We start from the raw sequence: 114033 nt of genomic DNA, 5'->3' as shown, positions 1-114033 counted from the left end.
CCGCGAGGCCCGCCTTCGTCAGACCGTTGATGAACTTGCGCTCGAACTCGTTGCGGTCCCGGCCCTTGGCGACGATCGCCTTGATGACGTTCGTGTTGCCACGCCCGCGCACCTTCTTGTGGTGGGTGACCTGCTTGTGCAGGCGCTCCAGGAACGCGGCCTGAGCCTTGGAGCCCGGGGTGGGGTTGCGGCGGATCACGAACATCTGCTGGCCCATGGTCCACACGTTGGTGGTCAGCCAGTAGACGAGGACACCGACGGGGAAGTTGATGCCGAAGACGGCGAACATGACCGGGAAGACATACATCAGCATCTTCTGCTGCTGCATGAACGGCGTCTTGACCGTGGTGTCCACGTTCTTCGTCATCAGCTGGCGCTGCGTGAAGAACTGCGAGGCCGACATCAGGACGATCATGACCGCGGTGACGACACGGACGTCCGTCAGGGTGGCGCCGAGGGAGGCGACCTTGTCGGCGCCGTCGGTGAACTTCGCGGCCAGCGGTGCACCGACGATGTGCGCCTTACGCGCGCTCTCCAGGAGCTGGTCGTCGATGACACCGATCGTCTTGCCCGTCGCGATGCCGTTGAGCACGTGGTACAGGGCGAAGAAGAACGGCGACTGCGCCAGGATGGGAAGACACGAGGAGAGCGGGTTGGTACCCGACTCCTTGTACAGCTTCATCATCTCTTCGGACTGGCGCTGCTTGTCGCTCTTGTAGCGCTCCTGGATCTTCTTCATCTCGGGCTGCAGCGTCTGCATCGCCCGAGTGGCCTTGATCTGCTTCACGAAGAGCGGGATCAGGCAGATCCGGATCAGGATCACCAGGGACACGATGGACAGGCCCCAGGCCCAGCCCGTGTCGGGACCGAAGATCTTCCCGTACACCGAGTGGAACTGGACGATGACCCACGAAACTGGTGTCGTGATAAAGCTGAAGAGACTGGCAATCGTGTCCACTAATCAGGCTCCTTGAGCATGGGACGGGGTCTCGGTCTCAGCGGCCGTGCCCGGGGGAAGGTCCCCGTTCGGCTCGCTTGCGGCGGAGGTCCCGCCCTTGCGTTCGCGCCAGGAAGCGCGCAGCATCTCGTGCCACCGCGGACGCTTGCGCGGCGGAACATGGTCGACACCACCGAGCGACCACGGATTGCACCGCAGGATGCGCCAGGCCGTGAGCGCCGTTCCCTTGATCGCACCGTGCCGGTCGATGGCCAGGTAGCCGTAGCGGGAACACGACGGGTAGTACTTGCACACCGGGCCCAGGAGCGGACTGATCGTCCACTGGTACAGCTTGATCAGAGCCAGCAGCGGGTACTTCATCGCGCGCCCCCTCCCAGCAGCCGCTGCAGGGCGGCATCCAGGTCTCGGGCCAGCTGTGCATGGTCGGCGTCGCCCGCTCCGGGCAGCGCTCGTACTACTACCAGGCTACCGGGGGGCACCAGGGCCAGCCGGTCGCGCATGAGGTGACGGAGTCTGCGCTTCACGGTGTTGCGTATGACGGCTCCACCCACGGCCTTGCTGACGACGAAACCCGCACGTGTCGGGGGAGAGCTCTCCCCTGGCACGTGCGGGTCCGTTGCGCCGCTACGTAGATGGACGACGAGAAGCGGGCGTCCGGCCCGGCGTCCTCGGCGTACCGCGGTCGCGAAGTCTTCGCGCCGCCTCAGCCGATGCTCGGTAGGCAGCACGACGTCATGACCTGACTGAAATCAGGCGGACAGGCTGGCGCGACCCTTGCCACGACGGTTCGCGAGAATCGCGCGGCCGGCACGGGTGCGCATCCGCAGGCGGAAGCCGTGGGTCTTGGCGCGACGACGGTTGTTCGGCTGGAAGGTGCGCTTGCTCACTCGGGGGCTCCAGAAATGATTCGGTGGTGGCGGGACATCGCCTGGCTGTCACCGTGCGCCCACGAGAAGCTCGCGAATACGCACCGAGTGCACCGCTTCACAATCACAGATCGTGATCTTTGCCCATCGGAGGCAGGCGGCAGCAGCCATCGACAACTCGACCTGGTCACGGTACGCGGGGCTACGCCATCCGGTCAAACCGGCCGTGATGGAGAGACACTGTGCACAGCCTGTGGACAACAACTTGAACCGTACCCGTCGCCCTGACTACCGTGACGGAACTCCGATTCGTTCCCTTCCTTCTCCCCATACCGATTTCCGTCCCAGGAACCACACGTTCGTGGGACCCCGTGAGAGAGCGTGCCCTGTGGCTGACGTACCTGCCGATCTTGCCGCAGTGTGGCCACGAGTTCTGGAACATCTGCTGGGTGAGGGCCGCGGACAGGGCGTGGAGGCGAAGGACGAGCGGTGGCTCCGGAGCTGCCAGCCCTTGGCGCTCGTCGCGGACACCGCCCTGCTCGCCGTCCCGAACGAATTCGCCAAGGGCGTACTGGAAGGCCGTCTCGCGCCGGTGGTCAGCGAGACCCTGAGCCGGGAGTGCGGGCGCCCGATCCGGATCGCCATCACGGTCGACGACTCCGTGGGCGAGCCGGGCCCTCCGGCCCCTCCCGTCCAGCATCAGCAGGCCCCGCAGCAGCCGTCCCACCAGCAGCACCGCTACGAAGAGCCTGAGCTGCCCCCTTCGGGGCAGGGACGCGACACGTACGAGAGCTACGGACGGCGCTCCTCGGACGAGCACCAGGGCGGCTCCCGGCCCGACCAGATGCCGACCGCGCGCCCCGCCTACCCGGACTACCAGCGCCCGGCCCCCGGCGCCTGGCCGCAGCACCAGGACGACTACGGCTGGCAGCAGCAGCGGCTCGGCTTCCCCGAGCGCGACCCGTACGCGACGCCGGTGCAGCAGCCGCAGCACGACTACCGCTCGCAGCCGCCACAGGAGCGCTCGCCGTACGAGCAGCAGCGCTCCGAGCCGCAGGACCGGCGTGAGCGTCATGACATGTCCGATCAGCACGGCGGCCCCCGGGGCGGCGGGCACGGCGGCCACGGCGTGCACAGGGGCGGGCCGGTCGGCCCCACCTCGTCGAGCGGCGCCCCCGGCCCGCTGGCCGCGCAGCCGGCGCCCGCGACGGGCCCGGGCGAGCCCACCGCGCGCCTGAACCCGAAGTACCTCTTCGACACCTTCGTCATCGGGGCGTCGAACCGTTTCGCCCACGCGGCCGCGGTCGCGGTCGCCGAGGCGCCGGCGAAGGCGTACAACCCCCTCTTCATCTACGGGGAGTCGGGGCTCGGCAAGACGCACCTCCTGCACGCGATCGGGCACTACGCCCGCAGCCTCTATCCCGGCACGCGCGTGCGGTACGTGAGCTCGGAGGAGTTCACCAACGAGTTCATCAACTCCATCCGCGACGGCAAGGGCGACAGCTTCCGCAAGCGCTACCGCGAGATGGACATTCTGCTCGTCGACGACATCCAGTTCCTCGCGGACAAGGAGTCGACGCAGGAGGAGTTCTTCCACACCTTCAATACGCTCCACAACGCGAACAAGCAGATCGTCCTCTCCAGTGACCGGCCGCCCAAGCAGCTGGTCACGCTGGAGGACCGGCTGCGCAACCGCTTCGAGTGGGGACTGATCACCGACGTCCAGCCGCCGGAGCTGGAGACGCGTATCGCCATCCTTCGTAAGAAGGCGGTACAGGAGCAGCTGAACGCCCCGCCGGAGGTGCTCGAGTTCATCGCGTCGCGCATCTCGCGGAACATCCGTGAGCTGGAGGGCGCGCTGATCCGGGTGACCGCCTTCGCCTCGCTCAATCGGCAGCCCGTGGATCTGGGGCTCACCGAGATCGTCCTCAAGGACCTGATCCCGGGCGGGGAGGACGCGGCTCCGGAGATCACCGCGCCGGCCATCATGGCGGCCACGGCCGACTACTTCGGTCTCACGGTGGACGACCTGTGCGGATCCTCGCGCAGCCGCGTCCTGGTGACGGCCCGGCAGATCGCCATGTATCTGTGCAGGGAGCTGACCGACCTGTCCCTGCCGAAGATCGGCGCGCAGTTCGGCGGCCGCGACCACACGACCGTGATGCACGCGGACCGCAAGATCCGCGCGCTGATGGCCGAGCGGCGCTCCATCTACAACCAGGTAACCGAGCTCACCAACCGCATCAAGAACGGCTGACAGCCTCCGTAGAACGACGCTGAGGGCGCTCCAGGACTCCTCCTGGGGCGCCTTTTTGGCGCTCTTTCAGCATCGGCACGCGCTCGCGGCGGCCGTCCTACGCGGCTCGCACGCGCGCGAGCGTGTCGTAGCTGTTCGATTTCCCCAGCTCAGGCGGCTGTTCTCCACAGATTGGGCGACTTTTTCCCTTCCACACCCTGGGGACCGGGAAGTTGTCCAGACGCTGTCCACAGGGGACCCTGCTGAGAGATCATCAGGCCAGGTCAGGGGGCTGTGGATTCGTGGACGAAGACTGTCCACAGACTGTGGAGAAAAACTTCGTCCACAGGCTGTGCACGAAGTTGTCCACCGGCGGCCCACAGGGCAGCGCGTGTTGTCCCCAGCTTTCCCCAGCTTCTCCACACGGCTGTCCACTGTTCGGCAACGCAACGCGCCCTCTCACCGTGTCGAGTGAAAGGCGTCACACCAAGGTGGTCGATTGGCCTGTGGGGAAGCTGGGTAAAGCTGGGGACAGCGCTGGGGAGAAGTGGCCCCTGCCTGTGCACCGGGTGTGCAGAACTTTCGCCCGTCCACAGAAACACCGGGTTGTCCACGGGTGTCGCCCACAGGGTCAGTGGATAAAAAACCGGTCCTGACCAGCGCTTTCGCTGTTATCCACGGTTTCCACAGCCCCTACTACTACTCCCAACTAGAGAGACCGGGGAAATGGTTTCGAAGCTGGGGCTGTGCACAACTCTCGCTCCGGAGCTCCGACACCTCTCGGCACGACTTGACCCCGACAGGCACCGACTGTCAGTGCGGTGCGTCAGACTGGTCCCCGGTGTCCTTCCCACGGCATGGCTGAGAGACACCGAGTCAGACGACGAGGGCCACAGGCCCAGCGGGCGAGAGCAGCCAGCAACAGCAGGAGGCGGCTTAGGTGAAGATCCGGGTTGAACGCGACGTACTCGCGGAGGCAGTGGCCTGGGCGGCGCGCAGCCTCCCGGCCCGGCCGCCCGCGCCCGTCCTCGCGGGCCTGCTGCTGAAGGCCGAGGAAGGCGCACTGAGCCTGTCGAGCTTCGACTACGAGGTCTCGGCGCGCGTCTCGGTGGACGCGGAGATCGACGAGGAGGGCACGGTCCTCGTCTCGGGCCGTCTGCTCGCGGACATCTGCCGCGCGCTCCCCAACCGCCCGGTGGAGATCTCCACAGACGGTGTACGGGCGACGGTGGTCTGTGGCTCCTCGCGGTTCACACTCCACACCCTCCCTGTGGAGGAGTACCCCGCACTGCCGCAGATGCCGACCGCCACGGGCACCGTCCCGGGCGAGGTCTTCGCTTCTGCCGCTTCTCAGGTGGCCATCGCCGCGGGACGCGACGACACGCTGCCCGTGCTGACCGGTGTCCGCATCGAGATCGAGGGCGACACGGTCACCCTGGCCTCCACCGACCGCTACCGCTTCGCGGTCCGCGAGTTCCTGTGGAAGCCGGAGAACCCCGAGGCGTCCGCTGTGGCCCTGGTGCCCGCCAAGACGCTCCTGGACACCGCCAAGGCGCTCACGAGCGGCGACACGGTCACGCTGGCGCTGTCCGGCTCGGGTGCCGGTGAGGGCCTGATCGGCTTCGAGGGCGCCGGTCGGCGTACGACCACGCGTCTCCTCGAGGGCGACCTGCCGAAGTACCGCACGCTGTTCCCGACCGAGTTCAACTCGGTGGCCGTGATCGAGACCGCCCCCTTCGTGGAGGCCGTCAAGCGTGTCGCCCTGGTCGCGGAGCGGAACACGCCGGTGCGGCTCAGCTTCGAGCAGGGTGTGCTGATCCTGGAGGCGGGCTCCAGCGACGACGCACAGGCTGTGGAAAGGGTCGACGCCCAGCTGGACGGCGACGACATCTCGATCGCCTTCAACCCGACGTTCCTGCTCGACGGCCTCAGCGCGATCGACTCGCCGGTCGCCCAGCTGTCGTTCACCACGTCGACGAAGCCCGCTCTGCTGAGCGGCAAGCCGGCCGTCGACGCCGAGGCGGACGAGGCGTACAAGTACCTGATCATGCCCGTACGTCTGAGCGGCTGAGCCCACAGGTGTGTGCGTGCGTCCGGGCGTAGGCTCGGACGCAGGTACGAAAGTGCCGTAACGCCACCTCGCTAGTGAAGGAACCTCTGATGGAGCTCGGTCTCGTCGGCCTCGGCAAGATGGGCGGCAACATGCGCGAGCGCATCCGCCGCGCAGGTCACACCGTCATCGGATACGACCGCAACCCGGATCTCGCGGATGTCCCCAGCCTCGAAGCGCTTGTGGGCAAGCTCAAGGGCCCGCGCGTGGTGTGGGTGATGGTCCCGGCCGGGGCCGCGACCCAGGCCACCATCGATGAGCTGGGCGAACTGCTTGAGCCCGGCGACATCGTCGTGGACGGCGGCAACTCCCGCTGGACGGACGACGAGAAGCACGCCGAGGAGCTGAAGGCCAAGGGCATCGGCTTCGTCGACTGCGGCGTCTCCGGCGGCGTCTGGGGCCTCCAGAACGGCTACGCGCTGATGTACGGCGGCGACAAGGACGACGTCGCCAAGGTGCAGCCCGTCTTCGACGCCCTGAAGCCGGAGGGTGACTTCGGCTCCGTCCACGCGGGCAAGGTCGGCGCAGGGCACTTCGCGAAGATGGTCCACAACGGCATCGAGTACGCGATGATGCAGGCCTACGCCGAGGGCTGGGAGCTCCTGGAGAAGGTCGACTCGGTCACGGACGTCCGTGAGGTCTTCCGCTCCTGGCAGGAGGGCACGGTCATCCGTTCCTGGCTGCTCGACCTCGCGGTCAACGCGCTGGACGACGACGAGCACCTGGAGAAGCTGCGCGGCTTCGCGCAGGACTCCGGAGAGGGCCGCTGGACGGTCGAGGCCGCCATCGACAACGCCGTGCCGCTGCCCGCGATCACGGCCTCGCTCTTCGCGCGGTTCGCCTCCCGTCAGGACGACTCCCCGCAGATGAAGATGATCGCCGCGCTGCGCAACCAGTTCGGTGGCCACGCGGTGGAGTCCAAGAGCGAGCACTGATCCACAGCCTGTGCGCGACCTCGGCGGTTGTGCACAGGCCTCAGCAAGAGAAGTAGGCCGGGGAGGTCGGCGCACACCATGCACGTCACGCATCTGTCGCTGGCCGACTTCCGCTCGTACGCCCGGGTCGAGGTCCCTCTCGATCCGGGCGTCACCGCGTTCGTGGGCCCGAACGGGCAGGGCAAGACCAACCTCGTCGAAGCCGTCGGCTACCTCGCCACGCTCGGCAGCCACCGCGTCTCCTCGGACGCCCCGCTGGTGCGGATGGGCGCCGAGCGCGCCGTCATCAGGGCCCAGGTCCGCCAGGGCGAGCGCCGGCAGCTGGTCGAGCTCGAACTCAATCCCGGCAAGGCCAACCGTGCCCGTATCAACAGGTCCTCGCAGGTCAGGCCCCGTGACGTGCTGGGCATCGTGCGGACGGTGCTGTTCGCGCCCGAGGACTTGGCGCTGATCAAGGGTGACCCCGGTGAGCGGCGCCGTTTCCTCGACGAGCTGATCACCGCGCGCTCCCCCCGCATGGCCGGGGTGCGCTCCGACTACGACCGGGTCCTCAAGCAGCGCAACACCCTCCTGAAGTCGGCGGCCCTCGCCCGTCGTCACGGCGGCCGCTCCATGGACCTGTCCACACTCGACGTCTGGGACCAGCACCTCGCCCGCGCGGGAGCCGAGCTGCTCGCCCAGCGGCTCGACCTGATCTCCGCACTGCAGCCGCTGGCCGACAAGGCGTACGAGCAGCTGGCACCCGGTGGCGGCCCGGTCTCCCTGGAGTACAAGCCCTCGGCGCCCGGTGACGGCCACACGCGCGAGGCTCTCTACGAGCAGCTGACCGCCGCTTTGGAAGAGGCCCGCAAGCAGGAGATCGAGCGCGGCGTCACCCTGGTCGGCCCGCACCGCGACGACCTGCTGCTCAAGCTGGGCCAGCTCCCCGCGAAGGGGTACGCCAGCCACGGAGAGTCCTGGTCGTACGCGCTGGCGCTGCGCCTCGCCTCGTACGACCTGCTCAGGGCCGAGGGCAACGAGCCGGTGCTCGTCCTCGACGACGTCTTCGCGGAGCTGGACGCCCGCCGCAGGGAGCGGCTCGCGGAGCTGGTGGCTCCCGGCGAGCAGGTGCTCGTCACCGCCGCCGTGGACGACGACGTGCCGGGCGTGCTCACCGGCACGCGGTTCGAGGTGTCGGACGGCGCGGTGGACCGCGTATGAGCTCCGAAGAGCCCTTCGAGGGGGCCTCCGGGGCCGGTTCCGCGGGCACCCCGGACCCGCCCGCCCCGAAGACCCCCGAGCCCTCCGGCGTCGACCTCGCCAGGGTCGCCCTGCGGGCCGCGAAGGAACAGGCACGCGCGCGTGGGGATGCCGCGCAGCAGAAGAAGCAGGCCCGGCGCGGAGGACTGAGGTCCGGCGCGCGCTCCGACGGGCGAGACCCGCTGCCGCTCGGCTCCGCGATCAACCGTCTGATCACCGAGCGCGGCTGGGAGACGCCCGCCGCGGTGGGCGGTGTGATGGGCCGCTGGCCGCAGATCGTCGGCGACGACCTGGCCAACCACTGTGTCCCCCAGCGGTACGACGAGGACGAGCGCGTCCTGACCGTGCAGTGCGACTCGACGGCATGGGCCACCCAGCTGCGCCTCATGGCCCCACAGCTCGTCGCACGCCTCAACGAGGACCTGGGCCACGGCACCGTACGCCTCATCAAGGTCCTCGGCCCCGGAGGCCCCGCACAGCGCTTCGGCCCCTTGCGCGCACCCGGCAGCACGGGCCCCGGGGACACCTACGGCTGAGGCCGTCGGCGACGGTAGCTGGGGGTTGACGTCCCGAAGCGCTGAGTGCCGCTGTGAGCGTTCTGGAGCCCTGGGCCCCATATGGGGAGTCGGCCGAGGCCGGTTCAGGGCGGCACATGAGGACTCAGGTACCGGCAAACCCCCATCACTGTCAGCGCTACCGGTAGACTGGAAGCTAATCCCGCCCCACTTGTGGGACGCACCGAGCAACGCTGACTATCGCTGAACGACGCAGCCGCTCCGGCCACCGCCGGGAGCTTGGCTTGTGCTGTGCCAGAAAGGGCGCTTCGTGGCCGATTCCGGCAACCCCAACGAGAACATCCCGTCCACCGCCGCAGGCGAGAACGGCGAGGCCCCGCCCTCGTACGACGCCAGCGCGATCACCGTCCTCGAGGGTCTGGACGCGGTCCGCAAGCGACCCGGCATGTACATCGGCTCGACCGGTGAGCGTGGCCTGCACCACTTGGTGCAGGAGGTCGTCGACAACTCCGTGGACGAGGCCCTCGCGGGGCACGCGGACACGATCGACGTCACGATCCTCGCCGACGGCGGCGTGCGCGTGATCGACAACGGCCGTGGCATCCCGGTCGACATGCACCCCGTGGAGAAGAAGCCGGCCGTCGAGGTCGTGCTGACCGTTCTCCACGCGGGCGGCAAGTTCGGCGGCGGCGGCTACGCCGTCTCCGGTGGTCTGCACGGCGTCGGCGTCTCCGTCGTGAACGCCCTGTCGACCAAGCTCGCGGTCGAGATCAAGCGCGACGGCTACCGCTGGACCCAGGACTTCAAGCTGGGCGTGCCCACGGCTCCGCTCGCCAAGCACGAGGCGGTCGCGGAGTCGGGCACCACGGTCACCTTCTGGGCCGACCCGGACGTCTTCGAGACGACCGAGTACTCCTTCGAGACGCTGGCGCGGCGTTTCCAGGAGATGGCGTTCCTCAACAAGGGTTTGACGATCAAACTCACTGACGAGCGCGAGTCGGCGAAGGCGACAGCGGGCGCGGACTCGGCCGAGGCGACCGACGACGAGGCCGCCGAGGCCCGCACGGTCACGTACCACTACGAAGGCGGCATCGTCGACTTCGTGAAGTACCTCAACTCCCGCAAGGGCGAGGTCATTCACCCCACCGTCATCGACGTCGAGGCCGAGGACAAGGAGCGCATGCTCTCGGCCGAGATCGCCATGCAGTGGAACTCGCAGTACACCGAAGGTGTGTACTCCTTCGCGAACACCATCCACACGCACGAGGGCGGTACGCACGAGGAGGGCTTCAGGGCCGCACTGACGGGCCTGGTCAACCGGTACGCGCGCGAGAAGAAGCTGCTCCGCGAGAAGGACGACAACCTCACGGGTGAGGACATCCGCGAGGGCCTGACCGCGATCATCTCGGTGAAGCTGGGCGAGCCCCAGTTCGAAGGCCAGACCAAGACCAAGCTGGGCAACACGGAGGCGAAGACCTTCGTCCAGAAGGTCGTGCACGAGCACCTCACGGACTGGTTCGACCGGAACCCCAACGAGGCCGCGGACATCATCCGCAAGGGCATCCAGGCCGCCACGGCGCGTGTCGCCGCCCGCAAGGCGCGCGACCTGACCCGCCGCAAGGGCCTCCTGGAGACGGCGTCCCTGCCGGGAAAGCTCTCCGACTGCCAGTCGAACGACCCGACGAAGTGCGAGATCTTCATCGTCGAGGGTGACTCCGCCGGTGGTTCGGCGAAGTCCGGCCGCGACCCGATGTACCAGGCGATCCTGCCCATCCGAGGCAAGATCCTGAACGTCGAGAAGGCGCGCGTCGACAAGATCCTGCACAACCAGGAAGTCCAGGCCCTGATCTCGGCCTTCGGCACGGGCGTGCACGAGGACTTCGACATCGAGAAGCTCCGCTATCACAAGATCATCCTGATGGCGGACGCCGACGTCGACGGTCAGCACATCAACACGCTGCTCCTGACGTTCCTGTTCCGCTTCATGCGGCCGCTGGTCGAGGCCGGGCACGTGTACCTGTCGCGCCCGCCGCTCTACAAGATCAAGTGGACGCGGGACGACTTCCAGTACGCGTACTCGGACCGCGAGCGCGACGCCCTGGTGGAGCTCGGCCGCCAGGCCGGCAAGCGCATCAAGGACGACTCGGTCCAGCGCTTCAAGGGTCTCGGCGAGATGAACGCCGAGGAGCTCCGCGTCACGACGATGGACCAGGAACACCGCGTGCTCGGCCAGGTCACCCTGGACGACGCGGCGCAGGCCGACGACCTCTTCTCGGTGCTGATGGGAGAGGACGTCGAGGCACGGCGCTCGTTCATTCAGCGCAATGCCAAGGACGTTCGCTTCCTCGACATCTGAGTCGGCCCGTACAAGCCGCACCTCGAAAGGACTTTGACCAGCAATGGCCGACGAGAACACCCCTGTGACGCCCGAAGAGGAACCCGCCGTCCCCGGCGTGGGCATGCGTGTCGAGCCCGTCGGGCTCGAGACGGAGATGCAGCGCTCCTACCTCGACTACGCGATGTCCGTCATCGTGTCCCGCGCGCTGCCCGACGTGCGGGACGGTCTCAAGCCCGTCCACCGTCGTGTTCTGTATGCGATGTACGACGGCGGCTACCGCCCCGAAAAGGGCTTCTACAAGTGCGCCCGCGTCGTCGGCGACGTCATGGGTACGTACCACCCGCACGGCGACTCCTCCATCTACGACGCCCTGGTGCGCCTCGCCCAGCCGTGGTCGATGCGGATGCCGCTGGTGGACTCCAACGGCAACTTCGGTTCCCCGGGCAACGACCCGGCGGCCGCCATGCGGTACACCGAGTGCAAGATGGCGCCGCTGGCCATGGAGATGGTCCGTGACATCGACGAGGAGACCGTCGACTTCACGGACAACTACGACGGCCGCAACCAGGAGCCGACGGTCCTGCCGGCGCGCTTCCCGAACCTGCTGATCAACGGCTCGGCGGGCATCGCGGTCGGCATGGCCACCAACATCCCGCCGCACAACCTCCGCGAGGTCGCGGCGGGCGCGCAGTGGGCCCTCGAACACCCCGAGGCCTCCCACGAGGAGCTCCTCGACGCCCTCATCGAGCGCATCAAGGGCCCCGACTTCCCGACCGGCGCCCTGGTGGTGGGCCGCAAGGGCATCGAGGAGGCGTACCGCACGGGCCGTGGCTCCATCACGATGCGCGCGGTCGTCGCCGTCGAGGAGATCCAGAACCGCCAGTGCCTGGTCGTCACCGAGCTGCCGTACCAGACCAACCCTGACAACCTCGCGCAGAAGATCGCCGACCTGGTCAAGGACGGCAAGGTCGGCGGCATCGCCGATGTCCGCGACGAGTCGTCCTCGCGCACCGGCCAGCGTCTCGTCATCGTCCTGAAGCGCGACGCGGTCGCCAAGGTCGTCCTGAACAACCTCTACAAGCACACCGACCTGCAGTCGAACTTCAGCGCCAACATGCTGGCCCTGGTCGACGGCGTGCCGCGCACCCTCTCGCTGGACGCGTTCATCCGGCACTGGGTGACGCACCAGGTCGAGGTCATCGTCCGGCGGACGAAGTTCCGGCTGCGCAAGGCCGAGGAGCGTGCGCACATCCTGCGTGGCCTCCTGAAGGCCCTGGATGCCATCGACGAGGTCATCGCGCTCATCCGCGGCAGCCAGACCGTCGACATCGCTCGCGAGGGCCTGATGGGCCTCCTGTCGATCGACGAGATCCAGGCCAACGCGATCCTCGAGATGCAGCTGCGCCGCCTCGCGGCCCTGGAGCGCCAGAAGATCGTCGCGGAGCACGACGAGCTCCAGGCGAAGATCAACGAGTACAACGCGATCCTGGCCTCCCCCGAGAAGCAGCGCCAGATCATCAGCGAAGAGCTCGCGGCGATCGTCGACAAGTTCGGCGAGGACCGTCGCTCCGCCCTGGTGCCCTTCGACGGCGACATGTCCATGGAGGACCTGATCGCCGAAGAGGACATCGTCGTCACCATCACGCGCGGTGGCTACATCAAGCGCACCAAGACGGAGGACTACCGCTCGCAGAAGCGCGGCGGCAAGGGCGTGCGCGGCACGAAGCTGAAGCAGGACGACATCGTCGACCACTTCTTCGTGTCGACGACACACCACTGGCTGCTGTTCTTCACGAACAAGGGCCGTGTCTACCGCGCGAAGGCGTACGAGCTGCCCGACGCCGGCCGTGAGGCCCGCGGCCAGCACGTCGCGAACCTCCTCGCCTTCCAGCCGGACGAGCAGATCGCCGAGATCCTCGCGATCCGTGACTACGAAGCGGTGCCCTACCTGGTGCTCGCCACCAAGGGCGGCCTCGTGAAGAAGACACCGCTCAAGGACTACGACTCGCCCCGCTCGGGCGGCGTCATCGCCATCAACCTCCGTGAGACGGAGGACGGTTCGGACGACGAGCTGATCGGCGCCGAGCTGGTCTCCTCCGAGGACGACCTGCTGCTCATCAGCAAGAAGGCCCAGTCGATCAGGTTCACCGCAACGGACGACGCGCTGCGCCCGATGGGCCGCGCCACTTCGGGCGTCAAGGGAATGAGTTTCCGCGACGGCGACGAACTGCTCTCGATGAATGTCGTTCGTCCAGGTACGTTCGTGTTCACCGCCACCGACGGTGGGTACGCAAAGCGAACCAACGTCGACGAGTACCGCGTTCAGGGTCGCGGTGGCCTCGGCATCAAGGCCGCCAAGATCGTGGAGGACCGCGGCGAGCTCGTCGGTGCCCTGGTGGTCGAGGAGACCGACGAGATCCTCGCCATCACGCTGTCCGGCGGTGTGATTCGTACGCGAGTCAACGAGGTCAGGGAGACGGGCCGTGACACCATGGGCGTCCAACTGATCAACCTGGGCAAGCGCGATGCCGTCGTCGGCATCGCACGTAACGCCGAGGCCGGGCGCGAGGCCGAGGAAGTCGACGGGGACATCGTCGTCGACGAATCGGACGCCGCCGAGCCGGCCACCGGTACGGACGAGGGCGTGGACTCCTCGGCCGAGTAGCGCGAGGAGTGAGTCATCGTGAGCGGAGCCACGGGCGCCGGGGCAAATCGAACCGGCACTACCGGCACGGACGGTGCCCGTGGCTCCGCCACTGATGCACACGACTCAGACGAGTCTCATGGATCCCAGGGGGGGACTGTGACGGACACCCGAGGGCCAGGGACTTCTGGTCAGACTTCCGACCAGTACGACACCGCGTACGCGGCGGGCAAGGGCAAAGGCAAGAGCAAGAACAAGGGCAAGCAGGGCGGTGGCGCGGGCGGTGCGAGCGGGGCTCTCCCCGGGGAGCGCCAGCCCCAGCAGCAGCCCTCGCAGCCCTACCACCCGCCGCAGGCGTACCAGCAGGGTTCCCAGACGGGCGCGATGCGTCGGCCGCGCACGGGGGCGCGCACGACCCCGCGCACGCGCAAGGCGCGCCTGCGGGTGGCCAAGGCCGACCCGTGGTCGGTCATGAAGGTCAGCTTCCTGCTCTCCATCGCACTCGGCATCTGCACGATCGTCGCGGCGGCCGTCCTGTGGATGGTCATGGACGCGATGGGCGTCTTCTCCACGGTGGGCGGCACGATCTCCGAGGCCACGGGCTCGAACGAGTCCAACGGCTTCGACCTGCAGTCCTTCCTGTCGCTGCCGCGCGTCCTGATGTTCACGACGATCATCGCGGTCATCGATGTCGTCCTGGCGACCGCTCTGGCGACGCTGGGCGCCTTCATCTACAACCTCTCCGCGGGCTTCGTGGGCGGCGTCGAGCTGACCCTGGCCGAGGACGAATAGCCCTCGCTCCCCCGCGCGCGGGTATCGATTTTGGGACTGGCCCCCAGGTGCGCTAATCTTCAGAGGTCAGCGCGCGGGACACACCGCAGCGCGGCGGGGCTATAGCTCAGTTGGTTAGAGCGCATCCCTGATAAGGATGAGGCCACAGGTTCAAATCCTGTTAGCCCCACCAGCACAGAACCCCCAACCGATCGTGGTTGGGGGTTTTGGCGTTTCTGGGGGTCCGGGGAGCTGAGGGGTCGGATATCTGGTGGCCTGCGGCTGGGGGGGGGAGGGTGTCCGGCGTCTGTGGGCTTCTGGCTTGTGGCGCCCGCTGTCCGGGGCCGGGCCGGGGCCCCGGGGTGCGGTTGCTTTCCGGCTCCCGCCTTCCGCTTCGGGCTTCCCGCTTCCGGCTTCCCGCTTCCGGCTTCCCGCTTCCCGGCGTTCGGCTCCCGGCGTTCGGCTCCGGCCTCTCCCAAGTGTGTTCATGCAAGAAGACCCCCGGCCTGTGGTGGCCGGGGGTCTTCTGAAGTTCAGGTTCAGGGCGTGGACCCTGGGGTGGGCCCGGGGTTACGGCTCCGGGGCGAGGCCTGGCTCTTGTGCGGTGGCGTCAGTCTCGGCCTCGGTGTCCACCGTGGGCAGGTGCCGGCAGCTGGGGGACGAGCCATGGGCCTCGGCGCGGATGCGCTGCTTCATCGTCGGGGGCAAGGACCGTTCGTACGCGGCCGACCAGAGCGCCATCGTCGGTGTGGGTGCGCACACCGTGGCGTTGCGTGCGTTCGTGGTCTCCTGTACCGCCGTGGCGGCCGTGGCCGTCGTGGTGAGCCCCATGGCGGCGAAGAGCGCGAGGAACGCGGTGACGATCGTGGTCCAGAGCTTCATGGCCTTGTTGCCGGTCATTGCCCCTCATTTCGGGTTGGGCGATTTGCGTACTTTCCTCATGATGTGTATGCGGGGCCGAGAGTGGTGGACCGACGCTCGTGGCGCGTCGATGTTCAGATGAACACCACCCGGATGGCCCCAAGGGGGCCGAGAAGGGGGCAAAGCGGCGAAAGTCACAGTGGACGGGGGCGTCCGGCGGAGCTGCCGGGTCCGTTTCTACTGCTCTCCGCGGGGCGGGAGTTGAGGCCGAACCAGGTCACCGATCGATATCGCTCGGTGTGTATAGTCGGGCGCCAGAAGTCCCCTACGTCAAGGAAAGACGAGGTCGCGCGGTGAAGAAGCTTCTCCTGGTCGCACTGGCCGCCATCGGCGGGCTCCTCGTGTACCGCCAGATCCAGGCGGATCGCGCCGAGCAGGATCTGTGGACGGAGGCGACTGACTCCGTGCCCACGGGTTCGTGAGTACCGACACAGTCACTTCACAGGCCCCGGTCGCTTTTGCGGCCGGGGCTTAGTGCTGCCCGGGCGCGGGGTGCCCCGGGCGACCTTCCCTCTTGATTCGCTCTAGCGAACATCTTGCTTGCTTCTGTGAATTCTGAGGGTGATGCGGGTGGCGCGGTTGCGTCGGTGGCCTGTCTGTGGTGGTGTCCGCGCGGCTTCGGAGGGGCAGGACGGTCGGGATGGGTGGGACGGCTGGGTCCGGCGAGGGGTGGCGCGTGATGGGGCGGCGGCTGAACGGGTGCTGGGGGACGGCGAGCCGGGGCCGGAGCCTGTGGCCGGGCCTGGGGCGTTTCGCTCCAGCCGTTGCGGTGGCTGCCGCGCTGTGCACGCTTTTCCCCGCGCAAGCCACTGCCGCTGGAACCTCGGACCCTTCCTACGTCTTCGCAGAGGGAGCCGAGACCGTCGAGGGCACGGCGAGCAATGTCGAGGGACATCGGCTGACTCCCGGCAGGACGTACAGAAGCTCCCTCCCGCGCGTGGGACAGCGTTTTTACCGCCTGGAGCTGAAGGCGACGGAGAACGCGTACGTGTCGGCGACGGCCGTCCCGAAGGCCGACGCGCTGGTGTCCTACGCCGACGGGGTCGAGGTGTCCGTCCAGGACTCCGACGGCAACAACTGCAGTCCGCTGGATGCGGAGGAGGCGCGGTTCGGCTCTTCGGAGAGCCCGCGTCCGATCACCGCCACGGCTGCGCGGCGGGTCGGTCCCGGTGAGAAGAGCTGTACGGGCGCAGGTACGTATTACGTGCTCGTCGAGCGGACCAGATCCTCGGGGACGATTCGGTCGGCGACCGCGCGGGAGGACTGGGATCTGGAACTCCACGTGGCGTCAGAACCCGCGCTGCGGGCGGGCGGTGGGACGACGCCGCCAGGGGCGTGGGATTCCGCGTCCCCCGTGCCGCCCTCGGGGGAGCGCACGCCGCGCGAGGGCGGCACGAGCTTCAACGATGCGCGAGGACTGGAGAAAGGGGTCTGGGGGGCCGACATAAAGCCCGGCGAGACCCTCTTCTACCGCGTGCCGGTCGACTGGGGGCAGCAGCTCTCCGTCTCTGCGGAGCTCGGAAGCTCAAGCGGAAGCTCAAGCGGAAGTTCGAGCGGAAGTTCGAGCGGGGGTGGGGTCGGAACGGGGGCTACGGGGGCGACGGGGGCCGGGTCCGGCCGGGACAGGGGGTACGTCTCGTCCGCGTTGGTCACCTCGCTGCACAATCCGGTGCGCGCCCAGGTCGAGGACTCCGACACCGCGTACGACGGCAAGCAGAAGTCGTCGTCCCTGAAGCCGCTGCCACCGGTCGCGTACGAGAACCGTTTCGCCCTCACCGACGAGGTGACCGCGATGAGGTTCGCCGGCTGGTACTACGTGTCGGTCCATCTCAGCCCCGATGTCGCGGAGAAGTTCGGCGATGCGCCGCTGGACCTGACGCTGCGGGTGGACGTCGAGGGCTCGCCGCGGCCCGGGCCTGCCTATGCGGGCACGCCTCGGCCCGAGGACGACTTCGGGGTGTCCGAGCGGGACGCGGAGGCTGCGCAGCGGGGGGACACGGCGGCGGCCGGTACCGGTGACGGGGGAGGCGACGGCGGACGTGACGACAAGCTGATGGCGGTGATCGCCGTCGGCGGGATCGGGACCGGAGTGGTTCTGCTCGGCATCCTCGGAGTGTGGATGCTGATCGCGCGATGGAGGGCGGGGGCCGCTGCGCGGTTCTGACCGTCGCGGATCTGGTGAGTGGGCCCGGACGGCCGCGGATCTGGTGAGGGTGCCCGGACGGCCCGGACGGCCCGGACGGCTCGGACGACCCGGATCTCAGAGTTGCGTGAGTGCCCAGACGCCTATCGCGAGGCAGGCCAGCGCCACGAGCAGCATGGGGACCGCCACCTTCGCGGGCGGCCCGGGACGTCGCCGTGGGGCGGGGCGGGCCGAGGCGGCCGAGGCCTGGGCAGAGGCGTGAGGCGCCGCGTAGAGCTGTGGAACCGGGTGGTTCAGGGATGGAACCTGGGCGGCTTGAACGGTGTACGGATAGGTAGAGGCGGCAGCGACGGCGGGGGCGAGGGCCTGGCCGCGGCGGGCTGACGACGTCACGGCTTGCGCGGGGTCGTAGGTGGGGTCAGGTTCGCGTCTGGGGCCAGGGCCAGGGCCGGGTCCGGGTGCGGGTGCCCGCAGGGGTAGCGGAGTGGGGGGAGTGGACGGCTGGGGAGGTTGAGGAGGCTGCGGAGAAGGCGGCTGCACAGGTGGTTGCGTGGGCGGCTGCGCAGGCGGGGTGTGCAGGGACTGCGGGGCGTGACGGGGCTGCGGCGGTTGGGGAAGCGCGGGCTGTACGGGAGGGGGCAGCGGGAAACCCTCCGTGTGTGACGGCGCGGAGGTGGGCGGCCTGGGGGCAGGCGGGGGTTCCGTTGCTGGTGGCGGCAGGTGCGGAGGTGGGGGCGGTGTAGAGGGTGCGTCGGGAACCTCGGGTGGGGTGGTGGGGCGTGCGTGGCGCGGTGCGGAGCGCGGGCGCGAGTACGGGTGAGGAGTGGGGGTGAGGGAGCTGTTCGAGCTGGTCGCCTGACGGCTGGGGCCGGAGACGCTGGAGACACCAGTGATGCCGGAGACACCAGTGATGCCGGAGACGCCAGAGGCGCCGGTGACGCCAGAGGCGCCGGTGCCGTTGTGAGGGGCGTCGGGGCCGTTCGGGCCGAATCCGGCGGGCAGCGGGGCGAGTTGGTCGAAGATCTCGATGAGCTCGTCGTCCGGGACCGGCTCGGGCAGCATCTCCGCGGCCGAAGCGAGGGCCTTGCGCGCACCCGTGGCGGTACGGAAGCGCGTCTGGGGATCCGGTTGGAGAAGGGTGGCAATGACCTGCCAGAGGGGCTCGGGGATGCCCTGTGGGGCCCGTGGCGTGCCGCGCTCGGCAAAGTATTCGATCAGCGCCTTGGAGTCCGGCTTGGCGCCCTCCAGGAGGTACAGGGCGACCAGGCCGACGGCGAAGAGGTCGGCGGTGAAGTCCGGCTCGGCGCCCAGCATTTGTTCGGGCGCGAAATAGCCGGGCGTACCGACGACGTAGTCGGTCTCGGTCAGCCGGGGCTCGCCCTTGCGCATCGAGATGCCGAAGTCGGAGAGCCGCAGATGCGGGCGCCCCGCACCGGTGGCTTCCAGCAGGATATTGGCCGGTTTGATGTCACGGTGGACGACGCCTTCGGCGTGGACGGCCGCCAGGCCGGAGAGGAGCTGGTCGAGGAGGGTGCAGACGAAATGGGGCGGGAGCGGACCGTAGTCCCCGATCACGTGCGCCAGCGAGCCGCCGGCGACCAGGTCCATGGTGAACAGGACCTTGTCGTCGTCGGCGGCCCAGCTGGCGGGCGCGAGTACATGGGGGTGGTCGATCCGTAGTGCCTGCTCCCGGACGAACCGCAACAGCGCGTGTGCGTCGCTCTGTTGAAGGACCTTGGCGGCCACGTAACGGCGGCGTCTGTGGTCCCAGGAGCGCCAGACCGCCCCGACTCCCCCGTGTCCGATCGGGTCGACCAGTTCGTACCGGCCGGCGAAGACCTCACCCATGGTCGCGCTCCGCTCCCCCTCCGGGCCGTTCGCGGCCCGGTCGACGGCTCAGCTCTGGTGCGCCTCGTAGTGGGCGACCGCGTCCGCGGTGCGCCCGGCGCCGTACACCCGGAGGAACTCTGCCAGCTCCGGGTGGGTCGGGGCGAGGGAGTCAGCGGCATCGATGATGTCACCGGCTGCCGCGACGGACCGCAGCAGTGACTGGATCTCGCGCACCACGCGCTTGACCGTGGGTGCGCCCGAACTGGTCGCCGTCTGTGCGGTGTTGGTGAGGACGGAACCGCCCTGGGACTTCTTGATCTCGTCCATGCGGTCGGTGGCCTCGGCGGCGCTGACGCTGCCGTCCGCGACCTGGCCCGCCAGCTCCTGGAGGAGCTGTACGCGCTGGACGACCGCGGGATTGCCGATCTTGGCGCGCTGGCCGCTCATCAGCTGGGACAGCATGGGCGCGGACAGGCCGAGGACTCCGGCGAGGCGTGCCTGGTTCAGGCCCAGATCATCGATGAGGCGACGGAAGAGCGCCCCCAGCGGCTCCCCGTACCAATTCCGCTGGAGCTCTCGTGCTCTCGCGGTGGTGTCTTGTTGTGCGGCGTCCATTGCGTCTCCCCATCGCTTCCCCTAAGACCGCGGTTCGCTGCCGCGAACCACGTCGTGCATCTTACGGAGAGTGGTCGTGGACCGGGAGCCCCAATCCTTTTGCGGGATCCGGGGGGTGACCCGGTACTCTGGTCAGCGATGCACGTCGGGACGTGATTCTTCCGGTTCGGCGTACCGTCGCGGGGCCTTAGCTCAGTTGGTAGAGCGCTGTCTTTGCATGGCAGATGTCAGGGGTTCGACTCCCCTAGGCTCCACAAGCAAAATGCCCTCCGACCTGCGGAAACGCAGGACAATCGGAGGGCATTTCCCGTGCTCGGCGCTGGTCGCGTCACGCGGGATGGCCCGCGGTGATGTCGCCCGCGTCGTGCAGCGTCAGCGGTGAGCCGGCTTCGGCCGAGCCCGGGGCCGGGGCATGAGCGGCGATCGGGTCGAGCAGGAACGCGACGTGGTCGCCACCGTCGCACCGGTCGTGGATGCGGCCGACGAACCAGGTGAGGGAGTCGGACAGGACGAGGGCCCCCTCCGGCCCTACTTCCAGGGGCAGTCCGGAGAACTTGTCGGTCCGGTCGCTGCAGAGCGATCCGAAGCGCTCCGCCAGGTCGTGCCGGTCCTGGGGCAGCTGGTGTACGGCGAGAGTGGTCGCTCCCAGGGCCAGCCGGTAGGTGTGGTTGGCCTTGGAGAGCCAGACGGCGAACCGGACGGGCTCCAGTGAGCACTGGCTCGCGAAGCCGACCAGGCAGCCCGCGCGCTGTCCGTCCGCCGCGGCAGTGACGACGTACACGGACGAGTCCGCGAGCGAAGTGAAGGCCGCTATGCCCTTGGCCACGTCGTCTTCGTTGTCCACGTCGCGGGCCACGCTCCTACCGTCCCTCATCGCGTACGACGCGCACTGTCTCCAGCGAGCTGTCGGCCGCGTCCGGAAGGTTCATGCCGGCTCGTACGCCCGAACGCAGATAGGTCAGGACGGGCTCCGTGAGCCGCTCGCCGGGCAGGACGACGGGGATGCCCGGCGGGTACGGGGTGATCATCTCCGCGGCGATGCGTCCTGCCGCCTCCTCCACGGGTACGTCCTCGGGGCGGGCGAAGTAGGCGTCGCGCGGCAGGTCCGCCTGGGGCATCCGCAGGTCGCCGGGGCTCGGGACGTCGACCTGCGGGGCGTCGGCCAGTTCGTCGGCGTGCCTGGACAGATCGCGCAGCGCGTCGAGGAGGCGCGTGGCGGTGGCCTCGTCGTCGGCGTGGGTGAGCTGGGCGCTGATCCGGCGGTGGTCGAAGAGGTGCATGTCGATGTGGTGGTGTTCGCGCAGCCAGTCGGCGGCCGCGTACCCCGTGGTGCCGAGCGCGGAGAGGTCCATCACGAGGGGCAGCGGGTCGAGGTCGGCTGCCCGACCGGGGCCGCAGTAGTCGTCGGCGTCGTCGACGTGCAGCCCGTCGATGTCCTCGATCGCCGCACGGGTGCGGGCGGCCAGGTCCAGGGCGTCGCCGAGGAGCCGCTCGCCGTGCTGGACCATCTGGCGGCGCCAGCCGTCCAGTCCGGCATAGAGCAGGACGGAAGGGCTGGTGGTGCCGAGGAGGTCCGCGCGGGACGCGAGTACCGCGGGGTCGATCAGATCGCCCTGGAGGTGGAAGACCGAGCCCTGTTCGAGGCCGCTGCCCATCTTGTGGACGCTGGTCACGCAGATGTCGGCGCCCGCGTCCATCGCCCAGGTCGGCAGCTTGTCGTGGAAGGGCAGGTGCGCGCCCCAGGCCTCGTCGACGATCAGAGGCTTGTCCCGTCGGTGGCACACGTCCGCGATACGGCTGAGGTCGGCGGCCGAGCCGTACGGAGTGGGGCTCGTGACCAGCGCGCCGTCGGCGTCGGGGTGGGCGGCGAAGGCCTCCTCGAACGCATCGGCTGCAGGGGGATGGGCGATGTGGCGCTCGGGGTCCCAGGCGGGTTCCACCCAGACGGGCTCGACGCCTGAGAGGATCAGGCCTGCGATCACGGACTTGTGGGCGTCCCGCCCGACCAGCAGACGGCGGTGCGGCGCGGTCACCGTCAGCATGGCGGCCTTGACCGACAGAGAGCTGCCGCAGGTCGAGAAGAACGTGTGCTCGGCGTGGACGGCGTCGGCCATCAACCGTTGTGCGCGCTCCAGGACCTGATGGCGGCTCAGGCGATCGTCGAGCCCGCCCGTGGCGAGTACGTCGCCGAGGAACACCGCTTCGCCGAGCGCCTTCCTGACCCGGGGGTCGGCACCCCGCGCCTGCTTGTGGCCGGGCGGGGTGAACGCGAGCTCATCGGCCTTGTGGTAGCGCTCCAGCGCTTCCAGGACGGGCGCCTCGTCATGGTTCAAGCTTCGGTTCACAGCCATGCCAGGAGCAGTTCCCCTTCCTCCGTGCACCAACCAGCGGTCGCCGGAGACCACGGGGCGAGCGGTGTTTCACGTGAAACAACGCGGGGCGGGCGGACCACCCGGCCCCCCGCCCCACGGCGTCGTACGCGGCGTCAGCCCCGCTTGTCGCGTCAGCTCCGCTTGTCGCGGTCCTTCGCCTCTGCCTCGGCCTCCGCCTGCTTGGCCTGCACCTCGGGGTCGAGGGCGGCCTGGCCGCTGCCGTCGACCGAGGTCAGCGGGGTGCTGTCCGGCACCTCCGTGGCCGCGGGCGGCTCGACCAGCCAGTCGGGGTTGGCCTGCTTGTCCCACCACTTCCACGCGGCCACGGCGCCGCCGGCGAGAAGGCCGATGACGGCGAGCCGCTTGGCGAGGCGGCCCCTCTTGGCCCGGCGCTCGTGCTTGCGGGCCAGGCGCTGGATCTCCTTCGCCGAGACCTGACCGCGCAGCGCGGCGAGAGCCGCCGTGCCACGGGACGTGGCCTCCTCGCGGACGGGCTGCGCGGCGGCGACCGCGTGCTCGATGCGGGGCTTGGAGTAGTCGGCGGCCTGACGGGCGGCCTTGCGGGTACGGGCAGCGGCTTCGTGCGCGGCGTGGTCGACCTTCGGCGGCACGTGGGTGCGGGCCTGCTCGACACGGGGGGCGACGTGGGCGCTGTACTGCACGCGGGCCTGTTCGGCGGCCTGCTGGGCAGCAGAAGACACCTTGGGTGCGAGTCGTACGCGCGCTTCGTGGGCGTAGTGAGTGGCCCGGTCCTTGGCCGTGTCGGCGTAAGGTGCCACCGCGTCCGCGGCGTGACGCACGCTGTCCTTGGCCGAGCCGGTCGCGGCGCGCACGCTGTCGATGCGGGTCACGGGATCCTCCTCCTCGGTGGCGTATAGGTATGTCACCTTTCCACCCTTTCAGGGATCATGCCTTTCGGATCGCTCCGATGACATGCGAGGGCGGGCATCCGGGTCATGGAAGCTGACCCCGGCATCCTGAGTTCCTTTTTTTGAGCGTTTCACTCTCTGAACCAGGCAAAATCTCTGCAGCGGAGAACTCCCGGCCGACAATGCCACGGATCGATGCGGCGCGCGCCCAGTCGGTGGCTACTCGTCCCAATCCGGTCCGTGCGAGGATCGGGGGGTCACAGAAGACAACGGAAGGCAGATCGTGGCTGAGCAGCTTTACGCCACCCTGAAGACCAACCAGGGCGACATCGAGGTCCGGCTTCTGCCGAATCACGCGCCCAAGACGGTCAAGAACTTTGTTGAGCTCGCCCAGGGCGAGCGCGAGTGGGTTCACCCCGCGACCGGCAAGAAGACCTCGGACCGCCTGTACGACGGAACGGTCTTCCACCGGGTGATCAGCGGCTTCATGATCCAGGGCGGTGACCCGCTGGGCAACGGCACGGGTGGGCCGGGCTACGAGTTCGAGGACGAGTTCCACCCGGACCTCGCTTTCGACAAGCCCTACCTGCTGGCCATGGCCAACGCCGGTCCGGGCACCAACGGCTCGCAGTTCTTCGTGACTGTCTCGCCGACGGCGTGGCTGACCCGCAAGCACACGATCTTCGGCGAGGTCACCAACGACGCCAGCAAGAAGGTCGTGGACGCCATCGGTGGCACCCAGACCAACCCGCGCACCGACCGCCCGGTCAACGACGTGGTCATCGAGTCCGTGGTCATCGAGACCCGCGACGCCTGACCTGCGCGTACCCACGCGTACCGCGAGGGAACCAAACCGCCCCGCCCATCCGTAAGGAAGGGCGGGGCGGCGCGTTGCCACGTGTGCCGTCGCAGTGCCTTCGTACGGAGATTGAGGGGACCCCATGGACCAGGCGCCAGGCAGCCCGAAGGAGCCCCAGGGGGCGTCGGGTGTGCCCTCCTGCTACCGGCATCCGGACCGGGAGACCGGCATCACCTGCACGCGCTGCGAGCGCCCCATCTGCCCCGAATGCATGATCAGCGCCTCGGTCGGCTTCCAGTGCCCCGAGTGCGTCCGTGACGGATCGGGCACCGGCCACGCGCCGACGGCGAACCAGCCGCGCACGGTCGCGGGCGGCACGGTCGCCGCCGACCCGCGCCTGGTCACCAAGGTCCTGGTCGGGTTGAACCTCGCGCTGTTCCTTGTGCAGGAGACGGTGGGGTACAGCTTCACCGAACGGTTCTCTCTGCTGGGCCAAGCCATCGTCACGGACGGCTCGGTCGGAGGCGTCGCCGAGGGCCAGTGGTACCGCCTGGTGACGTCGATGTTCCTGCACAGCAGCTACATGCACATCGCGTTCAACATGCTCAGCCTGTGGTGGATCGGCGGCCCGCTGGAAGCCGCGCTCGGCCGCGTCCGCTACCTCGCGCTCTACGCCGTGTCGGGTCTCACCGGCAGCGCACTGACGTATCTCCTCGCAGAGCCGAACCAGCCCTCGGTCGGAGCGTCCGGCGCCATCTTCGGTCTGTTCGGTGCGACCGCCATCCTGATGCGGCGCCTGAACTACGACATGCGGCCGGTCATCGCGCTGCTCGCGATCAACATGGCGATCACCATTTTCTGGCCCAACATCGCGTGGCAGGCGCACGTGGGCGGGCTCGCCGGCGGTCTCATCGTCGGCTACGCGATGGTGCACGCGCCCCGCGAACGGCGGAACCTCATTCAGTACGGCAGCTGTGCGCTGGTGCTGCTCGCGACGGTGGTCATGGTCCTGGTGAGGACCGCCGAGCTCACCTGACGTATCGACGTTGTCCACAGCGTGTGCCGGATCTTGTGCATGCTGTGGGGAACAACCGTGCCCCCTGTCGCTGACCTGGGTTTCCCCAGGAAGGACAAGGGGCGAGCGGCGAACAGAGTTTCGGTCTACCAGTCACACCGGCGTCAACCGGGCGAAGGTTATCCACAGATCTTCAGACCTTTTCCCCATGTGGATAGCGCTGTGGATAACTCAGGGCAAGGCTTGCGTCAGCGCAGGGCATGCGCTCGACCGGGAGGCCTGCTTCCACGGGGTCGACCGGGGAGGTCTACTTCCACTGGGTGGAGACGCCGAACCCCGCGGCGATGAAGCCGAAGCCCACCACGATGTTCCAGTTGCCCAGCGGATCGATCGGCAGCTTGCCGTCCGTGACGTAGAAGACAACGATCCAGGCGAGGCCGATGAGGAACATCGCCAGCATCACCGGAGCCACCCAGCTGCGGTTGGTCAGCTTGATGTTCGTCGCCTTCTTCGCGGGCGGCGGCGTGTAGTCGTCTGCCTTCTTGCGGATACGTGACTTCGGCACGAGGGTCTCTCCTGTCGATGCGCTGCGTGGCCGCGCAGGTAACTGTTGTCTGGCGCCGGGCGGGACGTCACGGGGAGCTGAAGCCTCCCCCGGGCGTCCGTTAGCGTAGTGCTTCCGCGGCGTCGAAGGAGATAAGGGTACGTTGAGCAATTCTGCCGACTCCCACAAAGGTCCCGTTCGGCGCCCCCGATGGCGTCCGGTTCGGGTGCTTACGGGTGCTGTTTTCGCTCTCGCCGGGCTGATCTTCTTCACCAGTTTCAACACGGCCAAGGGCACCAACATTCGTACCGACGCCTCGCTGCTGAAACTCTCCGACCTCATTCAGGAGCGCAGCCACAAGAACGGCGCCCTCGACGAGTCCAACGGCAGCCTGCGCGACGACGTCGAGTCGCTCGCCCAGCGCGACGGCGGCGGCACCAAGGCGGACGACGCCCGGCTCGAGGCGCTCGAGGAGAACGCCGGCACCAAGAAGCTCAGCGGCAAGGCCGTCACGGTCACCCTCGCCGACGCCCCGCCCGACGCCACCGCCAAGCTCCCCGGCTACCCCGAGCCCCAGCCCAACGACCTGGTCATCCACCAGCAGGACCTCCAGGCCGTGGTGAACGCCCTGTGGAAGGGCGGAGCCAAAGGCATCAAGGTCATGGATCAGCGCCTGATCTCCACCAGCGCCGTGCGCTGCGTCGGCAACACCCTGATCCTCCAGGGCCGCGTCTACTCCCCGCCGTACAAGGTGACCGCGGTCGGTGACCCCGACAAGCTCAGGACCGCCCTCACGGCCTCTCCCGAGATCCAGAACTACATGCTCTACGTCAACGCGTACGGTCTTGGCTGGAAAGTGGACGACGACGGAGCGGTGACTCTTCCCGGCTACTCGGGCACAGTGGATCTCCACTACGCGAAGCCCGTGGAGTAGCCCGCGAGTAGCCGCACCTGGGGGGACCCGTGTCCGTGCGCGTGCTGGTCAGGACGTTCAGCGAACTGTGCATCACCGTCGGCACGCTGATCGTGCTCTTCGTCGCCTACGTCCTGTTCTGGACCGGCGTGAAGGCCGACAACGCCATGGACAGCGAGATCGACCAGTTGCAGGACCGGTGGGCGCAAGGAGCGGTCGCCTCGGGAACGTCCGCCGAGAGCTCCACGGACTCGCCGGACGAGCCCGCCCCCTACAAAGACGGCAAGGCCTTCGCGGTCATGTACATCCCGCGCTTTGGTTTCACGTGGAACAAGCCCGTGCTCCACGGCACCGGCACCGACGTCCTCAAGAAGGGCCTCGGCCACTACGCCTCCACCGCCCGCCTCGGCCAGAAGGGCAACTTCGCCGTGGCAGGCCACCGCCGCACCTACGGCGACCCGTTCAAGGACTTCCCGAAACTGCGCCCCGGCGACGCGGTGGTCCTCACCGACGGCGCGACCTGGTTCACGTACCGCATCGACAAGAAGCCCTACAAGACGCTCCCCGGCGACATCGACGTCATTGATCCCGTGCCGCGCAAATCCGGCTATGACGGCCCGGGCCGTTACCTCACCCTTACGACCTGTGAACCAGAGTGGGGCCACAGTCACCGGCTGATCGCCTGGGCACATCTGGACGCGACCCAGCCCGTGGAGGCCGGGAAACCGGAGGCACTGCGCCGTTAGTCTGGTGCGGTACGGCGAGGGAGGCCTGGCCGTACGCGACGGAAGGGACGGCATGTACGGCTGGATCTGGCGGCATCTGCCGGGAAACGCATGGGTGAGGGCACTGATTTCCCTGGTGCTCGTTCTCGCCATGGTCTACGTGCTGTTCCAGTACGTCTTCCCGTGGGCCGAGCCGCTGCTGCCCTTCAACGACGTCACGGTGGACGGCCAGTGAGCGCCGTCGGCGGCATGAGCCGCACCCGGACCCGCATTCTCGTCGTGGACAACTACGACAGCTTCGTCTTCAACCTCGTCCAGTACCTGTACCAGCTGGGTGCCGAGTGCGAGGTGCTGCGCAACGACGAGGTCGAGCTGCGGCACGCGCAGGACGGCTTCGACGGCGTGCTCCTCTCGCCGGGCCCCGGCACTCCGGAACAGGCGGGCGTCTGCGTCGAGATGGTGCGGCACTGCGCCGCGACCGGCGTGCCCGTCTTCGGTGTCTGCCTCGGCATGCAGTCCATGGCCGTGGCGTACGGCGGTGTGGTGGACCGTGCGCCCGAGCTCCTGCACGGCAAGACGTCGCTCGTCCGCCACGAGGGCAAGGGTGTCTTCGCCGGCCTGCCGTCCCCGTTCACGGCGACCCGCTACCACTCGCTCGCCGCAGAGCCCGCCACCGTCCCTGCCGACCTGGAGGTCACCGCGCGCACGGAGGACGGCATCATCATGGGCCTGCGCCACCGGGAACTCGCGGTCGAGGGCGTCCAGTTCCACCCGGAGTCGGTGCTGACCGAGCACGGTCACCTCATGCTGGCCAACTGGCTGGCGGAGTGCGGAGACACCGGCGCCGTCGCCCGGTCGAGCGGGCTCGCCCCGGTGGTGGGCAGGGCCACGGCGTGACCGCCCTGCGCCCCGAGCGCGACTCCTCCGGAGCCCCGTACGACGCGCATGACGCGTACGGGGAGGACGGTGCGTTCGAGGCGGCGGTCGATCACCTGGAGGACCCCCTGACGGATCCGCTGCCGGGGCAGCACCCCTCGCCGTGGTTCCGCAGCGGCGGTGGCAGCGGCAGCGCGGAGCCGGAGCAGCAGGCACCTGGCGGTCCGCAGGCGTCTGGCGGCCCGCAGACACCGCCCGGTCACCAGACACCGCCCGGTCATGAGACACCCGCTGAGCCGGAACAGGAGTGGTACGACCCCGAGGGGTACGACCGCGACTGGTACGGGGGTCAACAGCAAGAGCCACAGCACGCCCCCGAGCCCACGTACGAGCAGCTGTACGGCGCCTACGCCCCGGAACAGCCCGCCCCCGTCCTCGACGACGAGACCGTGGGCCTACGGACCTCCGACACCCGGCGAATAGCGGAACCATCCACCGAAGGCCGGGCCGCCCGCCGCAAGGCCGCCAAGAAGGGCGGCACGCGGCCCGCGGAGCCTCGCCCTGAGCCCCGCCCGGGCGCCGCCCCCCTGTCACGCGTCGAGGCCCGCCGCGCGGAGCGTGCCCGCAGGCCGTCTCCCGGCGCGGTGATCAGCCGAGGGCTGGGCGAAGTCTTCATCACGGTCGGCGTCCTGATGCTCCTCTTCGTCACGTACCAGCTCTGGTGGACGAACATCCGTGCCCAGCAGCAGGCCGACGGAGCCGCGCACGACCTCCAGGAGAGCTGGGCGAAGGGCAAGGGCAAACCCGGCAGCTTCGAGCCCGGACAGGGCTTCGCTCTCCTCCACATTCCACGCCTGGACGTCGTCGTGCCGGTCGCCGAGGGCATCGACAAGCAGAAGGTCCTCGACCGCGGCATGGTCGGCCACTACAACGAGGGCGCCACCAAGACCGCGATGCCGGAGGCCGAGAAGGGCAACTTCGCGGTCGCGGGCCACCGGAACACGCACGGCGAGCCGTTCCGGTACATCAACCGCCTGGAGCCGGGCGATCCGATCGTCGTGGAGACGCAGGACAAGTACTTCGTCTACAAGATGGCGAGCATCCTGCCGCAGACCGCGCCCAGCAACACGAGCGTGATCGGTCCCGTTCCGCCGGGTTCGGGCTTCACCAAACCCGGCCGGTACATCACACTGACCACCTGTACCCCGGAATTCACGAGTAAGTATCGAATGATCGTCTGGGGCAAGATGGTCGAGGAGCGACCGCGCGACAAGGGCAAACCGAGCGCGCTCGTGAACTAGAACGGTGAGAACGGGGCGGAACCAGTGGCAGCCACGACCGATGACGAGAAGCAGGACGAGGCGCCCGCGCCGGCCCCCGCCCCGCGGCGCCGCGCCCGCGGTCCCATCGCCACCGCGGTCAGCGTCTTCGGTGAACTCCTCATCACCGCGGGCCTCGTGCTCGGGCTCTTCGTCGTCTACTCCCTGTGGTGGACGAACGTCATAGCGGACCGCGAGGCGCACAAGCAGGGCGACCGCGTGCGCGACCACTGGGCGAGCGGCCCCGGCTCCATCGACACCAAGGACGGCATCGGCTTCCTGCACGTACCCGCGATGGGCAGCGGCGAGGTGCTGGTCAAGGCGGGCACCAGCAGCAAGATCCTCAACGACGGCGTGGCGGGTTACTACAAGGACCCGATCAAGTCGGCGCTGCCCGAGGACAAGGAAGGCAACTTCACGTTGGCCGCGCACCGCGACGGGCACGGCGCGAAGTTCCACAAGATCGACAAGATCGAGAAGGGCGACGCGATCGTCTACGAGTCGCGGGACAAGTGGTACGTCTACAAGGTGTACGCGACGCTGCCCGAGACCTCGAAGTTCAACGTGAAGGTCCTGAACCCCGTGCCCAAGGAATCGGGCGCGAAGAAGCCGGGCCGTTACATCACGCTGACGACCTGCACGCCCGTCTACACGTCCCGCTACCGGTACGTCGTGTGGGGCGAGCTGGAGCGCGTCGAGAAGGTCGACAGCAAGCGGACGCCCCCGGCGGAGCTGAAGTAGCCCGGACGATCCGAGGGACAACGCGCAGAGGCCCCGGTACCGCTCAGCGGTACCGGGGCCTCTGCGTGTGCGTCACGTACGGATCAAACGGTGATCAGTCCCACCAGGGGTTGTCCCGGTGACCGCCGCCGTTGTTGCCGTTGGTCAGACCGCCGACGATGCCGTTGCCGCCGTCACCGCCGCCGATGCCGTTGTCCCCGCCGCCGCCCGCGGTGGTCAGGTTGACCGCCGAGCCGGGCTTCGCCTTCTCGCCGGCGTTGGGCTGGGACAGGACCACGAGGGCGTCGTCGTCCTGCGGGCCCGTGATGGTGCCGACGCTGAGGCCCGCGTCCTCGATGGCCTTGCGCGCGTCCTTCAGCTTCTGGCCGGTGAGGGGCGGGACCGTGGCCTCTTCCTCCTCGGCCGCCTTGGCGACCTGGACGTTGACCGTGGAGCCGGGGTCGGCGGGCGTACCGGCCGCGGGCGTGGTCTTGATGACCTTGCCCTCCTCGACGTCCTCGCTGGCGACGTCCTGGCGGGACGGGGTGAAGCCGCTGTCCGTGATCCGCTTCGCGGCCGACTCGTAGTCGAGGCCCGCGACGTCCGGAACGGACTCCTGCTTCTTCTCCTTGGCGACGGTGAGCGTGATCGTCTCGCTCTTCTCCGCCTTGGAGTCGCCCGCGGGATCCTGACGGATGACCTTGCCGGGGGTCCGGTCGGACTCCTCGACCGCCTTCTTGATGTTGGTGAAGCCCTTGCCCTCGAGCTGGCTCTTGGCCTCCTCGTAGCTGAGACCCTGCACGTCCGGGACGGAGATCTTCGGGGTGCCCGTCGAGACGGTCACCGAGATGGTGTCGCCCTTCTTTATGTCGGCGTCCACCCCGGGATCCTGGCTGCAGACCTCGCCCTTCGGGAACTTGGCGCACGCCTTGCGCTCGCCGACCTCAAACTTCAGGCCGACGTTCGTGGCGGACCTCTTGGCCTCGTCCTCGGTCTCGCCGACGAGCTTCGGGGCCTTCATCGACCCGTCGCTCCCGCCGTCATCACCGAAGACGGACTTCCCGATGAGGATCGCGCCCACCAGGACCAGGATGCCGGCGAGGACGAGCAGCCACGTCGAGACGTTGCTCTTCTTCTGACGGCGGCCGCGGCCCTCGTCGTAGCCGTAGCCCCCGTCGTCCGGGTTGACCGGCGGGAGCATGGAGGTCTGGCCTCCGCCGTTCTGCGGGCGGAGCATGGCCGTCTGCTGGTCGTCGGAGTGGCCGCCGTAGCCGACCGCGCCCATGGCGGCGGTCGCCGCGACGGGCTGGCCGTCGAGGCAGGCCTCGATGTCGGCGCGCATCTCGTCGGCCGACTGGTAGCGGTAGTCCGGGTCCTTGGTGAGGGCCTTCAGGACGATGGCGTCCATCTCCGGCGTGATCTCGCCGTCGAAGACGCTCGGGGCCTGCGGCTCCTCACGTACGTGCTGATAGGCCACGGCGACCGGGGAGTCGCCCACGAAGGGCGGCCGGACGGTGAGCAGCTCGTAGAGGAGACAGCCGGTGGAGTAGAGGTCGGAGCGTGCGTCGACCTGCTCGCCCTTGGCCTGCTCGGGCGAGAGGTACTGCGCCGTGCCGATGACCGCGGCGGTCTGCGTCATCGTCATGCCGGACTCGCCCATGGCGCGGGCGATGCCGAAGTCCATGACCTTGACCTGGCCGTTGCGCGTCAGCATGACGTTCGCCGGCTTGATGTCGCGGTGGACGATGCCGTTGCGGTGCGAGTACTCCAGGGCCTGGAGGATGCCGATCGTCATCTCCATGGCCCGCTCGGGCAGCAGCTTGCGGCCGGAGTGCAGGAGCTCACGCAGCGTGGAGCCGTCGACGTACTCCATGACGATGTACGGGATCGAGACCCCGTCCACGTAGTCCTCGCCGGTGTCGTAGACCGCGACGATCGCCGGGTGGTTCAGCGAGGCGGCCGACTGGGCCTCCCGGCGGAACCGGGCCTGGAAGGACGGGTCGCGCGCGAGGTCCACCCGCAGCGTCTTCACCGCCACGGTGCGGCCGAGCCGAGTGTCGTGCGCGAGGTACACCTCGGCCATGCCACCACGGCCGAGCACCTGGCCCAGCTCGTACCGGCCGCCGAGGCGACGCGGCTCTTCCATAGCTAATCCAGCCCTCTCCGTCGGTCCCGACCGCACCTTTGTGTGGTCCGGCGGTGTGCTGTCCGGGCATACGGTACCCGGCTCCACTTGCGTGACCCGGCCGCGACCGTCACCCGATACCGGACCGGTACCGCAACGTGCACCGATGTGGAGGGGCCGTGACGGGGGTCACTTCTTGCTGTCGATGACTGCCTTCATCACGTTCTTGGCGATCGGCGCGGCGAGGCCACCGCCGGAGATGTCCTGACGGCTGGCGTCGCTGTCCTCGACCACTACGGCGACGGCGACCGGCGAGCCGGAGTCCGTCTTCGCGTACGAGATGAACCAGGCGTACGGGTTCTTGCTGTTCGCGACGCCGTGCTGCGCCGTACCCGTCTTGCCGCCGACAGTGACGCCGGGGATCTGCGCCATGGTTCCGGTGCCGGACTTGACGACCGTCTCCATCATTTCCTGGAGCTTCTGCGCGTTCTCCTTGGAGAGCGGCTCGCTCATCTCCTTCGGCGAGTGCTTCTCGACCACGTCGAGGTTGCGCGCCTGCAGCTCGCTGACCATGTACGGCTCCATGAGGGTGCCGTCGTTGGCGATCGCGGAGGCGACCATGGCCATCTGCAGCGGGGTCGCGGCGGTCTCGAACTGACCGATGGAGGACAGCGCGGTCTGCGGCCTGTCCATGTCCTCGGGGAAGTTGGAGGCGTTGGAGCGGACCGGGATGAACTGCTGCTTGTTGAAGCCGAACTTCTTCGCCGTCTCCAGCATCTTGTCCTTGCCGAGATCGGAGCCGATCTTGCCGAAGACGGTGTTGCAGGAGACCCGCAGCGCCTCACGCATCGTGGCGTTCTTGCAGGGGATGTTGCCCTCGTTCTTCAGCGGCTGCGTGGTGTCCGGCATCGTCCACGGCAGCGGGGAGTCCGTCTTCTCGTCGATGCCGTCGTACAGGTTGTGCTCAAGGGCCGCCGCCGCCGTGACCACCTTGAAGGTGGAGCCGGGCGGATAGGTCTCGCGCAGCGCGCGATTGACCATCGGCTTGTCCTTGCTCTTGTCGAGCTTCAGGTACTTCTCGGCTTCCGCGCTCGTGTTGCCGGCGAAGTCACCCGGGTCGTACGACGGTGTGGAGGCCATGGCCAGGATGGCGCCGGTGGACGGGTCGATCGCGGCGACGGCACCCTTGCCGCGGCCCTTCAGGCCCTCGTACGCGGCCTTCTGCGCGGCGGAGTTGAGGGTCGTGACGACATTGCCGCCCTCCTTCTTCTCACCCGTCAGCATGTCGAGGGTGCGGCGGAAGAAGAGCCGGTCGTCGTTGCCGGTGAGGATGCCGTCGTCGATGCTCTCCAGCTGGGTGGCGCCCATGCGCTGCGAGGAGTACCCGGTGACGGGGGCCCACATGGGCCCGTCCTTCCAGGTGCGCTTGTACTTGAGGTCGTTGCCCGGAGTGGCCTTCGAGCCGGTGATGGGCTTGCCGTCGACGATGATGTCGCCGCGCGGCTGGGAGTAGCGCTCGATGGTGACGCGGCGGTTCTTGTCGTCCTTGGCCAGGGTGTCGGCCTGGACGTACTGGAGCCAGTTGTCCCGGGCGAGCAGCGCGAGGATGAGCAGCCCGCAGAAGATCGCGATCCGGCGCAGGGGCTTGTTCACGGTCGGACCACCTGCGTCATTTCGGCGTCGGGGTTGGGGGCTGGGGAGGGAGCGGGTCGGCGCGCGGTGTCGCTGATCCGGATCAGGATGCCGATCAGGGCCCAGTTGGCGATGACGGAGGAACCGCCGTACGCCAGGAAGGGCATCGTCATACCGGTCAGGGGGATGAGGCCCATGACGCCGCCGGCGACGACGAAGACCTGGATGGCGAAGGCACCGGAGAGGCCGATCGCGAGGAGCTTGCCGAACGGGTCGCGGGCGGCGAGCGCCGTGCGGACGCCGCGCTCGACGATCAGCCCGTAGATGAGCAGGATCGCCATGATGCCGGCGAGCCCGAGCTCCTCGCCGAAGGTGGCGAGGATGAAGTCGGAGTTGGCGGCGAACTTGATCAGGTCCGAGTTGCCCTGGCCGAGTCCGGTGCCGAGGGTGCCGCCGGAGCCGAAGGCCCACAGGGCCTGCATGGCCTGCTCGGAGTGGAGGACACCGTCCTGTACACCGGCCTGGCTGAGGTTGTACTCGCGCATCGGGTCGAGCCATGCCTGCACACGCGTCTGGATGTGAGGTTCGAAGCTCGCGACGGCGACGGCGCCGACCGCGGACATCAGGAGACCGAAGACGATCCAGCTGGTGCGCTCCGTGGCGACGTACAGCATGACGACGAACATGCCGAAGAACAGCAGTGACGTACCGAGGTCGGTCTCGAAGACGAGGATCAGGATCGACATCGCCCAGACGACGATGATCGGGCCGAGGTCGCGCCCACGCGGCAGGTACAGGCCCATGAAGCGACGGCTGGCCAGGGCGAGGGCATCGCGCTTCACCATCAGGTAACCGGCGAAGAAGATCGCGATGACGATCTTCGCGAACTCACCGGGCTGGATGGAGAAGCCGCCGATGTGGATCCAGATCTTCGCGCCGAACACGTTCATGCCGAGGCCCGGCACGAGGGGCAGGAGCAGCAGGACCAGGGCACCGACCATGGAGATGTACGTGTAGCGCTGCAAGACGCGGTGGTCCTTGAGGAGCAGCAGCACACCCACGAACAGGGCGATGCCGATCGCGGAGTACATGAGCTGGTTCGGCGCCGCGGCGCTGAAGTTCGGCAGCTGCTGGAGCCGCTCGGACTGGTCGAGCCGCCAGATCAGCACCAGACCCAGGCCGTTCAGCAGGGTGGCCAGCGGCAGCAGCAGCGGGTCCGCGTACGCCGCGAACTTGCGGACGACCAGGTGGCCCACCGCCGCGAGGAGCCCGAGGCCCGCTCCGTAGCCGAGCATGCCGGACGGCACCTTGCCGTCGAGCGCGAGGCCCACGTTCATGTAGGCGAACAGCGGAATGACGACGGCGAACACGAGCAGCGCGAGCTCGGTGTTGCGCCTGCTCGGCGCCCCGATCGCGCCGATCGTCGACGTGTGTGTAGTACTACTGCTCATGGCGTGCAGAGGCCCCCAACGGCTGCTTACTGCTTACCGCACAGCGGGACCAGCTTCTGCTCATCCTCGGAGAGGCTGGGGCCGGGTGTGGGAGTCGGTGCGGTCTTGGACTTGTTCTTGTCGGTCGGGTTGTTCTTGTCGTTCTTGTCGGTCCTGGCGTCGCCGCCGGGCGACGTCGGGTCCGGGTCCGGCGCCTTGCGCTGTCCGGTGGTGCCGCCCGCTTCGCCCTCACCGGTCTTGGCGTTGTTCTCGCGCTCGACCTCGCGACGCTCGGCGTCCTTCTTGCACGCGGTGGCCTGCAGGCTCAGCTCGTCGATCTTGCTCTTGGCCTCGTCGAGGCTGTCCTCGACGATGTTGGCCTCGACCTGCTTGCGCTGGTACGGCGGCAGGTACTTGAGTTCGACCTCGGGGTGATCCTTCTCGACCTTCGAAAGGCTGACCCACGCGAGGTCCTGGTCGATACCGCGGTACAGGGCTACGTGCTTGTCCTTCGTGCCCACGTAGTACTGAGTCTGGGTCCAGCGGTACCCGCCGTAGAGACCGCCGCCGATGACGGCGAGAGCGAGCACTCCGTAGAGGGATCTCTTGAGCCACTTGCGGCCGCCGCCGGGCTTCTCGAAATCCTCGTCGTCGTACGCCCCGAAGCTGCCCTCGGGGACATATCCCGTGGTGTCTCCGCTGCCGGGCGGGCCGAAGCCGCCCCCTCCCTGGGGGGCCTGCGGCGGCACCGGACGGCCGAGGCCGGACGCACGGCCCGCGGGGGTCTGCATCGCGCCGTCGTCCTGCGACTGGAGCTGGTTCTCGGCGACCGCGCCGACGACCACGGGGGTGTCGGACAGCTGGCCCGCCAGGGTGTCGCCGCTGTCGATGTCCAGGACGTCGGCGACGATCACGGTGATGTTGTCGGGGCCGCCGCCGCGCAGCGCGAGCTGGATGAGCTCCTGCACGGTCTCCTGGGGGCCCTGGTAGGACGCGAGGGCGTCCTCCATGGTCTGGTGGGACACGACTCCGGAGAGGCCGTCCGAGCAGATCAAGTACCGGTCGCCGGCGCGCACTTCGCGGATCGACAGATCGGGTTCCACGTGGTCGCCGCTGCCCAGCGCGCGCATGAGGAGCGACCTCTGCGGGTGGGTGGTGGCCTCTTCCTCGGTGATGCGGCCCTCGTCGACGAGGCGCTGCACCCAGGTGTGGTCCTGCGTGATCTGCGTGAGGACGCCGTCCCGCAGGAGGTACGCGCGCGAGTCGCCGACGTGCACGAGGCCGAGGCGCTGACCCGTCCACAGGAGGGCGGTCAGGGTGGTCCCCATGCCCTCGAGCTGGGGGTCCTCCTCGACCATCATGCGCAGCTGGTCGTTGGCCCGTTGCACGGCGGTGCCCAGCGACGTGAGGATGTCCGAACCCGGGACGTCGTCGTCGAGCGTGACGAGCGTCGAGATGACCTCGGAGCTCGCCACCTCACCCGCGGCCTGGCCCCCCATGCCGTCGGCGATCGCGAGGAGACGCGGGCCGGCGTAACCGGAGTCCTCGTTCCCCTCCCGGATCATGCCCTTGTGCGATCCGGCGGCGAAGCGCAAAGACAGACTCATGCGCACCTCGCCCGTCGGCTCCGGGTACATCCGCACGGTGCCCACCCTCCGGTCGGGAGCGCGCCGGCGTCCAGTGCCTGGACAGCCGTTTCGGCTCGCTCGCTCCGCTCGCGCTCTGTCATGACGTAGTACTACTTCCGCAGCTCGATGACGGTCTTGCCGATGCGGATCGCCGTGCCCAGCGGAATGGGCGTCGGGCTGGTGAGTCGGGTCCGGTCGAGATACGTGCCGTTGGTGGACCCGAGATCCTCGACGATCCACTGGCCGTCACGGTCCGGGTAGATCCTGGCATGCCTGCTGGAGGCGTAGTCGTCGTCCAGCACGATCGTGGAGTCGTGCGCACGGCCCAGCGTGATGGTCTGGCCCTGCAGGGCGACCGTCGTCCCGGCGAGGATGCCCTCGGAGACGACCAGCTTTGTGGGGGCGCCGCGCCGCGAGCGGCCGCCGCCCTGCTGTTGGCGCTGCTGCGGAGGCGCGGCCTGCTGCTGGCGAGCGGCCTGCTGGGGCCGCTCGCGCCGGGAACCGCGCTGTGTGACGCGCGTTCCGAACAGGTCGCTGCGAATGACCTGGACGGCCACGATCACGAACAGCCACAGAACGGCCAGGAAACCTAGCCGCATGACCGTCAGGGTCAGCTCTGACATTGCCCCCGCTTCACCCTTCGGCTTGCCGGTAAACGATGGTGGTTTGGCCCACGACGATCCGCGAGCCGTCGCGGAGCGTAGCGCGGGTGGTGTGCTGCCCGTCTACCACGATGCCGTTGGTAGACCCGAGATCCTGGATCGTCGAGGGCGTTCCGGTCCGGATCTCACAGTGCCGACGGGATACGCCGGGGTCGTCGATCCGCACATCGGCGTCGGTGCTGCGACCCAGCACCAGCGTCGGGCGGGAGATCTGATGTCGATTGCCGTTGATCTCGATCCAGCGCCGCACCTGGGCGCCCGGAAGTGGTCCGGCACCGGGGCCCGAGGGCCTGTTCGGAGCCGGGGACTGCCCGCCGGAGCGGCCCGCGCCGGGCGGCGGCGCGGCGGGCATGGGAGGTGCGCCTCCGGGAGCGCCGGACGGCGGCTGCGGATAGCCTCCCGCGGCCCCTCCGCCGCCGCCCGCGCCGCGGCCGGGGGCCGCCGTGGGGCCGCCGGGGCCCGCGGGGGCGCGCTCGGGCGCCTGGGAGCTGCTGGAGGCGAGGGTGCGGCTGCGCACGCGGTACAGGCCGGTGTCGAGGTCCTCGGCCTTCTCCAGGTGGACCTTGATGGGGCCCATGAAGCTGTACCGCTGCTGCTTCGCGTAGTCACGCACCATGCCGGAGAGCTCGTCGCCCAGCTGGCCCGAGTACGGACTCAGTCTTTCGAAGTCGGGGGCGCTCAGCTCGACGATGAAGTCGTTCGGGACGACGGTCCGCTCGCGGTTCCAGATCGTCGCGTTGTTGTCGCACTCCCGCTGGAGCGCGCCGGCGATCTCGACGGGCTGGACCTCGGACTTGAACACCTTGGCGAAGGTGCCGTTGACCAGACCTTCGAGTCGCTGCTCGAACTTCTTCAGGACTCCCATGGGGCACCTCCTCCGTCGTAGTCATCCTGGTACTGCTTACTGATCGTATCCACGCGCCGGGAAATCGGCTGGTTCCCCCTGTCCGCCCAGTCGACGAGTGTCGCCTCTCACAAGACATGCCCGCGCCGGCGTCCAAGGACCCTCCGGGACCCCTGATCAAGCCCTGATTCCGGCCCCGGAACCCCTTACGGGCAGCTGCTCGGGACGTCTGCTCGAGCCTCCTTTTACAAGGGATCGTAGAGGGGGCCCGAAGCCAGTGTCCCGCACCTGGCTGTGGACCTCGGCGAGCTCGGCCGGGAAGCTCGGCCGGGAAGAGGTGAATGAGGTGAGTACGGGACCGGGATGCCGGGCGGGTCAGGTTCGGTCCGTGGGGCGGGTGAGCCCCGCCCAGGGCCGGGGCGAGGCTTCTGGTGCCGGTTGCCCGCCGAATACGGATGTGAATCCACCCGCTGCAGCGTGCTAATCTTCTGGATGTCGGCAGGCGCTCGCACCACACAGTGAGAGGCCCAAAGACAGCACCCATGCGCGGGTGGCGGAATAGGCAGACGCGCTGGATTCAGGTTCCAGTGCCCGCAAGGGCGTGGGGGTTCAACTCCCCCCTCGCGCACAACGAGGAAGCGGTCCTCCTCCGGATGAAAGTCCGGAAGGGGGCCGCTTCTTTTTGTTGCCCGCGCGTCTGCGCGTGCCCGCATGCGCAGGCACGGACCGCATGTACGCGCCTTCATCCGCCGTGCGGGGCGGTGATGTATGTCACCGAAGTTATCCACAGGCTCTGACGGCGGTCGGCGAGCGGCGGTACCTTCGAGGCCGGATTCGGGGTTGGCCGACGGCCGACGGGGGGGCGACGAGCATGGTGGAGCACGGCGGGAGGATTCCCGGACAGCGTGGCGAGCGGCTTCCGCGGGTGCGGGGGTTCGCGGAGTGGCCCGCCCAGGGGTCGCCGAAGGCGGAGGGCAAGGCGGTGCGGCAGCGGGTGCCCCGTGCCGCGCACGCGGAGTTCGAGGCGGACGGCGCACGGCCCGACGCGGTGGCTGCCGTGGAGGAGTCCAACCGCGACCGGCTTCCCGAGCTCACGCCGATCCGGGTCGGCAGGATGACGGCGTCGCCGTTCGCCTTCCTGCGGGGGTCCGCGGGCCTCATGGCGTACGACCTCGCGCGTACCCCGGCGACCGGCATCGGCGCGCAGATATGCGGTGACGCGCATGCGGCGAACTTCGGGTTGTACGGGGACGCGCGGGGCGGGCTCGTCATCGATTTGAACGACTTCGACGAGACGGTGCTCGGTCCCTGGGAGTGGGACCTCAAGCGCCTGGCCGCGTCCCTGGTGCTCGCGGGGCGCGAGGCGGGGGCGAGCGAGGACGCCTGTGAGGAGGCGGCCCTGGATGCCGTCGGGGCCTACCGCCGCACGATGCGGCTGCTCGCGAAGCTCCCGGTCCTCGACGCGTGGAACGCCATCGCGGACGAGCAGTTGGTCTCGCACACGGACGCGCGTGACCTCCTCGGCACCCTGGAGCGGGTGTCCGAAAAGGCACGGCAGAACACGAGCGCCCGCTTCGCCGCGAAGTCGACGGAGAAGGTCGTGGGCGAGGACGGCGCCGAAGGGTGTCGCTTCGTGGACGCGCCGCCTGTGCTGCGGCGCGTGCCGGACGCGGAGGCGGCCTCGGTGGCGGTGGCCCTCGGTGAATACAGGAGCACGCTGACGGAGGACAGGCTGCCGCTCCTGGCGCGTTATGCGATCCAGGACGTGGCGTTCCGCGTCGTCGGCACGGGCAGCGTCGGCCTGCGGTCGTACGTGGTGCTGCTCCTCGACCACCGGGGCAAGCCGCTGGTGCTCCAGGTCAAGGAGGCGCGGCCCTCCGTGCTGCTCCCGCATCTGCCGGTGGCCAGCTTCAAGGCGCCGGAGACCGTGCACGAGGGGCACCGGGTGGTGCTCGGCCAGAAGCGGATGCAGGTCGTCAGCGACTTCCTGCTCGGGTGGACGACGGTCGACGGACGGCCTTTCCAGGTACGGCAGTTCAGGAACCGCAAGGGCAGCGTCGACCCGGCCGAGCTGGCTGCCGACCAGCTGGACGACTACGGCCGCATGACCGGCGCCCTGCTGGCCCGCGCACACGCGCACAGCGTGGACCCGCGCCTCATAGCGGGGTACTGCGGGAAGAACGACGAGCTGGACGAGGCGATGGCGCGGTTCGCGACGGCGTACGCGGACCGTACGGAGGCGGATCACGCGCTGTTGGTGCGGGCGGTCAAGGAGGGGCGAGTGCCGGCGGAGTCGGGGGTGTGACGGGAAGGGGCCGGGCGTGGCGCGGACGGGGTTTCCTGGGCCGGGCCTTGTGTGGCCTAGGCTGGACGAGTGACGACCCCGGAAGCCGAGCCGACGCAGCCCGAGACGCCTGGAACTCCCCCGGAGGGAGAGCGACAGCCGGGCTCCGAAGGGCGGCTCAAGGAGCAGCTGAAGGCGCGGCTCAGGGAGAGGTCCGAAGCCCGGTCGGACGGTTCGGAGGGGCCGGTGCGGTCGGAAGAGCGCGATGCGTCGGGTTCCGCCGAGGAGCCCCCCAGGGAGCGTCCTGAGGAGCGGCTCGAAAGGGCCGTGCGCGCCGCGGAGCAGGCACTGATCGAGTACGAGATCGCGCTGGAGACCTTCCGTGTGGAGGTGGAGAACTTCTCCCGCCTCCACCACCAGAAGCTCGGCCCGATGTACGCGCGCCTCGACGAACTGGACGCGCAGATCGCCGAGGCCACCGCTGCCCGCACCGGCGACCCGGAGGACCGGCGCAAGGCGGACGAGGCGCGGGCGCGGGTGATGCCGATGCCCGGCGTCGAGGAGCTGTTCCACGGCTGGATGGACGGCGACGGGCTCTACCCCGAGGCCGCCGCGATGCTGACCGAGCAGTCGGTGCGCCCGCCGCAGCGGGTGCGCCCCGGCGAGGAGGCCCGCAAGCTCTACCGCGAGCTGGCCCGCAAGGCGCATCCGGATCTGGCGCAGGAGGAGGGTGAGCGGCAGCGGCGCGAGGAGTTCATCACGCGGGTCAACGCCGCGTACGCCCGCGGTGACGAGGCGATGCTGCGGGAGCTGTCCGAGGAGTGGGCGGCGGGTCCCGTCCCCGTTGAGCAGCGGCTGACCCGCAGCGAGGAGCTGTACGCGAGGCTCGAGTGGCTCGCCCAGCGCAAGGAGCTCTTGACGGTCCTCGCCAAGGAGCTGGAGGAGAGCGCGATCGGCGGCATGCTGCGTCTCGCTCCCGATGACCCGGACACGCTGCTCGACGAGATCGCCGAGCAGTTGCTCGCGCAGGTCGGCGAGCGCGAGGCGGAGCTGGCGCGACTGCGCGCCTGAGGGGTCGGGCCTTCAGGTCTTGAGGGGTCGGGTTTTTGGGTCTTGAGGGGTCGGGCCTTCGGGTAGCGTCGGGGGCATGGCTTTCGGATCTCAGGTGCCCACGGTCGGTGTCGACGACCTCACGAACGGCGACTTTCTGCTGGACGTCCGCGAGGACGAGGAGTGGCAGGCGGGGCATGCCGCGGGTGCGCTGCACATCCCGATGAGCGAATTCGTGGCACGGTACGGCGAGTTGACCGAGGCCGCGCCGCAGGACGGCAAGGTCAACGTCATCTGCCGGTCCGGCGGGCGCTCCGCCCAGGTCGCCATGTACCTCGGGCAGCAGGGCATCGAGGCGTTCAACGTCGCCGGTGGCATGGAGGCGTGGGCGGCCTCGGGGCGGCCCGTGGTGGACGACAAGGGCCAGCCCGGCACCGTGGTCTGACCCGAAGGTCTCAGCCGAGTGCGTGGGCGGCCAGCAGGTCGCCCAGGGCCTCCTCGTGGGCGGCGGCCGGGCCAAGGGAGAGCTCCAACTGCTTGGCCCAGGCGTGGTACCGGTGCAGGGAGTAGTCGGTGTCGGCGCCGAAGCCGCCGTGCAGGTGCTGGGCCGTCTGCACGACCCTGCGCACGCCCTCCGAAGCCCAGATCTTCGCGACGGCGACGTCTCCTGCGGTGGGCAGGGGGCCTTCCGCGCCGGTGCTCACGCGCCAGGCGGCCTGCCAGAGGGTGACTTCCATCGAGCGCAGGTCGATGTAGCGGTCGGCTGCCTGCACGGCCACCGCTTGGAACGTGGCCACGGGGTGGCCGAACTGCTCCCGCTTGCTGACGTACTCGCTCGTCATGCGCAGCACGCCCTCGCCGAGACCGAGTGAGAGCGCGCACGTTCCGGTGGCGAGCAGGTCGCGCAGCCGCTCCCAGGCGCCGTCGTCCTCGATGACGTCGGACGCGGCGATGCGCACGGCCGTCAGACGGAGCTCGCCGAGACGCTCGCCGCTGGTGGAGATCTGTTCGGCGACGGTCAGACCTTCGTGGGGGCGGGGGACGAGTGCGAGGACGGTGTGACCGTCGGGGGTGTGGGCGGGCACGACCACGAGGTCGGCGTTCTGCGCCCAGGGCACGCCCGTCTGGAGCCCGTCCAGGACCCAGCTGTCGCCGTCGCGCTGTGCGGTGACGGCGAGGTCGGCCGGGTCGTGGCCGGTGCGGCCGTTGGCGGCGACCGTCAGGACCAGGTCGCCGCTCGCGATCGCGGGAAGCACCCGCCGCTTCAACTCGTCGCCCCCGTGGGCCCGAACGGCGGACGCGGCGGCGCTGCTCTCCAGAAGAGGCACCCGGGCGAGCACTTTCGCGGACTCGCGCAGCACCAGGCACAGCGCGATGACGTCCAGGCCCACACCGCCGTGCTCCGGGTCGATGAGAACGCCCAGCAGGTCGGCGTCGGCGAGCCGGGACCACAGGGCGCGGTCGAAGTCCTCGGCTACGGCGCCGGGCGTGAGGGCGGGGCTCGGCACCCCGTCCGGCTCGACGTCCGCGAAGAGTGCCTTCGCCGCCTCGACCACGGCCTGCTGTTCCTCGGTGAAGGTGAAGTCCACTGCCCGTCCTCCCGCGCCCCGGTCGGCCGACGTATCCGTCGCTTCTTCCGCCTCTTCGTATCTGACGGAGCGTCAAGATAGAACAGGTTCTATCGGAAGGGAACAGGCAGTGGGGTCAGCGGTCGAAGTCGAGCTCCACGGTGTCCGTGGCCGGACGGGACTGGCACGCCAGCACATACCCGGCCTCCGTCTCCTCCGGCTCCAACGCGAAGTTGCGGTCCATCCGCACCTCACCGGAGACACAGAAGGCCCGGCACGTGCCGCACACCCCTCCCTTGCAGGCATACGGAGCGTCGGCGCGATTGCGCAGCACCGTCTCCAGGAGGGTCTCCCCGGCCTGCACGGGCCAGGTGCCGGAGCGGCCGTCCAGGGTGGCCGTCACCGTGCTGTGCGTGAGCGCCGGAGTCGAGGAGGTGGCGGCCACGACGGTGGCTCCTCCGTCGTCCACGTGGAAGATCTCCTCGTGCACGCGGCGGCGCGGGACGCCCAGGGCACGCAGCGTCCGCTCCGCGCCCTGCACCAGGCCGAACGGGCCGCACAGGAACCAGCCCTCGACCTCGGTCACGGGTAGCAGTGCGGGCAGGAGCTGCGAGAGGCGTTCCTCGTCGAGCCGTCCGGAGCCGAGACCCGCCTGCTGTTCCTCGCGGGACAACACGGTGACCAGCTGGAACCGGTCGGGCCAACGGTCCTTCAGGTCCGCGACCTCCTCCAGGAACATCGTCGACGCGGCGGTGCGGTCGCTGCGTATGAGGCAGAAGTCCGCCTTGGGCTCCCGTTCCAGGAGCGTGGTGACGATGGAGAGCACCGGTGTGATGCCGCTGCCGCCGACGATCGCCGCATAGCGCCCCGGGGACGGGTCCAGGGTGAAACGCCCGGCCGGCGTCATGACCTCCAGCTCGTCACCGACGGCGACTTCCTTGAACGCGTACGTGGAGAAGGCGCCGTCCTCGACCAGGCGCACCCCGACGCGCAGGAACCGGGGCTCCTCCGGGGCGTCGACGGGCGGGGCCGTGGAGCAGATCGAGTACGTGCGCCGGATCTCCGTGCCGTCCACGAAGCGGCGGATGGCGAGGTGCTGGCCCGGCGTGAAGCGGTACTCCTCGCGGAGCGGCGGCGGCACGTCGAACGTCAGCGCCACGGAGTCGTCGGTGAGCCGGTCGACCGCCGCTACCCGGAGCGGGTGGAAGCGGGCCATCACAACTCCTTGAAGTGGTCGAAGGGTTCCCGGCAGGAGGCGCAGCGGCGCAGTGCCTTGCAGGCCGTGGAGGAGAAGCGGCTGAGCAGTTCGGTGTCGGTCGAGCCACAGTGCGGGCAGCGGATCGACAGGCTGAGCGGAACGGGTCCGTCCGTCGCGTGGGAGCGCGGGGGAGCTATGCCGAACTCGGCCAGCTTGCGGCGGCCCTCCGCACTGATGTCGTCGGTGGACCAGGCGGGGGAGAGAACCGTGCGCACCGCGACCTCGGCCACGCCGTGGTCGTGCAGGACCTGCTCGATGTCGGCGGACATGGCCTCTATCGCCGGGCAGCCCGTGTAGGTGGGGGTCAGCTCGACGTCGACCTTGCCCGGGGCGAGGACCCGCACGCCGCGCACCACGCCGAGCTCGGCCAGTGTCAGCACAGGCAGCTCGGGGTCGGGCACCGAGCCCGCGAGGGCCAGGAGCTCCGCCTCCAGCGCGGTGGGCGCGGTCGTCACCATGACGCCCCCGGGTGGCTGCGGTGCAGGTGCTGCATCTCGGCGAGCATCCGGCCGAACGACTCCGTGTGCAGGCCCTCGCGGCCGGCGCCCGCCGTCCACGCGCCGGTCTGCGGGCCCTGCGGAACGGTCAGGGTCGCCCGCTCGACGACCGAGGTCACCGACGTGGTCCACCGCTCTTGGATGGACTGCCAGTCGGCGTCCAGACCGGGCACCGGCTTGAACATCTCGCCGGTGAACCGCCACAGGGCGTCGATGCCCGCCTGCATCCGTGTGTGGCTCTCGTCCGTGCCGTCACCGAGCCGCAGGGTCCACTGCTCGGCGTGGTCCTGGTGGTAGGCCACCTCCTTGACCGCCTTCGCGGCCAGCGGGGCGAACGCGCCGTCCCCGGACGCCAACTCGCCGTACAGCAGCGACTGGTAGGTCGAGAAGTAGAGCTGGCGGGCGATGGTGTGCGCGAAGTCGCCGTTCGGCTGCTCGACCAGCTGGAGGTTGCGGAAGGAGCGCTCCTCGCGGAGGTACGCCAACTCGTCCTCGTCGCCGGCCATGGACAGCAGGAGCCGGGCCTGGCCGAGCAGGTCGAGGGCGATGTTCGCCAGGGCGACCTCCTCTTCGAGGACGGGGGCGTGTCCGGCCCACTCCCCCAGGCGGTGGGAGAGCACCAGCGCGTCGTCGCCGAGAGCCAGGGCGGGGACCGTGGTGGGGCCGGTGGGCGGGGTGGTCACGGGTGCTTGGGAGCTCACAGGTGCTTCACCCCTTCCGGGATTTCGTAGAACGTCGGGTGGCGGTAGGGCTTGTCGCCCGCCGGTTCGAAGAAGGAGTCCTTCTCGTCCGGGGAGGACGCGGTGATCTCGGCGGACGGCACGACCCAGATCGAGACGCCTTCGCTCCTGCGCGTGTACAGGTCGCGGGCGTTGCGCAGGGCCATCTCCGCGTCCGGCGCGTGCAGGCTGCCCGCGTGGGTGTGGGAGAGCCCGCGGCGGGAGCGGACGAACACCTCCCACAGCGGCCAGTCGGTCGAGCTGCTCATGCTGTCGCCTCTCCGTGCTGTGTGACCGTGCTCTGCGGGGCCGTGCCCTGCTTGGCCGTGCCCGGTGCGGGCGTCTGCTTGCGCGCGTACGCAGCCGCTGCCTCGCGGACCCAGGCGCCCTCCTCGTGGGCTCGGCGGCGCTGGGTTATGCGCTGGTCGTTGCAGGGCCCGTTGCCCTTGAGGACGTCCCAGAACTCGGTCCAGTCGATGGCCCCGAAGTCGTAGTGCCCCCGGGACTCGTTCCACACCAGGTCAGGGTCGGGGAGCGTCAGGCCGAGGGACTCCGCCTGGGGGACGCAGATGTCCACGAAGCGCTGGCGCAGCTCGTCGTTCGAGTGGCGCTTGATCTTCCACGTCATCGACTGCTCGGAGTGCGAGGACTCGTCGTCGGGCGGGCCGAACATCATCAAGGAGGGCCACCACCAGCGGTCCACGGCGTCCTGCGCCATGGCGTGCTGGGCCTCGGTGCCGCGGCTGAGGGCGAGCAACGACTCGTACCCCTGGCGCTGGTGGAAGGACTCCTCCTTGCAGACGCGGACCATCGCCCGCGCATACGGTCCGTACGAACAGCGGCACAGGGGGACCTGGTTCGTGATCGCGGCGCCGTCCACGAGCCAGCCGATGGCGCCCACGTCCGCCCAGGTCAGCGTGGGGTAGTTGAAGATCGACGAGTACTTCTGGCGGCCGGAGTGCAGCTTGTCGAGCAGTTCGTCGCGGCTCGTGCCGAGGGTCTCCGCCGCGCTGTACAGGTACAGGCCGTGGCCGGCCTCGTCCTGCACCTTGGCCATGAGGATCGCCTTGCGCCGGAGGGAGGGGGCGCGCGTGATCCAGTTGGCCTCCGGCTGCATGCCGATGATCTCGGAGTGCGCGTGCTGGGCGATCTGGCGCACGAGGGACGCGCGATACGCGTCCGGCATCCAGTCGCGCGGCTCGATGCGCTCGTCGGCGGCGACCGCCGCGTCGAAGGCGGCCTGGTGCTCCGCCGTGCCCGCGGCGGGCGCGGCCTCCTCCGGCTTCGTGCCCGCCGCCTGGTGTGCGGCTGCTGTCGCCATCTCGGTCCCCCTCGACCTGTGAGCGAACCGCCCGACCGATCGTTCGGTTCGTTGAATTCAATGGTGCGGTCCTCCGCCATAAGGTGTCAACCCTGTGGATAACTTCACGGACGCTGTGCGCGGCGGGCAGGCCTGAGTACCGTTCCGGCGGCAGGGTTCGGTGCGGGAACGGGGAACGGGGCGGAATGGACCGGAACGACGAGGGCTCCGACGGCGGGCCCGAGGGGGCCGCCGAGCGGTCGGTCCAGGTCGGGACCGCCGGGCAGCCGTCCCAGGTCGTGACCGCCGGGCAGCCGGGTCGGGACGGTGTCGCCGAGCAGCCGGGCCGGGTGGGGATCGCCGGGCTGCGGCTCGGGTACCAGATCGCCGCCGCGTGCGCCCTGGCCGTCGTCGCCGCGGCCGCCTGCGTCCACGTCGCCATGCTGTTCCTGCACGTCGCGCCCTCGAACACGCTGACCAAGCAGCACGGGGACGTGGTCGACGAATGGATCTACCCCGAGTTCGAGCAGAACTGGAAGCTCTTCGCGCCCAACCCACTCCAGCAGAACGTCGCGGTGCAGGCACGAGCGGAGCTCCGTACGGCTGAGGGGGGTGTGCGGACCACCGAGTGGTACGGCCTCTCCGCCGAGGACGGGGCCGCCATCGACGGAAGCCTCCTGCCCAGCCACACGCAGCAGAACGAACTCCGCCGTGCCTGGGACTTCTACGTGGGCTCGCACGACTCGCAGAATCGTCCCGTCGGACTGCGGGGCCAGCTCTCCGAGCGTTACGTCCGCCGCATCGCGTACCTGCGCCTCGACCGCGAGGAGCCGGGAGGCAAGGGGGACGAGATCGCGCGCGTGCAGCTGCGCTCGAAGACGACCAACGTGCGGCCGCCGAAGTGGAGCGACGAGAAGGTCTCCCTCAAGCCGGCCTACCGCGTGCTCCCGTGGTGGACCGTGGAGCCGGACGACCTGCCGCTCGCCGACGGGAAGGGCCGCGCGGACGCCGACCCGGTCGGCCGCGCGGACGCCGACGCGGAGGGTGCTGCCCGATGAGCCGCTTCGCGCACCCGGTGGCACGGGGCATCAACAACGTCACGGGGTTCGCCCTGGGGCCGTACCAGACCGCGGTGATCCGTATCGGATTCGCCGGCACCTGGCTTTTCTTCCTGCTGCGCGAGCTCCCCCACCGCCATGAGATGTACGGGCCCGACGGCCCCTGGAACTGGGACATGGCGCAGCAGCTCATCGCGAACAACGGCGCCTTCACGGCTCTGATGTGGTCGGACGGGCATCTCTGGTTCGAGATCGTCTACGCGATGGGGATCCTCAGCAGCGTCCTGCTGCTGCTCGGGTGGCACACGCGCGCGATGTCCGTGCTCTTCATGATCGGTGTGCTGTCGCTGCAGAACCGCAGCATCTTCATGGGGGACGGCGGCGACAACGTCATCCACCTGATGTCGACGTACCTGGTGTTCACGCGCTGCGGTCAGGTCTGGTCTCTGGACGCGCGGCGAGCGGCACGCGCGCGTGAGGGCGCGCAGGACCCGGTCGGGCCGGGCGGAAAGGTTGGGGCGGGCGGACCGGTTGGGGCGGTCGGGCCCGTCCTGTGGTGGGTGCTCGGGCTCGGGCTGTCCGTCGTGACGTTCATGGGGGAGCTCACCGGCGGATGGCTGCTGCTCTTCTGGGGGCTGTGGCTGGTGCACGGCTTCTGGTGGGCCGTGGGGCGGCGGGCTCCGGAGAGCGAGCTGCGCAAGCTGCTCGACGTCGTGGCCAACCTCGCCCATAACGCGGGCCTGATGGTGATCATGGTCGAGGCGTGCCTGATCTACGCGACCGCGGGCTGGTACAAGATCCAGGGGAGTCGCTGGCAGGACGGCACGGCGGTGTACTACCCGCTGAACCTCGACTACTTCTCCCCGTGGCCGGCCCTCTCCGAACTGCTCTCGTCCCACGGCATCATGGTGCTCCTGGTGACGTACGGAACGGTCGCCGTGCAGGTGGCTTTCCCCTTCACCCTCTTCAATCGCCGGGTCAAGAACGTCCTGCTCGTGGCCATGATCGTCGAGCACTCCGTGATCGCGATCATTCTGGGGCTGCCGTTCTTCTCGCTGGCGATGATCGCGGCCGACGCGGTCTTCCTGCCGACATCGTTCCTGCGGAGGCTCGGCCGTTGGGCGGCACGCGCGCGCGACTGGGCTGCACGCGCGCGTGAAGGGGCGGTATCCCGCCTTCCGCTCGCGCGCCGCGGTGACGTGCCGGAACAGCGCGTCGAGGCGGTCGAGGCGGGGGAGCAGGGCCGGACGCAGGGTGAGGAACCCACTCCACCCGCCCACGTAGGCTTCACGCCATGAACAGGACGGACGGCTACGGGGCGGGCCCTGAGGGCGCGGACCCCGACGGCGCGGGCCCGGACGGCGCGGTGCGCGCCTGGCGCGGTCTCGCCGATACGTCCGTACTGCTCGACGGCTTCCACGCGATCAAGCACGCGCTGCGCTTCGGCGCCCGGGTGCCGGTGGCGCTGACCAGTGACCGGTCCGCCGTCCTGGCCCTGGCGGACGAGCTCGCGCCGGACGTGAAGGACACGCTCGGCGAGCTTCTGACGGAGGTCCCGGACGACCGGCTGCGTGCCCTCGTGCCGCGGCTGCATCCGACGGCCGTGGCCGCCTTGGCGGTACGTCCCTCTCGCGCGGCCAACCTGGAGGCGCTGCGGAGGACGTCCCGGTCCGCGCCGGTCGTCGTGCTCGACGACCCGCGCAACCTCGGCAATGCCGGGGCGGTGATCCGGCTCGCCGCGGGGTTCGGGGCGACCGGGGTCGTGACGACCGGCACGCTCGACCCGTGGCACCCCACTGTGGTGCGGGGCGGCGCCGGTCTGCACTTCGCGACCGCGGTGGAGCGCATGGACGTGACGGAGCTGCCGCCAGGACCGGTCTTCGCGCTCGACGCGGAGGGCGAGGACATCCGGGGGCTGAAGCTCCCGGACGATGCCGTGCTCGCCTTCGGCTCCGAGCGCAGCGGGCTGTCGGCCGCGCTGCGTGAGCGCGCGGATCACCTGGTGTCCCTGCCGATGCGGCCGCAGGTATCCAGCTACAACCTGGCGACCAGCGTCGGCATGGCGCTCTTCCACTGGTCGGCGGGCAGGCCCCCGGGACCGGAGGCCTGACCCGCCGCGCGTCCCGCGTCAGGCGGAACGCCTAGGGCTCACGCGTCCTTGCGGATCTCCACCACGCGGAAGCGGTTGGCCACGAACGCGCCGTCGCACAGTGCGGCGTTCGCCGCGGGGTTGCCGCCCGAGCCGTGGAAGTCCGAGAACGCCGCCGTCTGGTTCACATAGACGCCGCCCGTGAGGTTCAGCGACAGCTGGGCGCACTCTTCGAGGCAGGTCTCCTCGACGGCGGCGGAGATCTCCTCCGACGTCGTGTACGCCCCGACGGTCATGGCTCCCTTGTCGCGCACCGTGCGGCGCAGCAGCTCCACGGCGTCCGTCGCCGAGTCGACGGCGACCGCGAAGGAGACCGGGCCGAAGCACTCGCTCAGGTAGGCAGCCTCGGCGTCCGGCTTGGCGCCGTCCAGCTTGACGATCACCGGGGTGCGGACGACGGCGTCGGGGAATTCCGGGTTGGCGATCTCCCGCGAGGGGAGGGCGACCTCGCCGAGGCCCGCGGCCGCTTCGAGCCGGGACTTCACGTCGGGGTTGACCAGGGCGCCCAGGATGCCGTTGGCCCGGGCGTCGTCGCCGAGCAGGCCGTTGACCGAGGCCGCGAGGTCGGCGACCACGTCGTCGTACGACTTCGCGCCCGCGTCGGTCCGGATGCCGTCGCGCGGGATCAGCAGGTTCTGCGGGGTGGTGCACATCTGGCCGCTGTACAGGGACAGGGAGAAGGCGAGGTTGGCCAGCATTCCCTTGTAGTTGTCCGTCGACTCGACGACGACGGTGTTGACCCCGGCCTTTTCCGTGTAGACCTGCGCCTGGCGGGCGTTGGCCTCGAGCCAGTCGCCGAAGGACGTCGATCCGGTGTAGTCGATCAGCTTGATCTCGGGGCGCACGGCGAGGGTCTTGGCGATGCCCTCGTCGGGACGCTCGACGGCCAGGCAGACGAGGTTCGGGTCGAAGCCCGCGTCGACGAGGACCTCGCGGGCGATCCGCACCGTGAGCGCGAGGGGCAGGACCGCGCGGGGGTGGGGCTTGACCAGGACGGGGTTTCCGGTGGCGAGCGAGGCGAAGAGGCCGGGATAGCCGTTCCACGTCGGGAAGGTGTTGCAGCCGATCATGAGCGAGATGCCGCGCGCCACGGGGGTGAACCGCTTGTTCAGCGCGATCGGGTCGCGCTTGCCCTGGGGCTTGGTCCACTCGGCGGCGTCGGGGGTGCGGGACTGCTCCACGTACGCATAAGCGACCGCTTCGAGGCCTCGGTCCTGGGCGTGCGGGCCGCCCGCCTGGAAGGCCATCATGAAGGCCTGGCCGCTGGTGTGCATGACCGCGTGCGCGAACTCGTGCGTGCGGGCGCTGATGCGCGACAGGATCTCCAGACAGACCATCGCGCGCACTTCCGCCCCGGCGTCGCGCCAGGCGCGCATTCCGGCGCGCATGGCGGGCAGCAGGGTGTCGATGTCCGGGTGGGGGTAGGTGATCCCCAACTCCGGTCCGTACGGAGAGACTTCGCCGCCGACCCAGTCGTCGGTGCCGGGCTGGTCGAGGTCGAATCGGGTGCCCTGGAGGGCGTCGAAGGCGGCCTTTCCCTCGGGCAGGCTCAGGCTGCCGTTCTCCCCGTACGCCTTCGGGTGCTCGGGGTGGGGGGACCAGTACGCACGCGTGCGAATGGTCTCCAGCGCCTGGTCGAGGGTGGGCCGGTGCTTGGCGATCAGCTGGTGCGCGGTGAGTTCGGCGGCCATGACGGGACCAACTCCTCCTCGGGCAGCTCTTCGTCGAGCTGGCGAGCTGGGCAGGGACGGTGGGCAGGAACGCTCTGACAGGGCTAGAGTAACCGAACGATCGGTCGGGACAAGAGGGTCCGTCAAAGCTGTGGACAACTTCTTGACGGCCACCCCCGGACCCTGCGGCCGACGGGCCGTGCGGGAGGATCGCGAACATGACAGCACTCGAGCTCAGCAGCGCCGTTGCCGTGGTCGGTACCGGAACCATGGGGCAGGGCATCGCCCAGGTCGCCCTGGTCGCCGGCCACCCCGTGCGGCTGTACGACGCCGCGCCGGGCCGCGCGAAAGCGGCGGCCGACGCGATCGGTGCGCGCCTGGACCGGCTCGTCGAGAAGGGCAGGCTGACCGCCGAGGATCGTGCCGCGGCCGCCGCCCGGCTCACCCCCGCCGAGAGCCTCGCGGAGCTCGCCGACTGCGGTCTCGTCGTCGAGGCGATCCTCGAACAACTCGACGTGAAACAGCGGCTGTTCCTGGACCTCGAGGAGGTCGTCGCCGAGGACTGTCTGCTCGCCACCAACACGTCGTCCCTCTCGGTGACCGCCATCGCGGGCGCCCTGCGCGCCCCGGGCCGCTTCGTCGGACTGCACTTCTTCAACCCGGCGCCCCTGCTGCCTCTCGTCGAGGTCGTCAGCGGATTCGCGACGGAGGAGACGGCGGCCACGCGCGCGTACGAGACGGCCAAAACCTGGGGGAAGACCCCGGTGCGCTGTGCGGACACCCCCGGCTTCATCGTCAACCGCATCGCACGGCCCTTCTACGCCGAGGCGCTGCGCCTGTACGAGGAGCGGGTCGCCGACCCCGCCACGATCGACGCCGTCCTGCGCGAGTGCGGAGGATTCAAGATGGGCCCCTTCGAGCTCACCGACCTCATCGGCCAGGACGTCAACGAAGCCGTCACGCGCTCCGTGTGGGAGTCCTTCTTCCAGGACCCCAAGTTCACGCCGTCGCTGGCGCAGCGCCGCCTCGTGGAGTCGCGCCGCCTCGGCCGGAAGTCGGGGCAGGGCTGGTACGCGTACGGGGACGACGTCTCGCGCGCGGAGCCGCACACCGCGCCGCCCGCGAAGGCGCCACAGTCCGTCACCGTGCACGGTGACCTCTTCCCGGCGGACGCGCTCACCGCCCTCATGGGAGAGGCGGGCATCCGGGTCGGACGCGGCAAGGGGGTACCCGAGTACCCCGGCTTCATCGAGCTCCCCAGTGGGGCCCGGCTCGCCCTGGCCGACGGCACGGCCGCCGACACCGGCACCGAGCCCGCCATCCACTTCGACCTGGCGCTGGACTACCGGGCCGCCACCAGGATCGCCCTCTCCCCTTCGAGCAGGGTCGGCGAGCAGTCCCTGAAGGAGGCGATCGGCCTCTTCCAGGCGCTCGGCAAGAAGGTCAGCGTCATCGGGCACGCCCCCGGCATGATCGTCGCCCGCACGGTGTGGATGCTCGTCGACTTCGCCCTCGACGCCGTCGGGCGCGAGGTCGCGGACGCCGAGGACATCGACACCGCCATGCGGCTCGGCGTCAACTACCCGCTCGGGCCCGTCGCATGGGGCCGCAACCTCACCACGTACCGGGTCGCAGAGGCCCTCGACGCCCTGCACGACGAGTACCCCACCGGGCGTTACGCGCCCTCCCAGGCACTGCGGCGCCAAGCCGTGCGAGAGGAGTACTCATGACCACCGCCCGGCGCGACACGTACACCCCGGAGACGCTTCTGAGCGTGGCCGTCCGGGTCTTCAACGAGCGCGGCTACGACGGCACGTCCATGGAGCACCTCTCCAAGGCGGCCGGTATCTCCAAGTCCTCCATCTACCACCACGTGGCCGGCAAGGAGGAACTGCTGCGCCGTGCCGTGAGCCGGGCGCTCGACGGGCTCTTCGGGATCCTCGCCGAGGAGCACGCGCGCGTGGGCAGTGCGGTGCAGCGGCTGGAGTACGTGACGCGCCGCACCGTCGAGGTGCTGGTGGCCGAACTGCCCTATGTGACGCTGCTGCTGCGGGTGCGCGGCAACACGGACACCGAGCGCTGGGCCATGGAGCGGCGCAGGGAGTTCGACCAGCAGGTGGCGGCGCTGCTCAAGGAGGCCGTCGCCGACGGTGACCTGCGCTCCGACGTCGAACTGCGGCTCGCCACCCGGCTGCTCTTCGGCATGATCAACTCGATCGTGGAGTGGTACCGGCCGGAGAGCCGGGGCGCCGCCAACGGCGAGCAGATCGCCGACGCGGTCGTGCAGCTGGCCTTCTCGGGTCTGCGCACGGACCGCTGAGCTCCGTCCCCGGCTGCGTGCCGGGGACGTGGAGCCCGGTGGAGATCAGCTCTCCGGCTCCATGTCGTCCTCCTCGAAGACCAGCAACGTACGCGTGCTGAGCACTTCGGGGATGGACTGCAGTCGGGTGAGCACCAGCTCGCGCAGGGCCCGGTTGTCGGGCGTGTGCACCAGGAGCAGTACGTCGAAGTCGCCGCTGACGAGGGCGATGTGGGACGCGCCGGGAAGAGTGCGCAGATGCTCGCGCACGGTGCGCCAGGTGTTCTGGACGATCTTGAGCGTGATGTACGCGGACGCGCCCTGCCCGGCGCGTTCGTGGTTGATGCGCGCCCCGAAACCCCGGATGACCCCGTCGTCGATGAGGCGGTTGATGCGCGCGTACGCGTTGGCCCGTGACACATGGACCCGCTCGGCCACGGAGCGTATCGACGCGCGACCGTCCGTGTGCAGGATCTGGAGGATGTCGCGGTCTATCGCGTCCAGGGGGCGCGGATCCGGTATCTGCGGCTCCGGGCGGTCGCCGTCCTGCCCGTCGGCCATTCGTTCAGATGCCATGTCCCCCCGCCTCCCTACCATGGACGTACTGCATCCATCCCAGGCTGTGCAGAACCGTTTGTCCACAGCCTGGAGGTGCCTGTAGCCAAAATGTGCCGACGACCGAACAATCGGTAGGTGAGGCGCATCACCTCGCGCGCCTCTTTTGCCGCTCCCTCGAGGAGACCGCTTCCCCCAGGAGGTGCCGTCATGACGGTCATGGAGCAGCGGGGCGCCTACCGGCCCACCCCGCCCCCCGCTTGGCAGCCCAGGACCGACCCCGCGCCGCTGCTGCCGGACGCGGAGCCGTACCGCGTTCTGGGCACCGGCGCCGCCGACAAGGTCGACCCGGAGCTGCTGCGCAGGCTCTACGCGGAGCTCGTGCGCGGCCGTCGGTACAACACGCAGGCGACGGCGCTGACCAAGCAGGGCAGGCTCGCGGTCTATCCCTCCAGCACCGGGCAGGAGGCGTGCGAGATCGCCGCCGCCCTCGCCCTGGAGGAGCGGGACTGGCTCTTCCCCAGTTATCGGGACACGCTCGCCGTGGTCGCCCGCGGCCTCGCCCCCGCGAGCGCGCTGACGCTGCTGCGCGGCGACTGGCACACCGGGTACGACCCGCGAGAGCACCACATAGCGCCTCTGAGCACCCCTCTTGCGACCCAGCTCCCGCACGCCGTGGGCCTCGCGCACGCGGCCCGGCTCAAGGGCGACGGGGTCGTCGCGCTCGCCATGGTCGGTGACGGCGGCACCAGTGAGGGCGACTTCCACGAGGCGTTGAACTTCGCCGCGGTGTGGCAGGCCCCCGTCGTCTTCCTCGTGCAGAACAACGGCTTCGCGATCTCCGTGCCGCTCGCCAAGCAGACCGCGGCCCCGTCCCTGGCCCACAAGGCCGTGGGGTACGGCATGCCGGGTCGCCTGGTCGACGGCAACGACGCGGCGGCGATGCACGAGGTGCTGAGCGAAGCGGTCGCCCGCGCGCGTGAGGGCGGCGGCCCGACGCTCGTCGAGGCGGTCACGTACCGCATGGAGGCGCACACCAACGCCGACGACGCCACGCGCTACCGACAGGACACCGATGTCGACGCCTGGCGCGACCACGACCCGATCCTGCTCATGGAGCGGGAGCTGACGGAGCGCGGACTTCTGGACGACGACCTGAAGCGGCAGGCGGCCGACGACGCCGAGGCCATGGCCGCCGACCTGCGCGAGCACATGAACCAGGAGCCCGTGCTCGACCCCATGGACCTCTTCACGCACGTGTACGCCGAGCAGACCTCCCAACTCAGGGAGCAGGCGGCACAGTTGCGGGCCGAGCTCGAAGTGGCCTCGGAAGAGGAAGTGGCCTCGGGAGAGGCTGAGGAGGAAACCCGATGAGCACGGTCGCGGCCAAGCCGGTCACCAAATCGGCGACCAAGCCGGCCACCATGGCGCAGGCGCTCGGGCGCGCGCTGCGGGACTCGATGGCCGAGGACCCGTCCGTCCACGTCCTCGGAGAGGACGTCGGAGCGCTCGGCGGTGTCTTCAGGGTCACCGACGGGCTCGCCGCGGAGTTCGGCGAGGACCGCTGCACCGACACGCCCCTCGCCGAGGCCGGCATCCTCGGCACGGCGGTCGGCATGGCGATGTACGGGCTGCGGCCCGTCGTCGAGATGCAGTTCGACGCCTTCGCATACCCCGCCTTCGAGCAGTTGATCTCGCACGTGGCGCGGATGCGGAACCGTACGCGGGGCGCGATGCCGCTGCCCATCACCGTGCGCGTGCCCTACGGCGGCGGCATCGGCGGCGTCGAGCACCACAGCGACTCCTCCGAGGCGTACTACATCGCGACGCCCGGCCTCCATGTCGTCACGCCCGCCACGGTGTCCGACGCCTACGGCCTGTTGCGCGCCTCCATCGCATCCGACGACCCCGTGGTCTTCCTGGAGCCGAAGCGGCTGTACTGGTCGAAGGCCGACTGGAACCCGGACGCCCCGCAGACCGTTGAACCGATAGGCCGCGCGGTGGTGCGGCGCCCCGGACGCAGCGCCACGCTCATCACGTACGGACCGTCCGTGCCCGTCTGCCTGGAGGCGGCCGAGGCGGCCCGCGCCGAGGGCTGGGACCTCGAAGTGGTCGACCTGCGCTCCCTGGTGCCGTTCGACGACGAGACGGTCGCCGCGTCCGTGTGGCGGACCGGGCGGGCCGTCGTCGTCCACGAGTCCGGCGGCTTCGGTGGCCCCGGCGGCGAGATCGCCGCGCGCGTCACCGAGCGGTGCTTCCACCACCTGGAGGCGCCGGTGCTGCGGGTGGCGGGATTCGACATCCCGTATCCGCCGCCGATGCTGGAGAAGCACCATCTCCCGGGCGTCGACCGGATCCTGGACGCGGTCGCGCGGCTGCAGTGGGAGGCGGACAGCTGATGGCCCAGGTCCTTGAATTCAAGCTGCCCGACCTCGGGGAAGGGCTGACCGAGGCGGAAGTCGTCCGGTGGCTCGTCGAGGTCGGTGACGTCGTGACCGTGGACCAGCCGGTCGTCGAGGTCGAGACGGCCAAGGCGATGGTCGAGGTGCCGTGCCCCTACGGAGGCGTGGTCACGGCCCGCTTCGGCGAGGAGGGCACGGAACTGCCGGTGGGGGCACCGCTGTTGACGGTGGCGGTAGGAGCGGACTCCGGCGGGGCGGTTTCGGGCGGGGCGCCTGAGGAGCCTGCCGAGCGGGCGTTGCAGACAGCCGCGGAGCACGCCGCCTCGGAGGAGTCCTCCGGCAACGTGCTGGTCGGGTACGGGACGGCTGCGGCGCCCGCGCGGCGCCGCAGGGTGCGGTCCGTGCGGGTCTCCGCCCCGCTGGCTCCCACGCCCGCCGCCCCGGCTCCGGTCGCGCCCGCGCCCGCCCCCGCTTCCGTTTCCGCTGCCGACGGGCCGGTTCCGGTGATCTCGCCCCTCGTACGGAAGCTCGCGCGGGAGAACGACGTCGACCTGCGGAGTCTGGTGGGGTCCGGGCCGGACGGGTTGATCCTGCGGGCCGATGTCGAGGCTGCCGTCGAGGCGCGCCGGGCGGTGGCGCAGGCCCGGACGTCCGACGAGGCACGCAAGCGGACGATCGAGGCAGCCGTTCGGCAGGACGACGAGCTGATCCGTGCGGGGCGTCACGAAGCACGGCAGAGCGTGGAGGCCGGGGAGGAGCCGGGCAAGGCAGGCCTCTACTCCCGGCACCCGCTGACCGGACTCCGTGGTCTCGTCGCCGACAAGATGTCCCGCAGTCGCCGTGAGATACCGGAGGCGACCTGCTGGGTCGACGCGGACGCGACCGAACTGCTGGCGGCCCGCAAGGCCATGAACGACGCGATGTCGGACCGTGACGGCCAGAAGGTGTCGCTGCTCGCGCTCCTCGCGCGGATCAGCGTGGCCGCGCTGACCCGCTTCCCGGCGCTCAACTCCGCCGTGGACATGGAGGCACGTGAGGTGCGGCAGTTCGCCGACATCCACCTCGGCTTCGCCGCGCAGACCCCGCGGGGCCTGGTCGTCCCCGTGGTGCGGCACTCGCAGTCGCGGACGACCGGCTCGATCAACGCGGAGCTCATACGGCTGACGGAGTCCGCGCGCGCGGGAACCCTCACGCCGGGGGAGCTCACCGGAGGCACCTTCACCCTCAACAACTACGGCGTGTTCGGCGTCGACGGCTCCACGCCGATCATCAACCACCCCGAGGCGGCCATGCTCGGCGTGGGCCGGATCGTGCCCAAGCCGTGGGTGCACCAGGGCGAGTTGGCCGTGCGGCACGTCGTGCAGTTGTCGCTCACCTTCGACCACCGGGTGTGCGACGGCGGTACGGCGGGTGGCTTCCTGCGGTACGTGGCGGACTGTGTCGAGCAGCCGGCGGTGTTGCTGCGGTCGGTGTGAGGAGGAGGCGTGCGGAGGGGAGGCATGAGGAGGGGAGGCGGGCGAAGTGGACGCGTGCGGGGCGGGCGGGGGCGCGTGACGTAAGTCCCGTGCCCGTAGGGCCCTTCGCGGGGGTGTCAATGATCCTTCGTATGCCCATACTCGGGGTGTGACCACGAAAGAGGGCGGCCCGTACGACGCCGTCGTGCTCGCCGGAGGCGGCGCCGCCCGTCTCGGCGGCGCGGACAAGCCGGGGGTGCGGGTCGGCGGCCGTGCGCTGATCGACCGGGTGCTCGCCGCCTGCTCCGGTGCCGGTACGACCGTCGTGGTGGCCGCGCCCCGGCCGACCGCGCGCCCCGTCGTCTGGGCACGCGAGGAGCCCGCGGGCGGCGGCCCGCTGGCCGCGCTCGACGCGGGGCTCGCACGCACCTCGGCGGAGCGGGTGGTCGTGCTCTCCGCCGACCTGCCGTTCCTGGGCGAACAGACCGTACGTCGTCTCCTCGCCGAGCTGGCCGTGAGCGGGGCCGACGGGGCGGTCCTCACCGACCCCGACGGCCGCGATCAGCCACTCGTCGCGGCCTATCGGCGAGACGCACTCCTGCGGGAGATCGCCGTGCTCGGCGCACGGGACGGTCACGGGCACAGCCACGACCCCGACCCCGACCACGGCCCCGGGGGTGGCGGGCTCACCGGGCTGCCGTTGCGGCGACTCACCGCGCGGCTCGCCCTCACCCGGGTCGCCGACCCCCTCGCCGCTTTCGACTGCGACACCTGGGACGACATCGCCTCCGCTCGGGCACGGATCAGGGAGCATGGCAACGTGTTGGATGAATGGATTTCCGCAGTCAAGGACGAGCTGGGCATCGAGCTCGACGTCGACACCGGCGCCCTCCTGGACCTCGCTCGCGACGCCGCGCACGGCGTGGCTAGGCCCGCGGCACCGCTGACCACGTTCCTCGTCGGGTACGCGGCGGCGCAGGCCGCGGCGCGCGGCGGAGCGGTGGGTGGCGTCGAGGTGGTGGCCGAGGCGACGCGCAAGGCCGCGGCTCTCGCGGCCCGCTGGGCGGACGAGGACCAGCAGGAGGCGAAGCCCGGCCCGGGCCAGTCCGATTCCGCCCAGTCCGACTCCGCCCAGTCCGACTCCGCGAAGCCCGGCTCCGCGCCCGGTACGTCTCCGGACGCCGGATGACCGGGCAGCCCGCGTCGGACGCCGAGCTCGACGAGGCGCTCGCCCTGGTGAACGGGCACCGCGACACCCACGGGACCCACGCGGCCCACGAGGACCACGCGGCCCACGACAACCCCGCCCACCGGCCGACGTCGGCTTCGGCACCGTCGCCAACCCTGCCCCCCTCCCCATCCCCCTCCTCCCCATCCCCCTCCTCACCAGCCTCGGCCTCCGCCCCGGCGGCCACCACCCCCGCCGCCCGCTCCGGCAGCCCCGAAGCCCCGGCACCGGACAAGCACCGCGACATCACCCCCTGGCCCGCCGCCCGCGCCCGAGCCGAGCGGGCCGCCACCGGGCCCGGCACCGAGCCCGTGGACGTACCGCTCCACCGCGCCCTCGGCATGATCCTCGCCGCGCCGCTCACCGCCCTCACGGATCTGCCGTCCTTCGACACCTCGGCGATGGACGGCTGGGTCGTCGGCGGCCCCGGCCCCTGGGTCGTACGGGCCGACGGAATCCTCGCGGGACATGCCCGGCCGGACGCCCTCTCCGACGGCGAGGCGGTCCGGATCGCGACGGGTGCCCGCATTCCGCAGGACGCCACCGCGGTGCTGCGCAGCGAGCACGGCAGGACCGACGACAAGGGCAGGCTGCACGCCCTGCGCGACGTGGTCACCGGCCAGGACATCCGGCCGCGCGGCCAGGAGTGCCGTTCCGGTGACCATCTCCTGCCCGCCGGCGCCCTGGTGACTCCCGCCGTGCTCGGTCTCGCCGCGGCCGCCGGGTACGACGCGCTGCCGGTGTACCGCAGGCCCCGAGCCGAAGTCCTCGTCCTGGGCGACGAGTTGCTAACGGACGGCCTGCCCCGCGAAGGACTCATCCGGGACGCGCTCGGCCCGATGCTGCCGCCCTGGCTGCACGCGCTGGGCGCCGAAGTGACCGCTGTCCGGCGGCTCGGTGACGATGCCGAAGCCCTCCACGACGCGATCACCTCGTCCACCGCCGACCTGATCGTCACGACCGGCGGCACCGCGTCGGGGCCGGTCGACCACGTGCACCCCATCCTGCGCCGGATCGGCGCCGAACTGCTCGTGGACGGTGTCGCGGTGCGCCCCGGGCACCCCATGCTGCTGGCCCGCGTCGCGGCCGGGCGGCACCTCGTCGGGCTGCCCGGCAACCCGCTCGCCGCCGTGTCCGGCCTGCTCACGCTGGCCGAACCCCTGCTGCGTACGCTCTCCGGCCGCGCGGCGGGCTGCGGCGGGCCCGTCACGTACACCGCTCCCCTGCGTGACGGTGTCCAGGGGCACCCGCACGACACCCGCCTCGTCCCCGTCGCCCTGCGCGCCGAGCGTGCCGTGCCGCTGCACTTCAACGGCCCGGCGATGCTGCGCGGGATCGCGGCGGCCGACGGACTCGCCGTCGTACCGCCCGGCGGGGCGCGGAAGGGCCGGGAGGTGGAGGTCCTCGACCTGCCGTGGGCCGTTCCCGAGGTGGGCACCGGAACGGGCGCGGGCGCGGCTTTGTACGGTGGTCCGATGGACGGGGGCCATGCCGAGGACAGCGCAGGGTCCGGAGACGGAGCGCAAGCCGACACCGCAGCGGGAGTCGGCACCGGATCCGGGGCCGGGCCCGAGGCGGGGGCTGGGCCCGGGGATGGGGCAGTCGTAGACGGCGAGGAGCGTTTCACGTGAAACTTCCCGGGCATGACGCCATGGCGCGTCACCCCGAAGAGCAGCACACGACACACCGCATCAAACTGCCCCAGCGCACGGTCGAGCGTCCGTTGCGCCAGGTCACCCGCCGTCTCGCGATGGCGCTGTTCGTGCTGGCCCTGACGACGGTCCTCGTCTACATCGACCGCGACGGCTACCACGACAACTCGGACAACCGCCTCGACTTCCTCGACTCCGCGTACTACGCGACGGTGACGCTCTCGACCACGGGATACGGCGACATCGTCCCGTACAGCGACAGCGCGCGGCTCACCAACATCCTTCTGGTCACGCCGTTGCGCGTGCTCTTCCTGATCATCCTGGTCGGCACCACTCTCGAAGTGCTCACGGAACGGACGCGCGAGGAATGGCGTCTGTCCCGCTGGAGGTCCAACTTGCGTGAACACACTGTTGTCGTCGGCTTCGGTACGAAGGGTCGTTCCGCGATCCAGACGGTCTGCGCGACCGGCTTGAAGCCGGAGCAGATCGTGGTCGTCGACCCCAGCGCGAAGGTGATCGACGCGGCCACGGCGGAGGGGTTCGCGGGCGTCGTCGGCGACGCGACGCGCAGCGATGTGCTGCTCCGCGCCGAGGTGCAGCGCGCCCGCCAGATCATCATTGCGACGCAGCGCGACGACACGGCGGTGCTGGTCGCGCTCACCGCCCGTCAGCTGAACCGCGGGGCGAAGATCGTGGCGGCGGTACGGGAAGAGGAGAACGCTCCGCTGCTCCGCCAGTCCGGCGCGGACGCCGTGATCACCAGCGCCAGTGCGGCCGGGCGGCTGCTCGGTCTCTCCGTGCTGAGCCCGAGCGCGGGCATGGTCATGGAGGACCTGATCCAGCAGGGCAGCGGCCTCGACCTCGTCGAACGCCCGGTCATAAAGGCCGAGGTGGGGCTGAACGTGCGGGAGACGGACGACCTGGTGGTGAGTGTCGTACGAGGACATCGCGTGCTCGGATACGACGATCCGGCCGTCGGGAAGCTGGAGCTGACGGACCGCCTGATCACGATCGTCCGGGCGTCACCCGGCACGGCGGTCGCCCCGGACATCAAGCCGCTGCGCCCGAACTGAGCCGGGGAGACGGGGCGGCCCCCGGCTCGCCCGGCCCGTCGCCGCGTACGCGAGTAGCCTCGCCAGCATGTATGCGATCACGATCCCCGAACCCGGTGGCCCCGAAGCGCTCGTCTGGGCCGAGGTCCCCGATCCCGTGCCCGGCGAGGGCGAGGTGCTCGTCGAGGTCGCGGCGAGCGCCGTCAACCGCGCCGATCTGCTGCAGCGGCAGGGCTTCTACAACCCGCCGCCCGGCGCCTCCCCGTACCCCGGTCTGGAGTGCTCAGGACGCATCACCGCGCTCGGCTCCGGCGTCTCCGGCTGGGCGGTCGGCGACGAGGTGTGCGCGCTGCTCTCCGGCGGCGGTTACGCGGAGCAGGTCGTCGTCCCGGCGGGCCAGCTGCTGCCCGTGCCCGACGGCGTCGACCTCGTCACGGCGGCCGCGCTGCCCGAGGTCACCTCGACGGTGTGGTCCAACGTCTTCATGATCGCCCACCTCAGGCCCGGCGAGACGCTGCTCGCGCACGGCGGTTCGAGCGGCATCGGCACCATGGCCATCCAGCTCGCCAAGGCCGTCGGCGCGAAGGTCGCCGTCACGGCGGGCAGCAAGGAGAAGCTGGCGTTCTGCGGCGAGCTGGGGGCCGACGTCCTCATCAACTACCGCGAGCAGGACTTCGTCGAGGAGGTCGAGCGCGCCACGGACGGGGCCGGCGCGGACGTCATCCTCGACAACATGGGTGCGAAGTACCTCGACCGCAACGTGCGCGCCCTCGCCGTCAACGGCCGCCTCGCGATCATCGGCATGCAGGGCGGGGCCAAGGGCGAGCTGAACATCGGCGCGCTGCTCACCAAGCGCGCCGCCGTCACCGCCACCTCGCTCCGCGGCCGCCCGGCCGCCGAGAAGGCGTCGATCGTCGCGGCCGTGCGGGAGCACGTCTGGCCGCTGATCGGCGGGGGCCACGTGCGGCCCATCGTGGACCGGACCGTGCCGATGCGGGACGCGGCGGCGGCGCACCGGGTCCTGGAGGAGAGCAGCCACATCGGCAAGGTGCTGCTCACGCGGTAGCGGATCACGGGCAGCGGGTGGGGCACCGCCCCGCCCGCTCAACCCGCCCGCTCACCCCACCCGCTTGCCCGGCCCGCTCACCCCGCCCGAGATGCCGGAATTGCCCCCTCATGTGACGCTGATCCCGTGAAGGCTTCCTGGGCGAGCCGCCGCGCGGCCCCCGCGATCACCCTGGTCGGCGCAGCGCTCCTCGTGGCCCTGCCGGTATACGCCCCCGCCGCGCACGCCGCCGAATCCGCCCCCGGAAACACCGTCACCACCGTCGAGGAGACGGCACGCGCCGGAAGCCCCGCCGGAGAGGGCCGCGAGCGTCCCGGAGGGGCCCAGCCGCCCATCCTGGACCCGACGCCCGTGCCCCACACCCCGCCCCCGGTCGCCCCGCCCCCGCGGCAGCCCAGGCCGACCCCCGCCGCACACCGGGACACCGCGTCCGACCCCACCGAACGTGCCCCGATCGGCCCCGTCCTGCCCAACCTCCGTGTCCTGCCCCTCGGTGGCGGGCTCGTCCTGATCGGGCTCGGACTCGGCTTCCTGGGGCTCCGCCTGCGCCGCGGCTGAAGGACGGGCTCGCAGGGTGGATCACCCGCGTATGGGGGCACCACCGATGTGTGACGTACGGGTGCGAGAGAATGGCGGCATGGAGATGCCGAGGAACGAACGGTCGCCGGAGAGCCCCCAGGTCCTGGTCGTGGGCCAGGACGGAATGGCACTCGGTGGTGGCGGAGACGACGAATCCCGCGAGGTCCCGGTGACGGAGATGGTCGAACAGCCGGCCAAGGTGATGCGCATCGGCAGCATGATCAAGCAGCTGCTCGAAGAAGTGCGGGCGGCTCCTCTCGACGAGGCGAGCCGGGTCCGTCTCAAGGAGATCCACGCCAGCTCGGTCAAGGAGCTGGAGGACGGCCTCGCTCCCGAGCTGGTCGAGGAGCTGGAGCGGCTCTCCCTGCCCTTCACCGAGGAGGCGACGCCCAGCGACGCGGAGCTGCGGATCGCGCAGGCCCAGCTGGTCGGCTGGCTGGAGGGCCTCTTCCACGGGATCCAGACGACGCTGTTCGCGCAGCAGATGGCGGCGCGGGCCCAGCTGGAGTCCATGCGGCGGGCGCTGCCGCCGGGCGTGGGCGGCGGCGAGGAGGAGGACGAGGGCGGCGGCATCGCGGGCCGCACGGGTGGCCCTTACCTGTAGCCCCTGACTGGGAACAGACCGGGAACAGAGCAGAGGGGCTCGGTACGCACACTGCGTACCGAGCCCCTCTGTCGTTCCGTCGTTCCAGGAGCGAGCCGGAGAACTAGGCCGGGTTGCCCGAGGACACGTCGAACTGGATCTCCAGGTTCTTCGGGTCGACCTCCGTGCCTTCCTTCGGGGTCTGCCGCATCACCGTGTCCTCGCCGTACGCGTTCTCATTGACCTTGCGCTTGTCGAAGCCCCAGCCCGCCGACTGCAGGCAGGAAAGGACCGACTTCCAGTCCTTGAACGTGAAGTCCGGGACCTTGATCTTTTCCTCGTCGTTGTAGCCGACCTCGGGCTCCGTGCACTTCTCGGTCTCGATCACCTGGGTCCGGTCGGGACCCTTGTGACCGGCGACCGGCTGCTTCGACTTGTCGTCGGTGGCTTCCTTGCCCTCGTCGCCGCCGTTGAGCGTCAGAGCGGTGATCAGGCCGCCGATGGCGAGGAGCGCGACGACGATCGAGCCGACGACCACCGGCATGTTCCGCTTGGCGCCCTTGCCGCCGCCCGAGCCCCCGGAGCCGCCCGAACCGGACGGCGAGGTCGCCGTGGCGGGCTGCGGCGAGAGGTTGTACGGCGGCGGGGTGTGCGCACCCTGTTGCTGCGGCGCGTACGCGTTGACGGGGGGCGGGGTCTGGTAGCCGCTCTGCTGCGGGTAGCCGTAGCCCGGGGTGGGTGCGGGGGTCGGGGGGCCGTAGGAACCCGGCTGGTACGGCGTCTGGACGGCGCCGCTCTGCGGCATCGACGTGTCGACGGGCGGGAAGACCGCCGAGCCGACGCCCGCACCGCTCGCGGTGGGCGCGCCCGGCACGATGCTGGGGGCCGCCGCCTGGAAGGACTGGGCGACGCGCAGGCACTCGTCGCGCATGGCCTCGGCGGTCGGGAAGCGCTCGTTCGGGTTCTTCTTCAGCGCGCGGGCGACGATCGCGTCCACGGCCGGCGGCAGGGAACGGTTGATCGAGGAGGGAGCGACGGGCTCCTCCTGGACGTGCGCGTACGCGATGGCGAGCGGCGAGTCCGCCTCGAAGGGCAGCCGTCCCGTGACCAGCTGGAACAGCATGATGCCGACCGAGTAGAGGTCGGAGCGCGCGTCGACGCCGCGGCCAAGGGCCTGCTCCGGCGAGAGGTACTGCGGGGTGCCGACGACCATGCCGGTCTGCGTCATGGAGGTGACGCCGGACTGCATGGCGCGGGCGATGCCGAAGTCCATGACCTTGACGACGTTGCGCTTGGTCATCATCACGTTGCCGGGCTTGATGTCGCGGTGGACCAGGCCCATCTCGTGGCTGATCTCCAGGGCCGCCAGGACGTCCGCGGTGATCTTCAGTGCCTGGTCGGTCGGCATCGCGCCCTGCTGGGCGACGGACGCGTCGAGCACGGAGCCGAGCGGCTTGCCCTCGACGTACTCCATGACGATGTACGGCATCGTCGTGCCGTCCAGATCGTCCTCACCCGTGTCGAAGACCGACACGATGTTCGTGTGCGTGAGCTTCGCCACCGACTGGGCCTCGCGGCGGAAGCGCTCGCGGAAGGACTGTTCGCGACCGAGTTCGGTGTGAAGTGTCTTGATTGCGACTTGGCGGTCGAGGACGGTGTCGTACGCGAGATGCACCGACGCCATGCCGCCCTCGCCGAGCAGATCGCGCAGTTGGTAGCGGCCACCGGCCAGCGAACGCCCCGCGTACCGCCCCTGTGCGCCGTCCTGGCTGCTCATCTAGTGCGTCCCCCATCGGCGCGGCTGCCGGACGGCTCCGCGGCTGCTGATCGATTACCGCTATTCCAGGCCAAGTCTGCCCCAGGACGATGACGCGTCAAGCTCGGTGCCCGTTCCGTGACCGTACGCGCAAGAAGCGTCTCGGAAGCGTTACAAGTTTGCGCACGGGACCCCCGGGCGGCTTTGATGTCCGGTCCACCTCGGACCGGCGGGGGGCGCGAAGGCTGTAGCGTGGCCGACTGAGTACCCGGTATCTCCACGTACTCGGCACCAAGTACCACGACCAGAAACGACGGCGAGGACTGATGGCACAGACGCAGCGCGCTCAGGGCCCGTCCGACCCCGAGGCGACTGGCGGCGGTATGTCAGACGCGCCTGAATTGTGGGGCAACGGCGGGCTCGTCGGCGACGGCCGGTACCGGCTGACCCACAGACTCGGCCGGGGCGGCATGGCCGAGGTCTTCGCGGCCGAGGACGTGCGTCTCGGCCGTACGGTCGCGGTCAAGCTGCTCCGCTCCGACCTCGCCGAGGACCCGGTCTCCAAGGCGCGTTTCACGCGTGAGGCGCAGTCCGTGGCCGGTCTCAACCACCACGCCGTGGTCGCGGTGTACGACTCCGGTGAAGACGTCGTCGGGCCGAACGTCGTCCCGTACATCGTCATGGAGATCGTCGAGGGCCGGACGATCCGCGATCTGCTGATCAACGCGGAGGCGCCGGGTCCGGAGCAGGCGCTCATCATCGTCTCGGGCGTCCTCGAAGCCCTGGCCTATTCGCACCAGCACGGCATCGTGCACCGCGACATCAAGCCCGCGAACGTGATCATCACCCACACCGGCGCGGTGAAGGTGATGGACTTCGGCATCGCGCGCGCTCTGCACGGCGCGCAGTCCACGATGACGCAGACCGGCATGGTCATGGGTACGCCCCAGTACCTCTCGCCGGAGCAGGCGCTCGGCAAGGCCGTCGACCACCGCTCCGACCTCTACGCGACGGGCTGTCTCCTCTACGAGCTGCTCGCCCTGCGGCCCCCGTTCACCGGTGAGACGCCGCTCTCCGTCGTCTATCAGCACGTCCAGGACCAGGCCGTGCCGCCGTCCGAGGTCTCGGACGCGGCGCCGCCGGAGCTGGACGGGCTCGTCATGCGCTCCCTCGCGAAGGACCCGGACGACCGGTTCCAGACCGCCGAGGAGATGCGCGGCCTGGTCCAGTACGGGCTGCAGATGCTGGCCGAGCAGGGCAGCCACACGGGGACCTGGAACACCGGCCCCGTCGCGATGCACGAGGGCGGCAACACCCCGACCATGGGCGTCGGGGGCACCACGGCGATGGCGCACCCGGACTCCGGTACCGCGCAGATCCCGAGCCCCATGCTGCGTCCGCCGGGTGACGACGGCGGCTTCGACGGCGGGCACCACGGCGGCAAGGGCGGCCGCGGCAGGCTGTGGATCGTCGCCGTGCTCGCGATCATCGCCATCGCGGTGGGTGTGGCGTTCGCGCTGAACGCGAGCGACAAGAAGGAGAAGAAGGACCCGCCGAAGACTCCCGCGACGAAGCAGTCCCAGTCGAAGGAGCCGAGCAAGAGCGCGGACGAGGAGACGCAGGACGAGACGTCGGACCCGGACACGGGCACCGGCGGCGAGACGGACTACACCGAGCCGACGAACCGGCCGACGAATCCGACGTACCCGACGACGCGTCCGACGACGCCCACCGGGAACCCGACGACGCCCAGCGGTGATCCGTCCACGCCCACGAAGGACCCGACCGAGCCCACCAAGGACCCGACCGAGCCGACGAGCGACCCGACCGACCCCGGTGGCGACGACGAGGGCGCGGGCAACGGCGGCGCCGACGGCGAAGGGGCCTGAGCCGGACCGTCCGGCACCGGGCGGTCCGACCGTCCGGTACCCGGCGGTCTACAGGATGTGCTGGAGCTGGCGGTCGTGGCCGGCGTGCAGCGTGTGGACCGTCGTGAACTGCGGCTCTATCCGCATGTAGACCGGGTCGAAGAGCTCGCCGTCCACGTAGTGCGGGGTGGGCCCGAAGAGTTCCAGCTCCGCGTTGGTCGGCTCGACGCGATCGCAGACCCCGACGAGCTGGACGGTCCACTGGCCGTCCCTCGCGCTCGCCACGTTGAGGTTGTCCGCGCCGTACGCGACGACGCTTCCCACGCAGGCCCGGTGGTAGCCGTATCCCCTGTGCATGCGGAGCAGGACCTTGCCGTCCACGACGATGTGCCGGGCCGCGGCGAGGAAGGGCAGCGCGCGCATGCTGGTCGCCACGCGGCCGTAGTCGGTGCGGCGGAGCAGTTCGAAGGCGAGCCGGTCGTCGGTGGGCATGTCCCCACCTTGGTTCATCGACACGGCGTCGGAAAAGGGGATCCCGCCCCCATCAACGGAGGACGTAAGTCCCTGAACCGGCGCGCTCCCCCGTCCGTCGCGCCGGGGAGTGCGTCAGTGCTGCTTCTCCGCCTGCATGCGCGCCACGTACGCCGCGGCCTGGGAGCGCCGCTCCATGCCGAGCTTGGACAGCAGGCTGGAGACGTAGTTCTTGATCGTCTTCTCGGCGAGGTGCAGCCGCTCACCGATCACGCGGTTGGTCAGGCCCTCGCCGATCAGGTCGAGGATCTTCCGCTCCTGCTCGGTGAGGTTGGCCAGGCGGTCGTCGCCCTTGGCGTTGTTGCCGTCGCGCAGCCGCTCCAGGACCCGGGCCGTCGCGACGGGGTCGAGCAGGGACTTCCCGGCGGCGACGTCGCGCACGGCGGTGAGGAGCTCATTGCCGCGGATGGCCTTGAGGACATAGCCGGAGGCGCCGGCCATGATCGCGTCGAAGAGGGCCTCGTCGTCGGCGAACGAGGTGAGCATCAGGCACTTGATGTCCTCGTTCTGCGAGCGGATCTCGCGGCACACCTCGACACCGCTGCCGTCCGGCAGGCGCACGTCGAGCACCGCCACGTCGGGACGGGTCGCGGGGATCCTGACCAGGGCGTCCGCCGCGGTGCCGGCCTCGCCGACCACCTCGATGTCGGACTCCACGGACAACAGCTCATGGACTCCACGCCGGACCACTTCATGGTCGTCGAGGAGAAAAACCGTAATTTTTCCATCTTCGCGCACGGAGCCAGTCTCACACACGATCCCTTTCCGTGCCCGTGCGGAACCCTTCGGACCCCTTCTGAACCCTTCCCGTCCCCGGGGTGGCCGGGATAACGTGCCGGTGTTCCGGCCCCCTGCCAGGCTGTGATCAGTGCTGTGACCAGGAAGTGTTCCCGGTTTTCTCGACTTACTCGGAAATCCGAGTATGTCGACTGACTGACCGTTTACTTGGAAATCCAAGCAAATTCGCAGGTCAGATGGGGTTTCACAGAAATGGGAAGCACTGGGTAACGTGCTTGGTGCAGGGCGCTCGCCGGGGCACCTGTCACGCCTGTTCCCGGCTGAGTCGCACCCACCCCGTGCGCGGGCACGGACCAGGCGAGCCGTACTGGTTTTCCCGGTAACCCCCGGGGGCCGGACCGACGGAGGAGCACACGTGACCGTGGAGAGCACCGCCGCGCGCAAACCGCGCCGCAGCAGTACCGGCGGCGGCAAGCGCGCAAGCGCCAAGAAGCCCGCGCCGCAGAAAAGCAACGAGCCCGAGCTCATTCAGCTGCTCACCCCCGAGGGCAAGCGGGTCAAGGACGCGAAGAACGCGGTGTACGACGCGTACGTCGCGGACATCACCGCCGAGGAGCTGCGCGGTCTCTACCGCGACATGGTCCTCACCCGCCGCTTCGACGCCGAGGCCACCGCTCTGCAGCGCCAGGGCGAGCTGGGCCTGTGGGCGTCGCTGCTCGGCCAGGAGGCCGCCCAGATCGGTTCGGGCCGCGCCACCCGCGACGACGACTACGTCTTTCCCACCTACCGCGAGCACGGCGTCGCCTGGTGCCGCGGGGTGGACCCGACGAACCTGCTCGGCATGTTCCGCGGCGTGAACAACGGCGGCTGGGACCCGAACGGCAACAACTTCCACCTGTACACGATCGTCATCGGCTCGCAGACCCTGCACGCCACCGGTTACGCGATGGGCGTGGCCAAGGACGGCGCGGACTCGGCCGTGATCGCGTACTTCGGCGACGGTGCCTCCAGCCAGGGCGACGTGGCCGAATCGTTCACCTTCTCCGCGGTCTACAACGCTCCCGTCGTGTTCTTCTGCCAGAACAACCAGTGGGCCATCTCCGAGCCCACCGAGAAGCAGACCCGGGTGCCGCTCTACCAGCGCGCGCAGGGGTACGGCTTCCCCGGCGTACGGGTGGACGGCAACGACGTCCTGGCCTGTCTCGCGGTCACCAAGTGGGCGCTGGAGCGGGCCCGTACGGGCGAGGGCCCGGCGCTGATCGAGGCGTTCACGTACCGCATGGGGGCGCACACCACCTCCGACGACCCGTCGAAGTACCGCAACGACGACGAGCGGGCGGCCTGGGAGGCCAAGGACCCGATCCTGCGGCTGCGGGCGTACCTGGAGTCCGAAGGTCACGCGGATGAGGGATTCTTCGCGGAACTCGACGACGAGAGCGAAGCGTTGGGCAAGCGAGTGCGAGAGGTGGTGCGGGCGATGCCGGATCCGGATCTGATGGCGATCTTCGAGAACGTCTACGCCGACGGGCACGCACTCGTGGACGAGGAGCGCGCCCAGTTCGCCGCCTACCAGGCGTCGTTCGCGGACGCCCCCGCGGCCGGGGAGGTCAAGTAACCATGGCTGTCCAGAAACTGCCGATCGCCAAGGCGATCAATGAATCGCTGCGCACCGCGCTGGAGAACGACCCCAAGGTCCTCATCATGGGTGAGGACGTCGGCAAGCTCGGCGGCGTCTTCCGGGTGACCGACGGACTGCAGAAGGACTTCGGCGAGGAGCGGGTCATCGACACCCCGCTCGCCGAGTCCGGCATCGTCGGCACGGCCATCGGTCTCGCCCTGCGGGGTTACCGCCCCGTGGTGGAGATCCAGTTCGACGGCTTCGTCTTCCCCGCGTACGACCAGATCGTCACGCAGCTCGCGAAGATGCACGCCCGCGCGCTCGGCAAGATCAAGATGCCGGTCGTCATCCGCATTCCGTACGGCGGCGGCATCGGCGCGGTCGAGCACCACAGCGAGTCGCCCGAGACGCTCTTCGCGCACGTCGCGGGCCTCAAGGTGGTCTCCCCGTCCAACTCGGCGGACGCCTACTGGATGATGCAGCAGGCCATCCAGAGCGACGACCCGGTGATCTTCTTCGAGCCGAAGCGGCGCTACTGGGACAAGGGCGAGGTCGACAAGGAGGCCATCCCCGGCCCCCTGCACAAGGCCACCGTCGCCCGCGAGGGCACCGACCTCACGCTCGCCGCGTACGGCCCGATGGTGAAGGTCTGTCTGGAGGCGGCCGCGGCCGCCGAGGAAGAGGGCAAGTCCCTGGAGGTCGTCGACCTGCGCTCCATGTCGCCGGTCGACTTCGACACCGTGCAGGCGTCCGTCGAGAAGACGCGGCGGCTCGTCGTCGTCCATGAGGCCCCGGTCTTCCTGGGCACGGGCGCGGAGATCGCGGCCCGCATCACCGAGCGGTGCTTCTACCACTTGGAGGCGCCCGTGCTGCGGGTCGGCGGCTATCACGCCCCGTACCCGCCGGCGCGCCTCGAGGAGGAGTACCTGCCGGGCCTCGACCGGGTGCTCGATGCCGTCGACCGCTCGCTGGCGTACTGAGGGAGAGGGTCGTGACGACGATGACAGACACCGCTCTTGCCGAGTTCAAGATGCCCGACGTGGGCGAAGGCCTCACCGAGGCCGAGATCCTCAAGTGGTACGTGCAGCCCGGTGACACGGTCACCGACGGCCAGGTCGTGTGCGAGGTCGAGACGGCCAAGGCCGCCGTCGAACTCCCCATTCCGTTCAACGGGGTCGTACAGGAGCTTCGGTTCCCCGAGGGCACCACGGTCGACGTCGGCCAGGTGATCATCGCGGTGGACGTGTCGGGTGGGGCGGGTGCCCCGGCGGCGCCCGAGCAGACGTCCGCGCCCGAGCCGCCGCCTGCGCAGGAGACGGTGCAGGACGCCGAGCCCGAGGCCGCTGCCCCGGAGGGCCGCAAGCCCGTGCTCGTCGGGTACGGGGTCGCGGAGTCCTCCACCAAGCGCCGGGCCCGCAAGCCCGCCGCGGCCGAGGCGACCGCTGCTCCCGCCGCCGAACAGGCACCGACCGCCCCGGCGCCGCAGTCCCCGTCCGTGAACGGGCACAACGGCGCCCGGCCGCTCGCCAAGCCGCCGGTCCGCAAGCTCGCCAAGGACCTCGGCGTGGACCTCGCGACGGTCACGCCGTCCGGTCCCGACGGGATCATCACCCGCGAGGACGTGCACGCGGCGGTGGCCCCGGCCCCGGCCGCAGCACCCGCCCCGCAGGCGCCCGAGACGGTCGAGGCGCCCGCTCCCGCGGCGCCGTCGCCCGTGGCCGGTACAGACGCTCGCGAGACCCGCATCCCGGTCAAGGGCGTCCGCAAGGTCACCGCGCAGGCGATGGTCGAGTCCGCGTTCACGGCGCCGCACGTCACGGAGTTCGTGACGATCGACGTCACGCGGACGATGAAGCTGGTCGAGGAGCTCAAGCAGGACAAGGCCTTTGACGGACTGCGGGTCAACCCGCTGCTGCTCATCTCCAAGGCCCTGCTCGTGGCGATCAAGCGGAACCCGGACGTCAACGCCGCCTGGGACGAGGCGAACCAGGAGATCGTCCAGAAGCACTACGTGAACCTGGGCATCGCCGCGGCCACCCCGCGCGGTCTGATCGTGCCGAACATCAAGGACGCGCACGCCAAGACGCTGCCCGAACTGGCCGAGTCGCTCGGCGAGTTGGTGTCCACGGCCCGCGCGGGCAAGACCTCGCCCGGCGCCATGCAGGGCGGCACGGTCACGATCACGAACGTCGGCGTCTTCGGCGTCGACACGGGCACGCCGATCCTGAACCCCGGCGAGTCCGCGATCCTCGCGGTCGGCGCGATCAAGCTCCAGCCGTGGGTCCACAAGGGCAAGGTGAAGCCCCGTCAGGTGACGACGCTCGCGCTGTCCTTCGACCACCGCCTGGTGGACGGGGAGCTCGGCTCGAAGGTGCTCGCCGATGTGGCGGCCATCCTGGAGCAGCCGAAGCGGCTCATGACCTGGGCGTAAGCACATATACGAAGAAGGGCCCCGCCGCGACACCGCGGCGGGGCCCTTCTCGTACCGGCTGCGTGCTACGCGACCTTGAAGCCGTAGTCCAAGAGCTTCTTGGCGTCCTTGGTGCGGTTGGCCAGCGAGGAAGAGGTCAGGACCGTGCCGATGACCGTCTTGCCGTTGCGGGTCGCCGCGAAGACGAGGCAGTACTTCGCCTCGGGGCCGGAGCCCGTCTTCACGCCGATGGCGCCGCGGTAGGAGCCGAGGAGGTTGTTCGTGTTCGTCCACGACATGTTGCGGTAGCCACCGGACTTCGTGGTGACCTTCTGCTTCGTCGACTTCGTCTTCACGACCGTACGGAACGTGGAGTACTTCATCGCATTGCTGGCGAGCTTCGTCAGGTCGCGCGGCGTCGAGTAGTTGGCGCCGTGGCCGATGCCGTCGAACGAGTCGAAGTGCGTGTTCCGCATGCCGAGCGTCTTGGCGGTCGAGTTCATCTGGCCGATGAAGTTCTTCACGCGCTTGGCGCGGGTCGAGCCCTTGCCGAACTTGTCCGCGAGCGCGTACGCGGCGTCGCAGCCGGACGGCAGCATCAGCCCGTACAGGAGCTGGCGGACGGTGACCTTGTCGCCGACGATCAGGCGGGCCGACGAGGCGTAGTTGTTGCGGACGATGTAGTCGCTGTACGCCTTGTCGACCTTGACCTTGGAGTTCAGGTTCAGGTTCCGCTGGCCGAGCACCACACGCGCCGTCATGATCTTCGTCGTGGAGCCGGTGGAACGGCGGGTGTCGGCCGACTTCGTGAAGAGGCTCTTCCCCGTGGCGTTGTTCATCACATAGCCGCCCTTGGCGACGATGGACGGCTTCGGAGGTGCGGCCGCGTGGGCCGGGGTGGTGAGGGCGCCGCCGGCGAGCATCGCGCTCGCGGTGACGAGGACGGCGGTCGCGCGACGTGCGCCCTTGATGCCGGTATTCAAGACAAATGCTCCAAATGCCCCTGGGCTGCGGCTGCATGAGGGTGCCGCTCACTCAGTAGACGAACGAGAGGGGCGGATGGATGCGCTGATGTGCCGGGGAAATTCAGGCGATGTCCGCGCCGGGGTGCCCGCCATGTGGACAGAGATACCCCTGTATACCTGTTGTATCTATGCTGTGCGCATGCCAGCCTCCGCTCTCGCCCCCGACACCTCCACCTCCTCCGCCGCCCCCGCCAAACGTCCCCCCGCCGCCGAGCGCGTCTACGCGCACGTCAAGCAGGCCGTCCTGGAGCGCCGCTACGAAGGCGGCACGCTCCTCACCGAGGGCGAGCTCGCCGAGGCCGTGGGGGTGTCCCGCACCCCCGTGCGCGAGGCGCTGCTGAAGCTGGAGGTCGAGGGGCTGCTGCGGCTCTACCCGAAGAAGGGCGCGCTGGTGCTGCCCGTCTCCGCGCAGGAGATCGCGGACGTCGTCGAGACGCGGCTGCTGGTCGAGACGCACTCCGTGCGCAAGGCGGTGCCCGCGCCCGCGGGCCTGATCGAACGCCTCGACGAGCTCCTCGACCGGCAGCGCGCGCAGGCCGCCGCCGGTGACCTCGCCGAGGCCGCCGTCACCGACCGCTGCTTCCACGCGGAGATCGTGCGCAGCGGCGGCAACGAGATCCTCTCCCGCCTCTACGACCAGCTGCGCGACCGGCAGCTGCGGATGGGCGTCGCCGTGATGCACTCCCACCCCGACCGGATCGCGAAGACCCTCGTCGAGCACGAGGAGATCCTCGACGCGCTGCGCCTCGGCGACGCGGACGCGGCGGTCGCCGTGGTCACCCGGCACGTCGGCTGGTTCCAGAACCTGGCGCGGGGCGAGGTCCGATGAGCTCCGCCACCGCACCCGTCGCCCTGCCCGGTGATCCCCCCGGCGGCAGGAAGGCCGTCCTCGTCTGGTCCATCGGCGTCGCCGTCTACTTCGTCGCCGTCATCTTCCGGACGTCGCTCGGCGTCGCGGGCCTCGACGCCGCGGACCGCTTCCACGTCAACGCGTCGGCGCTGTCGACCTTCTCCATACTCCAGCTGCTCGTCTACGCGGGCATGCAGATACCCGTCGGCCTGATGGTCGACCGGCTCGGCACCAAGAAGGTGCTGACCATCGGAGTGGTCCTCTTCACGATCGGGCAGCTCGGCTTCGCCTTCTCACCGACGTACGCGATGGCGCTCGTCTCCCGCGCCCTGCTCGGCTGCGGTGACGCGCTGACCTTCATCAGCGTCCTGCGGCTCGGCACCCGCTGGTTCCCGGCCCGGCGCGGCCCGATGGTCGCCCAGCTCGCGGGCCTGGTCGGCATGGCGGGCAACCTCGTGTCGACGCTCGTCCTGGCGCGGCTGCTGCACTCCGTCGGCTGGACGGCCGCGTTCGCCGGCAGCGCGCTGTGCGGTGTCGTCGTCCTCGTCCTCATGTCGCTGTTCCTGAAGGACCACCCCGAGGGCCACGAGCCGGAGCCGGTGCCGCACACCGGAGCGGCGTTCGTGCGCAAGCAGATCGCGCTGTCCTGGCGGGAGCCCGGCACCCGGCTCGGCCTGTGGGTGCACTTCACGACGCAGTTCCCCGCGATGGTGTTCCTGCTGCTGTGGGGCCTGCCCTTCCTCGTCGAGGCCCAGGGCCTGTCCCGCGCGACGGCCGGCGAGCTGCTCACGCTCGTCGTGCTGTCCAACATGGTCATCGGCCTCGTCTACGGCCAGATCGTGGCCCGGCACCACGCCGCGCGTCTCCCGCTGGCCCTCGGCACCATCGGGACGACGGCGACGGCCTGGGGCGCGACGCTCGCCTACCCGGGCGACCACGCCCCGATGTGGCTGCTGATCGTCCTGTGCACGGTCCTCGGCGCCTGTGGCCCCGCCTCCATGATCGGCTTCGACTTCGCGCGGCCCGCGAACCCGCCGGAGCGGCAGGGCACGGCGTCCGGCATCACCAACATGGGCGGCTTCATCGCCTCCATGACGACCCTGCTCGCGATCGGCGTGCTGCTCGACGCGACCGGCGACAACTACCGGATCGCGTTCTCCGCCGTCTTCGTCCTGGAGGCGTTCGGCCTCGTCCAGATCCTGCGCCTCAAGTCGCGCGCCGTGCGCAGGGAGCGGGAGCAGCTCGTCGCCAGCCGTGTCGAGGCCGTGCACGTCCCCGCCTGACCGTGCTGTCGTGGCGCTACGGCGTCACCGCGAAGTTCCGCAGGATCGCGTCCGCCAGGTCGTGGTCGCCCTCGGCCTTGACGCGGTCCGCGACGGACGCGTACGTCACGCGGCCGCAGGCGAGCCTGAAGTACGTCTCCCAGTCGAGGCCGAGGGTGGCGAGCGGGCCGAGCGAGGGCGCGTTGTCGACGGTGCCCTTGCCCTCGGCGTCGATGCGGACCGTGCGCAGGAACTCGACGGGTCCGCTGACGTCGAAGACGACGGCCGAGTTCGCGGGGGCGCCGGCCTTCTCGCCGACGACCTTCGGGAGGCCCTTGAGGAGCAGGTCCCGTGCCACGTACGCCCCGGGGGAGTCGAGGTTGCCGGGCTTGCGCAGGGTCGTACGGAGATCCTGTTCGTGCACCCACACGTCGAAGGCCCGCAGCCGCATGGCCAGTTCGAGGGTCTGCTCGGAGCCGAGGGGGCCGCGGATCTTGGTGGACGGCTCCCGCGACTCGTTCCGCAGCTGCCGGGAGCGGCGGATGATCGTGTACTCCAGCTCGGAGGTCATCTCCGGCGCGGTGTGGTGGCGCCGCACGTCGACCTGCATCTCCATGTACCGCTGGCCCTCGGTCTGCACGTGGTACAGGTCGCGGGGCAGGGTGTGGATGGGGCGGGGGTCGCCCAGCATCTCGCAGTCCAGGCCTATGACATGGGAGACGATGTCGCGCACCGACCAGCCGGGGCAGGGGGTGGCCCAGTTCCACTCCCCCTCGGCGAGCGGCGACACCAGCTCGGATATCGCTTCGACGGAGTGCGTCCAGGCATCGGCGTAGGTTTGCAGGCTGGGATGGAGACTCACGGGACCCCTTGCGGTTGTACGCGGGCGGTGGGTGTCTGAGACGTTAAGTTACGCTGCCCGCAGGCACCCCGGCAGTGCTTTCGTGTGACGATCGTAGGCCCGTGTTGCCGACTCGAATGCCAGGACGGTGGTAGTGTGCGCGCCTCTCTCATCCAGATCGCCGTAGACGAGGACGAACCGGTCAATTCCCGTCGTACGCGGGTCGCTTCACTGGTACGTGAGGTGAGCGCGCGGGACGGGTCGGATCTGGTCGTTCTCCCCGAACTGTGGACCACGGGCGCCTTCGCCCACGAGGCCTTCGCCGACGAGGCGGAGCCCCTCGAAGGCGCGACGTACGAGGCCATGTCGAAGGCCGCGAGCGAGGCGGGCGTCTGGCTGCACGCGGGCTCGATCCCCGAGCGCGACCCTGACGGGCCGCTGTACAACACCTCGCTCGTCTTCTCGCCGGCCGGTGAACTCGCCGCGGCGTACCGGAAGATCCACCGCTTCGGCTTCGACAAGGGCGAGGCCGTCATGATGGCGGCCGGTTCCGAGCTGGCGACGTTCCGCACGCCGGACGCCACGTTCGGCCTCGCGACCTGCTACGACCTGCGCTTTCCCGAGCTCTTCCGGGGGCTCGTCGACGCGGGCGCCGAGATGTTCGTGGTGCCCGCGGGGTGGCCCGCGCGGCGGCTTGAGCACTGGTTGCTGTTCGCTCGGGCGCGGGCGGTCGAGGACCAGGTGTACGTGTTGGCGTGCGGTACGGGTGGGGCGCATGCGGGGGTGCCGCAGGCGGGGCACAGTGTGGTCGTCGACCCGTGGGGTGAGGTCCTCGCGGAGGCGGGCGAGGGTGAGGAGGTCCTCACGGTCGATCTCGATCCCGGGAAGGTCTCGGCGACCCGCGAGCAGTTCCCGGCCCTGAAGGACCGGCTCCTGGGACAGGCTCCACCGCCGCGGCTCTGAGCCGCGGCTGCGGGGCCGTCGTGGCCGGTCGCGCAGTTCCCCGCGCCCCTCAATCCGTTTGCCGCTGCGGGTGCGTCGTGGCTGGTCGCGCAGTTCCCCGCGCCCCTTGAACGCGGCTCCGCCGCGCCCTCTGAACGCGGCTTCGCCGCGAGCCTTGAACGCGGGTCCGCCGCGCCCCTTTGAACGCGGGTCCGTCGCGAGCCCTGAGCGCGGGTCCGTCGCGAGCCTTGAACGCGGGTCCGCCGCGAGCCTGAACGCGGTTTCCCCGCGCCCCCTGAACGCGACTTCGTCGCGAGTCTTGGGCGCGGGGTCCGGGGTCCCGGCGGCTCAGTCGTCGTCCCCCTCCCGTTCCTTCTCCGCCAGGCGGATCACGCAGACCGCCACGGCCAGGAGGAGCGCGGGGTCGGCGTCCTCGCGGACGACCTGGAGGCCGTACGCCTCGCGGACGCTGAACCAGCGGCGCGAGATGTCCGCGAGCAGCTCGCCGTCGTACTCGATGGCGAACTCGCGGTCGAGGATCTTGCCGCTGACGTCCAGCTCCGTGCCGTCGACCAGCTCCACGCGGTAGTGGTTGCGCAGCAGCGACAGGCGTTTGCGCTTCACCCGGGCGAGCGGCTCGCCCTCCCGCTCGATGACCATCGTGTCGCGCAGGGAGAGCATCTTGGCGTGGATGTCGATGAGCACCCTGCCCTGCATGTCCTTCAGCTCGAAGATCTCGCGCAGGCGCATGGCCTTGCCGTCGACGAGGAAGACCTTGCGGCCCTGGTCGTCCTCGATCCAGTAGTCGTCACCGATGCCGAGCATGCGGTCGCGTACGAGAAGTCTCATGGCGCATGACTACCCCGTACCGCCGCACTTCGGACACGTCGTGCCGGGGCGTGTCAGTAGCTGCGGGGCTGCTGGTCCGGGTCGACGACGGTCGTCTGGGCGACCGGCGGGACCACCGCCCTCCTGCGCCGGGCGATGCTGGTGAAGACGGCGACACCGATGAGTCCCACGGCCATCATGATGAGACCGGCGACGGTGACATTGAGCCCGTCCATCTCCCAGTCGGTCGCGAACGTGAGGATGGCACCCACGGCGATCAGAAGTATGCATCCGCCGAGGCCCATAAGGACCGCCTCCCTGCGTAGTGGCTACGGAGCCTCCGAGTACCCGAAGGCTCCGTGGCCACACAGGTATTCGGAGCTCAGCCCTCCAGGAACGCCACCAGCGCGTTGGCCAGCATGTGCGGGTCGTCGGCGCCGCACAGCTCGCGCACGCTGTGCATGGAGAGGATCGCGACGCCGATGTCGACGGTCTTGATGCCGTGCCGCGCCGCGGTGATGGGGCCGATCGTCGTGCCGCACGGCATCGCGTTGTTGGAGACGAACGACTGGAAGGGGACGCCCGCCTTCTCGCACGCGGCGGCGAAGACCGCGCGGCCCGAACCGTCCGTGGCGTAACGGTTGTTCACGTTGACCTTGAGGATCGGTCCGCCGTTGGCGCGCGGGTGGTGCGTGGGGTCGTGCCGCTCCGCGTAGTTGGGGTGGACGGCGTGCCCGGTGTCGGAGGAGAGGCAGACGGTCCCCGCGAAGGCGCGCGCCTTGTCCTCGTACGAGCCGCCGCGCGCGAACACGGACCGCTCCAGGACGCTGCCGAGCAGCGGGCCGTCGGCGCCGGTGTCGGACTGCGAGCCGTTCTCCTCGTGGTCGAAGGCGGCGAGCACGGGGATGTACGGGAGGTTCTCCTGGGCGGCGACGGCGGTGAGGGCCGCGGTCGCGGAGTGCACGGACAGGAGGTTGTCCATGCGGGGCCCGGCCACCAGTTCGCGGTCGCGGCCGAGGAAGGCGGGCGGCTCGATGGCGTACGTCATGAGGTCCCAGCCGGTGACGTCGTCCTCGTCGAGGCCGGTCTCGTCCTCCAGGAAGCGGATCAGGTCGCCCTCGTGGACGTCGTGACCGAGGCCCCAGATGGGCTGCATGTGCTTCTGCTTGTCGAGCTTGAGCCCGTCGGTGTGCACGGACCGGTCCATGTGGATGGCCAGTTGGGGCACGCGCAGCAGCGGCCGGTCGATGTCCACGAGCCGCGTGGTGCCGTCGCGCAGGGAGAGGCGTCCGGCGAGGCCGAGGTCGCGGTCGAGCCAGGAGTTGAGCAGCGGCCCGCCGTAGATCTCCACGGCGACCTGCCGCCAGCCGTGGGCGCCCGCGTCGGGCTGCGGCTTCACGCGCAGGTTGGGGGAGTCGGTGTGGGCGCCGATGATGCGGAAGGGGGTGTGCGCACTGGCGCCCTCGGGGACGTACCAGGCGACGATGGCGCCGCCGCGGAGCACGTACTTGCCGCCGGTCGTGCCGTCCCAGGCGTCGGTCTCCTCGACCTGCCGGAAACCGGCCTTCTCAAGACGCTCGGCGGCGCTCGCCACGGCGTGGTACGGCGTGGGGCTCGCCGCGAGGAAGGTCATGAGGTCTTCGGTGTGGCCACGGTCGAAGGGCCCGGAGGGTGTGCGCATGCCAGCCAGCCTAATGGGGCGGCTGTCCGGGTGGCGGGGCGATCAGAGGCGGTCGATCTCGGTGAGGTCGATGTCGATCGTGAACGGCACGGCGAGCTTGAGCCGGTCGTGGTGGATGCCGGTGGGCGCGTACGTTCCGGTGTGCGGGTCGAGCTCGTAGGTGTGGACGGCGGGACGGTTGTTCTCGTCCATGGTGACCAGCCAGTAGTGCCGGATTCCGGCCGCCGCGTACTTGCGGGGCTTGGTGTCCTGGTCGCGCTCCACGGAGTCGGGAGAGACGACCTCGACGGCGAGCAGGACGTCATCGGCCTGGTAGCGGGTCTGGGTCTGGTCGGCGTCGGCCTCCGCGGCCACCACCACGAGGTCCGGCTCGGGTGCTTGCTTACGGCCGAGGACGACGGCCATTTCGCGGCGGACCCGCAGGTGATCGGGGACGGTGGCGCGCACCCCGTTCACCAAGAGGTCCATCGCCAGCGTGTGGAACTTGCGCTGCGGACTCACGAAGATCAGGCTCCCGTCGATCAACTCTGTGTGCGGCGGGAGGTCGAGGCTGAAGAAGTCGTCCGTCGTGTAGCCGTCCTGAGGCGGCATCGGCCACGCCGAGCCGTCGGGCTGGAGTGCGTGCAGCGCTTCGGTGCGGGGCTCGGCGGTCATGGTTCCTCCCATGGACGGGATTCTCGGCCGTTCCGTCAGCGTACCCAGGGCATGCGACGATGCCGCCACCCGAAAGGATCGAGTGGCGGCATCGCGCTGACGTGCGAAAGGGGCTCCTACGGGCAGGGCGGACTAGAACGCCGCCTCGTCCAGCTCCATCAGGTCCAGGTCGACCGCCTCGGCGAGCTTGCGCTCGGAGGCGACGTTCGGGAGGACGTTGGTGGCGAAGAACTTGGCCGCCGCGATCTTGCCCTCGTAGAAGGACTTGTCCTTGGCCGAGGCCGTCTCCAGCTTCTCGGCGGCCACCGCGGCGCCGCGCAGCAGCAGGTAGCCGACGACCACGTCGCCCGAGGCCATCAGGAGGCGGGTCGTGTTGAGGCCCACCTTGTAGATGGACTTGACGTCCTGCTCCGTGGCCGCGAGGTCGGTGAGCATGACGCCGACGATGGCCTCCAGCTCGACCGCGGCCTTGGCCAGCTCCTCGCGGGCGCCGGCCAGCGCCTCGCCGCCCGTGCCGACCGCGAGGAACTTCTTGATCTCCTCGGCGAGGCCGTTGAGCGCGGCGCCCTGGTTGCGGACGATCTTCCGGAAGAAGTAGTCCTGGCCCTGGATGGCCGTCGTGCCCTCGTAGAGGGTGTCGATCTTGGCGTCCCGGATGTACTGCTCGATCGGGTACTCCTGGAGGTACCCCGAGCCGCCGAACGTCTGGAGCGACTGCGCCAGCTGCTCGTACGACTTCTCCGAGCCGTAGCCCTTCACGATGGGCAGGAGCAGGTCGTTGAGGGCGTGCAGCTGCGACGCGTCCTCGCCCGCGGCCTCCTTGACCTGGATGTCGTCCTGGACGGCAGCCGTGTGGAGCACCAGGGCGCGCATGCCCTCCGCGTACGCCTTCTGCGTCATCAGGGAGCGGCGCACGTCCGGGTGGTGAGTGATCGTCACCTTCGGCGCGGTCTTGTCCATGAACTGGGCCAGGTCGGGGCCCTGGACGCGCTCCTTGGCGTACTCCAGGGCGTTGAGGTAGCCCGTGGAGAGCGTGGCGATGGCCTTCGTGCCGACCATCATGCGGGCGAACTCGATGATGCGGAACATCTGGCGGATGCCGTCGTGCTTGTCGCCGATCAGCCAGCCCTTGGCGGGGTGCTGGTCGCCGAACGTCATCTCGCACGTGTTGGAGGCCTTGAGGCCCATCTTGTGCTCGACGTTCGTCGCGTACACGCCGTTGCGCTCGCCCAGCTCGCCGGTCTCCCAGTCGAAGTCGTACTTCGGTACGAGGAAGAGGGAGAGGCCCTTCGTGCCGGGCCCGTGGCCCTCGGGGCGGGCGAGGACGTAGTGGAGGATGTTCTCCGACATGTCGTGCTCACCGGACGTGATGAAGCGCTTCACGCCCTCGATGTGCCAGGAGCCGTCCTCCTGCTGCACGGCCTTCGTTCGGCCCGCGCCCACGTCCGAACCGGCGTCCGGCTCGGTGAGGACCATCGTCGAGCCCCACTGCTTCTCGACGGCGATCTCGGCGACCTTCTTCTGCGCCTCGTTGCCCTCCTCGAAGAGGATGCCGGCGAACGCGGGGCCCGACGAGTACATCCACACGGCCGGGTTCGCGCCGAGCAGCAGCTCCGCGTACCCCCAGATCAGGGAGCGCGGGGAGGTCGTGCCGCCGATCTCCTCGGGCAGGCCGAGGCGCCAGTACTCGGAGTCCATGAAGGCCTGGTAGCTCTTCTTGAAGGACGCCGGGACGGGTGCGGTGTTGGTCGCCGGGTCGAAGACCGGCGGGTTGCGGTCCGCGTCCTCGAAGGACTCGGCCAGCTCGTTCTCGGCGAGGCGGCGCAGTTCGTCGAGGATGCTCTTGGCGGTGTCGACGTCCATCTCCGCGAACGGGCCGGTGCCGTACAGCTTGTCGCGGCCGAGCACCTCGAAGAGGTTGAACTCGATGTCGCGGAGATTCGACTTGTAGTGGCCCATGGCGAAGGCTCCGTAAGCAGGAAAGGGATGAATACCAGCAAGTAGCTATGATGATGCTACCCGCCGGTAATAAGACGCAACCCCTAACCGCCCATCTGTGACGTCCGTGACTCAGTACGCTTACGCGCATGTACGGCTACGACCAGAATCCCGGCGCCCAGCAGCAGTACGCCCCGCCGGGCGCGCAGCCGCCACCGCAGCAGATGCAGGGCATGCCCGGCGGTGGCTACGGCCAGCAGCCTCCGCTCTACCCCGAGCCCTCGCCGCCGTCCCTCGCGGACGCCGTGCGCGCCTTCACGACGGGCTCGATGTCCGCGGAGGACTTCCAGCAGGCCTTCGCCACGTCGAAGGTCTACTGCCCGCGCGGCGACAACCCCGGCTTCCTCGCGCTGCACAACACCCAGCAGCCCGTGATCCCGATGTTCACCTCCCTCAAGGAGCTGCGGAGGTACGCGGGCAAGGACTCCAAGTACTTCGTGATCACCGGCGCGGAGGTCATCGACCTGCTCCCGACGGGGTACGGCTTCGTCCTCGACATGGAGGGCGAGCACCGCATGGTCTTCGACGCGAAGGCCGTGGAGCAGATGGTCGACTTCGCGATGCGGCGCATGTACGGGTGACGCGCGCGCGTTGATTCCCGCGTGGGCGGGGGCGGCCACCGATGCTCTGATCTATGCCCTCGTCCACGATTCCGCCTCGCCGCCCCACTGTTCTGGTCACCGCGGCTCTGACCGCCGTGGTGAGCGCGGCTCTCCTGGGGGCCGCCGACGGGCGCGCGGCCCCGGCGGAGAACGGCGTTCGCGCCGAGAATGGCGCTCCTGCCGAGACCGGCGCCGAGCGCGCCCGCCGCCTCTTCCTCGACCACGGGCCCAAGGCCGCGGTCATGACGGCCGCACACCGCGGCCAGTGGCGCAAGGCGCCCGAGAACAGCGTCGCCGCGCTCCGGGCGGCCTTCGCGGACGGCGCGGAGATCGTCGAGGCCGACGTCCGGATGACCAAGGACCACGTGCCCGTCCTGATGCACGACGCGACCGTGGACCGCACCACGAACGGCAAGGGGCGCGTCTCCGACCTCACCCTCGCCCAGCTGCGCGGCCTCAGGCTGCGCGCCGGTCTGGGCGGCCGGCAGGCGCCGCTCACCGGCGAACGGGTCCCCACCGTCGCCGACGCCCTGAAGGCCGCCCGCACGCTCGGGCTCGTCAACCTCGACCAGGCCTGGGAGGACCGCGAGGCCGTCTGGCGGGTCATGGAGGAGACCGGCACCGTCCGCAACGGCCTCTTCAAGTCCCGTGCCCCCGTGCCCGAGGTGAAGGCGTTCCTCGGCCGCCACAAGGGCGCGCTCTACATGCACGTGGTGGAGGACGCCAACGCCGCGTCCGTCGGGGAGTTCGGCAAGGGCAGGCCGCCCGCGTTCGAGGTCGTCTTCGACGACGTCCGCGACAAGGTGGCCGCTCCCGCCTTCGTCCGTGGGCTGCGCTCGACCGGCCGCGTCTGGTTCAACACCATGCGGGACGGCTTCGCCGCCCGCTTCACCGACGAGGCCTCACTGATCGACCCGGCGCGCGGCTGGGGCAGGCTCATCGCCGCCTACGGCGCGACGGTCCTGCAGACCGACAACGTGCGGGCCCTCAGGTCCTACCTGACCACGGGCGCCGCGGACCGCGTGCCGCCCGGCGCGGTCCGCGTCCAGGCGGAGGGGTACGCCCCCGGAGGCGAGGGCAAGGCGTACCACGACACCGACGCCGGGAACCGGGGGGACGGGCCGGGGCGGCCCGGCGAGGGCGTCGACGTGTGTGACCACGACGGGGCCGTGGTGGTCTGCTGGATGCGCGGCTCGGAGTGGCTCACGTACACGGTCGACGTACCGAAGACCGGGCCGTACACGCTCAAGGTCCGCGCCTCGTCCCCGTACGAGCCGGCGGGGACGTATCGGATCGCGTTCGACGGCGGCAGGCCGGGCAAGGCCGTACGGGTCGCGGGCACCACCGCCCACCAAGCCTTCTTCCTCCAGGACAGCCATGACCCGCGGCAGCTCACCCGCGGCCGCCACACCGTGCGCCTCTCCCTGGACGAGGGTGCCTTCCAGAACTGGAACCTCGACTACCTGCAGCTGGAGCCCGGAGGGAATTCCCGCCGGGCCCCGTTCGTTCCAGGTGGCAGAAAGTTCTACGTTCAACTAAAGTGAGTCCACAGGAGGTACCGACCATGCCTGCAGTGACTGTCGAGAACCCGCTGACCCTGCCCCGAGTGGTGGCGCAGGCCGATGCGACGCCGCGCCCCGTGCTCGCCGTGACCACGGCGCCGAGCGGCTTCGAGGGTGAGGGATTCCCGGTGCGCCGGGCCTTCGCGGGGATCAATTACAAGTACCTCGACCCGTTCATCATGATGGACCAGATGGGCGAGGTGGAGTACGAGGCGGGCGAGCCGAAGGGCACCCCCTGGCACCCCCACCGGGGCTTCGAGACGGTCACCTACCTGATCGACGGGACGTTCGTCCACCAGGACTCCAACGGTGGCGGCGGCACCATCCGGAACGGCGACACCCAGTGGATGACGGCCGGCAGCGGCCTGCTCCACATCGAGGCGCCGCCGGAGTCCCTCGTCATGTCCGGCGGCCTCTTCCACGGCCTCCAGCTGTGGGTGAACCTGCCCGCGAAGGACAAGATGATGGACCCCCGCTACCAGGACATCCGCGGCGGCCAGGTCCAGCTGCTCTCCACCCCCGACGGCGGTGCGCTGCTCCGCGTCATCGCCGGTGAGCTCGACGGCCACGAGGGCCCCGGCATCACGCACACGCCGATCACGATGATCCACGCGACCGTGCGGCCCGGCGCCGAGGTGACGCTGCCCTGGCGCGAGGACTTCAACGGCCTCGCGTACGTCCTCGCGGGCCGCGGCACCGTGGGCACCGAGCGGCGTCCGGTCCACATGGGCCAGACCGCCGTCTTCGGCGCGGGCTCCTCGCTGACCGTCCGCGCGGACGAACGCCAGGACGCGCACGCCCCCGACCTGGAGGTCGTGCTGCTCGGCGGGCGGCCGATCCGCGAGCCGATGGCGCACTACGGCCCGTTCGTGATGAACAGCCAGGCCGAACTGCAGCAGGCCTTCGAGGACTTCCAGAAGGGTCTGCTGGGCACGGTTCCCGCCGTGCACGGCATGTAGCCGTACATAAGGTGCACTACGGGTGAGCCCGTGCTCGGGTAGGAGGGGTGAGTACCCTCCTGCCCGAGTCCGTGCGGCGCCTCGCCGCCTGGTGCGTCGTCGTCCTGCTCGTCACCGGCGTGGCCGCCGTGGGGATCTGGCTGTGCGTCACCTTCAAGACCGCGGTGACGCCCGTCCTCCTCGCGCTGCTCGGCACCGCGCTCCTCGGACCGCTGTACCGGCGGCTGCTCAAACTGAAGGTGCAGCGTTCCCTCGCGGCCGGCCTCACCTGCGCGGCCGTCGTCGCCGTCGTCGGCGGCGCCGGCTACATCGTCGTCAACGCGCTGATCGACAGCGGCGACCAGATCCTCGCCTCCCTCAAACAGGCCGCCACCGACCTGTCGAAGTACTTCGGGGCGGCCGGGACCTCCCTGGACGACATGGCGTCCAACGCGAAGGAGCTGTTCGGGAAGTTCGGCGGAACCGCCGCGTCAGGAGTAATCAGCGGGCTCAGCACCGTCGGCGAGATGATGGCGATGGCGGTCCTCGCGCTGCTGCTCGTCTTCTTCTTCCTGCGCGACTCCGAGCGCGCCATGGGCACCCTGCGCCAGCTCGCCCCCGGTGACAGCGCCGACTCCATCGAGGCCATGGCGCGGCGCGCCTTCGAGGCCATCGAGGGGTTCATGCGCGGAACGACGATCATCGCGTTCATCGACGCCCTGTGCATCTCCGTGGGTCTGCTGATCCTCGGCGTCCCCGGCGCCCTCGGCCTCGGCGCGCTCGTCTTCGTCGGGGCGTACATCCCTTACCTGGGCGCGTTCCTGTCCGGCGCGGTCGCCATCCTCGTCGCCCTCGCCGACCGCGGGTTCGCCATCGCGCTGTGGGCGCTCGGCGTGGTCCTCGCCGTACAGGTCCTCGAAGGGCACATCCTCCAGCCGATGATCCAGAGCAGGACCGTGCAGATGCACCCGGCGGTGGTGATGCTCGCGATCACCGCGGGCGCCTCGGTGGCCGGGATCCTCGGGATGCTGCTCGCGGTGCCGCTGACGGCGGCGGCGTTCGGCATCGTCTCGGAGCTGCGCGCCCGCTACTCCGGTACGTCCACGTCCACATCGACGTCCATGCCGACCTCCACGTCCGCGAAGCCGCCGGACGCGCCCGCGTCCTCGTAGAGCTCGAACCAGATGCTCTTGCCGTCGCCGCGCGGGTCCACGCCCCACGCCCCGGCGAGCAGCTCCATCAGGACCAGGCCGCGGCCCGACGAGGCGAGCTCGCCCGGGTGGCGCTTGTGCGGCAGGTCGTCGCTGCCGTCGGCGACCTCGGCCCGCAGCCTGCGCGCCCCGGGCTCGCCGGTGACCTCCGCGACCAGCAGGGCGTCGCCGTCCGTGTGCACGAGGACGTTCGTGAGCATCTCGGAGACCATCAGGACCGCCGAGTCGACCTGGTCGTCGTCCGCCCAGTCGTGCAGCAGGTCCCGCAGGTGGCTGCGGGCCCCCGCGATGCGCTCCGGTTCGGCCTGGGCGACGGTCAGGACCGTGCGGCGGGCGTCCGTGCGGTGCTCGGGGCGGGCCGTCCTGCTCAGCAGCAGCACGGCTATGTCGTCCTCGCGGCGGTCCGCGAAGGGGCCCGTGGTGTGGTGGGAGGAGGGCCCGTGCACGGCCTGCACGAGCGCGTCGGCGAGCTGCTCCAGTGCGTCGGGCTCGCCCTCGCCCGCGTACTCCTCCAGGGTCGTCCTGATCCGCGACCAGCCGCTGTCCAGGTCGTGGCCGCCGGTCTCGATGAGGCCGTCGGTGCAGATCAGCATTGTCTCGCCGGCCTCCAGGACGAGCCGGGTCGTCGGGTAGTCGGCGTCCGGGTCGATGCCGAGCGGCAGGCCGCCCGCGGTGGGGCGCAGCAGGACCGTTCCGTCACTCATGCGTATCGCGGGCTCGGGGTGCCCCGCGCGGGCCATCTCCAGGATGCCGGTCGCCGGGTCGGCCTCCACGTACAGGCAGGTCGCGAAGCGAGGGTCGTACTCGATCGCCTCGTCCGCGCCCGTGCCGCTCGACCCGTAGGTGATGGACTCCGTGATCCCGGAGAGGAAGCGGGTGGCGCGGGAGAGGACCGCGTCGGGGCGGTGGCCCTCGGATGCGTACGCGCGCAGGGCGATCCGCAGCTGCCCCATCAGGCCCGCCGCCCGCACGTCGTGCCCCTGTACGTCGCCGATGACGAAGGCGATGCGGCCGCTGGGCAGCGGAATCATGTCGTACCAGTCGCCGCCGACCTGGAGCCCGCCGCCCGTCGGCACATAGCGGGCGGCCACGCTCATCCCCGGGATCTGCGGCCCGAGCATCGGCAGCATCGACCGCTGCAGCCCCTCGGTCAGCTCCCGCTCGGACTCGGCGACCCCGGCCCGCGACAGGGCCTGCGCCAGCATCCGCGCCACCGTGGTCAGGACGGAACGCTCGTCGGGCGTGAACGAGACGGGATACGTGAAGGCCGCCATCCACGCCCCCATCGTGCGCCCCGCGACCGTCAGGGGCAGGAACGCCCACGACTGCCGTTCGAAGCGGCTGGCCAGCGGCCAGGCCGCGGGATAGCGCCTGCGGTAGTCCTCCGGGGTGGAGAGGTAGACGGCGCGCCCGGTGCGCACCACCTCCGCGGCCGGATAGTCGGTGTCCAGCGGCATCGCGGAGAAGGGGCCGTCGTCGCCGGGCTGGTGGCCGTGGTGCCCGATGATCGTCAGCCGCTCGCCCTCGACCCCGAAGACCGCGAGGCCGTCCGGCGAGAACCCCGGCATGGAGAGGCCCCCGGCGACCCTGAGGACCTCCTCCGTGGAGCGCGCCTCGGCGAGCGCGCGCCCCGCGTCCAGCAGGAACGCCTCCCGGGAGCGGCGCCAGTCGCCGGTGACCGGGGTGCGGGCGGCGGTCCCGGGCGCGGGCTCGTTGACCTCTTGCAGGGTGCCGACCAGCTCGTACGCCTCGGTCGCCCCGTGCATCACCGGCTTGGAGCGGCTGCGCACGGTCCTGAGGACCCGCCGCCCCGTCTCGTCCATGATCCGCAGCCGGGCCTCGGCGAGGGTGCCCTCGGCGACGGCGAGCTGGACGGTTCCGTAGATCTCGTTCCAGTCGACCGGGTGGAAACGGGAGCGCACGCCTGCCTCGGTGAGGGTCTGGGCGCGGGCGGGCAGGCCGAGGAGCCGGGCCGCCTCGGCGTCGAGCGTGACGGTCCCGGACGCGTTGTCCCAGCGCCACAGCCCGGTCGCGATCGCGGCCAGGACCTCCCGTACGGGAGGCAGGGAGTCGTCCCCCACCTGTAGGAGGGGATCGTCGGTGCGCATTGACCCACTTTAGGAAGATGTACACCCCGGCCGCCACTGAGCCCCCTCGCAGCGGGCCCGTAGCGGACCCGTAGGGGACCCGAAGTGGACCCGTACCGGGCCCTGTGGAGGGTGGCTCCCGCGGATATCCGGAAACCGATCTTCGGCCGGACGGTAGCCTTGTGCGGGTCTGCTCTCTCCCCTATTCGCGAAGACTGGATGAACGACGATGCATCGGTACAGGTCCCACACCTGCGGCGAGCTCCGCGCCTCTGACGTCGGCACCGACGTCCGGCTGAGCGGCTGGCTGCACAATCGCCGAGACCTGGGCGGCATTCTCTTCATCGATCTCCGCGATCACTACGGCATCACGCAGCTGGTGGCCCGCCCCGGAACCAAGGCCGCCGAGGTCCTGGACAAGCTGTCCAAGGAGACCGTCGTCCGCGTCGACGGCAAGGTCGTCTCGCGCGGCACGGACAACGTGAACCCGGAGCTGCCCACTGGCGAGGTCGAGATCGAGGCCTCCGAGGTCGAGGTGCTCGGCGCCGCGGGCCCGCTGCCCTTCACGATCAACGCCGAGGACGGCGTGAACGAGGAGCGCCGCCTGGAGTACCGCTTCCTGGACCTGCGCCGCGAGCGCATGCACCGCAACATCATGCTGCGCAGCGCCGTGATCGCCTCGATCCGCTCGAAGATGGTCGCCCTCGGCTTCAACGAGATGGCGACGCCGATCCTCACCGCGACCTCCCCCGAGGGCGCCCGTGACTTCGTCGTCCCGTCCCGCCTGAACCCCGGCAAGTTCTACGCGCTCCCCCAGGCCCCGCAGCAGTTCAAGCAGCTGCTGATGATCTCGGGCTTCGACCGCTACTTCCAGATCGCGCCGTGCTTCCGCGACGAGGACGCCCGCGCGGACCGCTCGCCCGGCGAGTTCTACCAGCTCGACGTCGAGATGAGCTTCGTGGAGCAGGAAGACGTCTTCCGCCCCATCGAGAAGCTGATGACGGAGCTCTTCACGGAGTTCGGCAACGGCCGCGAGGTGACGTCCCCCTTCCCGCGCATCCCGTTCCGCGAGTCGATGCTGAAGTACGGCAACGACAAGCCCGACCTGCGCGCGAAGCTCGAACTGACCGACATCACGGACATCTTCGCCGACTCCGAGTTCAAGGCGTTCGCGGGCAAGCACGTGCGTGCCCTGCCGGTGCCGGACACGGCGTCGCAGTCCCGCAAGTTCTTCGACGGCCTGGGTGACTACGCGGTCGAGCAGGGTGCGAAGGGCCTGGCCTGGGTGCGCGTCGCCGAGGACGGTTCGCTGACGGGCCCGATCGCCAAGTTCCTCACCGAGGCGAACGTCGAGGAGCTGACCAAGCGTCTCTCGCTGGCCCCGGGCCACGCCGTCTTCTTCGGCGCGGGCGAGTTCGACGAGGTCTCGAAGATCATGAGCGCGGTCCGCGTCGAGGCGGCCAAGCGCGCGGGCCACTTCGAGGAGGGCGTGTTCCGCTTCTGCTGGATCGTCGACTTCCCGATGTACGAGAAGGACGAGGACACCGGCAGGATCGACTTCTCCCACAACCCCTTCTCGATGCCGCAGGGCGGCATGAAGGACCTGGAGGAGAAGGACCCGCTCGACATCCTCGCCTGGCAGTACGACATCGTCTGCAACGGCATCGAGCTCTCCTCCGGCGCCATCCGGAACCACGAGCCCGAGGTCATGCTCAAGGCGTTCGAGATCGCGGGTTACGACGCGGAGACCGTCGAGCACGAGTTCGCGGGCATGCTGCGCGCGTTCCGCCTCGGTGCGCCGCCGCACGGTGGCATCGCGCCCGGCGTCGACCGCATCGTGATGCTCCTCGCCGACGAGCCGAACATCCGCGAGACGATCTCGTTCCCGCTGAACGGCAACGCGCAGGATCTGATGATGGGGGCGCCGACGGAGCTCGACGAGTCCCGTCTGCGGGAGCTCAACATCTCCCTGCGGAAGCCGGCGGCGCAGTAGCGGTTCAGGTTGACTTGTAAGGCCCCGGAACCTTGGTTCCGGGGCCTTCTTGTGTTCGCTCTCGGTTGCGGATGCGTCGTGGCTGGTCGCGCCCACGCGGCGGGGCGGCCCTTCCAGGCGGTTCTATCAAGCCGCCGTCGTCGGTGAAGAGTTCGCTTCCGCTTCGGCCCACTCCGTCACGAGCCGTTCGTACACGAGGCGTTCGTCGGGTCGGAGGCGTCCGCCCGCGCGCAACCACAGCGCACGGATTTCCTCATTGACCTCGTCGGCGGTGCGTCGCCGGTCGGGGGAGGGAGTCGTGGCCATGTCGTGAAGCTTACGTACACAGGTGTGAAGGCGGCGTCAATTTAAGCCTCCCCTGCGCATGACTTAGCTCACCGTGACGCGTATCTCCCGTTTCCAGTGGGCAGTCGAACCGAGCGTGATTCAAGGGGCGGTTGAGGTCAGACGCGCCTGGAGCCCGTCGAGCACGCGCTGGAGCCCGTAGTCGAAGGTCTCCTCGCGCACCTGCTCGGGGTCGTCCGCACGCGCGTCCGACCCCCCGTCACCCTTCAGCCTCTCCGCGAACTCCCGTTCCGTCGTGCCGCTTCGGGCGATCAGGGAGAGGTACGCGGCCTCGCTGGTCGCCATGCCGATCACATAGGAGATGACGGTACTGAGGGCCAGTTCGGTTTCGGCCGCGGGGAATCCCGCCGTCCGGTAGACCGCGGCCATCCGCTCCGACATCTTCGTCACGTTCGGGCCGAGGTGGACGAGGCCGACCTGACCGAGCACCGAGGCGACCCAAGGGTGGCGCAGAATCATCGCTCGCAGGCTGCGCGCGCTGTCGGCGGCCGCGTCCCGCCACTGTGCGGCGCCGGTCGCGATGGGCACCGACAGTTCCCCGTAGACCTCGTCGACGACCAGCTCGATCAGCTCGTCCTTGTTGGCCACGTGCCGGTAGAGCGAGGTGGCGCCCGCGTCGAGCCGGGTGCCGAGCTTGCGCATGCTGAGGGCTTCGAGCCCGTCCGCGTCGAGCAGTCGCACGGCCTCCGCGACGATCTGCTCCCGGCTCAGCTGCTCGCGCTGCCGGCGCGGGCGGGTCCAGACGGACGCGATCTCGGGCTTCTGCTCGGCGGGCATGGGGGCTCCTGGGGGCGGGGGTGACTGTCGGGTCCCGACCCACGGTAGCGCACGGCGTACGCATGTTGCGTACGCCGATCCCCGGACTGTCGCCTCGTCGCCGCCGCCCGTGGTGGCTCAGGCCGCTCAGGCCGCTGGACGGCTCATGAGCTCCACGGCCCGCGAGAAGCTGTCCGCGCCGTGGCCCGCGTCCACGACCCGCCGGAAGATGTCATGCACGGCCTCCGGGAACGCCGTGTCCACGCCCGCGTCGGAGGCGGTGTGGACGACATGCTCCATGCTGGCCAGGCCCATCGCGGTGCGGTCGACGTCGCCCGCGTGGTTGCCCGCGTCGATGCGGGACGCGTAGAAGTCGACGAAGTGGCCCATGCCGGCGAAGTTCTCCGTGACGTACGGTGCGATCTCCTGGGCGGTCAGACCGTGCGCGCCCGCGATCGCGGCGGTCTGCCAGAACGCGATCATCGCGGGCCAGAAGACCGCCATGTTCAGCTGGTACATGAGCGCGGCGAGCCCCTGATCCTCCCCCCGGTAGTCGGACTTCCCGGTGATGACTTCGAGGGCGGCGCGGTGCGTGTCGTACGCCTCGCGCGGACCGCTGTAGAACGTCGAGGTGTCCGGGGTGCCGATGAGGGGCGGCGGGCAGAGGACGCCGCCGGTGAGATGCGTCCCGCCGAGGTCGGTCACCCAACGGGCGCCCGCCCGTGCCTTCTCCGGGGTGTCGGAACTGAGGTTCACGAGGGTGCGGCCCGCGATCGCGGACTTGGCGGACCCCAGGATCGCGTACATCGCGTCGAAGTCGGTGAGGCTGAGGACGACGAGCTCATTGGCGAGCAGGGCGTGTTCGACGCTCTCAGCGAGTATCGCCCCGCGCTGGACGAGGGCATCGGCGCGGGAGGGGGTGCGGTTCCAGAGGGTGACGTCGTAGCCGCGGTCGAGGTAGGCGGCGGCCATGGCCTGGCCCATGGGGCCGAGGCCGATGACGGTGACGGACTGCTGGGGCGCGGCGGCGGAACTGGGCATGAGTGTCTCCCGACTCTCTAGAACGATCGCTCTATCTAGTGCGTGGGGAGAACGTAGCACGCCTCTAGAACGAACGCTCTACTCAATGGTGGGTAGGGTGGGGGCATGCCCCAGAACAGCTCAGCCCCCCGTTCCCTCGGCGCCCTCGGCACCCGCGACCGGATCGTGGTCGTCGCCGCACGCCTCATCCAGCGGCAGGGGTACGTGGGCACGGGCATCAAGCAGATCGCCAAGGAGGCGGAGGCGACGCTGGGCTCCGTCTACCACTTCTTCCCGGGTGGGAAGGAGGCGGTCGCGGTGGCCGCGATCGCCTACTCCGCCGAGGAGTTCGCGGTGATGCTGCGGAACGGGTTGGCGGGCGAGGACGCCCCGGGCCCGGCGATCGAACGCTGCGCCGGCGAACTGGCCGTGGCCCTCCGGGAGTCGGGCTGGGTCGACGGCTGCCCGGTCACGGCGGCGGCCCTGGAGACGCTCGGCGCGGAATCGGAGATCCAGCGGGTGTGCGCGGAGGCGCTGCGCGGCTGGGAGCGGATCGTCGAGGACCGGCTGCTCGGGTCGGGCTTCGCGCTCGAGGATGCGCGGGAGGTGGCGTCGACGGTCATCAGCGCGCTGGAGGGCGCGGAGGTGACGGCGCAGGTCGCCCGGAGTGAGGAGCCGTTGCGGGTGGTGGGGCGGCAGTTGGGGCGGTTGGTGGGGTCGTACGCGCCGCACACGGGCTGAGGGTGGCCGTTGACCCCGGATCGGGTCGTTTCATGCTTATACGTCGGGGGGTTCCGTTGGCCGCAGTTGCCGTCCCGTCGGGCAAGCCGTTCAAGGCCTGGGTCGACCCGGTGAAGGCCGGCACGGGGGTCGTTTCGTGGCGTCTGAACACGATCGCCCCGGCCGACGCGTGGCCGGGTGCGACGGCACATCGACGTCTGCGAGGACTGAGGGCACGCCACCGTTCGCCCGCTGGTTCTGGGGCCGGACAACGTGCCGGTGATCACGGACAGGCATGAGGCCGAGAGGGATGTGCCCCTGGTGGCCCCCCGGGCAAGGGAGATCTGGGAGGAACTGATGATGTCGACCAAGTACTTCTTCGACCACCCGTTCGCGGTGAAGGAGCGGGAAGAGGGCCGCGAAGAGGCCCGGGCCGAGGGCCGGGCCGAGATGGTCCTGGAGATCCTCGAAGCGCGGGAGCTTTCCGTGCCGCCGTTGGTACGTGAGCGGGTGAGTGCCTGTACCGATATGGATCAGCTCAAGGCCTGGACCCATCGGGCAGTGCGCGTGACCGATGCCGCCGACCTTTTCGACGGTGACGAAGCCTGACGTACGGGAAAGTCCCGGTGCTGCCCTCGTGCGTCAGGGGGCGGCACCGGGACCTCCCGGCAATGCTGCGCCACGTGGCGTTACGCGGCCGGCTTCTCCTCCAGGCGGGGGAACAGGACCGCGCCCTTCGTGACCGTCGCGCCCGCGGGGAGCGTGCCCCACGTGGCGGCCGCGCGGACGTCCTGGTCGGCGAGGGCGCCCAGGAGCGGCTCGGCGCCGAGGGAGTCCCAGAGCTTCTGGGAGGTCTCGGGCATGATCGGGTTGAGGAGGACCGCCACCGCGCGGAGGGACTCCGCAGCCGTGTAGAGGATCGTCGCCAGACGGGCCTTGCCCTCCTCGGAGTCGTCCTTCGCGACCTTCCACGGCTCCTGCTCCGTGATGTAGCCGTTGACCTGCTTCACGAAGTCGAAGATCGCCAGGATGCCGCCCTGGAAGTCCAGCTCCTCGCCGATCTTCCGGTCCGCCTCGGCGACGGCCTTCGTCAGGCCGTCCTGCACCGCCTGCTCGGCCTCGCCGGAAGCCGTCGCCGCGGGCAGCTCGCCGCCGAAGTACTTGCCGATCATCGCCGCGACACGGGACGCGAGGTTGCCGTAGTCGTTCGCCAGCTCGCTCGTGTAGCGGGCCGTGAAGTCCTCCCACGAGAACGAGCCGTCGCTGCCGAACGCGATGGCGCGCAGGAAGTACCAGCGGTACGCGTCCACGCCGAAGTGGGACGTGAGGTCCTGGGGCTTGATGCCCGTCAGGTTCGACTTCGACATCTTCTCGCCGCCGACCATCAGCCAGCCGTTCGCGGCGACCTTGCCGGGGACCGGAAGGCCCTGCGCCAGCAGCATCGCGGGCCAGATCACCGCGTGGAAGCGCAGGATGTCCTTGCCGACGAGGTGCACGTTCGCGGGGAAGGTCGAGGCGAACTTCTCCTCGTTCGCGCCGTAGCCCACGGCCGTCGCGTAGTTCAGGAGCGCGTCGATCCACACGTAGATGACGTGCTTGTCGTCCCAGGGGACCTTCACGCCCCAGTCGAACGTCGACCGGGAGATGGAGAGGTCCTGGAGGCCTTGGCGGACGAAGTTCACTACCTCGTTGCGCGCCGACTCGGGCTGGATGAAGTCCGGGTTGGCCTCGTACAGGGCGAGGAGCTTGTCGGTGTACTCGCTCAGCTTGAAGAAGTAGTTCTCCTCCTTGAGGAGCTCCACCGGCTTCTTGTGGATGGGGCAGAGCTTCGTCCCGTCCTCCGCCTCGATGAGGTCGCCGGGGAGCTTGTACTCCTCGCAGCCCACGCAGTACGGGCCCTCGTAACCGCCCTTGTAGATCTCGCCCTTGTCGAAGAGATCCTGGACGAACTCCTGCACGCGGTCGGTGTGACGCTTCTCCGTGGTGCGGATGAAATCGTCGTTCGCGATGTTCAGATGCTCCCAGAGGGGCTTCCATGCCTCGGTGACGAGCTTGTCGCACCACTCCTGGGGGGTGACGTCGTTCGCCTCGGCCGTGCGCATGATCTTCTGACCGTGCTCGTCCGTGCCGGTGAGGTACCACACCTTCTCGCCGCGCTGACGGTGCCAGCGCGTGAGCACGTCCCCTGCAACGGTCGTGTAGGCGTGGCCCAGGTGAGGAGCGTCGTTTACGTAGTAGATGGGGGTCGAGACGTAGAACGCCTTCGCGTTCTCGCCCGCTCCCTGCTTCTCGGATCCAGTGGCCGCCATGGTCGAAATCCTAACGGCCGGATCAAGATCGACTCACATCGGTTTCGGTGGGGTCTCACGAGGTGGGCAGGTCGAGGGGGAGGTCGCGGAAAGGGTCCTCGTCGGCGAGCGAGAACGCCGGGTGGTCGAAGTGGCCGGGCGGGGCGGAAGTCACCGGAAGGGCGGGGGGCCGTTCCTGGTGACCGTGGTGGGGGCCGCAGGCGTGGAAGGGGCCGTGCGGGTCGAGGAGCACGGCCAGGTGGGGGTCGGCGTGGTGCAGCCACCAGTTGGACATGCCGAGGGCCGGGTCACTGGAGAGGTACTCGAAGGCTCGCCACAGGGCGGTGAGACGTGCGACGGCCTCGGCGTGGGCCCACCAGTCCGGGCACCAGACGTGGCTTCCGTCGTCGGTGCGACGGTGGACGACGGCGGAGAGGTACTCGGTCACGAACTCCTCCACGGAGGGGAAGATGAGGCTCGCGCGGGTCTCTTCGTCCCTGACCGCTTCCTCGTCCGTCGCGGCGTGCATCGACTCGTCCGTGGCCTCGTCCGTCCCAGCGTGCATCGACTCGTTCGTTGCCTCGTCCATCGTCATCGGGTCACTCCTGTCGTCACGGGTGGAGGTGCGGTGGCGTGGCCAGACTCAGGCGTACGTCCGCCGCGTCGGCGGAACGGCCCAGCCGGTCGAGTACGTCCGCGAGGCATCGCGCGCTCTCCCGCAGGGCCACCGCATGGTCCTTGGCATCCGTGACCCAGTGGCGGCGCACCACGGTCAGGGCCTCCCCTGCCGGACGCAGCGCCTTGCGTGCGGTGTCCATGCGGCCGGTGCGCCGGGCGCACTCCAGGAGGGTCTCCGCCTGGCGGCGCAGCGGCCTGGCGAGGGTGAGCGCCGCCTCCGGCCCTGTCACCTCCCCGCGGGTGACCGCGATTCCCTCGGCCGCCAGCCACTCGGCCGCCGCGAAGCGGCCGGCGTGGGCGTACGCGTGGGCGACCTCGATGATCTCCGGGCCGAGCAGTGGCGCCTTACCGGGGTCCCTCTCCCGCTCGTGACGGATGAGGGGGACGATCCGTTCCGCGGTGCGTGCCGCGTCGGCATGGCGGCCGAGCCCGCTCTGGGCATTGCGCAGGCGCACCAGGTAGGCGCGGAGGTCGGGGTGGGTGGCCTCGGGCCCGGCTTCCCGCGCGAGCTCATCCTCCAGCGCGACGGCCTCTTCGAGGAGGAGCGGGCCACGCCGCCGGAGCGCGGTGTCGAGGTAGGCCTCTCCCAGGTCCGCGAGACAGGAGGCGAGGGCCGCACGCCGCCCGGGATCCTGTGTCGCGCGCCGCCGCAGCATCGGAAGGGCCGCGCGCAGGAGGGCACGCCGTGGGGCGGTGTGGTCCGCATGTCGGTAGCAGCGGGCGAGGCCGTTCACGGTGGCCCACAGGTCGTCGTCGTACTTCTCGGGGTCGGGCGCCCCGGCCGCGGCGGCGCGGAACAGCGTCATGCTCTCCCGCAGCGTCGCCATCGCGGCCGTCAGCGCGTCCTGGCCGGTGCTCGCACCGGTGGCGGTGAGGGCGAGTCGTTCCTGGCAGCGCCCGAGCTGCTCCAGCTCGCGGGCCAGGTCGGCGCGGCTGTCCGGCCCGGGTTCCGCGGCGAGCACTGCCCGGTGGGCGGCCACGGCCTCCTGGACCGCGTCGGCGGCTTCCGGCAGGCGGTCGTCCTTCTCCATCAGCCAGTAGCCGAGCCAGGACGACGAGGCGCCGAACCCCCGCGAGCTGCGGACGCCGGGCTCCCGGGTGCACAGGCCCCTGCGGAGCTCGGCGGCTTCCCGCATGTGGCCGAGGGCCGGGGCGTGTTCGCCCTTGTCCCGTTCGAGGAGCGCGAGGTTGTGCAGGGCCTGGCCCAGCAGGCGCTCGTACATCTCCGGGTAGTCCGCCGCGTACCTGCGGTAGATCTCCACCGCCTGCCGGGCCAGGTCGACCGCCTCCTCGTTGCGTCCCGTGCTGTCGTAGTTGAGGGCCTGGGAGTGGAGGGCGGCGGCGTAGGACGGCGCGTGTGCGTCGGGGTTGACGGCCATCTGCTCGCCGAGGAGGCGCAGGGATTCGGTGGTGATGCGGATCGCGTCGGGGAAGCGCTTCGCGTGCCAGTGGTTGATGCTCAGACTGTCCAGGATGTGGGTGAGCAGTCCGAGGTGGCGGCCCGGTTCCGAGTTCTCGAGGATGCGGCTGAGTTCGGCGGCCTCGGCGTCGAGGCGGGCGGACTCCGCGCGGTCGCCCGAGTACCACTGGACGTAGGAGGCGGTGCGCAGGCAGCGCACCAGTTGCAGACGGTGCTGTTCCGGGTCCTCGCGGTGGAGGCGGCGCTGGATGAGGAGCGCCCGGCCGATGCGCTCGCGTGCCACGTCCATCTGCACCTGGGAGAGCGCCCGCGCGGACAGTTCGTAGCCGGCCGCGAGCTCGGACGTGTACGTCTCGGGGTCCTGGGCCGCAAGTTCCCTGCGCAGGTTCAGGGCGGTCTCGGAGGCCTGGACGGCACCGGCCCACCGCGACATGACCCGCAGGTGGTGGGCGAGATTGTGCAGATCGCCCGCGCGTTCGGCGGCGGAGGGGCCGGGGGTGGACGACGGGTCGGTGGCGGAGGGTCCGGGGCCGGTCGGCGGGTCGGTGGCGGAGGGGCCGCGGGCGGACGACCGACCGTCCTCCGCGACACCGCGCGCATGGCGGTCCACCACCACCTCGGCCACCCGCAGCGCGAGCCGGGACAGGACGTGGGAGTCGCGGGGCAGTGCCTCGGAGCAGGCGCGCAGGGCCGCGAGGCCGACCGGCGCCTCGTCGATGTGGTCGAGGACGTGGTTCAGCCGGGCCAGGACGGCACGTGCCGCATGCGGGCGGGACTCGTTGGCGTGCGCGACGACCGCGCGGGTCAGCACCGTGAAGGCGTTGGTCCACTGCTCGTCGGAGGCGCCGTCGAGCAGCGCGGGCAGCAGGCCGGGGTCGTCCACGACCTCGGCGGACGCCTGGAACTCGGCGAGCCGGTCGGGGTGCAGCGTCCCCCAGTGGCGGTCCCGCACCGTCGGGTAGAGCGTGCCGAGCCAGCGGTCGAGCTTGTCGACGGGGACCGGGCCCGGGTGGGGCAGCCGGGCGAGCGTCGCGTGTCCCTGTGCGCGGTCGGCCGCCCCGCACAGGGTGGCGGCGGCCACCGCCCGGCGCAGCAGCAGGGCGTCGTCGACGTCGTGGTCGGCGTCGAAGCCGAGGGCGGCGGCGGTGCTCGACCAGTACGACGCCTCGTGATCGAGGAGGGCGGGCTCCACGGAGCTGCGGGCCGTGGCGCCCACGGGGGCACCGGCCGCGTGCGCGAGCAGCGCTTCGAGGGCCCGCATCTGCAAGGAGAGCGGGCTCTCGCGGCCGTCCTCGAGGCGCGGGGTGGGGATGCGGGCGGCCAGCTCGGGCCAGTCCACGTCGCCGAGGCGGTGCGCGCCGGGCGGTACCTGGCCGAGGACTCCCGCCAGGTCGGTCAGCGCGAGCCGGAACGCCTTGGCGGCGGGTCCCGGCGCCGTGTACAGGGGGCGCAGCACGAATTCCGGTGTGCTGTCCCGCATGCCGTACGCGAGCGCGGAGCGGCCCAGGGCGGTGTCCATCCACGTGCCCGTGGACCGGGCGAGCAGCAGCACGCGGAAGCGGTCACGGGCGCCGTCTGCCAGGCCGATCAGCCGGCGGACGAGATCGGGCCGGGTCTCGGCGTAGTCGACGACGATCAGCGTGGGACGGACGACGCTCCGCAGCGGCCGCAGCGCGTCCGTCGCGCGGTCGCCCTCGCCGCTCCCGCCGCGCACCGTCTCGTGCAGCAACCGGCCCGCGACCCAGCCCTCCGCCCGCAGGGTCGCGGTCAGTTCGCGCGCGAACCGTGACTTGCCCTGGCCGCCGGGCCCCACCAGGGTGGCCACCTGGTGCGCGGAGTCGTCCGCCACGCACCAGTTCCGCAGCTCCGCGAGCTCCTCCTCGCGCCCCCGGAAAGCCACCGCCTCCACGTCCGCGCGCAACACCGTCAGCGGTGACTTCACATCGCGTTGCGCGGCGACGGGAGCGAGCACGCCGACGAGTTCCGCGGCTTCCGGTTCGGGCGCGAGGCCGCCGTTGTGCGCACGGACGACGGCCCGGAACGCCGGGTCGTCGAGCAGGTCCTCGGTCCGTGTCACCGCGAGCCGGATGCCGGTCGCCGCCCCGCGGTCCGCGCGGACGACGCCCAGGAGCAGGGCCCCGGGGCGCAGCTCGCCGGGGGTGGGGGTGGACTCGGCGGTGAAGACCGCCGCGCCGGAAAGACCGGCCCAGGGCGAGTCAGCGCCACGGGCGACGCCGAACGTGCTGGTGGTGCCGGTCAGTTCGTACCGCCGTGCGGGGAAGCCGCTGAGCGGGTTGATGCGCGCGGCGAGCTGTTCGAGTCGGGCGCCGTCCCGCCCGTCGCGCTGCACGCGGGCGAAGCCGTGGCAGCAGACGGGCTGGCCCATGGTGTCGGTGACCAGGCGCCCCCAACGCTGGGGGCGCCGGCCGGTGCGGCCGTCGAAGGAGGGCGGCGGCCGCCAGGCGGGGTCGGTGATCTCCAGCAGGGCGGCGTCCGGCCCGCCGTCGTACGCGTCGGACCGGACCGTGGTCCAGCGCAGGACGGTGGCGTAGGAGGGTGGGGGTTCGGCTGTGGTGAGGCGGGGGGTTGTGTACGGGGGTGGGGCATCGGTCGTGGTGAGGCGGGGGGTTGTGTACGGGGGTGGGGGGTCGGCTGTGATGAGGCGGGGGGTGGCGTATGAGGGTGGGGGGTCGGCCGTGGTGACGCGGGGGGTGGCGTCGGTGGTGCCGTCCGGGATCAGGTGGGCGGCGGTCAGGACGAGGCGGGGGGCGATCAGGTAGCCGGTGCCGGAGGGGGCGCCGGAGGCGTGGTGCCGGGGCACGATGCGTACGACGCGGTCGACCTCCACGCCGCGTTACTCCTGCCAGTCGCCGATGGCGATGTCCCCGGCGCCGGGCCCGGCGCCGGGCCCGCGTGGCTTCAGGGTGAGGCTGACGCGCTGGGTGGCCCGATGGGCGCGCTCACCTCGGGCCTCCGCCTGGACGACGGCGAAGCGGAGGCCGCCGCCCGCGGTGCGGGTGCGGTGCAGCTCCACTTCGAAGTCGACGGTGATCTCGCCGACGTCGAAGCGGATGTCCGCGGTGCGCGCGCGGCGCTGGGACTCGGCGATCTGGGCGCGGAGCAGATCGAGTGCGTCGGCGAGGTCGAGCCACTCGTCCGACGCGGCGTCTCGATCCGGTCCGTCCACCATCGCGGGTCCCCCTGGGCGCGTCGGTACGTGTGTCAACACCTTATGTACGAGGCGCAGTTGGCGCCATGGGACGACGAAGGCGGGTCACGGGGCGGGAGTCGCGCCCGTGACCCGCCTTCGGGGTCGGGTGGTCGTCAGTCGTCAGTCCTCGGTCGCCCGTCGTCAGGCTTCGTTGCGGGACAGCCACTCGGGGTAGGCCGCGAGGAGGCCCTCGTACAGCTCCTTGTCCGTGAGCTCCTTGGGGGCGGGGCCCGCGTGGAAGAACGCCGCGTTGTCCGCCTTGAGCTTGCGGAGGTAGTCGAAGCCCTTCGCGTCGTGCTCGCCGAACGCGACGAACTGGAAGAAGAGGGGGTGCGCGGCGGCGTCCGCGAGGGCCTGCGTCGCCACGCCCTTCGTGTCCGGGGGGCCGTCCGTCTGGAAGACGACCAGGGCCGGCTCGCCCTTGTGGTCCGACTTCTCGTAGTGGGCCACGACCTCTTCGATCGCGCGGTGGTAGCTGGTGCGGCCCATGCGGCCCGCGGCGGCGTGCAGCTCGTCGATGCGGCCCTCGTGCTCGGGGAGCGTGAGGGTGCCGGTGCCGTCGATCTCCGTGGAGAAGAAGACGACGTGGACGGTGGCTTCGGGGTCCGTGTGGGCGGCGAGGGCGAGGATCTGTTCGCCGAGGCTCTGGGCGCTGCCGTCCTTGTAGTACGGGCGCATGGAGCCGGAGCGGTCGAGGACCAGGTAGACCTGGGCTCGGGTTCCTGTGAGGTCGTGCTTCTTCAGGGCGGTGCCGGCGGCGCGGTACGCGGGTGCTAGCGCCGGGGCTTTTGATCGCACCTTCGCTGCGGGGACGGCGGGCCTGGCCTGGGCCGGGGTGGGGTTGCCCTCGCCCTCGGGCGTGACCTCAGCCTGCGGCTCGGGCTGGTCGTTCGTGTCGGCCTCAGCCTGCGGCTCGGGCTTGCCGTTCGTGTCGACCTCAGCCTGCGGCTCGGGCTTGTCCTCAGGGGCGGCCTCAGCCTGCGGCTCGGGCTTGTCGGCCTCCGGAGCGCCCTCTTGATCGGCACCCTGCACCGGGGGCTGTGCCCACCCGTCCCGCCCTGCGGGACGTTTGCCCACAGCGGTGGCGGTTTCTGCCTCGGGCTTGGTGCCGTCAGTCTGTGGCTCGGGCTCGTCCTTGGCGGTGGCGGTTTCTGCCTTGGGCTCGGTGTCGTCAGTCTGTGGCTCGGGCTCGTCCTCGGGGGTGGCGGTTTCTGCCTTGGGCTCGGTGGCCTCAGTCTGTGGCTCGGGCTCGACCTCGGGGGTGGCCTCAGCCTGCGGCTCGGGCTCGGTCTCAGAGGTGGTCTCGGGCTTCGGCTCGGGCTCCGCCTCAGGGGCCGTCTCCGCCTTCGGTTCCGCCTCGCGGGTCGTCTCGGGGCGCGGTTCCGGGGGCGGGGGCGGGACCGTGACGTTGTCGAAAGCTGCCGCTACCAAGTCGTCCACCGTGGGAGTGGGCTCCTTGCTGGGGGACGGGAGCGTGGCCTTCGGGGTCGGGTTCGGCTCCGGGGAGGGGGACGGGACCGTCACCGTGACGGGGGCGGTCGCATCCGGCTCCGGGGCCGAGGGAGAGGCAGCGGCCGAGCCCGGCTCGGCAGACGTCGCACGCTCAGGCTCCCGTGCCTCCGGAACGCTCTCCTTGCGTGACCGTCCGAACGCGTTCCGCAGGCGGTTCAGAATGCCCATGTGCGCAACCCTTCGCGTGAGTTGATTCCCGAAAATCCCTGGCCAGGGCGGACACGTAAGGTTAGCCGCCGCAGTACGCGATCTTGGGCAGGGTCGCCCCCCGTCACCCGCGCGAGCCACCCCCGCGAACCGCCATGCGGAGCACCCCCACGGCCCCGGCACCACAACTCCCTCCCATGCGCCACGGATTCACCCTCCGTTCACCCGCAGGCCGCCGCCGTGCCGAACCCCGCGCCTAGCCTCACGGCGGAATCAAGCCACAACGACGGAGGACTCGTGCCCAAGCTGCTGCCGATCATCACCTCGCATCAGGGGAGCGGCGGCCGTTCCGCCCTGACCTGCCGGTTCCGTTGCGGTGACGCCTGCTTCGGCGAGGTGCCCAACACCAGCGACAACGCCTACGTCGGCGACGTCATAGCCGGTGCGCTCAGCCGACGTTCGATGATGCGCGCCGCCGCCGTCGTGACGGTCGCCACCGCCGCGGGCGGCGCGGTCCTGGCCGGGCCGGGGGCGGGCGAGGCCGCTGCCGCCGTACCCGCCGGAACGGCTGCGAGCCACGGCCGCGGCAAGGGTCACAAGCACAAGGGGGCCCGCGGGCTCCGCTTCAACCCCGTCGCCCCCAACACCGCCGACACCGTCACCGTCCCCGACGGCTACGAGCAGAACGTCGTCATACGCTGGGGCGAGCCCATCCTCCGCGGCGCGCCCGCCTTCGATGCCGAGAAGCAGACCGCGGCGGCCCAGGCCGGGCAGTTCGGGTACAACAACGACTTCCTCAGTCTGCTGCCGCTCCGGCGCGAGCACGGCCGTCAGGTCCTCGTCGCCAACCACGAGTACACGGACGAGGTCTTGATGTTCAAGGGGTACGACCCCGCGAACCCCACCCGCGAGCAGGTCGAGATCGCCTGGGCCGCCCACGGTCTGTCCGTGGTCGTCGTGGAGGGGGAGCGGCGGAGCGGGAAGCTGCGGGCCGTGTCGCGGCACCAGCTCAACCGGCGGCTCACCGTCACCAGCCGGTTCCGGCTCTCCGGGCCCGTCGCGGGCAGCGACCTCGTCCGCACGAAGGCCGACCCGCGCGGCACCACGGTCCTCGGCACCCTCAACAACTGCTCGGGCGGCACCACCCCGTGGGGCACGACCCTGCACGGCGAGGAGAACTTCAACCAGTACTTCGGCAACGCGGACAAGGTCACCGACCCGACCACCGCCGCCCGCCTCAAGCGGTACGGCGTGACCGGCGCCGCCTCCGAGCGCAAGTGGGAGCGGTTCGACCGCCGCTTCGACCTCGCCCAGGAGCCCAACGAGGCCAACCGCTTCGGCTGGGTCGTCGAACTCGACCCGTACGACCCGGACTCGACCCCGCGCAAGCGCACCGCGCTCGGCCGCTTCAAGCACGAGGCCGCGCAGCCGCGCCTCACGCACGACGGCCGCCCCGTGGTCTACATGGGCGACGACGAGAAGTTCGACTACTTCTACAAGTTCGTCAGCAGCAAGCGCATGGCCAAGGGCACGTCCCGCGCCGCCCACGAGCACAACCTGACCCTGCTCGACGAGGGGACGCTCTACGTCGCCAAGCTGACCGGTGACTCGCCTGCTGATGAGATCGACGGGAAGGGCACGCTCCCCGACGACGGCGAGTTCGACGGCAGCGGCAAGTGGATTCCGCTCGCCACCGCCGGGCCCGGCGGCAAGGCCGTCAGCCACGTCGACGGCATGACCGCCGAGGAGGTGTACGTCTTCACGCGCTTCGCCGGTGACAAGGTGGGCGCCACGAAGATGGACCGGCCCGAGGACATCGAGCCGTCGCCGCACACCGGCAAGGTGTACGTCGCGCTCACCAACAACTCCGACCGGGGCAAGGCGGGCAAGGCGGGCGCCGACGAGGCCAATCCGCGCAACCTCAACAAGCACGGGCAGATCCTGGAGCTGACCGAGCGCCGCAACCGCGCGGACGCGACGACGTTCGCCTGGTCGCTGTTCCTCGTCGCCGGTGACCCGAACGACCCCGCCACGTACTTCGCGGGCTTCCCCAAGGAGCGGGTCTCCCCGATCTCCTGCCCGGACAACGTCGCCTTCGACCCGCACGGCAACCTGTGGATCTCCACCGACGGCAACCAACTCGGCTCGCACGACGGCCTGTTCGGTGTCGCCACGCGCGGCGACCGGCGCGGTGAGCTCAAGCAGTTCCTGACGATGCCGACCGGCGCGGAGACGTGCGGCCCGCTCGTCCAGGACCGGCGCGTCCTCGTCTCCGTGCAGCACCCGGGTGAGGTCGACGGCGCGTCCGTGGAGAAGCCGGCGAGCGCCTGGCCCGACGGTCCCGGGAAGATCGTCCGCCCGGCCGTCGTCTCGGTGTGGCGCGAGGACGGCTGCGACATCGGGGTCTGAGACCCTCGCAGGCGGTACGAGAATGGGGCACCCCGCTCTTGCGGGGTGCCCCATCGTCGTACCGCTGTCAGACGTACCGCTGTCAGATCACACTCAGCCGTTCTGCTTGCGGCGGTACAGCGCGAACCCGAGGCCCGCCGCGCCCGCCGCCGCCATGCCGCTGCCCGCGGCGATCAGCGGGGCGTCGTCGGACGAGGACTCCGACTGGACGCCGTCGGCGCCGGCCTTGACGCCGCCCTTCGGGACGACCTGCTGCGAGTCGTTGCGGGGGTGGGGCTGCGGCTTCGGCTTGGTGCCGTGGTTGTCGTGGTGGCCGTTGCCGTTCGTCCGGCCCTCGGTCCAGCCCTTCATGGTGCCGTCGGGGTTGAGGACGAAGTGGGCGCCGTTGTGCTGGCCGTACGCGGGCTTGTCGCCGGACTGCTTCAGGGTGTCCCAGACCGTCTTCCTGCCGGTGTCGGGCGCCTTGGCGATCATGTCGGCTTCGTAGCCGCCCTTGACCTTGTAGACCTTCGCGTCGAAGCCGCTGCCGCCGAGGTTCTTGTACTCGCGGACGAAGACGCGCTTGTGGTCCGGCTTCGGGTCGGGCTTCGGCTCCGGCTTCGGACCGGCCTTCATCGTGATGGTGCCGCTCGACGTCAGCGTGAAGGTGTTGCCGTCGATCTTGGTCGTCGCCGACTTGTCGTAGGCCGTGAGCGAGCCCTTCGGCTTGCCGTTCAGGGATATCGCGGCCTTGGCGGTACGGGCCGAGGCGTTGACGTCGACCTTCGCGGTCCAGCCCTTGCCGAGGTCGGTCGTGCCCTTGGACTCCCAGCCGCCGACGACCGGGTCCTTGTCCTTGTCCGTGAGCTTGGCCGTGGCCGTGCCGTCGGGGGTGAGGGTGAAGGTGTTGCCGTCGATCGTCGTGGACGCGGACTTCTCGTAGGCGGTGAGCGAGCCCTTCGCGGCGCCGTTCAGGGAGATCGTCGCCTTGGCGGTACGGGCGGAGGCGTTGACCTCGACGCTCGCGGTCCAGCCCTTGCCGAGGTTCGTGGTGCCCTTGGACTCCCAGCCGCCGGGGACGGGGGGCTGCTCCTTGTCCTTGTCCTTGTCCTTGTCGGTCTGGTCCTTGTCCGTCCGGTCCTGGTCGTCCTTGGACTTGTCCTGGTTGTCGTCCTGCTTCTTGTTGTTGTCCTGGTCCTTGCCCGGCTCGTCCTTGCCGGTCTGGTCCTGGGTGCCCTGCTGGTCGTCCTGCGCTACCTGACCCTGCGGTGTCGAGGGCGCGTCCGCGGCGAACGCGGCCGTGGTGGGGACGGCGAGCGCGGCGATGGCTCCGGTGGCGATGGCGGCGGTGCGGAAGGTTCGGCGGGTGGCGCGCATGGCGGTGACTTCCCTCGTTCACTAAGGCTTACGGGTCGATCTGTCCGTGTTTGTGCCCCTTTGCGGTGGCGACAGACATGAAGTTACGGGTGCCATGTGTGCGTCATCCGTAGGGAATGTAACAAGTGCGCCCAGGGCGGGACCCAGTGCCGTAAATCGCCTAAAAGTGCAGGTCAGGGGAGGTTTGGTCGAAGGTCACCGGCTTGCGGGGACCAAGGTCCCGCCGGTCGCCCCGCCGCTCGTCCCTCTGGCGTCGCCCGACCGCAGCAGCCACTCCGTATAGGCGGGTGCCTGCCGGGCCGCCTCCCAGTAGGCGGCCTCCAGCTCCCCGTACACCGCGTCGAGCTCCTCCTCCGTGCGCGCCGCGAGGATGAGGCGTACGCCGAGGGGGTCGCCGTACAGCGGGCGTACGGCCATGTCGGTCCTGCCGCGCGACGTCGGCTGGCAGAGGGCGACGACCTCGCCGGTGGCGACGAGGGACGCCGCGGTGAGGTAATCGCCGTGCAGGACACGGGGGTTGAGCCCGGCCGCGGTCAGGACGCGGCGCAGGCCGTCCCATTCGCCGTCGACCGTCGGGTCCACCATCCAGCGGTCCTCCGCCAGGTCGGAGAGGCGTACGACGGGCCGGTCCGCCGCCGGATGGTCCGCGGCGAGGGAGACGAACTGCGGCTCCCGGTCGAGGAGGACCCGTCTTCGCAGGCTCTCCGGCAGCCGCAGCGGGCAGCCCTCCACCTCGTGCACGAAGGCGATGTCGAGGTGGCCGGTCTCCACCATGCGCAGGAGCGCGTTCGCGGACACGTCCATCTGGAGCGACATCTCGGTGCCGGGGAGCCGCGCGCGCAGCTTGCGCAGCCAGCCCGGTATGGCGCGGCTCGCCGTGGAGCCTATGCGCAGCTGCGGGCCCTCGGCGGTGCGGGCGGCGGCCGCCTTCGTCTCGGCGACGAGCGCCCGCATCTCCGTGACGAGCGGGCGGGCGCGGCTGAGGACGACCCGGCCGAGCTGGGTGGGGCGGCATCCGGTGCGCTCGCGCGAGAAGAGCTGGCCGCCGAGCGCGTGCTCGATGCGCCGCAGCTGGGTCGTCAGCGACGGCTGGCTCATGCCGAGCTGCCGCGCGGCCTTGTGCAGGCTGCCGGTGTCGGCGATGGCGCACAGCGCGCGGAGGTGCCTCACCTCGAGCTCCATGGCCGATGAGCGTAGAGGCGGTACGGCCGCTGCACCAGACGCTCAAACCCCATGAGAACCGGCCGTTCTGGGCAGGCCGGGTCCCGGCGATAGCTCCGGGCTATCGCGAGTTGCCATCATTCCCACGCGCCCCACGCTCCCCGACACTCACAGCTACCGAACCGTTCACCTTTCATCGACTGCCCCACGCGGTCGTGGAACGAGTAGGGAGCCCCCCACACATGAACAAGCGTTACCTGTCCGTCGCCGCCGTCCTCGGCCTCTCCGTCGCCGGACTCGGCGCGACCTCGGCCACGGCGACGACCGCCGCTCCCGGCCACGCGCCGGTGTCCGCGACCTCCTCGTACGCCGCGTACGAGGGCTCGGCCGCGGAGGCCAAGGCCAACAAGGCGTTCTTCGAGGCCGTCGTGAAGGCGGTCGCCGAGAAGCGTGCGGCCAATCCCGGTGCGAAGTCCGTGACCGTCACGTACGACGCGTCCGGCGCGCCCACCTTCGCCCAGCAGATAGCCAGCTCCACGTCGATCTGGAACGGCGCGGTCTCCAACGTGAAGCTGCAGGAGGGGAGTTCGGGCGCGAGCTTCTCGTACCGGGAGGGGAACGACGCGCGCGGCTCGTACGCGAGCACGGACGGCCACGGCAACGGGTACATCTTCCTGGACTACGCCCAGAACCAGGAGTACGACTCGACGCGTGTCACCGCGCACGAGACCGGGCACGTGCTCGGGCTGCCCGACACGTACGACGGGCCGTGCAGCCAGCTGATGTCCGGCGGTGGACCCGGTCCTTCCTGCACGAACTCGCAGCCGGACGCGACGGAGCGGGGTCAGGTGGACCAGCTCTGGGCGAACGGTCTTGCCAAGGCCCTCCACAAGGTCGACGCGGACCGCTAGGCGCGGGCCGCTGGGCGCGGGGCCTTGGCGGTATTGAGGACTCGTTTCGCGGGGAGCTGCGGACCGGCTTTGGCCGGTCGTGCAGTTCCCCGCGCCCCTTTGGCTACCCTGCGGTGCTGTTGCGCAGTTCCCCGCGCCCCTTCTGGCCACCCTGCGGCGACGCCACCGCTCGTGCTGCGCTCACCTCCTGGCGCAGGGGTTCCAGGACGCTGTCCTGGGCGTCGTCGGTGAAGTCGGCGTGGCCCTTCTCCAGGGTCACCGAGGTGCGCAGGCGGGCCGCCAAGCCGTGCAGTTCGCGTGCCACTTCGGCCACCTCCGACGGAGTCGGGGGCTCCGCTCCGTGCCGGATGCGGACCCTCGCCGCCGTCGTGGCGTCCAGGATGCGTTCGACGGCGACCACCAGGGGCCACCACGCGGCGGCGCGTGTTCCCGTGGGCGGGGGCTCGGTCAGGGCGCGTTGGAACTCGGAGCGGATGACGGACAGGTCGCGGTAGAGGCCGCGGCGCATACGGGCGCGGGCCGCCGCGTCCCCGTCGCCGAACGCGCACTCCACGTACCGCGCCGTGTCCGCGACCGCGTCGGCGAGCCGGTCGCCGATCCGCGTGCCCCAGCTCTCCGGCCAGAGCAGATATCCGGCGACGAGGGTGATCCCGCAGCCGATCAGGCTGTCGACGAGGCGCGGGACGACGAGGCCGAGGCCCTGGTGGTTGAGGATGTCGGAGAGGAGCAGGATGACGGGGGTGATCGCGGCCGTCTGGTAGCCGTAGCCCCGGGTGGTCAGCGCCGGGATCAGGGGGGCCAGGACCATCATCACCGGCACGTCCCACCAGCCGTGGGGGACCTCGGCGAGGACGGCCGCCGCCACCACCAGGCCCGCCGCGGTGCCGAGCGCGCGCAGGACGGCCCGCGAGAAGACCGAGCCGAAGTCGGGCTTGAGGACGAACGTGACGGTGAGCGCCACCCAGTACGACCTGGGGACGTCGATGATCGACACCAGGGACTGGGCGAGGCCGATGCAGAGGGCGAGGCGCAGGCCGTAGCGCCAGGAGGCGCCGGACAGGACGACGTTGCGGGCGGCGCGGCGGGCGCGGACGCGCAGGGCGGCGGGGCGGCCGAGCCGGTCGTCGGTGCCGATGACGCCGAGCGGGTCGGGGTCGGCGAGGGTCTCCGCGGCGTGCAGCACGGCGTGGTCGAGGGCGCGGGCGGCGTGGTCCTGGGGTTCGGGGATGCGGGCGGCGGCGCGGGCGGGCGCCTCGGCGGGCTCGGTGCGTGGGGTCTCACCCCGCTCCACGGCGTCGGCGAGCGCGCGCACCGCGGCGGGCACTTCGGGCGGCAGGCGTACGCAGGCGTGGCGGGCGGCCTGGTCGGCGGCGGGGGCCGCCTCGATGACGGGGGTGAGGGCGTTCAACTGGGCGACGAGCCGGACGAGTTCGGCGTTGCGGCCGTGGTCGCGGGTGCGTCGGGCGAGGACGAGGTCGTAGCTCTGGTTCAGGGAGGCGGTGACCGCGGTGCGCGCCTCGTCGTACGTGTCCGTGCCCGCCGCGTCGAGGAGCGCGGCCACCGAGCGGTAGGACGCGGCGACGGCTGCGCGTTCGGGGACGCCGGAGCGGAGCGGCCAGGCGAGCAGGGCGAGGGTGAGGACGAGGAGGCCGCCGCCGGTCATCAGGAGCGGCGCGAGCCACCACTGCCCCGGCATGGGAAGACCGGCGCCGACCACGCAGTTGAGCAGCAGGAGCAGACCCGACACGGAGGCGACGGCCCCGATCGTCGACATCATCCCGGAGACGAGCGCGACGAAGGTGACGGCGCCGACGGCGACCCACCCGTGCCCGAAGACGAGTGAGCCGAGGGTGACGCCGAGGGCGCCGAAGAGCTGCGGGACGGCGATGTTGAAGATCCGCATGCGGTAGGCGTCGGCGGTGTCGCCGATGACTCCGGAGAGGGCGCCCATGGAGGCGAGCGCGCCGTACGAGGGCTGTCCGGCGAGGATGCCGAGGGCGAGGGGGAGCGCCATCGCGACGGAGGCGCGGGCCACGGCGGCCCAGGGGATGGGTGCGGACTGCGGCTTGAGGGACCTGACCAGCCAGTCGGGTGGGGTGAGCGGGCTCAGTGAGACCGGAAGGGCGGGGCGGGACTCTCGGGGCATGCGCCCATTATCGGCGCTTTACGTGACTTGCCCTGGCCGGAGGATCAACGCTCCGTTTCGGCTTTGTGCAGGGTCAGTGTGACGACCAGGGCGCGGTGGTCCGTGTTCCCGATGTCCAGGAAGCGGGCGTCGCGGGCGGAGAAGTCGGGCGTGGCGAGGACGTGGTCGATCTGCGCGCCGAGCGGAGCGGGCACGGCGGCGGGCCAGCTCGGGGCGCGGGAGGCGCCGGCGAGGCGGGCGGTGTCGCGGAGCCCCTCGTCGAGGACGGACCGGAACGCCGCGTGGTCCTGGGTGGCGTTGAAGTCCCCGGCGATGATGGTGGGCGCTCCGTCCCCCGCGGCGGCGTACCTCTGGATCCTGCCCAGCTCCGACTGCCACAGGTCGACCCCGCGGGGCAGGGGCGGCATGGGGTGCGCGAGCTGCACCCGGACGTCGTGCCCCCGCACGTCGGCGACGGCGCCGGGCATCCCGAGCGTGCCCTCGACGCCGTCCGCGCTCTTCAGCGGCATCTTCGCGAGGATGACGGAGCCCTCGGCGCCGGACGCCTCGACGGACTCGCGGTAGGGGTAGTCGGCGTGGGGCAGCTCTTTGCGGAGCAGCGCGGAGCACGCGAAGTCGCACTCCTCGACGAACAGCAGATCGGGCCGCTCCTCACGCACGGCGTCGATCAGCCCTCGCGTCCCTCCCCCGAACTCGACGTTGGACGTCAGCACCCGCACTTCGGCGACGGCGGGCCCGCTCGGCGAGTCGGTGTTCCCGTACGGCTCCACGTACCAGGCGAGCACCCCCAGCACGACGACTCCCCACAGCATGCCGATCCGCCACCGTGCGAGAAAGGCCATCAGCAGCCCGGCACCGGCGGGCACGAGCAGCCAGGGCAGAAACGCGAGAACCTGCGGCACGGGCGTGACTCCGTCGGAGTCGGCGACACGGAACCCGGCGACGACGCTGACCCCGGCGAGCAGCAGCCCGGCCCCCCACGCGGCGACGCGCCCCACCCGCCGCCGGGGCTCCGGCGCGCCGGTCTCCTCCTCGGCCCCGGACCCGACGGTCACGCCGCCCACGCCGCCCACGCCGCCCTCGCCGTCCAAGAAGCCGCCCCTTTCACCGCCGCCGGACTCCCACGTCCCGGCTGCCCGCATCCTCTCCCAGAGACGGACCGGGAACGGAGGACGGTTGCCCGGCCCGGCACGACGCTTGGGCGTGACGGTCAGGCGCGCCGGCGCACCCGCGGCCCCAGCCACGCCACCGCGCCCACCAGCACCATCACCCCCACGATCACCCACGCCGTCACCCGCAGCGTCTCCGTCAGGGCGTCGTACACCGCGCCCGCCGCGTCGTGGGAGATGTCCGAGGGGAGGTCGTCGAGGGTGAGGGTGCGGCCGATCGCCACCGCGGTGGCCAGGAGGGCCGCGCCGAGTGCCATGCCGAGAGCCGTGGCGATGACCGCTCTGCGGCGGCGGGTGGCGAGGAGGATGCCCGCGGCGGCCAGGAGCGCCGCCGCCACCGCCGGCCAGACGCCCGCCACCTGGAGCGCGTGG

The 114033-nt window shown here is 70.3% G+C and carries 99 protein-coding genes and 3 tRNA genes (2 of these 102 cut by a window edge); 53 read left to right on the top strand and 49 right to left on the bottom strand.

Annotation, left to right across the window (positions count from 1 at the left end; all coding sequences use genetic code 11):
* The 4 genes in view from yidC to rpmH are tightly spaced (at most 21 nt apart) and all read right to left on the bottom strand, a layout consistent with a single transcriptional unit that may run on beyond the window.
* On the bottom strand, nucleotides 1–958 hold the 5' portion of the coding sequence (gene yidC, locus DEJ48_RS19480) for a membrane protein insertase YidC (protein ID WP_150217421.1). It extends 365 nt beyond the left edge of the window; only the first 958 of its 1323 coding nucleotides appear in the window; it begins with the start codon at nucleotides 956–958; its stop codon lies off the left edge, out of view.
* 3 nt (nucleotides 959–961) lie between these two features.
* Complete coding sequence (gene yidD / locus DEJ48_RS19475; RefSeq protein ID WP_150217420.1) at nucleotides 962–1318, bottom strand: membrane protein insertion efficiency factor YidD; 357 nt, start codon at nucleotides 1316–1318, stop codon at nucleotides 962–964.
* The gene (gene rnpA / locus DEJ48_RS19470; protein ID WP_150169940.1) at nucleotides 1315–1686 is read right to left on the bottom strand and encodes a ribonuclease P protein component; all 372 of its coding nucleotides are present in this window, start codon (nucleotides 1684–1686) and stop codon (nucleotides 1315–1317) included. Before rnpA ends, yidD begins: the two co-directional genes overlap by 4 nt.
* Before the next feature lie 21 nt (nucleotides 1687–1707).
* Nucleotides 1708–1845 (bottom strand): 50S ribosomal protein L34, encoded by a 138-nt coding sequence (gene rpmH / locus DEJ48_RS19465; protein WP_006381191.1) that lies wholly within the window; start codon nucleotides 1843–1845, stop codon nucleotides 1708–1710.
* Nucleotides 1846–2212: 367 nt separating this feature from the next.
* Here rpmH and dnaA point away from each other — a divergent pair, with 367 nt between their 5' ends.
* From dnaA to DEJ48_RS19415, 9 genes are all read left to right on the top strand, one after another.
* On the top strand, nucleotides 2213–4081 hold the full coding sequence (dnaA, locus tag DEJ48_RS19460) for a chromosomal replication initiator protein DnaA (RefSeq protein WP_150217419.1): 1869 nt from the start codon (nucleotides 2213–2215) through the stop codon (nucleotides 4079–4081).
* A 919-nt stretch (nucleotides 4082–5000) separates the two neighbouring features.
* Nucleotides 5001–6131, top strand: coding sequence for a DNA polymerase III subunit beta (gene dnaN, locus DEJ48_RS19450; protein WP_150169944.1), 1131 nt, complete (start codon nucleotides 5001–5003; stop codon nucleotides 6129–6131).
* Nucleotides 6132–6220: 89 nt separating this feature from the next.
* A complete protein-coding gene (gene gnd, locus DEJ48_RS19445) occupies nucleotides 6221–7105 on the top strand; it encodes a phosphogluconate dehydrogenase (NAD(+)-dependent, decarboxylating) (protein WP_150217417.1) in 885 nt (294 codons plus the stop codon).
* 78 nt (nucleotides 7106–7183) lie between these two features.
* Entirely contained in the window at nucleotides 7184–8305 is a 1122-nt protein-coding gene (gene recF, locus DEJ48_RS19440) for a DNA replication/repair protein RecF (RefSeq protein WP_150217416.1), read from the top strand.
* Nucleotides 8302–8880 carry a DUF721 domain-containing protein gene (locus DEJ48_RS19435; RefSeq protein ID WP_150217415.1) on the top strand — a complete coding sequence of 193 codons (579 nt, stop codon included), beginning with the start codon at nucleotides 8302–8304 and terminating at the stop codon, nucleotides 8878–8880. The genes recF and DEJ48_RS19435 overlap by 4 nt, the downstream gene beginning before the upstream one ends.
* A 265-nt stretch (nucleotides 8881–9145) precedes the next feature.
* A complete protein-coding gene (gyrB, locus tag DEJ48_RS19430; RefSeq protein WP_150217414.1) occupies nucleotides 9146–11215 on the top strand; it encodes a DNA topoisomerase (ATP-hydrolyzing) subunit B in 2070 nt (689 codons plus the stop codon).
* A gap of 43 nt (nucleotides 11216–11258) precedes the next feature.
* Complete coding sequence (gyrA, locus tag DEJ48_RS19425; RefSeq protein ID WP_150217413.1) at nucleotides 11259–13862, top strand: DNA gyrase subunit A; 2604 nt, start codon at nucleotides 11259–11261, stop codon at nucleotides 13860–13862.
* Between the two features lie 18 nt (nucleotides 13863–13880).
* A complete protein-coding gene (locus DEJ48_RS19420) occupies nucleotides 13881–14633 on the top strand; it encodes a DUF3566 domain-containing protein (RefSeq protein ID WP_150217412.1) in 753 nt (250 codons plus the stop codon).
* Nucleotides 14634–14728: 95 nt separating this feature from the next.
* A tRNA-Ile gene (locus DEJ48_RS19415) sits at nucleotides 14729–14805 on the top strand.
* Nucleotides 14806–15182: 377 nt separating this feature from the next.
* Here DEJ48_RS19415 and DEJ48_RS19410 read toward each other — a convergent pair.
* The gene (locus DEJ48_RS19410) at nucleotides 15183–15512 is read right to left on the bottom strand and encodes a DUF6344 domain-containing protein (protein ID WP_150217411.1); all 330 of its coding nucleotides are present in this window, start codon (nucleotides 15510–15512) and stop codon (nucleotides 15183–15185) included.
* A gap of 314 nt (nucleotides 15513–15826) precedes the next feature.
* Between DEJ48_RS19410 and DEJ48_RS19405 the strand changes: the two genes are divergently transcribed.
* Together DEJ48_RS19405 and DEJ48_RS19400 are read left to right on the top strand one after the other, a co-directional pair.
* The gene (locus tag DEJ48_RS19405) at nucleotides 15827–15955 is read left to right on the top strand and encodes a DLW-39 family protein (RefSeq protein WP_003999697.1); all 129 of its coding nucleotides are present in this window, start codon (nucleotides 15827–15829) and stop codon (nucleotides 15953–15955) included.
* Between the two features lie 515 nt (nucleotides 15956–16470).
* Nucleotides 16471–17697 carry a hypothetical protein gene (locus DEJ48_RS19400; RefSeq protein ID WP_223832104.1) on the top strand — a complete coding sequence of 409 codons (1227 nt, stop codon included), beginning with the start codon at nucleotides 16471–16473 and terminating at the stop codon, nucleotides 17695–17697.
* Between the two features lie 96 nt (nucleotides 17698–17793).
* Here the strand turns inward: DEJ48_RS19400 and DEJ48_RS19395 are convergent, their stop codons facing one another.
* Both DEJ48_RS19395 and DEJ48_RS19390 read right to left on the bottom strand, forming a co-directional pair.
* Nucleotides 17794–19524: a serine/threonine-protein kinase gene (locus tag DEJ48_RS19395; RefSeq protein WP_150217409.1), complete on the bottom strand. Its 1731-nt coding sequence runs from the start codon at nucleotides 19522–19524 to the stop codon at nucleotides 17794–17796.
* Between the two features lie 48 nt (nucleotides 19525–19572).
* Complete coding sequence (locus DEJ48_RS19390) at nucleotides 19573–20121, bottom strand: helix-turn-helix domain-containing protein (RefSeq protein WP_055527494.1); 549 nt, start codon at nucleotides 20119–20121, stop codon at nucleotides 19573–19575.
* 181 nt (nucleotides 20122–20302) lie between these two features.
* Here DEJ48_RS19390 and DEJ48_RS19385 point away from each other — a divergent pair.
* Nucleotides 20303–20375 (top strand) — tRNA-Ala (locus tag DEJ48_RS19385).
* Nucleotides 20376–20449: 74 nt separating this feature from the next.
* On the opposite strand, the gene DEJ48_RS19380 is transcribed toward DEJ48_RS19385, so the two are convergent.
* The 3 genes from DEJ48_RS19380 to DEJ48_RS19370 all read right to left on the bottom strand — a co-directional run bounded on the left by DEJ48_RS19380 (nucleotide 20450) and on the right by DEJ48_RS19370 (nucleotide 23344).
* On the bottom strand, nucleotides 20450–20977 hold the full coding sequence (locus tag DEJ48_RS19380; protein WP_223832103.1) for a flavin reductase family protein: 528 nt from the start codon (nucleotides 20975–20977) through the stop codon (nucleotides 20450–20452).
* A 4-nt stretch (nucleotides 20978–20981) separates the two neighbouring features.
* Complete coding sequence (locus DEJ48_RS19375) at nucleotides 20982–22472, bottom strand: aminotransferase class I/II-fold pyridoxal phosphate-dependent enzyme (RefSeq protein ID WP_150217407.1); 1491 nt, start codon at nucleotides 22470–22472, stop codon at nucleotides 20982–20984.
* Nucleotides 22473–22624: 152 nt separating this feature from the next.
* Entirely contained in the window at nucleotides 22625–23344 is a 720-nt protein-coding gene (locus tag DEJ48_RS19370; protein WP_150217406.1) for a DUF5324 family protein, read from the bottom strand.
* A 301-nt stretch (nucleotides 23345–23645) separates the two neighbouring features.
* Between DEJ48_RS19370 and DEJ48_RS19365 the strand changes: the two genes are divergently transcribed.
* The gene (locus DEJ48_RS19365) at nucleotides 23646–24179 is read left to right on the top strand and encodes a peptidylprolyl isomerase (RefSeq protein WP_150217405.1); all 534 of its coding nucleotides are present in this window, start codon (nucleotides 23646–23648) and stop codon (nucleotides 24177–24179) included.
* Nucleotides 24180–24303: 124 nt separating this feature from the next.
* Nucleotides 24304–25197: a rhomboid family intramembrane serine protease gene (locus DEJ48_RS19360; RefSeq protein ID WP_150217404.1), complete on the top strand. Its 894-nt coding sequence runs from the start codon at nucleotides 24304–24306 to the stop codon at nucleotides 25195–25197.
* A 286-nt stretch (nucleotides 25198–25483) separates the two neighbouring features.
* On the opposite strand, the gene crgA is transcribed toward DEJ48_RS19360, so the two are convergent.
* Nucleotides 25484–25741 carry a cell division protein CrgA gene (gene crgA, locus DEJ48_RS19355; RefSeq protein ID WP_055563960.1) on the bottom strand — a complete coding sequence of 86 codons (258 nt, stop codon included), beginning with the start codon at nucleotides 25739–25741 and terminating at the stop codon, nucleotides 25484–25486.
* Nucleotides 25742–25883: 142 nt separating this feature from the next.
* Here crgA and DEJ48_RS19350 point away from each other — a divergent pair, with 142 nt between their 5' ends.
* The 5 genes from DEJ48_RS19350 (at nucleotide 25884) to DEJ48_RS19325 (ending at nucleotide 30294) form a co-directional block, all read left to right on the top strand.
* The gene (locus DEJ48_RS19350) at nucleotides 25884–26654 is read left to right on the top strand and encodes a DUF881 domain-containing protein (protein WP_150217403.1); all 771 of its coding nucleotides are present in this window, start codon (nucleotides 25884–25886) and stop codon (nucleotides 26652–26654) included.
* Nucleotides 26655–26689: 35 nt separating this feature from the next.
* Entirely contained in the window at nucleotides 26690–27379 is a 690-nt protein-coding gene (locus DEJ48_RS19345) for a class E sortase (RefSeq protein WP_150221267.1), read from the top strand.
* A 228-nt stretch (nucleotides 27380–27607) separates the two neighbouring features.
* Complete coding sequence (locus DEJ48_RS19335; protein ID WP_150217402.1) at nucleotides 27608–28255, top strand: aminodeoxychorismate/anthranilate synthase component II; 648 nt, start codon at nucleotides 27608–27610, stop codon at nucleotides 28253–28255.
* Nucleotides 28252–29535: a class E sortase gene (locus DEJ48_RS19330; protein ID WP_150217401.1), complete on the top strand. Its 1284-nt coding sequence runs from the start codon at nucleotides 28252–28254 to the stop codon at nucleotides 29533–29535. Before DEJ48_RS19335 ends, DEJ48_RS19330 begins: the two co-directional genes overlap by 4 nt.
* A 24-nt stretch (nucleotides 29536–29559) precedes the next feature.
* Complete coding sequence (locus tag DEJ48_RS19325; RefSeq protein WP_150217400.1) at nucleotides 29560–30294, top strand: class E sortase; 735 nt, start codon at nucleotides 29560–29562, stop codon at nucleotides 30292–30294.
* Nucleotides 30295–30388: 94 nt separating this feature from the next.
* Here DEJ48_RS19325 and pknB read toward each other — a convergent pair whose 3' ends face one another.
* From pknB to DEJ48_RS19290, 6 genes are all read right to left on the bottom strand, one after another.
* Entirely contained in the window at nucleotides 30389–32419 is a 2031-nt protein-coding gene (pknB, locus tag DEJ48_RS19320; protein WP_150217399.1) for a Stk1 family PASTA domain-containing Ser/Thr kinase, read from the bottom strand.
* Nucleotides 32420–32587: 168 nt separating this feature from the next.
* Nucleotides 32588–34051 carry a peptidoglycan D,D-transpeptidase FtsI family protein gene (locus DEJ48_RS19310; RefSeq protein ID WP_150217398.1) on the bottom strand — a complete coding sequence of 488 codons (1464 nt, stop codon included), beginning with the start codon at nucleotides 34049–34051 and terminating at the stop codon, nucleotides 32588–32590.
* Nucleotides 34048–35481 (bottom strand): FtsW/RodA/SpoVE family cell cycle protein, encoded by a 1434-nt coding sequence (locus DEJ48_RS19305; protein WP_150217397.1) that lies wholly within the window; start codon nucleotides 35479–35481, stop codon nucleotides 34048–34050. Before DEJ48_RS19305 ends, DEJ48_RS19310 begins: the two co-directional genes overlap by 4 nt.
* Nucleotides 35482–35507: 26 nt before the next feature.
* The gene (locus DEJ48_RS19300) at nucleotides 35508–37067 is read right to left on the bottom strand and encodes a Stp1/IreP family PP2C-type Ser/Thr phosphatase (RefSeq protein WP_223832102.1); all 1560 of its coding nucleotides are present in this window, start codon (nucleotides 37065–37067) and stop codon (nucleotides 35508–35510) included.
* 131 nt (nucleotides 37068–37198) lie between these two features.
* Nucleotides 37199–37711, bottom strand: a complete 513-nt coding sequence (locus DEJ48_RS19295) for an FHA domain-containing protein (protein ID WP_150217395.1) — start codon at nucleotides 37709–37711, stop codon at nucleotides 37199–37201.
* A gap of 10 nt (nucleotides 37712–37721) precedes the next feature.
* Nucleotides 37722–38615 carry an FhaA domain-containing protein gene (locus DEJ48_RS19290; RefSeq protein ID WP_150217394.1) on the bottom strand — a complete coding sequence of 298 codons (894 nt, stop codon included), beginning with the start codon at nucleotides 38613–38615 and terminating at the stop codon, nucleotides 37722–37724.
* 523 nt (nucleotides 38616–39138) lie between these two features.
* Here DEJ48_RS19290 and DEJ48_RS19285 point away from each other — a divergent pair.
* The 4 genes from DEJ48_RS19285 (at nucleotide 39139) to DEJ48_RS19270 (ending at nucleotide 42373) form a co-directional block, all read left to right on the top strand.
* Nucleotides 39139–39222 (top strand) — tRNA-Leu (locus tag DEJ48_RS19285).
* Nucleotides 39223–39465: 243 nt separating this feature from the next.
* Nucleotides 39466–40899 carry a DUF2252 domain-containing protein gene (locus DEJ48_RS19280; RefSeq protein ID WP_150217393.1) on the top strand — a complete coding sequence of 478 codons (1434 nt, stop codon included), beginning with the start codon at nucleotides 39466–39468 and terminating at the stop codon, nucleotides 40897–40899.
* A 225-nt stretch (nucleotides 40900–41124) separates the two neighbouring features.
* Complete coding sequence (locus tag DEJ48_RS19275; RefSeq protein WP_223832493.1) at nucleotides 41125–41949, top strand: hypothetical protein; 825 nt, start codon at nucleotides 41125–41127, stop codon at nucleotides 41947–41949.
* A 94-nt stretch (nucleotides 41950–42043) separates the two neighbouring features.
* The gene (locus DEJ48_RS19270) at nucleotides 42044–42373 is read left to right on the top strand and encodes a rhodanese-like domain-containing protein (protein WP_150221265.1); all 330 of its coding nucleotides are present in this window, start codon (nucleotides 42044–42046) and stop codon (nucleotides 42371–42373) included.
* Between the two features lie 10 nt (nucleotides 42374–42383).
* On the opposite strand, the gene DEJ48_RS19265 is transcribed toward DEJ48_RS19270, so the two are convergent.
* The 6 genes from DEJ48_RS19265 to paaA form a co-directional block, all read right to left on the bottom strand.
* Entirely contained in the window at nucleotides 42384–43517 is a 1134-nt protein-coding gene (locus DEJ48_RS19265; RefSeq protein ID WP_150217391.1) for an acyl-CoA dehydrogenase family protein, read from the bottom strand.
* Between the two features lie 115 nt (nucleotides 43518–43632).
* Nucleotides 43633–44712, bottom strand: coding sequence for a 1,2-phenylacetyl-CoA epoxidase subunit PaaE (gene paaE, locus DEJ48_RS19260; protein ID WP_150217390.1), 1080 nt, complete (start codon nucleotides 44710–44712; stop codon nucleotides 43633–43635).
* Nucleotides 44712–45212 (bottom strand): 1,2-phenylacetyl-CoA epoxidase subunit PaaD, encoded by a 501-nt coding sequence (paaD, locus tag DEJ48_RS19255; protein ID WP_150217389.1) that lies wholly within the window; start codon nucleotides 45210–45212, stop codon nucleotides 44712–44714. The genes paaE and paaD overlap by 1 nt, the downstream gene beginning before the upstream one ends.
* A complete protein-coding gene (paaC, locus tag DEJ48_RS19250) occupies nucleotides 45206–45952 on the bottom strand; it encodes a 1,2-phenylacetyl-CoA epoxidase subunit PaaC (RefSeq protein WP_150217388.1) in 747 nt (248 codons plus the stop codon). The genes paaD and paaC overlap by 7 nt, the downstream gene beginning before the upstream one ends.
* Nucleotides 45949–46239: a 1,2-phenylacetyl-CoA epoxidase subunit PaaB gene (gene paaB, locus DEJ48_RS19245; protein WP_055569192.1), complete on the bottom strand. Its 291-nt coding sequence runs from the start codon at nucleotides 46237–46239 to the stop codon at nucleotides 45949–45951. The genes paaC and paaB overlap by 4 nt, the downstream gene beginning before the upstream one ends.
* Complete coding sequence (paaA, locus tag DEJ48_RS19240; RefSeq protein WP_150217387.1) at nucleotides 46236–47291, bottom strand: 1,2-phenylacetyl-CoA epoxidase subunit PaaA; 1056 nt, start codon at nucleotides 47289–47291, stop codon at nucleotides 46236–46238. The genes paaB and paaA overlap by 4 nt, the downstream gene beginning before the upstream one ends.
* A 185-nt stretch (nucleotides 47292–47476) precedes the next feature.
* Between paaA and DEJ48_RS19235 the strand changes: the two genes are divergently transcribed.
* The 3 genes from DEJ48_RS19235 to DEJ48_RS19225 are packed head-to-tail and all read left to right on the top strand — an operon-like array spanning nucleotide 47477 to nucleotide 50438.
* Complete coding sequence (locus DEJ48_RS19235; RefSeq protein WP_150217386.1) at nucleotides 47477–48328, top strand: DUF5819 family protein; 852 nt, start codon at nucleotides 47477–47479, stop codon at nucleotides 48326–48328.
* Entirely contained in the window at nucleotides 48325–49626 is a 1302-nt protein-coding gene (locus DEJ48_RS19230) for an HTTM domain-containing protein (protein WP_150217385.1), read from the top strand. Before DEJ48_RS19235 ends, DEJ48_RS19230 begins: the two co-directional genes overlap by 4 nt.
* On the top strand, nucleotides 49623–50438 hold the full coding sequence (locus DEJ48_RS19225; RefSeq protein WP_150217384.1) for a TrmH family RNA methyltransferase: 816 nt from the start codon (nucleotides 49623–49625) through the stop codon (nucleotides 50436–50438). Before DEJ48_RS19230 ends, DEJ48_RS19225 begins: the two co-directional genes overlap by 4 nt.
* A gap of 38 nt (nucleotides 50439–50476) precedes the next feature.
* Here the strand turns inward: DEJ48_RS19225 and paaN are convergent, their stop codons facing one another.
* Complete coding sequence (gene paaN / locus DEJ48_RS19220; protein WP_150217383.1) at nucleotides 50477–52168, bottom strand: phenylacetic acid degradation protein PaaN; 1692 nt, start codon at nucleotides 52166–52168, stop codon at nucleotides 50477–50479.
* 197 nt (nucleotides 52169–52365) lie between these two features.
* On the opposite strand from paaN, the gene DEJ48_RS19215 reads away from it, so the two are divergent.
* On the top strand, nucleotides 52366–53877 hold the full coding sequence (locus tag DEJ48_RS19215) for a 3-hydroxyacyl-CoA dehydrogenase (protein ID WP_150217382.1): 1512 nt from the start codon (nucleotides 52366–52368) through the stop codon (nucleotides 53875–53877).
* Nucleotides 53874–54467, top strand: coding sequence for a TetR/AcrR family transcriptional regulator (locus tag DEJ48_RS19210; RefSeq protein ID WP_150217381.1), 594 nt, complete (start codon nucleotides 53874–53876; stop codon nucleotides 54465–54467). Before DEJ48_RS19215 ends, DEJ48_RS19210 begins: the two co-directional genes overlap by 4 nt.
* 45 nt (nucleotides 54468–54512) lie before the next feature.
* On the opposite strand, the gene DEJ48_RS19205 is transcribed toward DEJ48_RS19210, so the two are convergent.
* On the bottom strand, nucleotides 54513–55022 hold the full coding sequence (locus tag DEJ48_RS19205; protein WP_411757466.1) for an Lrp/AsnC family transcriptional regulator: 510 nt from the start codon (nucleotides 55020–55022) through the stop codon (nucleotides 54513–54515).
* A 189-nt stretch (nucleotides 55023–55211) separates the two neighbouring features.
* Between DEJ48_RS19205 and pdhA (DEJ48_RS19200) the strand changes: the two genes are divergently transcribed.
* From pdhA (DEJ48_RS19200) to DEJ48_RS19160, 9 genes are all read left to right on the top strand, one after another.
* The gene (gene pdhA / locus DEJ48_RS19200; RefSeq protein WP_150217380.1) at nucleotides 55212–56375 is read left to right on the top strand and encodes a pyruvate dehydrogenase (acetyl-transferring) E1 component subunit alpha; all 1164 of its coding nucleotides are present in this window, start codon (nucleotides 55212–55214) and stop codon (nucleotides 56373–56375) included.
* A complete protein-coding gene (locus DEJ48_RS19195; protein ID WP_150217379.1) occupies nucleotides 56372–57400 on the top strand; it encodes an alpha-ketoacid dehydrogenase subunit beta in 1029 nt (342 codons plus the stop codon). Before pdhA (DEJ48_RS19200) ends, DEJ48_RS19195 begins: the two co-directional genes overlap by 4 nt.
* Nucleotides 57400–58878 (top strand): dihydrolipoamide acetyltransferase family protein, encoded by a 1479-nt coding sequence (locus tag DEJ48_RS19190; protein ID WP_150217378.1) that lies wholly within the window; start codon nucleotides 57400–57402, stop codon nucleotides 58876–58878. The genes DEJ48_RS19195 and DEJ48_RS19190 overlap by 1 nt, the downstream gene beginning before the upstream one ends.
* A gap of 148 nt (nucleotides 58879–59026) precedes the next feature.
* On the top strand, nucleotides 59027–60046 hold the full coding sequence (locus tag DEJ48_RS19185; RefSeq protein ID WP_150217377.1) for an NTP transferase domain-containing protein: 1020 nt from the start codon (nucleotides 59027–59029) through the stop codon (nucleotides 60044–60046).
* A complete protein-coding gene (locus tag DEJ48_RS19180; RefSeq protein ID WP_150217376.1) occupies nucleotides 60043–61716 on the top strand; it encodes a molybdopterin molybdotransferase MoeA in 1674 nt (557 codons plus the stop codon). Before DEJ48_RS19185 ends, DEJ48_RS19180 begins: the two co-directional genes overlap by 4 nt.
* Complete coding sequence (locus tag DEJ48_RS19175) at nucleotides 61713–62810, top strand: potassium channel family protein (RefSeq protein WP_150217375.1); 1098 nt, start codon at nucleotides 61713–61715, stop codon at nucleotides 62808–62810. The genes DEJ48_RS19180 and DEJ48_RS19175 overlap by 4 nt, the downstream gene beginning before the upstream one ends.
* 67 nt (nucleotides 62811–62877) lie before the next feature.
* Nucleotides 62878–63855 carry an NAD(P)H-quinone oxidoreductase gene (locus DEJ48_RS19170; protein WP_150217374.1) on the top strand — a complete coding sequence of 326 codons (978 nt, stop codon included), beginning with the start codon at nucleotides 62878–62880 and terminating at the stop codon, nucleotides 63853–63855.
* 126 nt (nucleotides 63856–63981) lie between these two features.
* Complete coding sequence (locus DEJ48_RS19165; RefSeq protein WP_150217373.1) at nucleotides 63982–64413, top strand: hypothetical protein; 432 nt, start codon at nucleotides 63982–63984, stop codon at nucleotides 64411–64413.
* A gap of 79 nt (nucleotides 64414–64492) precedes the next feature.
* Entirely contained in the window at nucleotides 64493–65038 is a 546-nt protein-coding gene (locus tag DEJ48_RS19160; RefSeq protein ID WP_150217372.1) for a bacterial proteasome activator family protein, read from the top strand.
* A 103-nt stretch (nucleotides 65039–65141) separates the two neighbouring features.
* Here the strand turns inward: DEJ48_RS19160 and DEJ48_RS19155 are convergent, their stop codons facing one another.
* Nucleotides 65142–66794 carry a protein kinase domain-containing protein gene (locus DEJ48_RS19155; RefSeq protein WP_150217371.1) on the bottom strand — a complete coding sequence of 551 codons (1653 nt, stop codon included), beginning with the start codon at nucleotides 66792–66794 and terminating at the stop codon, nucleotides 65142–65144.
* A 305-nt stretch (nucleotides 66795–67099) separates the two neighbouring features.
* On the opposite strand from DEJ48_RS19155, the gene DEJ48_RS19150 reads away from it, so the two are divergent.
* Entirely contained in the window at nucleotides 67100–68662 is a 1563-nt protein-coding gene (locus DEJ48_RS19150) for a protein kinase domain-containing protein (protein WP_150217370.1), read from the top strand.
* A gap of 48 nt (nucleotides 68663–68710) precedes the next feature.
* Here DEJ48_RS19150 and DEJ48_RS19145 read toward each other — a convergent pair whose 3' ends face one another.
* Nucleotides 68711–69133 (bottom strand): pyridoxamine 5'-phosphate oxidase family protein, encoded by a 423-nt coding sequence (locus tag DEJ48_RS19145; protein WP_150217369.1) that lies wholly within the window; start codon nucleotides 69131–69133, stop codon nucleotides 68711–68713.
* Between the two features lie 114 nt (nucleotides 69134–69247).
* Nucleotides 69248–69910: a response regulator gene (locus DEJ48_RS19140; protein WP_150217368.1), complete on the bottom strand. Its 663-nt coding sequence runs from the start codon at nucleotides 69908–69910 to the stop codon at nucleotides 69248–69250.
* 415 nt (nucleotides 69911–70325) lie between these two features.
* Here DEJ48_RS19140 and pdhA (DEJ48_RS19135) point away from each other — a divergent pair, with 415 nt between their 5' ends.
* The 3 genes from pdhA (DEJ48_RS19135) to DEJ48_RS19125 are packed head-to-tail and all read left to right on the top strand — an operon-like array spanning nucleotide 70326 to nucleotide 73959.
* Nucleotides 70326–71525 (top strand): pyruvate dehydrogenase (acetyl-transferring) E1 component subunit alpha, encoded by a 1200-nt coding sequence (gene pdhA, locus DEJ48_RS19135; protein ID WP_150217367.1) that lies wholly within the window; start codon nucleotides 70326–70328, stop codon nucleotides 71523–71525.
* A gap of 2 nt (nucleotides 71526–71527) precedes the next feature.
* Nucleotides 71528–72508 (top strand): alpha-ketoacid dehydrogenase subunit beta, encoded by a 981-nt coding sequence (locus tag DEJ48_RS19130; protein WP_150217366.1) that lies wholly within the window; start codon nucleotides 71528–71530, stop codon nucleotides 72506–72508.
* 11 nt (nucleotides 72509–72519) lie between these two features.
* On the top strand, nucleotides 72520–73959 hold the full coding sequence (locus tag DEJ48_RS19125; RefSeq protein ID WP_150217365.1) for a dihydrolipoamide acetyltransferase family protein: 1440 nt from the start codon (nucleotides 72520–72522) through the stop codon (nucleotides 73957–73959).
* A 65-nt stretch (nucleotides 73960–74024) separates the two neighbouring features.
* Here the strand turns inward: DEJ48_RS19125 and DEJ48_RS19120 are convergent, their stop codons facing one another.
* Nucleotides 74025–74921: a D-alanyl-D-alanine carboxypeptidase family protein gene (locus tag DEJ48_RS19120; protein ID WP_223832101.1), complete on the bottom strand. Its 897-nt coding sequence runs from the start codon at nucleotides 74919–74921 to the stop codon at nucleotides 74025–74027.
* 181 nt (nucleotides 74922–75102) lie between these two features.
* On the opposite strand from DEJ48_RS19120, the gene DEJ48_RS19115 reads away from it, so the two are divergent.
* Both DEJ48_RS19115 and DEJ48_RS19110 read left to right on the top strand, forming a co-directional pair.
* Nucleotides 75103–75792 carry a GntR family transcriptional regulator gene (locus DEJ48_RS19115; RefSeq protein WP_150217364.1) on the top strand — a complete coding sequence of 230 codons (690 nt, stop codon included), beginning with the start codon at nucleotides 75103–75105 and terminating at the stop codon, nucleotides 75790–75792.
* Nucleotides 75789–77096: an MFS transporter gene (locus DEJ48_RS19110; protein ID WP_150217363.1), complete on the top strand. Its 1308-nt coding sequence runs from the start codon at nucleotides 75789–75791 to the stop codon at nucleotides 77094–77096. Before DEJ48_RS19115 ends, DEJ48_RS19110 begins: the two co-directional genes overlap by 4 nt.
* Before the next feature lie 16 nt (nucleotides 77097–77112).
* On the opposite strand, the gene DEJ48_RS19105 is transcribed toward DEJ48_RS19110, so the two are convergent.
* On the bottom strand, nucleotides 77113–77937 hold the full coding sequence (locus tag DEJ48_RS19105; RefSeq protein WP_150217362.1) for a maleylpyruvate isomerase family mycothiol-dependent enzyme: 825 nt from the start codon (nucleotides 77935–77937) through the stop codon (nucleotides 77113–77115).
* 135 nt (nucleotides 77938–78072) lie between these two features.
* Here DEJ48_RS19105 and DEJ48_RS19100 point away from each other — a divergent pair, with 135 nt between their 5' ends.
* On the top strand, nucleotides 78073–78879 hold the full coding sequence (locus DEJ48_RS19100) for a carbon-nitrogen family hydrolase (RefSeq protein WP_150217361.1): 807 nt from the start codon (nucleotides 78073–78075) through the stop codon (nucleotides 78877–78879).
* Between the two features lie 327 nt (nucleotides 78880–79206).
* On the opposite strand, the gene DEJ48_RS19095 is transcribed toward DEJ48_RS19100, so the two are convergent.
* The 5 genes from DEJ48_RS19095 to DEJ48_RS19075 form a co-directional block, all read right to left on the bottom strand.
* On the bottom strand, nucleotides 79207–79707 hold the full coding sequence (locus tag DEJ48_RS19095) for an LURP-one-related/scramblase family protein (protein WP_150217360.1): 501 nt from the start codon (nucleotides 79705–79707) through the stop codon (nucleotides 79207–79209).
* Nucleotides 79708–79760: 53 nt separating this feature from the next.
* Entirely contained in the window at nucleotides 79761–79991 is a 231-nt protein-coding gene (locus DEJ48_RS19090; RefSeq protein ID WP_150217359.1) for a DUF6458 family protein, read from the bottom strand.
* 77 nt (nucleotides 79992–80068) lie between these two features.
* On the bottom strand, nucleotides 80069–81367 hold the full coding sequence (locus DEJ48_RS19085; protein ID WP_150217358.1) for a M18 family aminopeptidase: 1299 nt from the start codon (nucleotides 81365–81367) through the stop codon (nucleotides 80069–80071).
* Nucleotides 81368–81409: 42 nt separating this feature from the next.
* The gene (locus tag DEJ48_RS19080) at nucleotides 81410–82021 is read right to left on the bottom strand and encodes a Uma2 family endonuclease (RefSeq protein ID WP_223832100.1); all 612 of its coding nucleotides are present in this window, start codon (nucleotides 82019–82021) and stop codon (nucleotides 81410–81412) included.
* A gap of 132 nt (nucleotides 82022–82153) precedes the next feature.
* Nucleotides 82154–83980, bottom strand: coding sequence for an acyl-CoA dehydrogenase (locus DEJ48_RS19075; RefSeq protein WP_150217356.1), 1827 nt, complete (start codon nucleotides 83978–83980; stop codon nucleotides 82154–82156).
* Nucleotides 83981–84108: 128 nt separating this feature from the next.
* On the opposite strand from DEJ48_RS19075, the gene DEJ48_RS19070 reads away from it, so the two are divergent.
* The 4 genes from DEJ48_RS19070 to DEJ48_RS19055 are packed head-to-tail and all read left to right on the top strand — an operon-like array spanning nucleotide 84109 to nucleotide 88293.
* Nucleotides 84109–84600, top strand: a complete 492-nt coding sequence (locus DEJ48_RS19070; RefSeq protein ID WP_055563227.1) for an SseB family protein — start codon at nucleotides 84109–84111, stop codon at nucleotides 84598–84600.
* Between the two features lie 53 nt (nucleotides 84601–84653).
* A complete protein-coding gene (locus DEJ48_RS19065; RefSeq protein WP_150217355.1) occupies nucleotides 84654–86165 on the top strand; it encodes a glycerophosphodiester phosphodiesterase family protein in 1512 nt (503 codons plus the stop codon).
* Between the two features lie 20 nt (nucleotides 86166–86185).
* Nucleotides 86186–87142, top strand: a complete 957-nt coding sequence (locus DEJ48_RS19060) for a pirin family protein (RefSeq protein ID WP_150217354.1) — start codon at nucleotides 86186–86188, stop codon at nucleotides 87140–87142.
* 47 nt (nucleotides 87143–87189) lie between these two features.
* Nucleotides 87190–88293: an AI-2E family transporter gene (locus DEJ48_RS19055; RefSeq protein WP_150217353.1), complete on the top strand. Its 1104-nt coding sequence runs from the start codon at nucleotides 87190–87192 to the stop codon at nucleotides 88291–88293.
* Here DEJ48_RS19055 and DEJ48_RS19050 read toward each other — a convergent pair.
* The gene (locus DEJ48_RS19050) at nucleotides 88209–90440 is read right to left on the bottom strand and encodes a SpoIIE family protein phosphatase (protein WP_150217352.1); all 2232 of its coding nucleotides are present in this window, start codon (nucleotides 90438–90440) and stop codon (nucleotides 88209–88211) included. The genes DEJ48_RS19055 and DEJ48_RS19050 overlap by 85 nt on opposite strands.
* 208 nt (nucleotides 90441–90648) lie before the next feature.
* On the opposite strand from DEJ48_RS19050, the gene aspS reads away from it, so the two are divergent.
* On the top strand, nucleotides 90649–92412 hold the full coding sequence (gene aspS, locus DEJ48_RS19045; RefSeq protein ID WP_150217351.1) for an aspartate--tRNA ligase: 1764 nt from the start codon (nucleotides 90649–90651) through the stop codon (nucleotides 92410–92412).
* Between the two features lie 126 nt (nucleotides 92413–92538).
* Here aspS and DEJ48_RS19040 read toward each other — a convergent pair whose 3' ends face one another.
* The 3 genes from DEJ48_RS19040 to DEJ48_RS19030 all read right to left on the bottom strand — a co-directional run bounded on the left by DEJ48_RS19040 (nucleotide 92539) and on the right by DEJ48_RS19030 (nucleotide 94554).
* Nucleotides 92539–92718: a hypothetical protein gene (locus DEJ48_RS19040; protein WP_150170072.1), complete on the bottom strand. Its 180-nt coding sequence runs from the start codon at nucleotides 92716–92718 to the stop codon at nucleotides 92539–92541.
* A gap of 120 nt (nucleotides 92719–92838) precedes the next feature.
* Entirely contained in the window at nucleotides 92839–93534 is a 696-nt protein-coding gene (locus DEJ48_RS19035) for a TetR/AcrR family transcriptional regulator (RefSeq protein ID WP_150217350.1), read from the bottom strand.
* A gap of 126 nt (nucleotides 93535–93660) precedes the next feature.
* Complete coding sequence (locus tag DEJ48_RS19030; RefSeq protein WP_150217349.1) at nucleotides 93661–94554, bottom strand: NAD(P)-dependent oxidoreductase; 894 nt, start codon at nucleotides 94552–94554, stop codon at nucleotides 93661–93663.
* Between the two features lie 105 nt (nucleotides 94555–94659).
* Between DEJ48_RS19030 and DEJ48_RS19025 the strand changes: the two genes are divergently transcribed.
* Both DEJ48_RS19025 and DEJ48_RS19020 read left to right on the top strand, forming a co-directional pair.
* Nucleotides 94660–95274: a TetR/AcrR family transcriptional regulator gene (locus DEJ48_RS19025; RefSeq protein WP_150217348.1), complete on the top strand. Its 615-nt coding sequence runs from the start codon at nucleotides 94660–94662 to the stop codon at nucleotides 95272–95274.
* Between the two features lie 336 nt (nucleotides 95275–95610).
* Complete coding sequence (locus DEJ48_RS19020) at nucleotides 95611–95862, top strand: hypothetical protein (protein WP_150217347.1); 252 nt, start codon at nucleotides 95611–95613, stop codon at nucleotides 95860–95862.
* Nucleotides 95863–95942: 80 nt separating this feature from the next.
* Here DEJ48_RS19020 and metG read toward each other — a convergent pair whose 3' ends face one another.
* The 5 genes from metG to DEJ48_RS18985 form a co-directional block, all read right to left on the bottom strand.
* Entirely contained in the window at nucleotides 95943–97562 is a 1620-nt protein-coding gene (gene metG / locus DEJ48_RS19015) for a methionine--tRNA ligase (protein ID WP_150217346.1), read from the bottom strand.
* Nucleotides 97563–97617: 55 nt separating this feature from the next.
* Nucleotides 97618–98136 (bottom strand): DUF4913 domain-containing protein, encoded by a 519-nt coding sequence (locus DEJ48_RS19010; protein WP_223832099.1) that lies wholly within the window; start codon nucleotides 98134–98136, stop codon nucleotides 97618–97620.
* Between the two features lie 16 nt (nucleotides 98137–98152).
* Entirely contained in the window at nucleotides 98153–102487 is a 4335-nt protein-coding gene (locus DEJ48_RS39760; protein ID WP_190537483.1) for a tetratricopeptide repeat protein, read from the bottom strand.
* Between the two features lie 6 nt (nucleotides 102488–102493).
* On the bottom strand, nucleotides 102494–102829 hold the full coding sequence (locus DEJ48_RS18990; protein ID WP_150217345.1) for a trypco2 family protein: 336 nt from the start codon (nucleotides 102827–102829) through the stop codon (nucleotides 102494–102496).
* Nucleotides 102830–102991: 162 nt separating this feature from the next.
* A complete protein-coding gene (locus DEJ48_RS18985) occupies nucleotides 102992–104290 on the bottom strand; it encodes a VWA domain-containing protein (protein WP_317850924.1) in 1299 nt (432 codons plus the stop codon).
* 516 nt (nucleotides 104291–104806) lie between these two features.
* Here DEJ48_RS18985 and DEJ48_RS18980 point away from each other — a divergent pair.
* Entirely contained in the window at nucleotides 104807–106918 is a 2112-nt protein-coding gene (locus DEJ48_RS18980) for a PhoX family protein (RefSeq protein ID WP_150217343.1), read from the top strand.
* Between the two features lie 93 nt (nucleotides 106919–107011).
* On the opposite strand, the gene DEJ48_RS18975 is transcribed toward DEJ48_RS18980, so the two are convergent.
* Both DEJ48_RS18975 and DEJ48_RS18970 read right to left on the bottom strand, forming a co-directional pair.
* Nucleotides 107012–108274: a hypothetical protein gene (locus tag DEJ48_RS18975; protein WP_150217342.1), complete on the bottom strand. Its 1263-nt coding sequence runs from the start codon at nucleotides 108272–108274 to the stop codon at nucleotides 107012–107014.
* 195 nt (nucleotides 108275–108469) lie between these two features.
* The gene (locus DEJ48_RS18970) at nucleotides 108470–109456 is read right to left on the bottom strand and encodes a LysR family transcriptional regulator (RefSeq protein WP_150217341.1); all 987 of its coding nucleotides are present in this window, start codon (nucleotides 109454–109456) and stop codon (nucleotides 108470–108472) included.
* A 221-nt stretch (nucleotides 109457–109677) separates the two neighbouring features.
* Here DEJ48_RS18970 and snpA point away from each other — a divergent pair, with 221 nt between their 5' ends.
* Complete coding sequence (gene snpA / locus DEJ48_RS18965; protein WP_150217340.1) at nucleotides 109678–110346, top strand: snapalysin; 669 nt, start codon at nucleotides 109678–109680, stop codon at nucleotides 110344–110346.
* 103 nt (nucleotides 110347–110449) lie between these two features.
* Here snpA and DEJ48_RS18960 read toward each other — a convergent pair whose 3' ends face one another.
* From DEJ48_RS18960 to DEJ48_RS18950, 3 genes are all read right to left on the bottom strand, one after another.
* A complete protein-coding gene (locus DEJ48_RS18960) occupies nucleotides 110450–112492 on the bottom strand; it encodes an FUSC family protein (protein WP_150217339.1) in 2043 nt (680 codons plus the stop codon).
* Between the two features lie 44 nt (nucleotides 112493–112536).
* Nucleotides 112537–113634 carry an endonuclease/exonuclease/phosphatase family protein gene (locus DEJ48_RS18955; protein WP_190537481.1) on the bottom strand — a complete coding sequence of 366 codons (1098 nt, stop codon included), beginning with the start codon at nucleotides 113632–113634 and terminating at the stop codon, nucleotides 112537–112539.
* 68 nt (nucleotides 113635–113702) lie between these two features.
* On the bottom strand, nucleotides 113703–114033 hold the 3' portion of the coding sequence (locus DEJ48_RS18950; protein ID WP_150217338.1) for a hypothetical protein. Its footprint extends 509 nt past the window's final position; only the last 331 of its 840 coding nucleotides appear in the window; its start codon lies off the right edge, out of view; the stop codon is at nucleotides 113703–113705.

It is taken from the genome of Streptomyces venezuelae, assembly GCF_008642315.1.
GTDB lineage: Bacteria > Actinomycetota > Actinomycetes > Streptomycetales > Streptomycetaceae > Streptomyces > Streptomyces venezuelae_D.
The sequence above is the reverse complement of the archived record's forward strand: the minus strand, read 5'-3'. Positions and strand labels throughout refer to the sequence as shown.

Excerpts from the sequence above, each read along its gene's own strand:
- DEJ48_RS19305 (WP_150217397.1), bottom strand. The coding sequence starts at position 35,481 with ATGAGCAGTAGTACTACACACACGTCGACGATCGGCGCGATCGGGGCG.
- DEJ48_RS19145 (WP_150217369.1), bottom strand. The coding sequence starts at position 69,133 with ATGCCCACCGACGACCGGCTCGCCTTCGAACTGCTCCGCCGCACCGAC.
- DEJ48_RS19155 (WP_150217371.1), bottom strand. The coding sequence starts at position 66,794 with ATGAGCAGCCAGGACGGCGCACAGGGGCGGTACGCGGGGCGTTCGCTG.
- DEJ48_RS19215 (WP_150217382.1), top strand. The coding sequence starts at position 52,366 with ATGACAGCACTCGAGCTCAGCAGCGCCGTTGCCGTGGTCGGTACCGGA.
- paaA (WP_150217387.1), bottom strand. The coding sequence starts at position 47,291 with ATGGCGACAGCAGCCGCACACCAGGCGGCGGGCACGAAGCCGGAGGAG.
- DEJ48_RS18970 (WP_150217341.1), bottom strand. The coding sequence starts at position 109,456 with ATGGAGCTCGAGGTGAGGCACCTCCGCGCGCTGTGCGCCATCGCCGAC.
- DEJ48_RS19115 (WP_150217364.1), top strand. The coding sequence starts at position 75,103 with ATGCCAGCCTCCGCTCTCGCCCCCGACACCTCCACCTCCTCCGCCGCC.
- DEJ48_RS18990 (WP_150217345.1), bottom strand. The coding sequence starts at position 102,829 with ATGGTGGACGGACCGGATCGAGACGCCGCGTCGGACGAGTGGCTCGAC.
- DEJ48_RS18975 (WP_150217342.1), bottom strand. The coding sequence starts at position 108,274 with ATGCGCGCCACCCGCCGAACCTTCCGCACCGCCGCCATCGCCACCGGA.
- DEJ48_RS19360 (WP_150217404.1), top strand. The coding sequence starts at position 24,304 with ATGGACCAGGCGCCAGGCAGCCCGAAGGAGCCCCAGGGGGCGTCGGGT.
- aspS (WP_150217351.1), top strand. The coding sequence starts at position 90,649 with ATGCATCGGTACAGGTCCCACACCTGCGGCGAGCTCCGCGCCTCTGAC.
- DEJ48_RS19070 (WP_055563227.1), top strand. The coding sequence starts at position 84,109 with ATGTACGGCTACGACCAGAATCCCGGCGCCCAGCAGCAGTACGCCCCG.
- DEJ48_RS19095 (WP_150217360.1), bottom strand. The coding sequence starts at position 79,707 with ATGAGACTTCTCGTACGCGACCGCATGCTCGGCATCGGTGACGACTAC.
- DEJ48_RS19435 (WP_150217415.1), top strand. The coding sequence starts at position 8,302 with ATGAGCTCCGAAGAGCCCTTCGAGGGGGCCTCCGGGGCCGGTTCCGCG.
- DEJ48_RS19335 (WP_150217402.1), top strand. The coding sequence starts at position 27,608 with ATGAGCCGCACCCGGACCCGCATTCTCGTCGTGGACAACTACGACAGC.
- DEJ48_RS19065 (WP_150217355.1), top strand. The coding sequence starts at position 84,654 with ATGCCCTCGTCCACGATTCCGCCTCGCCGCCCCACTGTTCTGGTCACC.
- DEJ48_RS19195 (WP_150217379.1), top strand. The coding sequence starts at position 56,372 with ATGAGCACGGTCGCGGCCAAGCCGGTCACCAAATCGGCGACCAAGCCG.
- DEJ48_RS19110 (WP_150217363.1), top strand. The coding sequence starts at position 75,789 with ATGAGCTCCGCCACCGCACCCGTCGCCCTGCCCGGTGATCCCCCCGGC.
- DEJ48_RS19180 (WP_150217376.1), top strand. The coding sequence starts at position 60,043 with ATGACCGGGCAGCCCGCGTCGGACGCCGAGCTCGACGAGGCGCTCGCC.
- DEJ48_RS19390 (WP_055527494.1), bottom strand. The coding sequence starts at position 20,121 with ATGGACGCCGCACAACAAGACACCACCGCGAGAGCACGAGAGCTCCAG.
- DEJ48_RS19235 (WP_150217386.1), top strand. The coding sequence starts at position 47,477 with ATGGACCGGAACGACGAGGGCTCCGACGGCGGGCCCGAGGGGGCCGCC.
- DEJ48_RS19040 (WP_150170072.1), bottom strand. The coding sequence starts at position 92,718 with ATGGCCACGACTCCCTCCCCCGACCGGCGACGCACCGCCGACGAGGTC.
- DEJ48_RS19035 (WP_150217350.1), bottom strand. The coding sequence starts at position 93,534 with ATGCCCGCCGAGCAGAAGCCCGAGATCGCGTCCGTCTGGACCCGCCCG.
- DEJ48_RS19300 (WP_223832102.1), bottom strand. The coding sequence starts at position 37,067 with ATGAGTCTGTCTTTGCGCTTCGCCGCCGGATCGCACAAGGGCATGATC.
- DEJ48_RS19160 (WP_150217372.1), top strand. The coding sequence starts at position 64,493 with ATGGAGATGCCGAGGAACGAACGGTCGCCGGAGAGCCCCCAGGTCCTG.
- pdhA (WP_150217380.1), top strand. The coding sequence starts at position 55,212 with ATGACGGTCATGGAGCAGCGGGGCGCCTACCGGCCCACCCCGCCCCCC.
- DEJ48_RS18960 (WP_150217339.1), bottom strand. The coding sequence starts at position 112,492 with ATGCCCCGAGAGTCCCGCCCCGCCCTTCCGGTCTCACTGAGCCCGCTC.
- DEJ48_RS19205 (WP_411757466.1), bottom strand. The coding sequence starts at position 55,022 with ATGGCATCTGAACGAATGGCCGACGGGCAGGACGGCGACCGCCCGGAG.
- DEJ48_RS19075 (WP_150217356.1), bottom strand. The coding sequence starts at position 83,980 with ATGGGCCACTACAAGTCGAATCTCCGCGACATCGAGTTCAACCTCTTC.
- DEJ48_RS19280 (WP_150217393.1), top strand. The coding sequence starts at position 39,466 with ATGGTGGAGCACGGCGGGAGGATTCCCGGACAGCGTGGCGAGCGGCTT.
- DEJ48_RS19375 (WP_150217407.1), bottom strand. The coding sequence starts at position 22,472 with ATGGCTGTGAACCGAAGCTTGAACCATGACGAGGCGCCCGTCCTGGAA.
- DEJ48_RS19025 (WP_150217348.1), top strand. The coding sequence starts at position 94,660 with ATGCCCCAGAACAGCTCAGCCCCCCGTTCCCTCGGCGCCCTCGGCACC.
- DEJ48_RS18955 (WP_190537481.1), bottom strand. The coding sequence starts at position 113,634 with ATGCGGGCAGCCGGGACGTGGGAGTCCGGCGGCGGTGAAAGGGGCGGC.
- metG (WP_150217346.1), bottom strand. The coding sequence starts at position 97,562 with ATGGCGGCCACTGGATCCGAGAAGCAGGGAGCGGGCGAGAACGCGAAG.
- DEJ48_RS19230 (WP_150217385.1), top strand. The coding sequence starts at position 48,325 with ATGAGCCGCTTCGCGCACCCGGTGGCACGGGGCATCAACAACGTCACG.
- DEJ48_RS19050 (WP_150217352.1), bottom strand. The coding sequence starts at position 90,440 with ATGCGCACCGACGATCCCCTCCTACAGGTGGGGGACGACTCCCTGCCT.
- DEJ48_RS19080 (WP_223832100.1), bottom strand. The coding sequence starts at position 82,021 with ATGACCGCCGAGCCCCGCACCGAAGCGCTGCACGCACTCCAGCCCGAC.
- DEJ48_RS19395 (WP_150217409.1), bottom strand. The coding sequence starts at position 19,524 with ATGGGTGAGGTCTTCGCCGGCCGGTACGAACTGGTCGACCCGATCGGA.
- DEJ48_RS19190 (WP_150217378.1), top strand. The coding sequence starts at position 57,400 with ATGGCCCAGGTCCTTGAATTCAAGCTGCCCGACCTCGGGGAAGGGCTG.
- paaN (WP_150217383.1), bottom strand. The coding sequence starts at position 52,168 with ATGGCCGCCGAACTCACCGCGCACCAGCTGATCGCCAAGCACCGGCCC.
- DEJ48_RS19170 (WP_150217374.1), top strand. The coding sequence starts at position 62,878 with ATGTATGCGATCACGATCCCCGAACCCGGTGGCCCCGAAGCGCTCGTC.
- recF (WP_150217416.1), top strand. The coding sequence starts at position 7,184 with ATGCACGTCACGCATCTGTCGCTGGCCGACTTCCGCTCGTACGCCCGG.
- DEJ48_RS19295 (WP_150217395.1), bottom strand. The coding sequence starts at position 37,711 with ATGTCAGAGCTGACCCTGACGGTCATGCGGCTAGGTTTCCTGGCCGTT.
- paaD (WP_150217389.1), bottom strand. The coding sequence starts at position 45,212 with ATGGTGACGACCGCGCCCACCGCGCTGGAGGCGGAGCTCCTGGCCCTC.
- DEJ48_RS19410 (WP_150217411.1), bottom strand. The coding sequence starts at position 15,512 with ATGACCGGCAACAAGGCCATGAAGCTCTGGACCACGATCGTCACCGCG.
- DEJ48_RS19090 (WP_150217359.1), bottom strand. The coding sequence starts at position 79,991 with ATGGGCCTCGGCGGATGCATACTTCTGATCGCCGTGGGTGCCATCCTC.
- DEJ48_RS19010 (WP_223832099.1), bottom strand. The coding sequence starts at position 98,136 with ATGACGATGGACGAGGCAACGAACGAGTCGATGCACGCTGGGACGGAC.
- snpA (WP_150217340.1), top strand. The coding sequence starts at position 109,678 with ATGAACAAGCGTTACCTGTCCGTCGCCGCCGTCCTCGGCCTCTCCGTC.
- gyrA (WP_150217413.1), top strand. The coding sequence starts at position 11,259 with ATGGCCGACGAGAACACCCCTGTGACGCCCGAAGAGGAACCCGCCGTC.
- DEJ48_RS19030 (WP_150217349.1), bottom strand. The coding sequence starts at position 94,554 with ATGCCCAGTTCCGCCGCCGCGCCCCAGCAGTCCGTCACCGTCATCGGC.
- yidD (WP_150217420.1), bottom strand. The coding sequence starts at position 1,318 with ATGAAGTACCCGCTGCTGGCTCTGATCAAGCTGTACCAGTGGACGATC.
- gnd (WP_150217417.1), top strand. The coding sequence starts at position 6,221 with ATGGAGCTCGGTCTCGTCGGCCTCGGCAAGATGGGCGGCAACATGCGC.
- paaB (WP_055569192.1), bottom strand. The coding sequence starts at position 46,239 with ATGAGCAGCTCGACCGACTGGCCGCTGTGGGAGGTGTTCGTCCGCTCC.
- DEJ48_RS19225 (WP_150217384.1), top strand. The coding sequence starts at position 49,623 with ATGAACAGGACGGACGGCTACGGGGCGGGCCCTGAGGGCGCGGACCCC.
- DEJ48_RS19290 (WP_150217394.1), bottom strand. The coding sequence starts at position 38,615 with ATGGGAGTCCTGAAGAAGTTCGAGCAGCGACTCGAAGGTCTGGTCAAC.
- DEJ48_RS19150 (WP_150217370.1), top strand. The coding sequence starts at position 67,100 with ATGGCACAGACGCAGCGCGCTCAGGGCCCGTCCGACCCCGAGGCGACT.
- pknB (WP_150217399.1), bottom strand. The coding sequence starts at position 32,419 with ATGGAAGAGCCGCGTCGCCTCGGCGGCCGGTACGAGCTGGGCCAGGTG.
- DEJ48_RS19085 (WP_150217358.1), bottom strand. The coding sequence starts at position 81,367 with ATGCGCACACCCTCCGGGCCCTTCGACCGTGGCCACACCGAAGACCTC.
- DEJ48_RS19210 (WP_150217381.1), top strand. The coding sequence starts at position 53,874 with ATGACCACCGCCCGGCGCGACACGTACACCCCGGAGACGCTTCTGAGC.
- paaE (WP_150217390.1), bottom strand. The coding sequence starts at position 44,712 with ATGGCCCGCTTCCACCCGCTCCGGGTAGCGGCGGTCGACCGGCTCACC.
- DEJ48_RS19130 (WP_150217366.1), top strand. The coding sequence starts at position 71,528 with ATGGCTGTCCAGAAACTGCCGATCGCCAAGGCGATCAATGAATCGCTG.
- DEJ48_RS19060 (WP_150217354.1), top strand. The coding sequence starts at position 86,186 with ATGCCTGCAGTGACTGTCGAGAACCCGCTGACCCTGCCCCGAGTGGTG.
- DEJ48_RS19020 (WP_150217347.1), top strand. The coding sequence starts at position 95,611 with ATGATGTCGACCAAGTACTTCTTCGACCACCCGTTCGCGGTGAAGGAG.